The organism is Thalassotalea litorea (genome assembly GCF_005843925.1).
Taxonomy (GTDB): Bacteria; Pseudomonadota; Gammaproteobacteria; order Enterobacterales; family Alteromonadaceae; genus Thalassotalea_A; species Thalassotalea_A litorea_A.
Genome location: NZ_VCBC01000005.1, coordinates 230,685 through 344,671, shown reverse-complemented (window position 1 = coordinate 344,671; position 113,987 = coordinate 230,685). Strand labels below are relative to the sequence as shown.

General features: G+C 44.4%; 100 protein-coding genes (1 of these 100 only partly in view). 53 read left to right on the top strand and 47 right to left on the bottom strand.

Going from position 1 to position 113,987, the window contains the following annotated elements; genetic code table 11:
* Positions 1-420 precede the first annotated feature (420 nt).
* The 10 genes from nrdD to FE810_RS06895 all read right to left on the bottom strand — a co-directional run bounded on the left by nrdD (position 421) and on the right by FE810_RS06895 (position 12,512).
* The gene (gene nrdD / locus FE810_RS06940; protein ID WP_138319292.1) at positions 421-2,217 is read right to left on the bottom strand and encodes an anaerobic ribonucleoside-triphosphate reductase; all 1,797 of its coding nucleotides are present in this window, start codon (positions 2,215-2,217) and stop codon (positions 421-423) included.
* 24 nt (positions 2,218-2,241) lie between these two features.
* Positions 2,242-2,688, bottom strand: a complete 447-nt coding sequence (nrdG, locus tag FE810_RS06935) for an anaerobic ribonucleoside-triphosphate reductase activating protein (protein WP_138319291.1) — start codon at positions 2,686-2,688, stop codon at positions 2,242-2,244.
* 142 nt (positions 2,689-2,830) lie between these two features.
* Positions 2,831-3,172, bottom strand: a complete 342-nt coding sequence (locus tag FE810_RS06930) for a PM0253 family protein (protein ID WP_138319290.1) — start codon at positions 3,170-3,172, stop codon at positions 2,831-2,833.
* 45 nt (positions 3,173-3,217) lie between these two features.
* Positions 3,218-3,862 (bottom strand): carbonate dehydratase, encoded by a 645-nt coding sequence (gene can, locus FE810_RS06925; RefSeq protein WP_138319289.1) that lies wholly within the window; start codon positions 3,860-3,862, stop codon positions 3,218-3,220.
* Between the two features lie 27 nt (positions 3,863-3,889).
* Positions 3,890-4,558, bottom strand: a complete 669-nt coding sequence (locus FE810_RS06920) for a DsbA family oxidoreductase (RefSeq protein WP_171022282.1) — start codon at positions 4,556-4,558, stop codon at positions 3,890-3,892.
* Between the two features lie 44 nt (positions 4,559-4,602).
* A complete protein-coding gene (locus FE810_RS06915; protein ID WP_246036949.1) occupies positions 4,603-5,553 on the bottom strand; it encodes a peptidylprolyl isomerase in 951 nt (316 codons plus the stop codon).
* Positions 5,554-5,653: 100 nt separating this feature from the next.
* A complete protein-coding gene (narI, locus tag FE810_RS06910) occupies positions 5,654-6,337 on the bottom strand; it encodes a respiratory nitrate reductase subunit gamma (protein ID WP_138319287.1) in 684 nt (227 codons plus the stop codon).
* Position 6,338: 1 nt separating this feature from the next.
* Positions 6,339-7,172 carry a nitrate reductase molybdenum cofactor assembly chaperone gene (gene narJ / locus FE810_RS06905; RefSeq protein WP_246036948.1) on the bottom strand — a complete coding sequence of 278 codons (834 nt, stop codon included), beginning with the start codon at positions 7,170-7,172 and terminating at the stop codon, positions 6,339-6,341.
* Between the two features lie 10 nt (positions 7,173-7,182).
* Positions 7,183-8,724 carry a nitrate reductase subunit beta gene (gene narH / locus FE810_RS06900; protein ID WP_138319286.1) on the bottom strand — a complete coding sequence of 514 codons (1,542 nt, stop codon included), beginning with the start codon at positions 8,722-8,724 and terminating at the stop codon, positions 7,183-7,185.
* Positions 8,725-8,729: 5 nt separating this feature from the next.
* Entirely contained in the window at positions 8,730-12,512 is a 3,783-nt protein-coding gene (locus tag FE810_RS06895) for a nitrate reductase subunit alpha (protein ID WP_138319285.1), read from the bottom strand.
* A 277-nt stretch (positions 12,513-12,789) separates the two neighbouring features.
* Here FE810_RS06895 and FE810_RS06890 point away from each other — a divergent pair, with 277 nt between their 5' ends.
* Positions 12,790-14,691 carry a histidine kinase gene (locus FE810_RS06890; protein WP_138319284.1) on the top strand — a complete coding sequence of 634 codons (1,902 nt, stop codon included), beginning with the start codon at positions 12,790-12,792 and terminating at the stop codon, positions 14,689-14,691.
* A 16-nt stretch (positions 14,692-14,707) separates the two neighbouring features.
* Here the strand turns inward: FE810_RS06890 and FE810_RS06885 are convergent, their stop codons facing one another.
* The 9 genes from FE810_RS06885 to FE810_RS06845 all read right to left on the bottom strand — a co-directional run bounded on the left by FE810_RS06885 (position 14,708) and on the right by FE810_RS06845 (position 20,701).
* On the bottom strand, positions 14,708-15,460 hold the full coding sequence (locus tag FE810_RS06885; RefSeq protein WP_138319283.1) for a HesA/MoeB/ThiF family protein: 753 nt from the start codon (positions 15,458-15,460) through the stop codon (positions 14,708-14,710).
* A gap of 72 nt (positions 15,461-15,532) precedes the next feature.
* Positions 15,533-16,759: a molybdenum ABC transporter ATP-binding protein gene (locus FE810_RS06880; RefSeq protein WP_138319282.1), complete on the bottom strand. Its 1,227-nt coding sequence runs from the start codon at positions 16,757-16,759 to the stop codon at positions 15,533-15,535.
* The gene (gene modB, locus FE810_RS06875; protein ID WP_138319281.1) at positions 16,756-17,469 is read right to left on the bottom strand and encodes a molybdate ABC transporter permease subunit; all 714 of its coding nucleotides are present in this window, start codon (positions 17,467-17,469) and stop codon (positions 16,756-16,758) included. Before modB ends, FE810_RS06880 begins: the two co-directional genes overlap by 4 nt.
* A gap of 2 nt (positions 17,470-17,471) precedes the next feature.
* The gene (gene modA / locus FE810_RS06870) at positions 17,472-18,329 is read right to left on the bottom strand and encodes a molybdate ABC transporter substrate-binding protein (RefSeq protein ID WP_138319280.1); all 858 of its coding nucleotides are present in this window, start codon (positions 18,327-18,329) and stop codon (positions 17,472-17,474) included.
* 8 nt (positions 18,330-18,337) lie between these two features.
* The gene (gene moaE / locus FE810_RS06865; protein ID WP_138319279.1) at positions 18,338-18,790 is read right to left on the bottom strand and encodes a molybdopterin synthase catalytic subunit MoaE; all 453 of its coding nucleotides are present in this window, start codon (positions 18,788-18,790) and stop codon (positions 18,338-18,340) included.
* A gap of 1 nt (position 18,791) precedes the next feature.
* Positions 18,792-19,046, bottom strand: coding sequence for a molybdopterin converting factor subunit 1 (gene moaD, locus FE810_RS06860; RefSeq protein ID WP_246036945.1), 255 nt, complete (start codon positions 19,044-19,046; stop codon positions 18,792-18,794).
* Complete coding sequence (gene moaC / locus FE810_RS06855; RefSeq protein WP_138319278.1) at positions 19,043-19,552, bottom strand: cyclic pyranopterin monophosphate synthase MoaC; 510 nt, start codon at positions 19,550-19,552, stop codon at positions 19,043-19,045. Before moaC ends, moaD begins: the two co-directional genes overlap by 4 nt.
* Positions 19,552-20,094, bottom strand: a complete 543-nt coding sequence (moaB, locus tag FE810_RS06850) for a molybdenum cofactor biosynthesis protein B (protein WP_138319277.1) — start codon at positions 20,092-20,094, stop codon at positions 19,552-19,554. Before moaB ends, moaC begins: the two co-directional genes overlap by 1 nt.
* Before the next feature lie 7 nt (positions 20,095-20,101).
* Positions 20,102-20,701 carry a molybdenum cofactor guanylyltransferase gene (locus FE810_RS06845; RefSeq protein WP_138319276.1) on the bottom strand — a complete coding sequence of 200 codons (600 nt, stop codon included), beginning with the start codon at positions 20,699-20,701 and terminating at the stop codon, positions 20,102-20,104.
* Positions 20,702-21,208: 507 nt separating this feature from the next.
* On the opposite strand from FE810_RS06845, the gene FE810_RS06840 reads away from it, so the two are divergent.
* The 4 genes from FE810_RS06840 (at position 21,209) to FE810_RS06825 (ending at position 25,953) form a co-directional block, all read left to right on the top strand.
* Positions 21,209-22,762 (top strand): AbgT family transporter, encoded by a 1,554-nt coding sequence (locus tag FE810_RS06840; protein WP_138319275.1) that lies wholly within the window; start codon positions 21,209-21,211, stop codon positions 22,760-22,762.
* Between the two features lie 193 nt (positions 22,763-22,955).
* Positions 22,956-23,228, top strand: a complete 273-nt coding sequence (locus tag FE810_RS06835) for a DUF4242 domain-containing protein (protein ID WP_138319274.1) — start codon at positions 22,956-22,958, stop codon at positions 23,226-23,228.
* A 639-nt stretch (positions 23,229-23,867) separates the two neighbouring features.
* Complete coding sequence (locus tag FE810_RS06830) at positions 23,868-25,166, top strand: NfeD family protein (protein WP_246036943.1); 1,299 nt, start codon at positions 23,868-23,870, stop codon at positions 25,164-25,166.
* A 4-nt stretch (positions 25,167-25,170) separates the two neighbouring features.
* Positions 25,171-25,953, top strand: coding sequence for a slipin family protein (locus FE810_RS06825; RefSeq protein WP_138319272.1), 783 nt, complete (start codon positions 25,171-25,173; stop codon positions 25,951-25,953).
* A 76-nt stretch (positions 25,954-26,029) separates the two neighbouring features.
* Here the strand turns inward: FE810_RS06825 and FE810_RS06820 are convergent, their stop codons facing one another.
* The 3 genes from FE810_RS06820 to FE810_RS06810 all read right to left on the bottom strand — a co-directional run bounded on the left by FE810_RS06820 (position 26,030) and on the right by FE810_RS06810 (position 29,719).
* A complete protein-coding gene (locus FE810_RS06820; RefSeq protein WP_138319271.1) occupies positions 26,030-27,466 on the bottom strand; it encodes an aldehyde dehydrogenase family protein in 1,437 nt (478 codons plus the stop codon).
* Positions 27,467-27,602: 136 nt separating this feature from the next.
* Positions 27,603-28,619, bottom strand: a complete 1,017-nt coding sequence (ltaE, locus tag FE810_RS06815) for a low-specificity L-threonine aldolase (protein WP_138319270.1) — start codon at positions 28,617-28,619, stop codon at positions 27,603-27,605.
* On the bottom strand, positions 28,607-29,719 hold the full coding sequence (locus FE810_RS06810; protein ID WP_138319269.1) for a trimethyllysine dioxygenase: 1,113 nt from the start codon (positions 29,717-29,719) through the stop codon (positions 28,607-28,609). Before FE810_RS06810 ends, ltaE begins: the two co-directional genes overlap by 13 nt.
* 414 nt (positions 29,720-30,133) lie before the next feature.
* Between FE810_RS06810 and FE810_RS06805 the strand changes: the two genes are divergently transcribed.
* The 15 genes from FE810_RS06805 (at position 30,134) to FE810_RS06735 (ending at position 53,381) form a co-directional block, all read left to right on the top strand.
* Complete coding sequence (locus FE810_RS06805; protein WP_138319268.1) at positions 30,134-31,501, top strand: DUF1800 domain-containing protein; 1,368 nt, start codon at positions 30,134-30,136, stop codon at positions 31,499-31,501.
* Between the two features lie 2 nt (positions 31,502-31,503).
* Entirely contained in the window at positions 31,504-32,727 is a 1,224-nt protein-coding gene (locus FE810_RS06800) for a DUF1501 domain-containing protein (protein WP_246036941.1), read from the top strand.
* A 149-nt stretch (positions 32,728-32,876) separates the two neighbouring features.
* Positions 32,877-35,207, top strand: a complete 2,331-nt coding sequence (locus tag FE810_RS06795) for an agarase (protein WP_138319267.1) — start codon at positions 32,877-32,879, stop codon at positions 35,205-35,207.
* A gap of 190 nt (positions 35,208-35,397) precedes the next feature.
* Positions 35,398-36,117 carry a GntR family transcriptional regulator gene (locus FE810_RS06790; RefSeq protein WP_138319266.1) on the top strand — a complete coding sequence of 240 codons (720 nt, stop codon included), beginning with the start codon at positions 35,398-35,400 and terminating at the stop codon, positions 36,115-36,117.
* Entirely contained in the window at positions 36,114-37,268 is a 1,155-nt protein-coding gene (locus FE810_RS06785) for a mandelate racemase/muconate lactonizing enzyme family protein (RefSeq protein WP_138319265.1), read from the top strand. Before FE810_RS06790 ends, FE810_RS06785 begins: the two co-directional genes overlap by 4 nt.
* A gap of 19 nt (positions 37,269-37,287) precedes the next feature.
* Positions 37,288-38,565 (top strand): MFS transporter, encoded by a 1,278-nt coding sequence (locus tag FE810_RS06780; RefSeq protein WP_246036939.1) that lies wholly within the window; start codon positions 37,288-37,290, stop codon positions 38,563-38,565.
* Positions 38,566-38,772: 207 nt separating this feature from the next.
* Entirely contained in the window at positions 38,773-41,097 is a 2,325-nt protein-coding gene (locus FE810_RS06775; RefSeq protein WP_138319263.1) for an agarase, read from the top strand.
* On the top strand, positions 41,087-42,142 hold the full coding sequence (locus tag FE810_RS06770) for an SMP-30/gluconolactonase/LRE family protein (protein ID WP_171022281.1): 1,056 nt from the start codon (positions 41,087-41,089) through the stop codon (positions 42,140-42,142). Before FE810_RS06775 ends, FE810_RS06770 begins: the two co-directional genes overlap by 11 nt.
* A gap of 185 nt (positions 42,143-42,327) precedes the next feature.
* On the top strand, positions 42,328-45,102 hold the full coding sequence (locus FE810_RS06765; RefSeq protein ID WP_138319261.1) for a TonB-dependent receptor: 2,775 nt from the start codon (positions 42,328-42,330) through the stop codon (positions 45,100-45,102).
* A 155-nt stretch (positions 45,103-45,257) separates the two neighbouring features.
* Complete coding sequence (locus tag FE810_RS06760; protein WP_138319260.1) at positions 45,258-46,823, top strand: tryptophan halogenase family protein; 1,566 nt, start codon at positions 45,258-45,260, stop codon at positions 46,821-46,823.
* Positions 46,824-46,840: 17 nt separating this feature from the next.
* Positions 46,841-47,551, top strand: a complete 711-nt coding sequence (locus tag FE810_RS06755) for a SapC family protein (protein ID WP_138319259.1) — start codon at positions 46,841-46,843, stop codon at positions 47,549-47,551.
* A 158-nt stretch (positions 47,552-47,709) separates the two neighbouring features.
* Positions 47,710-49,047 (top strand): M20/M25/M40 family metallo-hydrolase, encoded by a 1,338-nt coding sequence (locus FE810_RS06750; RefSeq protein ID WP_138319258.1) that lies wholly within the window; start codon positions 47,710-47,712, stop codon positions 49,045-49,047.
* 89 nt (positions 49,048-49,136) lie between these two features.
* A complete protein-coding gene (locus FE810_RS06745; protein ID WP_138319257.1) occupies positions 49,137-51,215 on the top strand; it encodes an amidohydrolase family protein in 2,079 nt (692 codons plus the stop codon).
* A 540-nt stretch (positions 51,216-51,755) separates the two neighbouring features.
* Entirely contained in the window at positions 51,756-52,937 is a 1,182-nt protein-coding gene (locus FE810_RS06740) for a DEAD/DEAH box helicase (RefSeq protein WP_138319256.1), read from the top strand.
* 84 nt (positions 52,938-53,021) lie between these two features.
* Positions 53,022-53,381: a DUF2956 domain-containing protein gene (locus FE810_RS06735; protein WP_138319255.1), complete on the top strand. Its 360-nt coding sequence runs from the start codon at positions 53,022-53,024 to the stop codon at positions 53,379-53,381.
* Between the two features lie 7 nt (positions 53,382-53,388).
* On the opposite strand, the gene FE810_RS17290 is transcribed toward FE810_RS06735, so the two are convergent.
* A complete protein-coding gene (locus FE810_RS17290; protein ID WP_370738921.1) occupies positions 53,389-53,574 on the bottom strand; it encodes a HutD family protein in 186 nt (61 codons plus the stop codon).
* A 355-nt stretch (positions 53,575-53,929) separates the two neighbouring features.
* Here FE810_RS17290 and FE810_RS06725 point away from each other — a divergent pair, with 355 nt between their 5' ends.
* The 6 genes from FE810_RS06725 to FE810_RS06700 all read left to right on the top strand — a co-directional run bounded on the left by FE810_RS06725 (position 53,930) and on the right by FE810_RS06700 (position 60,597).
* The gene (locus tag FE810_RS06725) at positions 53,930-55,087 is read left to right on the top strand and encodes a S8 family serine peptidase (protein ID WP_138319254.1); all 1,158 of its coding nucleotides are present in this window, start codon (positions 53,930-53,932) and stop codon (positions 55,085-55,087) included.
* Positions 55,088-55,438: 351 nt separating this feature from the next.
* The gene (locus FE810_RS06720; protein ID WP_138319253.1) at positions 55,439-56,119 is read left to right on the top strand and encodes an outer membrane lipoprotein-sorting protein; all 681 of its coding nucleotides are present in this window, start codon (positions 55,439-55,441) and stop codon (positions 56,117-56,119) included.
* Entirely contained in the window at positions 56,119-57,336 is a 1,218-nt protein-coding gene (locus FE810_RS06715) for an ABC transporter permease (protein WP_138319252.1), read from the top strand. The genes FE810_RS06720 and FE810_RS06715 overlap by 1 nt, the downstream gene beginning before the upstream one ends.
* Before the next feature lie 3 nt (positions 57,337-57,339).
* Positions 57,340-58,578 carry an ABC transporter permease gene (locus FE810_RS06710; protein WP_138319251.1) on the top strand — a complete coding sequence of 413 codons (1,239 nt, stop codon included), beginning with the start codon at positions 57,340-57,342 and terminating at the stop codon, positions 58,576-58,578.
* An 8-nt stretch (positions 58,579-58,586) separates the two neighbouring features.
* Positions 58,587-59,273, top strand: a complete 687-nt coding sequence (locus tag FE810_RS06705; protein WP_138319250.1) for an ABC transporter ATP-binding protein — start codon at positions 58,587-58,589, stop codon at positions 59,271-59,273.
* The gene (locus FE810_RS06700; protein ID WP_138319249.1) at positions 59,263-60,597 is read left to right on the top strand and encodes a hypothetical protein; all 1,335 of its coding nucleotides are present in this window, start codon (positions 59,263-59,265) and stop codon (positions 60,595-60,597) included. The genes FE810_RS06705 and FE810_RS06700 overlap by 11 nt, the downstream gene beginning before the upstream one ends.
* Here FE810_RS06700 and FE810_RS06695 read toward each other — a convergent pair.
* The 3 genes from FE810_RS06695 to cspE all read right to left on the bottom strand — a co-directional run bounded on the left by FE810_RS06695 (position 60,594) and on the right by cspE (position 61,663).
* Positions 60,594-60,809: a hypothetical protein gene (locus tag FE810_RS06695; RefSeq protein WP_138319248.1), complete on the bottom strand. Its 216-nt coding sequence runs from the start codon at positions 60,807-60,809 to the stop codon at positions 60,594-60,596. The two genes, FE810_RS06700 and FE810_RS06695, sit on opposite strands and share 4 nt — an antisense overlap.
* Before the next feature lie 179 nt (positions 60,810-60,988).
* A complete protein-coding gene (locus tag FE810_RS17065; RefSeq protein WP_171022280.1) occupies positions 60,989-61,156 on the bottom strand; it encodes a hypothetical protein in 168 nt (55 codons plus the stop codon).
* 303 nt (positions 61,157-61,459) lie between these two features.
* The gene (cspE, locus tag FE810_RS06690; protein ID WP_138319247.1) at positions 61,460-61,663 is read right to left on the bottom strand and encodes a transcription antiterminator/RNA stability regulator CspE; all 204 of its coding nucleotides are present in this window, start codon (positions 61,661-61,663) and stop codon (positions 61,460-61,462) included.
* 500 nt (positions 61,664-62,163) lie between these two features.
* On the opposite strand from cspE, the gene FE810_RS06685 reads away from it, so the two are divergent.
* From FE810_RS06685 to FE810_RS06625, 13 genes are all read left to right on the top strand, one after another.
* Positions 62,164-63,537 carry an MFS transporter gene (locus FE810_RS06685; RefSeq protein ID WP_138319246.1) on the top strand — a complete coding sequence of 458 codons (1,374 nt, stop codon included), beginning with the start codon at positions 62,164-62,166 and terminating at the stop codon, positions 63,535-63,537.
* Positions 63,524-66,682 (top strand): gluconokinase, GntK/IdnK-type, encoded by a 3,159-nt coding sequence (locus FE810_RS06680; RefSeq protein WP_138319245.1) that lies wholly within the window; start codon positions 63,524-63,526, stop codon positions 66,680-66,682. Before FE810_RS06685 ends, FE810_RS06680 begins: the two co-directional genes overlap by 14 nt.
* Entirely contained in the window at positions 66,679-67,533 is an 855-nt protein-coding gene (locus tag FE810_RS06675) for a sugar-binding protein (protein WP_138319244.1), read from the top strand. Before FE810_RS06680 ends, FE810_RS06675 begins: the two co-directional genes overlap by 4 nt.
* Before the next feature lie 492 nt (positions 67,534-68,025).
* Complete coding sequence (gene rimP / locus FE810_RS06670) at positions 68,026-68,481, top strand: ribosome maturation factor RimP (protein ID WP_138319243.1); 456 nt, start codon at positions 68,026-68,028, stop codon at positions 68,479-68,481.
* 30 nt (positions 68,482-68,511) lie between these two features.
* Positions 68,512-70,008, top strand: coding sequence for a transcription termination factor NusA (gene nusA / locus FE810_RS06665; protein ID WP_138319242.1), 1,497 nt, complete (start codon positions 68,512-68,514; stop codon positions 70,006-70,008).
* 24 nt (positions 70,009-70,032) lie between these two features.
* Positions 70,033-72,684, top strand: a complete 2,652-nt coding sequence (gene infB / locus FE810_RS06660; RefSeq protein ID WP_138319241.1) for a translation initiation factor IF-2 — start codon at positions 70,033-70,035, stop codon at positions 72,682-72,684.
* Positions 72,685-72,800: 116 nt separating this feature from the next.
* Entirely contained in the window at positions 72,801-73,217 is a 417-nt protein-coding gene (gene rbfA / locus FE810_RS06655; protein WP_138319240.1) for a 30S ribosome-binding factor RbfA, read from the top strand.
* Positions 73,218-73,222: 5 nt separating this feature from the next.
* Positions 73,223-74,170, top strand: coding sequence for a tRNA pseudouridine(55) synthase TruB (truB, locus tag FE810_RS06650; protein ID WP_138319239.1), 948 nt, complete (start codon positions 73,223-73,225; stop codon positions 74,168-74,170).
* Positions 74,171-74,278: 108 nt separating this feature from the next.
* Positions 74,279-74,548, top strand: a complete 270-nt coding sequence (gene rpsO, locus FE810_RS06645) for a 30S ribosomal protein S15 (RefSeq protein WP_138319238.1) — start codon at positions 74,279-74,281, stop codon at positions 74,546-74,548.
* A 485-nt stretch (positions 74,549-75,033) separates the two neighbouring features.
* The gene (locus tag FE810_RS06640) at positions 75,034-75,951 is read left to right on the top strand and encodes a dienelactone hydrolase family protein (RefSeq protein WP_138319237.1); all 918 of its coding nucleotides are present in this window, start codon (positions 75,034-75,036) and stop codon (positions 75,949-75,951) included.
* Between the two features lie 283 nt (positions 75,952-76,234).
* Positions 76,235-78,355: a polyribonucleotide nucleotidyltransferase gene (gene pnp / locus FE810_RS06635; protein ID WP_138319236.1), complete on the top strand. Its 2,121-nt coding sequence runs from the start codon at positions 76,235-76,237 to the stop codon at positions 78,353-78,355.
* Positions 78,356-78,463: 108 nt separating this feature from the next.
* Entirely contained in the window at positions 78,464-79,387 is a 924-nt protein-coding gene (nlpI, locus tag FE810_RS06630; RefSeq protein WP_246036936.1) for a lipoprotein NlpI, read from the top strand.
* A 186-nt stretch (positions 79,388-79,573) separates the two neighbouring features.
* On the top strand, positions 79,574-80,986 hold the full coding sequence (locus tag FE810_RS06625) for a hypothetical protein (protein WP_138319235.1): 1,413 nt from the start codon (positions 79,574-79,576) through the stop codon (positions 80,984-80,986).
* Here the strand turns inward: FE810_RS06625 and FE810_RS06620 are convergent.
* Positions 80,983-81,252 carry a hypothetical protein gene (locus FE810_RS06620; protein ID WP_138319234.1) on the bottom strand — a complete coding sequence of 90 codons (270 nt, stop codon included), beginning with the start codon at positions 81,250-81,252 and terminating at the stop codon, positions 80,983-80,985. The two genes, FE810_RS06625 and FE810_RS06620, sit on opposite strands and share 4 nt — an antisense overlap.
* A 157-nt stretch (positions 81,253-81,409) precedes the next feature.
* Between FE810_RS06620 and FE810_RS06615 the strand changes: the two genes are divergently transcribed.
* From FE810_RS06615 to FE810_RS06595, 5 genes are all read left to right on the top strand, one after another.
* Positions 81,410-83,125, top strand: coding sequence for a SufS family cysteine desulfurase (locus FE810_RS06615; RefSeq protein ID WP_138319233.1), 1,716 nt, complete (start codon positions 81,410-81,412; stop codon positions 83,123-83,125).
* Between the two features lie 36 nt (positions 83,126-83,161).
* Entirely contained in the window at positions 83,162-83,860 is a 699-nt protein-coding gene (locus tag FE810_RS06610; protein WP_138319232.1) for an aspartate/glutamate racemase family protein, read from the top strand.
* Positions 83,861-83,898: 38 nt separating this feature from the next.
* Entirely contained in the window at positions 83,899-84,276 is a 378-nt protein-coding gene (locus FE810_RS06605; RefSeq protein ID WP_138319231.1) for a VOC family protein, read from the top strand.
* Positions 84,277-84,477: 201 nt separating this feature from the next.
* Positions 84,478-84,684: a hypothetical protein gene (locus FE810_RS06600; RefSeq protein WP_138319230.1), complete on the top strand. Its 207-nt coding sequence runs from the start codon at positions 84,478-84,480 to the stop codon at positions 84,682-84,684.
* 31 nt (positions 84,685-84,715) lie between these two features.
* Positions 84,716-85,120, top strand: a complete 405-nt coding sequence (locus tag FE810_RS06595; protein WP_138319229.1) for a hypothetical protein — start codon at positions 84,716-84,718, stop codon at positions 85,118-85,120.
* A 119-nt stretch (positions 85,121-85,239) separates the two neighbouring features.
* Here FE810_RS06595 and FE810_RS06590 read toward each other — a convergent pair whose 3' ends face one another.
* The 4 genes from FE810_RS06590 to FE810_RS06575 form a co-directional block, all read right to left on the bottom strand.
* Complete coding sequence (locus tag FE810_RS06590; RefSeq protein WP_138319228.1) at positions 85,240-86,292, bottom strand: 2-oxoacid:ferredoxin oxidoreductase subunit beta; 1,053 nt, start codon at positions 86,290-86,292, stop codon at positions 85,240-85,242.
* Positions 86,289-88,133: a 2-oxoacid:acceptor oxidoreductase subunit alpha gene (locus FE810_RS06585; RefSeq protein ID WP_138319227.1), complete on the bottom strand. Its 1,845-nt coding sequence runs from the start codon at positions 88,131-88,133 to the stop codon at positions 86,289-86,291. Before FE810_RS06585 ends, FE810_RS06590 begins: the two co-directional genes overlap by 4 nt.
* Entirely contained in the window at positions 88,130-89,917 is a 1,788-nt protein-coding gene (locus FE810_RS06580; protein WP_138319226.1) for an FAD-dependent oxidoreductase, read from the bottom strand. The genes FE810_RS06585 and FE810_RS06580 overlap by 4 nt, the downstream gene beginning before the upstream one ends.
* 68 nt (positions 89,918-89,985) lie before the next feature.
* Positions 89,986-90,480 (bottom strand): DUF2937 family protein, encoded by a 495-nt coding sequence (locus FE810_RS06575; RefSeq protein WP_138319225.1) that lies wholly within the window; start codon positions 90,478-90,480, stop codon positions 89,986-89,988.
* A 146-nt stretch (positions 90,481-90,626) separates the two neighbouring features.
* On the opposite strand from FE810_RS06575, the gene FE810_RS06570 reads away from it, so the two are divergent.
* The 8 genes from FE810_RS06570 to FE810_RS06535 all read left to right on the top strand — a co-directional run bounded on the left by FE810_RS06570 (position 90,627) and on the right by FE810_RS06535 (position 96,445).
* Positions 90,627-91,187 carry a DUF1415 domain-containing protein gene (locus tag FE810_RS06570; protein WP_138319224.1) on the top strand — a complete coding sequence of 187 codons (561 nt, stop codon included), beginning with the start codon at positions 90,627-90,629 and terminating at the stop codon, positions 91,185-91,187.
* An 8-nt stretch (positions 91,188-91,195) separates the two neighbouring features.
* The gene (locus FE810_RS06565) at positions 91,196-91,831 is read left to right on the top strand and encodes a LysE family translocator (RefSeq protein ID WP_138319223.1); all 636 of its coding nucleotides are present in this window, start codon (positions 91,196-91,198) and stop codon (positions 91,829-91,831) included.
* Positions 91,832-92,004: 173 nt separating this feature from the next.
* Positions 92,005-92,796: a hypothetical protein gene (locus FE810_RS06560; protein ID WP_138319222.1), complete on the top strand. Its 792-nt coding sequence runs from the start codon at positions 92,005-92,007 to the stop codon at positions 92,794-92,796.
* Between the two features lie 11 nt (positions 92,797-92,807).
* Positions 92,808-93,629, top strand: a complete 822-nt coding sequence (locus FE810_RS06555) for a glucosaminidase domain-containing protein (protein WP_171022278.1) — start codon at positions 92,808-92,810, stop codon at positions 93,627-93,629.
* A 130-nt stretch (positions 93,630-93,759) separates the two neighbouring features.
* Positions 93,760-94,413, top strand: a complete 654-nt coding sequence (locus FE810_RS06550) for a DUF2987 domain-containing protein (protein WP_138319220.1) — start codon at positions 93,760-93,762, stop codon at positions 94,411-94,413.
* 22 nt (positions 94,414-94,435) lie between these two features.
* Positions 94,436-95,035 (top strand): RNA polymerase sigma factor SigZ, encoded by a 600-nt coding sequence (gene sigZ / locus FE810_RS06545; RefSeq protein WP_138319219.1) that lies wholly within the window; start codon positions 94,436-94,438, stop codon positions 95,033-95,035.
* 130 nt (positions 95,036-95,165) lie between these two features.
* Positions 95,166-95,543 (top strand): hypothetical protein, encoded by a 378-nt coding sequence (locus tag FE810_RS06540; RefSeq protein WP_138319218.1) that lies wholly within the window; start codon positions 95,166-95,168, stop codon positions 95,541-95,543.
* A gap of 350 nt (positions 95,544-95,893) precedes the next feature.
* Positions 95,894-96,445: a GNAT family N-acetyltransferase gene (locus tag FE810_RS06535; RefSeq protein WP_138319217.1), complete on the top strand. Its 552-nt coding sequence runs from the start codon at positions 95,894-95,896 to the stop codon at positions 96,443-96,445.
* A gap of 660 nt (positions 96,446-97,105) precedes the next feature.
* Here FE810_RS06535 and FE810_RS06530 read toward each other — a convergent pair.
* From FE810_RS06530 to ccoN, 14 genes are all read right to left on the bottom strand, one after another.
* Entirely contained in the window at positions 97,106-99,265 is a 2,160-nt protein-coding gene (locus FE810_RS06530) for a S46 family peptidase (RefSeq protein WP_138319216.1), read from the bottom strand.
* A 196-nt stretch (positions 99,266-99,461) separates the two neighbouring features.
* Positions 99,462-100,235 carry an outer membrane protein OmpK gene (locus FE810_RS06525; protein WP_138319215.1) on the bottom strand — a complete coding sequence of 258 codons (774 nt, stop codon included), beginning with the start codon at positions 100,233-100,235 and terminating at the stop codon, positions 99,462-99,464.
* Between the two features lie 101 nt (positions 100,236-100,336).
* On the bottom strand, positions 100,337-101,626 hold the full coding sequence (locus tag FE810_RS06520; RefSeq protein ID WP_138319214.1) for an NCS2 family permease: 1,290 nt from the start codon (positions 101,624-101,626) through the stop codon (positions 100,337-100,339).
* 96 nt (positions 101,627-101,722) lie between these two features.
* Positions 101,723-102,637 (bottom strand): tRNA 2-thiocytidine(32) synthetase TtcA, encoded by a 915-nt coding sequence (gene ttcA / locus FE810_RS06515; RefSeq protein WP_138319213.1) that lies wholly within the window; start codon positions 102,635-102,637, stop codon positions 101,723-101,725.
* Positions 102,638-102,731: 94 nt separating this feature from the next.
* A complete protein-coding gene (uspE, locus tag FE810_RS06510; RefSeq protein ID WP_138319212.1) occupies positions 102,732-103,655 on the bottom strand; it encodes a universal stress protein UspE in 924 nt (307 codons plus the stop codon).
* A 133-nt stretch (positions 103,656-103,788) separates the two neighbouring features.
* Positions 103,789-104,490, bottom strand: coding sequence for a fumarate/nitrate reduction transcriptional regulator Fnr (gene fnr / locus FE810_RS06505; protein ID WP_138319211.1), 702 nt, complete (start codon positions 104,488-104,490; stop codon positions 103,789-103,791).
* 42 nt (positions 104,491-104,532) lie between these two features.
* Positions 104,533-105,198 carry a sulfite exporter TauE/SafE family protein gene (locus FE810_RS06500; protein WP_138319210.1) on the bottom strand — a complete coding sequence of 222 codons (666 nt, stop codon included), beginning with the start codon at positions 105,196-105,198 and terminating at the stop codon, positions 104,533-104,535.
* Positions 105,199-105,212: 14 nt separating this feature from the next.
* Entirely contained in the window at positions 105,213-105,524 is a 312-nt protein-coding gene (gene ccoS, locus FE810_RS06495) for a cbb3-type cytochrome oxidase assembly protein CcoS (RefSeq protein WP_138319209.1), read from the bottom strand.
* Entirely contained in the window at positions 105,521-107,935 is a 2,415-nt protein-coding gene (locus FE810_RS06490; protein WP_246036935.1) for a heavy metal translocating P-type ATPase, read from the bottom strand. Before FE810_RS06490 ends, ccoS begins: the two co-directional genes overlap by 4 nt.
* 8 nt (positions 107,936-107,943) lie before the next feature.
* On the bottom strand, positions 107,944-108,426 hold the full coding sequence (locus FE810_RS06485; RefSeq protein ID WP_138319208.1) for a FixH family protein: 483 nt from the start codon (positions 108,424-108,426) through the stop codon (positions 107,944-107,946).
* Between the two features lie 215 nt (positions 108,427-108,641).
* Positions 108,642-109,625: a cytochrome-c oxidase, cbb3-type subunit III gene (gene ccoP / locus FE810_RS06480; RefSeq protein WP_138319207.1), complete on the bottom strand. Its 984-nt coding sequence runs from the start codon at positions 109,623-109,625 to the stop codon at positions 108,642-108,644.
* Positions 109,618-109,797, bottom strand: a complete 180-nt coding sequence (locus tag FE810_RS06475; RefSeq protein WP_138319206.1) for a cbb3-type cytochrome oxidase subunit 3 — start codon at positions 109,795-109,797, stop codon at positions 109,618-109,620. The genes ccoP and FE810_RS06475 overlap by 8 nt, the downstream gene beginning before the upstream one ends.
* Before the next feature lie 2 nt (positions 109,798-109,799).
* Positions 109,800-110,468 (bottom strand): cytochrome-c oxidase, cbb3-type subunit II, encoded by a 669-nt coding sequence (gene ccoO / locus FE810_RS06470; RefSeq protein WP_138319205.1) that lies wholly within the window; start codon positions 110,466-110,468, stop codon positions 109,800-109,802.
* Positions 110,469-110,479: 11 nt separating this feature from the next.
* On the bottom strand, positions 110,480-111,907 hold the full coding sequence (gene ccoN, locus FE810_RS06465) for a cytochrome-c oxidase, cbb3-type subunit I (protein ID WP_138319204.1): 1,428 nt from the start codon (positions 111,905-111,907) through the stop codon (positions 110,480-110,482).
* A 349-nt stretch (positions 111,908-112,256) separates the two neighbouring features.
* On the opposite strand from ccoN, the gene FE810_RS06460 reads away from it, so the two are divergent.
* Positions 112,257-112,640: a hypothetical protein gene (locus FE810_RS06460; RefSeq protein ID WP_138319203.1), complete on the top strand. Its 384-nt coding sequence runs from the start codon at positions 112,257-112,259 to the stop codon at positions 112,638-112,640.
* A gap of 14 nt (positions 112,641-112,654) precedes the next feature.
* Here FE810_RS06460 and FE810_RS06455 read toward each other — a convergent pair whose 3' ends face one another.
* Together FE810_RS06455 and FE810_RS06450 are read right to left on the bottom strand one after the other, a co-directional pair.
* Positions 112,655-113,284 carry a LysE family translocator gene (locus tag FE810_RS06455; protein ID WP_138319202.1) on the bottom strand — a complete coding sequence of 210 codons (630 nt, stop codon included), beginning with the start codon at positions 113,282-113,284 and terminating at the stop codon, positions 112,655-112,657.
* A gap of 60 nt (positions 113,285-113,344) precedes the next feature.
* Positions 113,345-113,987: the 3' portion of an energy transducer TonB gene (locus FE810_RS06450; protein WP_138319201.1), read on the bottom strand. 455 nt of this gene lie beyond the right edge of the window; 643 of the gene's 1,098 nt are visible here — the last part of the coding sequence; the start codon falls outside the window, past its right edge; its stop codon occupies positions 113,345-113,347.

Here is a 113,987-nt window from a genome sequence, read left to right as displayed (position 1 = left end):
GCGGAAGCAGTTTTACAATTTATTTTGATAGTATCCTTGAAATGAAACGGGAGTCCATATAGGGAATGACGCGAGGTTAGGTTGTTTTTCACTCGAAACAGCGTGTACTCGGAGCTGATGGCATCAGCGAACTCGAAGCGACGTTTTTCGTCGCGTTCCCGGAGTATCGCTTGCGATACGTACTAAGGGAGTTTCAACTCCCGTTGTTGGCACAAAGCCGCCGTTCAACCGATGCCGATAGATTCCCAGTCGTGGCAGGGAATGACGCAAGTTTTTGCGGCTTTTACCAACGTTTCATAAAATGAAACGTTATCCACCTATTGCGTTTTGCGCATTATCCCTCCATTACGATTTATCGTAATTTCCACCCAAAGAAATTTGTTTCTTTTTCGACCTGAGGGAATTTCAATTCCCGATACCTCATACCTTGTGCGTTTGTTTCGGAATTGCATGATAGTGGCGACGCTGATGCTCCTGTCGTCGGCCTTTGCTAAATGCGGAAACACGTTTTAGGTAACCGATGACCCGAGTACCGTGATCAATATCCGTTGACTGACAAGCAGGGCAGGCTTGTAATGTTTTTTTATCAATATGCTCACAGCTGTTACATAGGGTGATTTTTACATTGATGCAAAAATAATTGCAGCCAGTTGCCGCGGCGATATTGAGCAAATTCAGCGCATTTTTTTCGCTAACGCTCTGCTCTAAATTTAGATGCAATGCGGAGCCGCCATCAAGGTAGCGGGTATATTCCTTGCCGTGCAGTATAAATTTATCGAGATGAATGATTTCATCATCTTCAACGGCATAAAAATACGAGTTATAGCAATCTCGCAACACCGCAAGGCCAATTTGTTTATCCCAGATCGCATTTTTTACCCCGAGATTTTCGGCAGGAACAAACTCGGTATTGAACATGTATCCGAAATGCTGTTTTGCGGCGCGGTTTGCATCATAAATCGGTTTTAACAGGCTATCGACAAAGTTCTGATATTTGCGATTGTTGCCAGGGATAATACCCATATATTCTGCGGCTTCGACCATGCCGTTAATACCGATGGTGAGAAATTGTTTTTCCAAACTGATAAAGCCGGCGTCATAGACCGGTAGCATGCCCGCCTGTAGGTACGATTCCATTAATTTGCGATAGGCCACCTGGTATTTATGGATTTTGTCAATTTCATCGGCAATATTACGCTTTTCCTGCACCAGGCGGTTAACGTTCAAGGTGATAACATTGATTGACCCTGTGGCAATGCCACCCGCGCCTAAGGTATAAGAAAACGTATTGTCACTGATCTCGTTTCTCAACCGACAACAAGATGCCAGAGAATCTGCATTTTCTGATTGATAGACAAAAAATGAATTACCGGCACTGATCTGAGCGGCACACATCTGGGCAAAATCCTTGTCTTTGACTTGCTTGTTTTCGGTTAACATCGCCGCCGTGACGACTGGGAAGGTAAGAATGCTTTTTTCTCTTTCCTGATTAAACCAGGTTAAAAAGAATTCCTGTAATTGCTTAATGCTGGACCATTGTGGCTTGCTAAAACAAGGGAATACAAACTCCCCAAATAAGGCATCAAAGTAATGCTCATCATACAAAGAAATGTTCCAGAATACGCTTTGATAGCCACGCGCTGCGGCAGGTTGGTTAAGGGCATAAACAACGTGCTGAAGATGATTGGCGATTTCTCCGGCATGGGTTTGTAAGTAGTCATCGCCGAACTCTTTACGCGCAAAATAATCGAAATAAGTTAAAAACTCGACCGTTGCAATGGCACCGGCAAATTGTGCACTGACGGCAAACACCAAATTAACGAAACTGCCGCAAAAGGATGCCAGGTGTTGCGGCGCTTTAGACTCGCCACCGAGTTTGGTCAGACCGTCGAGTAAGAAAGGATAAAGAGAGATGGACGCACAATAGGGTTTTAAACTGGTTTCATCATGGACGTAGATTTCATGGGCTTCTATTTGTCGATGGTACTCCTGTGCCAAATCAGATCCGAATAATTCCTCTATTTTATCAGCAACCTGAGCCCGATTAAGTTGAATAAAGAAATCTTTCATGATTTCCGACTCGAGGGTCGCAATGTTTTTTTGAGTTACGTTGGCATTGGCGTCCATGGTGGAGCCATCTGCGGCATTGGTCGCGGTTAAATATTGATTGATAAAGCCAAGTTTGTCCTGAATTTGTTGTTGATTAAGCCGTTGCATAATAATCATTCCTGTTTATTGTTGTTATCTGAATAAGTGGTTCAAGCATTGCTTTGTTTTGACATCAATAAATCTTTGATTGGTGCCAGGATTATCTAAACCGCCAACGTCAGCGCGCCAGGGGCCTGTCTTTAAAAAATCGAGGTGCTTAATGAGTTTGTCCGAGACCTGCTCTAATCCGGTATACAGGCAAGTTTTTAACTGGTATTGGTGAGCAATTTTTAGCTTTTCGATAAGTGCGTTTAGATGCCATTCACCCCCGAAAAATACCACACAGGTGATTAACGATTGATATTGGCTTAGATAGTGTGAAAATTGCGAATTGCTCAGTTGATTGCCGTAGCTGGCGGACCAAGTGTGTTTACTGTGACACCCGCTGCAGCGCAATGGGCACCCAGTGATCACGAATGCCAGGGATACTTGATCCGGCACTTCTTGAAATACGACTTGTGGTGGTAAATATCTCAGCATGGCACAATATGTTGTGGTTTTTGTTGTTTAGATGTCAATATATAGTGCTTCTTGTGTTTAGCGAATACCTCTTAATGGGTATTTTTTCGACAGTTTGGACAAGGTTGCAAGATCCCAACAACCGTAGATTTTATTAAAAAAATCACATACATCCGCCACAACTGCTGCAGCGCCAGTCATTGAGGTTTACCGCCTCATAAAACCATTGGAAATATTCCACTTCTACTGGGATATTGTGCTGCATAAAAACGTCCATCAACCAGTCAACATTACTGTCAATCCAATCCGCAAAGGGTTCACCTTCAATATAGGCATCATCATCGGGGTAGAAATAGCTAAAATTGCCGTAAGTGCCCATGTCTTTTTCCGCATATTTTGCCGGAATTGTACATGGCAGGCCTTGATAGCTGATCTGCCAGTGACCGAGGCACATGGTGTGGCCATCGGCAGACCATTTTGCGATAAATGGATTGGTGCCTGTCATTAACGTATCCTGGCCGCGATGCGATAATGTTTGATTGTCATGGGATTATGCCGAGGCGGTTTGACTAAATTGATAGGCAATGTCGAGATGAGCACAGGAGTTGACTGACACGTCGAGATCTTTGATTTGACCGTCACAGATGGAGTAAATCCAGCCGTGAATAGCAACCTCCTGCCCGCGATTCCAGGCATGTTGCAACACTTTCATTTTTGCTAGGTTGTTTACCTGTTCAATGACGTTCAATTCGCACAATCGATTAATCTTTTGGTCGCGAAAACGCAATGCATCGATTTCAGAGTTGTGTTTAACATAAACATCTTTTACCTGACGCAGCCAACTATCGACTAAACCATGTTCCTGATTGCTCATTGCTGCCTGTACGCCGCCACAACCATAATGACCACAAACAATGATATGTTTGACTTTTAATACATCCACCGCATATTGCAGCACTGAAAGGCAGTTATAGTCGGTTGCCTGCACTGCATTGGCGATGTTTCGATGGACGAATAATTCGCCAGGTTCAAGACCGACAATATCGTTGGCCGGCACCCGCGAATCCGAACAACCGATCCACAAATAGTCTGGATGCTGTTGTGCCGCCAAACGGTGGAAAAATTCAGGATCATCGAGGCATTTTTTCTCTGCCCATTGACGATTATTGCTAAGTAGTTGTTGAGTATTACACATGCGCGTATTCTTCTTTCGTTGTTGTGGTTAGCACCAGGCACGGGAAGGTTGCGGCTGCCTGAGAAGCTCGATGATATTAGCCTGCATTACTCGATAACTGACATTCCCTTCCAGGCGCAGGCGATTATGGTTAAAAACCAGAGTAGGGCTGACTTTCACATTTAATTGATGTGCCGCTTTTAGTGAATCATCTAACGCCTGATAGGCTCTGCCTGAATCGATTTCACGCTCAAAATCACTGATCGACCAGTCGAGGTTTTTGATCGTATCAACCAGTACCGACCGTTTTGAGATATCTTCGCCTTGCTCAAAAAAACGCTGGCGAAAGTGTTGCGCCAAAATATTTGCCCCACCTTGTATCAATTTTCGTTGCTCAGACAGTTGCTTGGCAATACCAAGATATAAGTGTGCTGGCATAGATGATGTGGGTTGACGACTGCTCCAGATCTGTGGATGGATTTTGATATGTGGGTACTGACTGGCCAGGTGTTGAACGTGGGAAGCATAGACTTGCCAACCACCTTTCTCGATGATTTTGTCCTCGGCATGACCGAAAACCGAAAAATAATGGTGGCGGATCGCTAAATCGGTGGAAAATTCTTGCTGCAGCTTATTGATCCGCACCTCGGAAATATAGGCCCAGATGCACAGGATATCGCTGAAGCAATCTATTTGTATGCTTTTACTAGTGTTCATAAATATCCTTTGCATTGATTGTCGTTAAATCTGGGCTATTCCCATTATTGGATAAGTGGGGAAGACTCCAAATCAAAGGTGAATCCGGTGATTTTTGCATCACTGATCAAGGTGTGAATATACTGAGCTGTGGCCTTGCGTTGCACTCGCTCATTGAGATATTCCTCTACCTTATCTTTGATGAACTCAAACGGTAATACCTGACCATCGACGCGCCGGTCGATAATGGCAATATGCACGCCATAACGAGATTCGATGGGGTAATCAATCAAACCACTATCCGCGGCCAATAACGCTTTCTCAAACTCGGCGACAGTTTGTCCTTTACTGATTTGGCCAAGACTGCCTTGTTGCTGTTTTGAAGGACAATCGGAATGTTTGTTGACCAGTTCCTTAAAGCAGGAAAGGTCCTGTTGCAATTCGGTAATTAAAGACTTTGCTACCTCGGTCAATTGCATTCGTCCCGTTACATCTTCAGGCGGAGCACCAAGAAGGATATGACGCACTTCTAACAGGGGAGAGGTAGAAAAATGTTGTTGATTCGACTCATAGAAGCGCTGGCATTCTTCAGCTGAGGCTTGCGGTACCTGAACTTCTTGTTCAAGCATAGCCTGGAGTCCAGCAGCTTCTTCAATGGAATTAATCGCTTCATCGCCGGTAAGTAAGCCAAGGGCGATAGCTTGTTGTTTTAGTAACTCGCCAATGATCAAAGATTGCGCCGATTGAATCATCGCGCTGCGCTGATTGTCCGCCGGGTGGTGTTGCATTTCAGCTAACACACTGGCTTCATCAATCAAGACACCATTGACTTTTATTTCTGGAACATCCGGTGCTCGCAAGGCAGAAGGTTTTGTCTGCTCGTAGCCAAACTGCTCATGGTATTTGCCAAAATTTGCGGCTGGATTTTCAATGTCTTGTTGCTGCACATTGTTTGTATCAGCATCTGTGTTGCTGGTAGTGGTTGCACCAGCATCGATAATTTCAATAGTTTGCATCGTGTTGTTCCGCGATTAACAGGGTAAAAGGGTTGATGGACGCTTTGCCAGGCAATAAACCTTTGGGCAAAGCGTCACAGTCATTAACGCACCCAGGCGATTAGCTTTTGCTGCGTACGACCTGGAATGGGCGGCGAATGTATTTCACCGGCACGCTCCAGATATGTACCAGGCGGCTGAATGGGAACAGAACAAACAATGTCATCCCCAGAACAATGTGCAACTTGTAAATCAAGCCCACACCACCCATCGCAGCTGCGGCTTCGGTGCTGTCAAAGGTCACGATGTTTTGCGCCCAGCTCATCATTTTCAACATCTCTGAACCGTCCAGGTGAGAGAATGAAAACAGAATACTGATCAGGCCAAGTACTAATTGAATGTAAATCAGCACTAAAATTAAGATGTCCATGCGGCTACTGGTCGCGCGAACCCGTGGGTTGGTTAAACGACGATGTAGTAAAATGGTGATCCCGTATAGACAAATCAACCCAAAGAAACCACCAGCGCCCATGGCGACTAATTGTTTAAACTCTGCCGTAACACCCAACACATCCCAGACATAATGTGGCGTAAGCAAGCCGACAAAGTGTCCGGCAAGTACCGCCATAATACCGATATGAAATGCCATGTTGCCTTTTTTAATGCCTTTACTTTCAAGCATTTGGCTAGAGCCAGTTTTCCAGGTGTATTGTTCGCGATCGTAGCGAATGATACTACCAACCAAGAAAATGGTAAGGGCAATATAGGGATATAGTCCAAAAAATAACGTATCTAAATAGTTCATCTTAATTAACTCCCGCGGTTGATTTAGCCGTTTCTTTTTCTAACGTCTCTTCAACCACTGCTTCGATAAATTGAATGGGGACATCTTGATCGCGACGCTGGCTCTGGGAAGGGCGGTTTGTCGCATCGCTGCAACCAGAATCACTGGCGTCAGGACCAAACTTAACCATTTCTTCCTCCCAGACTTTATCGATGGCTTCTTTGGTGTCGTCGCGTTTTTCGCCTTTGACTTGAGCCGCTAGCTCGTCAAACTGGATATCTGCTTGGGATAAATGTACCAATGCGGTAAACAGTGCTTCATAGTCGCTGTCACGCTGTCCCAGGCGAACCTTTAACAACGCAAAAATATGAGAAACGTCCTGTAGCCATAAGCGCGCATTGTCATAGTTTTGACTGATATTGCCTTGTTCATCGGTTTGCGTACTAACCTGGGTTGCCACAAACTCAAGAAACAGTGGGATATAATCAGGCAGTTCTCGAACATCAATGCTTAGTCCTGCTTGTTTATATTGCTCAATCAAGTCAATCATCGCCTGACCACGGTCACGGCTTTCGCCGTGAATGTGTTCAAACAATAATAATGACAAGGAACGACCACGTTCAAACAGGGCATCGTAATCCGATTGCCAATCAAGCAAATCCATGTTGCAGCGACCGTCGACAAAAGCGGTCAGACCGCTTTTGTCTTCAGCGCTGAGCAGGGAGTTGTCAGCGATTAATTGCACCAGTTCTGCTTGCGCTTGATGCAGCTCTTCTGTCGGGTAATCAATGAACGCAGAGATCAGGTTTAATATTTGCATTTCATTGGTTGTGGCAGGTGCCATTACTTGTGTCATGTCAGTCCCCCTATTTACCAGCGTCGACAATGTTTACCGGGATCACTTCACGTTTCGTCTGTTCTTTACCTCCGAACAGATTGACGTCATTCGAACCGGTTGCACAGCCGTTACCAAAACTAAAACCACATCCTGATTTCGCTTCATAGGCGTCCTCGGCAAAGGACGTACTGCTGGTCGGAACAACAAAACGGTCTTCGTAATTGGCGATCGCCATGGTTTGATACATGTCTTCAACCTGGTATTTATTCATACCGACTTGCTCAAGTACTTCCAAATCTTCCACTTGGTCAACTTGCTCAGAGCGTTTGAATGCGCGCATTGCCAGCATGCGTTCAAGGGCATTAATAACCGGTTTTTCATCACCCGCGGTAAGTAAGTTGGCTAAGTATTTCATCGGAATACGAAGTGACTTCAAGTCTGGAATAACCCCATTTTTGCCAACATGGCCAGATTCAATCGCGGTTTGCACCGGACTTAACGGTGGTACGTACCAAACCATCGGCAGGGTGCGATACTCCGGGTGAAGTGGCAGGGCGACTTTCCAGTCCATTGCCATTTTATAAACCGGAGAAGCAACTGCTGCATCAAGCCAGGCTTGTGAGATCCCTTCTTTACGAGCCGCTTCTTGCACCGCTTCATCGTTTGGATCCAAAAAGATATCACACTGTGCTTGATATAAATCTTGTTCATTAGGAACACTTGCCGCTTCTTCAATGCGGTCAGCATCGTAAAGCATGACACCAAGATAACGAATTCGACCCACACAAGTTTCAGAACAAACGGTTGGTTGACCGGCTTCAATGCGCGGATAACAGAAGATACACTTCTCAGATTTACCGGTTTTCCAGTTGTAATAGATTTTCTTGTAAGGACAACCAGAAACACACATGCGCCAGCCTCGACACTTGTCCTGATCAATCAACACGATGCCGTCTTCTTCACGCTTGTAGATGGCACCACTTGGGCAACTGGCTGCACACGCTGGATTTAGACAGTGTTCACATAAACGCGGTAGGTACATCATGAAGGTTTTTTCAAACTGTCCATACATATCTGCCTGCATGTTATCGAAGTTCTTGTCCGCCTTACGCTGTTTAAACTCAGTGCCAAGAATTTCTTCCCAGTTCGGGCCCCAGTTGATTTTTTCCATACGCTGACCGGTGATCAGCGAGCGTGGACGTGCCACGGGCTGATGTTTTGATTCGCCGGCTTTGTGTAAGTGCTGGTAGTCAAAATCGAACGGTTCATAATAATCGTCGATTTCCGGGAGATCCGGGTTGGCAAAGATGTTCGCCAGAATACGACGCTTACCGCCTTGTTTTGGCTCCAATTTACCTTGCTTGTTGCGAACCCAGCCGCCATTCCACTTATCCTGGTTTTCCCATTCTTTTGGGTAACCAACGCCAGGCTTACTCTCTACATTGTTAAACCAGGCGTATTCTACGCCTTCGCGTGAGGTCCATACGTTTTTACAGGTTACTGAACATGTATGACAACCAATACATTTGTCCAGGTTCAGAACCATGCCTATTTGAGCTCTAACTTTCATTGCTCTTACCCCTTAAACTCGTTCAGTTGTGCGTCAGATTGGTCTGCGCCACCATGTTTTTCTTCTTCGTCCAGCCAGTCGACTTTCGCCATTTTACGAACGATAACAAACTCATCGCGGTTACAACCAACGGTACCGTAGTAATTAAAGCCATAAGACTGCTGCGCGTAACCACCAATCATATGCGTTGGTTTCATCACGGCTCGAGTAACTGAGTTGTGAATACCACCGCGGGTTTCGGTTGTTTCGGCGCCAGGTACGTTAACGATACGTTCCTGTGCGTGATACATCATGCTCATACCTTCGGGTACGCGCTGTGACACAACTGCACGGGCGGCAATCGCACCATTGACGTTGAATACCTCAATCCAATCGTTATCGACGATGCCAGCATTTTCGGCATCAACTTCAGAAATCCAGACGATTGGACCACCACGTGACAGAGTCAGCATTAACAAGTTGTCAGAGTAGGTAGAATGGATACCCCATTTTTGATGTGGTGTAATCCAGTTCAACGCAATTTCCTTGTTGCCATTTGGCTTTTTGTTCATCAAGGGTTGAACGGTTTTTAAGTTAATTGGCGGCTTGTAACAGCACATGGTTTCGCCAAAGTCACGCATCCATTCATGATCCTGATAGAACTGCTGACGACCGGTAACGGTGCGCCATGGGATCTGCTCGTGGACATTGGTATAACCGGCGTTGTAAGAAACATGCTCATCTTCCAGACCTGACCAGGTTGGTGAAGAGATGATCTTTCTCGGTTGTGCCTGAATGTCACGGAAGCGAATTTTTTCGTCTTGCTTCGGTTTTGCCAAATGGGTGTGGTCGAGACCCGTTGCTTTCCCTAGGGCTTCCCACGCTTTAACGGCGACTGCACCATTGGTTTCCGGTGCCAGTGATAGAATCACTTCACAGGCATCAATGGCCGATTCAATTTTCGGACGACCTTCATTGGCACCCTCATGATGAACCTTGTTTAATTTGCCAAGGAAATCGACTTCTTCTTCAGTATTCCAGGAAATACCTTTACCGCCATTACCCTGAGTATCCAAGGTTGGACCTAAAGACGTGAAGCGTGCGTAAGTATTTGGGTAATCACGTTCAACTTCGACCAAATTCGGCGCAGTTTGACCCGGGATTAAATCACACTCGCCTTTCCACCACGCTTTGACGCCAAATGGTTGGGCAATTTCAGCCGGGGTATCATGCAGGATAGGGACGGTGACCAAATCTTTTTGTTTGCCTAAATGACCTTCACAGGTTTTTGAAAACTGTTTGGCAATGCCTTTGAAGATATCCCAGTCAGAGCGAGCTTCCCATACCGGGTCAACGGCTTTTGACAGAGGATGAATAAACGGATGCATATCCGAGGTATTCATATCATCTTTTTCATACCAGGTTGCAGTAGGCAGCACGATGTCTGAATACAAGCAAGTGGTGGACATACGAAAATCGAGCGTTACAAACAAATCGACTTTACCTTCAGCGCCATCTTTTTCGTAGGTGACATCTTCAGGCATTTTATCGCCAGATTCGCCCAAATCTTTGCCCATTAAGCCGTGTTTCGTGCCCAACAAATGTTTGAGCATGTATTCATGACCTTTACCCGATGAACCGAGTAAGTTGGAACGCCAGATAAACATGTTGCGCGGGAAGTTTTGCGGATTGTCCGGCTCTTCACAGGCAAACTTAAGTTCGCCAGATTTAAGGTTTTTAACCGCATAATCTTTGGCTGACATACCTTCAGCTTCTGCCTGACGACATAAATCTAACGGGTTCATACCCAGTTGCGGTGCAGACGGTAACCAACCCATGCGCTCGGCGCGGGAGTTAAAGTCAATAATCGACCCTGACCACTTCTCTTTATTCGCCAGTGGAGAAACCACTTCAGCCATGTCCAATTTTTCGTAACGCCATTGACTTGAATGGTTATAGAAAAATGACGTACCGTTCATATGACGAGGTGGCTTTTGCCAATCCAGACCAAACGCAAGTGGCTGCCACCCGGTTTGTGGACGCAGTTTTTCCTGTCCCACGTAGTGAGCCCAACCGCCGCCGGATTGACCAATACAACCACACATCATTAACATGTTTATCAAACCACGATAGTTCATATCCATGTGATACCAGTGATTCAGTGCCGCGCCCACAATGATCATTGAACGACCTTTGGTTTTGTGCGCATTATCGGCAAATTCAGTGGCAACTTTGATGACATCTTCCGGACGACAACCGGTGATTTTTTCCTGCCATTTTGGCGTATACGGTAAATCCTGGTCATAGGACGTCGCGCAGTTATCACACTCGTAACCATTATCAACGCCGTAGTTTGCCAGCGTTAAATCAAATACTGTGGTGACGAGCGCCTGGCTACCATCGGCAAGGGTAATTCTTTTCGCAGGTACCTTGCGGTTGATCACATCGCTGTGCTCGGTATGATCAAAGTAGTTATGTTCATGGGCATTCGCTTCGGTGGCAAAATATGGGAACGCCACATCAACGATTTCATCATGTTGCTCTTTTAGTGATACTTGTAATTTCACTTCAGAGCCTGACTTACCATCGGTTTGGGTAATGTTCCACTTGCCTTTTTCACCCCAGCGATAACCGACTGCACCCGTTGGTGAAACCAACTCGCCATCATTTTCATTAATGGCAATGGTTTTCCATTCTGGGTTATTGTCTTGACCTAAATTATCGGCCAAATCCGATGCGCGTAAGAAGCGACCCTGGATCAAGCGATCACCGTCCTGGTCGAGGATGACCAAATTCGGGAAATCGGTGGTGGTACGCACGTACTCGTTAAAGTACTCACTCTTACCGGTTTTATGGTATTCATTCAAAATGACATGGCCAAACGCCATCGCCAGAGCCGCATCAGTACCTTGCTTAGGTGCTAGCCACTGATCGGTCAGTTTTGATAACTCAGAGTAATCAGAAGTAATCGATACGACCTTGGTGCCTTTGTAGCGTACTTCGGTTAAGAAGTGGGCATCAGGTGTCCTTGTTTGTGGAACATTTGAGCCCCAGGCAAGGATATAGTTTGAATTGTACCAATCCGCAGACTCAGGAACGTCCGTTTGCTCACCCCAGATTTGCGGCGACGCGGGTGGTAAATCACAATACCAGTCATAGAAGCTTAAACAGTTAGCGCCAATCAATGATAAGTAGCGAGCACCGGCAGCGTAAGAAACCATAGACATTGCCGGAATCGGCGAGAAACCTGCGATCCGATCCGGACCATAGGTTTTTGTGGTATAGACGTTAGCAGCGGCGATAATCTCATTGACTTCATTCCATTGCGCCCGAACAAATCCGCCCAAACCACGTTGTTGTTTATAGGAATTTGCTTTTTCTTTGTCTTCGACAATTGATGCCCAGGCTTCGACGGGATCGCTGAATTGATTTTTGGCTTCACGCCATAGCTTGATTAGTCTTTTACGAACCTTTGGATATTTAAGACGGTTGGCGCTGTAGATATACCAGGAATAGGATGCACCACGCGGACAACCACGAGGTTCATGGTTAGGCAAGTCTGGACGCGTACGCGGATAATCCGTTTGTTGCGTTTCCCATGTGACTAAACCGTCTTTAACATAAATTTTCCAGCTACAAGAGCCTGTACAGTTCACCCCGTGGGTTGAGCGTACTACTTTGTCGTGTTGCCAGCGACGGCGATATCCGTCTTCCCAGCTGCGATCTTCTTCAGTAGTGACACCGTGGTCCCCCGAGAAGCTTTCTGTTTTAGGTTTAAAGAATTTTAACCTGTCCAAAAAACGACTCATGTTATTCTCCATGCGATTTGAAATTACTGGTTATATTAGAAAGGTTTCACAGAGAAATATTGATCCAGATCAAGTTTTGAAAAAAGCTAACACAGGGGTTATTTGCTTTGTACCACCTAAGTGGTATAAGGATCTTGTGGCCTTTGTCGTTATAATGGGGGCTGTGACGATGGCACCGGTTCAAGTTTGCTTTTTTCAAGGTTAAACAGCTCTTTAGTGGTAACCCTTTTGTGCATTGTGCCATCGCGAATTTCATTCAGTTTAAAGGTTAAGCAAAATGCTTGATAAGTTATTTAATTCTATTGTTTTTCGTATTGGCAGCATGATGTTTGCGATTAGTTTCGTGGCCATCGTCAGTATGTTCAGTTCGGTATTCATCAGTGAAATGGCGGATAAGGATGCACTGGCCATCAACCATGCCGGCTCATTGCGAATGCAAAGTTATAAAATTTATTCTCAGCTTAGCCTTTTATCGCAACTTGACGCGGAAGCGCAGGCGAAACAACAGCTGCAACTCAATCAATCGATTGACGAATTTAACAACAAAGTCTCTAACCCGTTAATTAACTCAAATACGCGAGTGCTACCGCTTGTTGCCACGGAAGAAGCGTTGAGCCACGTTCGACAACGCTGGTTTGATGAAATTAGTCCGGAATTGTTATTGTTGGTCGATAATCCAGAGCGAATAACGACCCAGGAACTTATGGTATTGGGCGCTACGGTGGAATTGTTTGTGACTCGACTGGACAATCTGGTAGCTCTTTACCAACATCGCGCAGAAAGCCGTATTTTGCTGATCCGGATGATATTAGGCATATCACTCTTTGTAACCGTTCTGTTAGCCGCAATTACCATGGTGCAAATTAGCCGCAGGGTAGAAAAACCGTTATCCGAACTAACGCGCACAGCTAAACAGTTGATGGCGGGGGATTACAGTGCACGTACCAATATTGATCAGCAGGATGAGCTTGGCTTTTTAGCGGAAACGATGAATAAAATGTCTGAAGCCATCTCTATGTCGCACCAGCATATGGAAAATAGGGTTCAGACGAAAACGACCAAATTACAGCGCAGCAATGGAGCCTTAGAATTGCTCTATCAAACTTCGCAGTTGATGAACAACGATGAGGGTAACCTTGATTTAGTGCCGATCGCCGAAAAATTATCCATTATCAGTGAAATTGAAGACATAGATTTGTGTTTGACAACCGCAACGGGTGCGGCGCCCTATGAACATATCATGACTTCCAAAAAGGCGATTGCTGAAATCTGTGAAAAAGGTGATTGTGGTGGCTGCTTAAGTAATCAAAAAGAGTTGTTAACCACATCCATCGATAAGATGGTAATGCGTTATCCGATCAAAAAAGACGAGGTGAGCTATGGCGTTCTGGTCTGTAATCTGCCTGCCAATGTGCCGCTCGAAGCGTGGCAAAATCAGCTATTTACGTCAATATCGGCCCTGGTGGCCAATGGTTTACATACCAGACAGCAACAAGAGCAGACGCGTAGAATTGCCCTATTGAATGAGCGTACGGTGATCGCCCGGGAATTACATGATTCACTGGCACAGGCATTATCCTATTTGAAGATGCAGGTGGCAATGCTACAAAAATTGCGAGCCAAACAAGATTCGGAAAAGAAAATTGATAGTGTGGTAGATGAACTGAAACTGGGTTTGAATTCAGCGTATCGACAATTACGTGAACTGTTAACGACTTTCCGTTTGAAAATCGACGAAGCAGGTTTGCAATTGGCCTTTATTCAAATGACCGAACAACTCAATAAACGCGCCGATCAGCGCATGCAATTTTCTCTGGATTATCAAATACAGAATATTCCTCTTACTCCTAATGAGGAAATTCATTTGATGCAAATTGCCCGTGAAGCAAGTCAGAATGCGTTAAATCATTCCCATGCGGCCCAGGTTAAAATTCAGGTACTCGAAGATGAAAACCGACACATATGTTTGCATATAGACGATGACGGTGTCGGAATTCCCGACAATGCGGAAAAGCTCAATCATTACGGTATGGCGATTATTCAGGAACGTACCCAGAGCTTATCCGGGCGGTTACAGATTGATACCGCGACCGATAAAGGAACTAAAGTTGTGGTGAGCTTTGCACCAAAATACCTTGAAAGCAACCCACAGGAATTGATTTTTTCTCAGGCTCAATAGCGCCACAAAGCAGGCGTTATTGGGTGTTTGCGCAGGCCGGGCAGTTGGGTTGTTTTTGTACCGTAAATGACTGCCAGGACTGATATGCACCATCGAATAGTTCAAGGCGATTGTTAAAGGTCTTCATGCCAACCAGATATTTGATTGCGGTAAGAGATTGCATGCCGCCGACGATCGCAAGTACCGGACCGATAATGCCGATTGTCTGACAGTTTTGTACCGGCGCTTGCTGAGTTTCCGGGAACAGGCACTGATAACAGGCACTGTCTTGCTGTTTGGGATCAATAAAGAAATGCTGACCATCCAGGCCCGTGGCGGCACCGATAACCAGTGGCGTCTGATGTTTTAAACACCAGGCATTGAGGGTGTAACGACTAGCAACGTTGTCGGTACAATCGATGACAATATCGGCTTGGCTAATGTAATAATCGGCGAGCTCGTCATCGAGCATTTCATCGACCACTTCAATATTACACTCAGGGTTTGATTGCTCCAGGCGATTGGCGGCCGTTTCGGCCTTATTGTCGGCCAATACGCTGTCATCAAACAAGATCTGTCGAGGCAGGTTTGATACGTCAATACTATCGCCATCACACAAAATTATTTTGCCAATACCAGCACTGACCAGATACTGACTCACTGGGTTCCCCAGGCCGCCAATTCCTACCACCAAAACACAGGCATTTTGCAAAGCGATTTGTCCGGACTCACCAAAACCAGACACCAGAGTCTGGCGGCTATAGCGAAGTTGTTCTTGTGTTGTTAGCAAAATAATACCTTTGTCTAATTCAAGTTTTGTTCTATCTAATGTAATTCAATCTGTTGCAATGCAATTTGATTGTTATTTTAACAGGGTTTGTATGGCGCTGGCTTTAAACTGGATAAACACTATCTGACCAATGGCAAGGTCAAGCGTATTGACTGAAAACGCCGAGATACTGGCATAAAACGGATGCCCATTGACACTAACTGTTACCAGTGCCTGATGCTCATTTATGTCAATCGCGATGATGTTGCCGCGCAACTGATTAACAATGGAACTGTTGCTGGGCTCTTGCGTACACAAACTTATGTCGCTGGCCATAATGAAGCAGCGCAGTGCTTGATGCTGTAATGCATATTCGCCGATATTGGACGTTAACATATAAAGTTTGGTGTTTACGTCCTGTTCGCCGCCCTTGTCGATGTCGAGAACACTGTCTTTTCCTATCACGTTGTCTTTTACAGTCACGTTGTCTTTTACAGTCACATTGTCTTTTGTAATCACATTGCCTTGTTCGACGCTGTCTGCAACAGTGTTGTGAAAGAGCAGTGGTGTTAATCCACCGGCTTTGGCTTCTTGCGGTGCAATGGTTAACGACAAGCTGGTTTGCTGTTCGATCATCGCGCTATTGTTGAGTTGGTGGATAACATTATGAATCGCACCGGTGAGTTTGATTTGACCATTTTCCATAACACTCATGTGGGTGGCGATTTGTTGCAACTCATCAATGGAGTGAGTGACGTATAACATCGGGATCTTATAATGCATATGGGCGCGCTTGATCAAAGCTAACAGCTGGCGCTTATTTTGTCGGTCCAGGGCGCTGAGTGGTTCATCCAGCAAAAGTAATTCGGGTTCAAATAAAATTGCTCGTGCCAACGCCACTTTTTGTTGCTCTCCGCCAGACAATAAGGTCACTTTCGATGCCAACAGAGGTTGCAGCCCGGTCAGCTCAATGATTTCGTCAATGGGGATATTGTTAGTCACGCGACGCTTTATCGCAAAGTCCAGGTTTTCCTGGACCGTCAGATGCGGAAACAGACAGCTGCGTTGAAATACATGAGCAATATGACGCTTTTCAGGTGCCACAAAGCATTTGTCTGCAGTGCTGAGCAGGGTGCGGTTTTGCCAGATAATTTGCCCGGTGCCGGATTTTTCCAATCCCGAAATGCAGCGTAGCAGCGTTGACTTTCCTGAACCAGAATGTCCGAAAATTCCATGAATTCCCGTTAAATCAAACTGTTGGTCAATATTCAGCGCAAATGAACGCCGTTGACAGCGAACCCCAAGATTAAGAACTGTCATGGCATTTGCCTGCTTTGGTTCGATAACCCCTGTTGCTTTTGTTCAGAAAAATTAAACAGGTACACCAATGCCAATACCGCAATCGAACCGATTAATAACGAAAATGCCAACAGGTGCGCCCGGGCATAATCAAACGCTTCGACGTGATCGAATAACGCTATCGATAGGACTCGGGTTTCTCCGGGAATATTACCGCCGATCATCAATACCACACCAAATTCGCCCACCGTATGGGCAAAGCCTAAGGTCGCGGCGGTGATAAAACTGGCTTTGCAAAGCGGCAAGATAATATGCCAAAACCGGTCGAGTGGACCGGCGCCTAGTGTCGCACCACTGTCTAATAGCGAATGGTCAAGCTGCTCAAACGCCTTTTGCAATGGCTGTACAACAAAGGGCAGGGAGTAAATGACCGAACCAATGACAATGGCGGAAAAACTGAACGCAAGTTGCTGGCCAGTGACGCTTTGCCACCATTGACCGGGCAAATGTTGTGGAGAAAATGCAATTAGAAGGTAAAAACCCAATACCGTAGGCGGTAACACTAACGGTAGCGCGATTAATGCTTCTATCAACACTCGCCAGCGTGACTGTAGCTTTGCCAGCCACCACGCTAGTGGTGTGCCAATAACCAATAAAATCAATGTACTAACTAGCGCCACTTTTAACGTCGTGACCAAAGCCAGGATGTCCTGTGACCAATAACTTTCCATGTTTAGTGTTTACTATTTAATGGGCGATTAACTGGATAATATCCCATTTTTGAGATTTTTTCCTGAATCGCATCGCTGAGGAGAAATTGTTGAAATGTTTTTGCCGCTTTTGCTTGCTTGCTGGATTTGAGAACTAGCATATATTGTTCAATCGGATCGTATAGATGTTGCGGTACAAGGTTAGCGGTGCTGTCTTGCTGATGCTCAATTAAAAAGCTATTGGCAACCAAACCGGCACTGGCGGCTTGAGCACGGATAAACTGATAACTTTGGGCAACATTGTTACCTTGCACCAGTTTTGGTGTCAGCACCGACCACAAGCCTATGTTGGTTAATAACTGTTTGGCGGCTTTGCCATACGGTGCATGGGTTGGATTGGCGATGGCAAACTTACCATATTGTTGGTAAGTGTTTGGTAAATTGTCCCAGGTATAGGCATTATCGGTCGCGAAAAACGCCAACTGACCAATCGCATAGGGTTGCAGAGAGTGTTCGATGATGAAACCATTTTTTTGTAACAATTGCGGGTGTAGGGCATTGGCGGCAAGAAAAACATCAAATGGCGCACCATGGCGGATCTGTTGATAAAGCCCCCCAGTTGCACCTATTGTGATGCTCACCGGGATATTGGTTTGCTGGGTAAACTGCTCGGCAATTTGCTTTAACGCATGGCCGAAATTTGCCGCCACAGCGACTTTCAACGGCTTGCTTTCATCCGGGTTTTCTAAATCTGGATCAATATTTGAATCACTCGCCACACTAAAAAAGCTGGTGGTCAATGCGAGGCTGAGGAACAGCAATCGCATCGATTTTTGCAGCCAGATAAATGAGCAATACTTAGCTATAAACAGTTGCCGCATAGGTGCCGTTACCAGGATTGCGCTTTCTGGTTATCTTGCTGTTTAGCATCTAACCATTTATCACCATCATTGGTGCTTTCTTTTTTCCAAAACGGTGCCTCGATTTTAAGGTAATCCATAATGAATTCATTGGCGGCGTAGGCGTCACCACGATGTGGGCTGGTAACGCCAACAAAGACGATTTGTTCCCCAATTGATAACTGACCAATTCGGTGGATCACCCGAACCCGGTTAATTTGCCAACGCTGTCGCGCCTGAGCAATGATAGCCGCAAGGGATTTTTCGGTCATTCCCGGGTAATGTTCAAGGGTTAAACTATGAACCTGTTGACCTTCATTTTTATCGCGCACCCGACCGGTAAAAATTACCGTAGCACCATCGCTGACATTATCTTCTTCCAATGCCTGTAGTTGTTCTGCAACGGAAAAATCTTGTGTCTGAATGGAAATAAAGTCCGTCAAGTTAACCTCCGGTTACCGGTGGAAAAAACGCAACCTCATCACCAGATTTTACCGCAAAGGATTCGTCCGTCATGGTATGGTTGACCGCTGATAATATACTTTGTTGTGCAAACACCGATTGCCAGTGGGGGTGTTGCTCACACAATTGTTGTTTGATATCGGCAACACACTGAATATTGTCAGTGTGCGCGATTGTCAAACCTTCACAATCGAGCTTGTCGCGCAGAGCGGCAAAGAAAACCACCTTGATCATCATGACTCTCCTTGATTCGTTGATTGCCAATGACCGGACTTACCACCTTGCTTTTCTAGTACCCGAATACCGTGAATTAGCATCCCAGGATCGACCGCTTTACACATATCAAATAAGGTTAAGCAGGCGACGGATGCTGCGGTTAATGCTTCCATTTCCACGCCAGTCTGGCCGCTAAGTCGACACAGGGTTTCCACTCTGACCTGATTGTTGGCTTTATCCAGAGTAAAGTCTACCTGCACCTTGGTTAACATTAATGGGTGACATAGCGGTATTAAATCCGAGCATTTTTTCGCCGCCTGGATCCCAGCGATACGGGCCACAGCAAAGACATCGCCTTTTTTGTGTTCACCACTATCGATTAATGCCAGCGTTTGCGCAGACATGCGAATGTAGCCTTCTGCGGTGGCGGTTCTGATGGTTGTTTGCTTATTACTGACATCCACCATATTGGCTTCACCTTGTTGATTAAGGTGGGTCAGCTGTTGCGAATTTTTTTCGTTACTCATTAGTTTCTCGAATCACACACTAAATCAATATTTTTCAAGTGATTTACAAAGTTACAGGGGCGGTGGCTTGCATCTAATTGTTCTTTGATAAGCTTATCCCATGCGGTCTTACAGGCGTTAGTAGAGCCGGGTACACAGAAGATAACCGTGCCATTGGCAATGCCCGCAAATGCTCGAGATTGTACCGTTGAGGTACCAATTTCATCATAGCTAATTTGACGAAATGTCTCGCCAAATCCTTCTACTGCCTTATCAAATAATGGCTCTAAGGCTTCCGGGGTGTTGTCTCTGGCGGTAAAACCGGTTCCACCGGTGGCGACAACCGCCTGAACGTCGTTACTGGCGATCCACTTTGAGACAATCGCTCTTAATTGATAAACATCGTCTTTGACAATAACTTTCTCACAGACGTTATGGCCTGCAGCCTTTGCTCTTTCGACCAAGGTTTGCCCGGACGTGTCATTACTTTCGTCTCGGGTATCAGATACCGTCAAAACTGCGATGTTTAGTGGCATAAATGGCGTGTTTTTTGAGTGACTCATAACCTGATTAAATTCCTGATTGCAGTATTTGCTGGGCATCTTGCCATTGTTCTGGTGTATTGGTATTGCTCAGCTTGATTGGTTCGTCAGCAGTGATCCGTGTATGGGGAACCTGCTTTAGTAAATGTTTGATCGCCGGACCTTTTCCGTTAAATTGCGCGAACTCATGTTGCAAAAAATCCCTGACGTTTTTATCTATGGGTAAATATAATGGCAACGAATGCCCTTCAAAACAACAGGCAGAGTGATTACGCTCACCAACCTGACGCAATTGTTGCAGCATGGGTGCTGTCATTAACGGTAAATCGACCGGCAACATTAGCACAGCGTCGCAACTTGTGTGTTGTAATACACTATACAAACCGCCAAGCGGTCCTGCTTTTTTATAAATGTCACGGATGCCAGTTGCGCCAGTAACGTCATTCGTATTTTGACTATCACGGCTGATCAGGACTTGTTCCATTCCTGCGTTTTGAAACAACTGTTCACTGTATTGCAACATGTTTTGGGTGCCGTTGCCAAGAGGGTGAGGCATTAATGCTTTATCTTGACCCATCCGTTTGGATTGACCACCCGCTAATATAATGCCTAAGCATGGGGGATTCACGATTTCTACCTCTTTTGACCCATTGGCGAATGCGCATAATGCTGTGCAAACAAGGATTTGTAAATATTCCTAAAGTGGTATTTGCGGGTTTTAGTCGCATCACACCAGATGTGTTATTGGCTATGAATAACAATGACTAAGGTAATGACACTAAAATGCACGTTAAGACTAAACCAACAAACCAGCACGACGAATAACCACAAAAAATCGAGCTCAAGTCATAGCAGTGCACCGGATCCTCAAGAGAAAGTTATTACAATTTAATCCGATGAATTCCCTCGAATTTCTTTCAAAACCAATGTTCTGTTGGGGCTTTCATTGTCAAACGACAATTGTTTTATTCTCAAATAGCGTATAGCAAATAGTGTATAGCAAAGACTATTACCAAATACAGTGTATTAACTACCCCTATGCGCAGATATTTACGCTCTTAAATTGAGCAAAGTGGCAAACTTGGTTAGTATGAAAACATTCCTTAATCAAAACAATAACAAATAGGATGCATTCATGAGTGAAGTACAAGCGTCAATCGAACAACCGTCTCTGGTACAGCGATTTCTCGATAGAGTCGAAATTGTCGGCAATAAATTACCCGATCCCGCCGCACTGTTTATCTCACTGTTGTTTATCGTCTGGTTTTTATCCTGGCTATTCGCAGGCGTGGATTTTAATGCCGTAGACCCTAGAAGCGGGCAGGCTTTGGTGATTAATAATCAATTGACCGGCGAAGCCCTTACCCAGTTTTTCTCGGTCATGGTGACTAACTTCTCACATTTTCACCCGGTAGGTGTTGTACTGGTCGCCATGTTAGGCATTGGTGTTGCCGAGTATAGCGGCTTTATCAATGCGGGGCTGCGCGCGATTATGGCAAAAACCGCGACCTGGCTATTAACCCCGATGGTAATACTCGTCGGTATTGTCAGCCATTCCGCGGTGGATGCAGGTTACGTATTGGTGATCCCGTTAGGCGGGGTGATTTTTTATGCCGCAGGGCGTCACCCTCTTGCCGGTATTGCCGCCGCATTTGCCGGTGTTTCCGGTGGTTTCTCCGCCAATTTTGTACCATCGGCGCTCGATCCGATGTTGCAAGGAATTTCCCAGGCTGGTGCACAGCTATTGGATCCCAACATTGTACTAAACCCACTGAACAATTATTACTTCACCACCGCATCGGCGCTGATCGTGACCGGTTTAGGTTGGTTTATCACCGATAAAATCGTTGAACCTAAGCTTGCCAGTAATAAATTGGATGGTGATTTATCGGACTTGCCGAAAATGGAACCGCTGGAAGACCATGAGCGTAAGGCTCTGCGCTGGGCGATGTTCTCTGTCGTTATTGGCCTTGGGATCTTATTTGCGAGTGCCTATCCCATCGATTCATCCTGGCGCGCCGAAGATGGCTCACTAACGGCATTTTCCGCGCCGCTAATGAAATCTATTGTGCCACTAATATTCCTGTTATTCCTGGTACCTGGTTTGGTTTATGGTTTAGTGATTGGCAAAATTAAAACGTCGAAGGATTTTATTGAAGGCATGTCCAAGGCGATGTCGGGTATGGGATATTATCTGGTGATCATGTTCTTTATCGCCCAGTTTATTTATGCCTTTGGTCAATCTAACCTTGGAATTCTTCTGGCGGTTAAAGGCGCGGCGTTCTTAAAAGAAATGGCATTACCTGCCGGCATTACCATCACCGGCATTATCTTTCTTACCGGTTTTATTAACTTATTCGTGGGCTCGGCATCGGCGAAATGGGCGCTTTTGGCGCCAATATTTATTCCGATGTTGATGCAGTTAGGTATTTCACCAGATTTGGCACAAGCGGCTTATCGTATCGGTGATTCCAGTACCAATATCATCACGCCATTAATGCCTTACTTCCCGTTAGTGGTGGTGTTTTGTCAGCGTTATGTGACCAATGCCGGCATCGGTACCTTAACGGCAATGATGTTGCCGTTCTCGATGAGCTTTTTGATTGTCTGGACGTTGTTTTTGATGGCCTATTGGGGATTGGGCTTGCCGCTTGGTTTACAGGCATCCTACGAGTATTTGCCTAACTAATTTAAAAGCCTGAAGGCAACGAAATCCGTTTGATAAAACGCCGCTAATTTAGCGGCGTTTTTTTATTCTTAGTCTTGACGATTATTACTGTCGATGACTAAATTTATTTTTATCTCATTGTGTTATTTGTGTTTTAGATGATTTTTGAGATGTCATTACAACGTTAGGTTAACCCAAATTATCGGAGATAACGATGCCAAAATATGTGATAGAACGAGACATTCCTGGTGCCGGAAATTTGTCTGCAAGCGATTTGCAGGGGATTTCGCAAAAGTCCTGCAGTGTATTACAAAACATGGGCCCGCATATACAGTGGGTACAAAGTTATGTGACAGGCGATAAAGTTTATTGTGTGTACATTGCCGATAACGAAAACTTAATAAAACAACATGCGGAGCAGGGAGGATTTCCGGCCAATTCAATCTCTGAAGTTAAAACCATTATTGATCCGACGACTTCAGAATAGTGCCAGGGTACTGTGTTTTTTAGGTGTATTCGCACAATCCCTAAAGATTTTGCCTTGCATAAGGAGATTTCAGGTTTGTGGCAATCTAACTTAAGTGATAGATCCAGATAACACAATACTTTCCCCAGAGAACCATTGGGGAGTGTTTTTCGAGCTTTCGACACTCGGGCACCAGGTCGACTGATGCTGGATGTCTCAGGTTGCATTAAGATTTTATCATTCTTAGATACGTTAGAGCGTGCCCGGAAAATGCGATTTAAACACTCAGCAAGCAATGTGATCGATTTGACTACCTTCAGGAGAAGAAACTAGCGCTCAAGAGCTGGGAAATCTCGCTATTGAGCGTTGCTATGTAGCCAGAAAATCATCGTAGTTCGACTGAGGCTAATTATCGAAGTCTTGTTCTGGTTGGGAAAGTTTTAACGCCAACGCAAACGGAAAATATTTATAGCCTTGAGTGGATGTGAAAAAGACGTAAGCGAGTCCGTTGGCCAAGGCTACGCAGCGCGTTATTCGTCAAGCTTACTATACTTTAGAGTGAAGTTTGCAGAGTTTGAGAAAATGTTTTTAAGGCGGTTATTCCTTTGTTTTCTGTTTAGCCCGCTATTAATTTGGGCCGGGCAGCTTTCTGAGCAGAGCATGTCTGAGCAGAGCATGTCTGAGCAGAGCAGGTCTGAGCCCAGCACGATTCCCATACTAACCATCAATGGTGCTATTGGCCCTTCCGTCAGGGATTACTTGTTGGAACACATTTCCCGTTCCAATCAAAACCAACAGGTGCCACTGATCATCATCACTCTGGATACTCCTGGCGGGTTAGTATCCAGCCTTCGTGATATTAATAAAAGCATTCTTGAATCGACAAAACCCATTGTTTGCCTGGTCTACCCGAAAGGCGCAAGAGCCGCCAGTGCTGGTACCTATATTTTATATGCTTGCCACCATGCGGCAATGGCGCCTGCAACCACGTTAGGGGCCGCCACCCCGGTAAATATTGGCCCTAACCCGAATAGCAACGATGGTTCCGAGGACAAAGACTCAAGTGCGTCGGCGATGGAGAAAAAGATCCTCAATGATTCAATCGCTTATATTCGTTCATTGGCACAATTGCGAGGCCGAAATGCCGATTGGGCTGAACTGGCGGTGGCCGAAGCTGCAACGTTAACGGCAACCGAAGCCCTGAAGGAGAATGTGATCAATGCCCTGGCAGATTCACCGGAAGCACTGATAGAACAAATAAAAAATAACCCGGCGCAATTGAGCGGACTAGATCCCCAGATTAATTTGCAAGATGTCGCACTTAATGTAATTGAACCGGACTGGCGGCATCAGTTTATTGGCACCATTACCGACCCTAATATCGCCTACATTTTGTTGTTGATCGGAATTTATGGATTGATATTGGAATTTTATAGTCCAGGTATCGGCGTTGCGGGCGTAACTGGAGTCATCGCGTTACTGATCGCGACCTATGCTCTGCAAATGCTACCGCTGAGTTTTTCGGGCATGGGGTTACTTATCGTTGGTATCGGGTTGCTGGTAGCCGAGGCGATGGTGCCAAGCTTTGGTGTACTTGGTATCGGTGGCCTCATTGCGTTTGTAATCGGATCGATTTTTTTGATAGATACGGATCAGGTGCAATTTCAGGTGTCTATCCCAATTATTGCGGCGTTTGCCTTAGTCTCGGTACTGTTTTTGGTGTTTTGTCTGGGTTTTCTATGGCGAAATCGTCACAGCCAGGTGGTTAGCGGCAAGGAGGAAATCGTCGGTGCTGAGGTAGTGGTGGTTGACGATTTTACCGGCAAAGGGCAGGTAATTTTCAATGGTGAACAATGGTCAGCGAACAGCATTCAACCGTTACAAAAAGATCAGATAGTAAAGGTGACGGCAATCAAAGGTCTGGTGTTGACGGTTAACCCAATTCAGGTGAAGGAATGAAACGATGGATTTAATCTATACAAGTGAGCAGATATTCACCGCGGTGGTGACGGCTTTAGTGATTGCCCTGTTGTACAAGGCGTTCAAGATATTGCGAGAGTATGAGCGTGGTGTCATTTTTCTTCTGGGACGGTTCTATAGGGTAAAAGGGCCGGGATTGATCATTATTATTCCATTTATACAGCAAATGGTACGGGTTGATTTGCGTACTGTGGTAATGGATGTGCCGAGTCAGGACGTGATCAGTCGTGATAACGTCTCTGTCCGAGTCAATGCGGTAATCTACTTTCGGGTGATCGATCCGCAAAAAGCGATTATCAATGTGGAAGATTATCTGCAGGCAACTTCTCAGTTGGCGCAGACGACCCTGCGCTCCGTGTTGGGTCAACATGAGTTGGATGAAATGCTGGCAAATCGAGAAATGTTAAATTCGGATATTCAGGAAATCCTCGATACCCGCTCCGATGGTTGGGGGATTAAAGTGTCTAATGTTGAAATCAAACATGTTGATCTGAACGAAAGCATGATCCGGGCAATCGCCAAACAGGCTGAGGCGGAAAGAACACGACGAGCTAAAGTGATCCATGCCTCTGGTGAAATGGAAGCTTCTGGAAAACTGGTGGAAGCTGCAGAGAAATTAGCAGTCGAGCCTAATGCTATATTACTACGTTATTTGCAGACCCTGACCGAAATTGCCAGCGAAAAAAACTCGACGATATTGTTTCCGCTACCGTCCGATCTGCTGAGTGGCCTATTTTCCGACAAGCGCCAGGACAAAGACAAATAGCCACGCCCACCAAGGGAACAACACCAAAATACGGCTTTATTGTTGGCTTACGCCCTTAGTGAAGAGATGCTTGGATTTAAGGCATAATGATGGCTTGTAATTCGAGAAATTCTTTGAGGCCTTCCAGTCCCCATTCACGACCATTACCCGATTGTTTAAAGCCGCCAAAGGGAGCCTTGGTGGTGAAATATGCTCCTTGAATGAAACACTGCCCGGCTCGTATTTGACGAGCGAGCGCTAAGGCCGATTGTGGATCTTTTGCGTAAACGGATGAAGATAAACCATAAATGGTATCATTGGCGATTTTGATGGCTTCTTCTTCGTCTGTGTAGGGGATGATGCAAAGCACCGGGCCAAAAATTTCTTCCCGGGCGATCGTCATGTCATTGCTGACATCGGTAAAAATCGTTGGCATCACATAGGCGCCTTGCTGTAACTCTTCTGGCAATTCAAGCCCTCCGGTTAGTAGTCGCGCGCCTTCATCAATGCCAGTCTGGATATACTCTAATACACGTTGTTGCTGGCGCTTTGAACTTAACGGTCCCATGGTCGTTTTTGGGTCTGCTGGGTCGCCAACGATGTTTTCTTCACAGACTCGTTTGGCGATGTCTAATATCTGTTGATATTGGCTTTTCGGCACCAGCATTCGAGTTAATGCGCTGCAGGTCTGGCCGCTATTAAACATCACATCTTCCACACCATATCGCACTGCAGCTTCCAGGTTTGCATCTTCGGTTATGATATAGGGCGATTTTCCACCCAATTCCTGGCATACCCGTTTAACCGACGGCGCTGCGGCCTGTGCAACTTTTACCCCTGCGGCAGTGGAGCCTGTAAATGACACCATATCCACATCCGGGTGAGCACAAAGGTGGCTACCAATGTCAGCGCCATAGCCGGTAATGACATTGAATACACCAGCAGGTAAGCCAATCTTTTCGATGATTTCCGCGATGATCAAATCTTGAATCGGGGTTTGTTCGGAAGGTTTTACGACCACAGTGCAGCCTGCGGCCAGGGCAGGCCCGAGTTTTCCGACGAGTTGTGATAATGGATAATTCCATGGATTAATCAATACACAGACGCCAACGGCAAGGTGATTTTGGATCACATTTCCAACCGTTTCCGCCGCTTCTGCTACATGAGCTAAATCCGCAAATTCTCGAAACGCGTCTATCGCGCTTTGTACTTGCGCGTCTTTGCTGATTTCATAAGGGCAACCCATGGTTAGCGATATCGCTCGGGTTAAATCCGAAAAACGATTTTGCATTTCATCGGCAATTGCCAGAATCCATTGTTTGCGTTGTTCAGCGGTTGTCACAGACCAATGCGCAAAGGCCGATTTTGCCGCGCTTATTGCACGGTCTACATCTTGCTGATTGGCGTTGGCTGTTGTTGCAACAATCTGGCCGTTTGCAGGATTGATAACGTCAATGTGGGGCTGTGCACTGGCGCTTGAGAGCCATTGACCATTGATAAACAGTTGCGGGTAGGAATAGACGGGCGTTTGCATAGCTTTTATACCTTGAACAAATACTGTCTTTAACGATTGGGGCGAAAGACAGTGCGTGAAAAGTGTGAATTTTTTACCTGTGCTGGTACCCGTACGGATGCCAGTACGGGCATCAGCACGGGTAGCATCTTCGCGGTTATTGTGCGGCTTGCTCGAATAATTTAACGATGGTGTCGATGTCCTCATCGTCAATATCTAAGTGAGTGACCAGACGCATCTGCTCGCCCGAAGGAAGAATGACATTATGAGCCGGCGCTAATTTGTCGAGGCTGGCTTTCATCTCGGCACTGACCTGAACATACACCATATTGGTAAATGCCTTATCGAACTTTAAGGTGACCCCATCGATATTGCCTAGCGCTTTACCCAATTGTGAGGCGCGTTGATGATCATCATTTAACCGTTCAACATGATGTTGTAATGCATAAAGGCCTGCAGCGGCCAATATACCAGCCTGGCGCATGCCGCCGCCGAGCATTTTGCGCCAGTGTCGGGCTTCATTAATCAAGGCTTCGGAGCCCACTAACAAGGAACCTACCGGCGCACCTAAGCCTTTAGACAAACATATCGAAACGCTGTCAAAATCTTCGCTTAATTTCGCCGCTGTGGAGTTGTCAGATACGACCGCGTTAAACAAGCGGGCACCGTCTAAATGCATTGCCAGGCCATATTTATCAGCGATGGCTTTGACCTTGCTGGTATAACCTTGTGGTAAACAACGACCATTGTGGGTGTTCTCCAGGCAAATCAGTCGGGTTCTGGCATAATGAATATCAGCAGGTTTAATGGCACTTTCCAGCGCTTGCAGATCGAAGGTTGCATCGGTATTCAAATTCAATGGTTGAGGTTGGATACTACCTAATACCGCTGCTCCGCCGCCTTCGTATAGATACGTATGGGCGGCGCTGCCTACAATGTACTCGTCACCACGGCCACAATGGGCCAACAAGCCGATCAGATTGCTTTGAGTACCGGATGGACAAAAAATCGCGGCCTCTTTATTGAGCAATTGCGCGGCAAATTGCTCCAGCTGATTCACTGTTGGGTCCTCACCATAGACATCATCGCCTGTTACCGCGCTTGCCATTAATTCACGGATAACCTGAGTCGGTTGGGTGACGGTATCACTGCGTAGATCAATTATTCCTGCCATGGTGTCTGACCTCGTAATGTAAGTTTTTTACTGATGTAATCTTCACGGTTAGTATAACCACCGGCGAGATGGCGAAATCCGCTGAACGCGGTTCTTGCATGCAAAGTACGCCAGTTATCAAACCACACCGCTTTACCGGGCTGTAGCTGAAATTGAATTTGCAGCGCCGGATCATTGACTAATTGTTGGTATTTACCATAGGCATGATAAAACGCTTTTTCATCTTCAGCTGTTAATTTAAACGGACTGCGATCAAAATTGTTAAAACAGATCTGCTCAAAATGGCCGTTCTTATCTTCACGTACCACCGGATGTTCGCCCCTTAATTGAATACCGGGCTCGATATAATGGGCCGGTACTTTAATGCGAGTGAGCGTTTGGTAGGCTTGAGGTTCTTGCTCTTTAATGAGTTGTGCGACCTTAAAACCATCAACAAATTGATTGAACGCGCCTTCACCTTCAAAGGCAAGACAATGCAATAATTGCAACCCTGGTGGGTCAATTGTGTAAGTGCCATCGGTATGCAAACCAATACCAACACTGGTATAAGCACTGTCGCTGTGGGCCTGATTATTGGAAAAATCCCACAGGCCGCCAAATACCGATTCGCGAATATAACCAATTTTTTCAAGCAGGGCTTTGGTGGCGCTCATATCTGTTGGTACATTGGAAAATGTGACAATACCAAAATTTTCCATGGCATCGATTACCGGTAAAAACGCGGCGTCACTTTGCGATATCTGATTAAAATCAAAATCCGGGACACGGTCTTGAAGCTCGTTGCCCCAAAGTTTATAACCAGGCTCTGGCACACATGGATATGCCATGGCATGCAGAAAATCCGCGGTAAATTCGGTTAATGTCGCATCGTTTTGCCAGTGAATTTGTAATACCGCACCATCGTTTAATAATTGTTGCTGCGCTAGCTTTGGGACAGGCATGTTAAAGGTGTCCAGATCTCGCTGCAATGTGCTGGGGTTCAGACTTTTGGCATCGGTACTGTGATCCCGAAGCCAAAACAAGCTGAATTCTGCGGTTTTTTTATCGGAAAACTCAATGGAAATGCCATCTTCTTGGCACTGGCAAGCGTGAATACGCATTATCGTAAAACCTCTGTATGGATGCTTGGTATTGGTTCATTATGGTGCCGAATACCCTATGACTGCGAGCTATTCTCTTAACTCACATCGTAATTCCGTCACCCTAACAAATTTAAATTTGAATACCAACGGATTATTGTTATTTATCGGACCCAATTCTGACTTAGATGATGCAAAAGTAAATCGGTTTACACTCATTTCAATAGCTTTTCATACCTGCCTTTCTAACGAACCTGGCAGCAAAGGTAAACTTTCACAAAAATGAGATTTTTGGTTGCGGGCATATTGCTTTAAATCTGGGTATGAACACATAGCCTAGTTAGGAGGACGTAAATTTTGCGTAAAGGCATTGGCAATCTTAAATAAAATCGGTTTATATAATAGTTAAAACAATAAGGAATATAGGGCAGAACGATGTCTGAGCAAAATATGAAAACGCATTCGCTTAACCGGGCGTTAATTGCAACTAATCGTTTTGGATATGGTGCCAGACAAGGTGAAATGCAAAAAGCTCAGCGGGATCCTAAAGGCTGGGTGATTGGCCAATTGAAAACCGTGGAGTTTGACCCTTCGTTACCAGGCTCTGATGAGGTGCTTCATGCCTTTTATCAATATCAACAGCAACAACGCAAGAAAAAATCCAACCAAAATATCGACTTTGGCGACGATGAAATCCCGAAAAATTTTTCCCGGAAAACCTTACAGAACGCTTCCGCCGATGGTTTAATACGTTCTATACAGTCGAGTGATAGTGTCAGTTGGCGTCTGCTTGATTTCTTCTCCAATCACTTTAGTGTGACAGCCAATAACCGCTTAATGGCTGGCCTTGCCACAACCCTGGAACGTGAGGCCATCGCGCCTAATTTAATCGGCCGTTTTGAGGATATGTTGCTGGCAATCACAAAACATCCAGCGATGCTGATGTATTTGAATAACGAGCGTTCTTTTGGACCTAATTCTCTTGCCGCAAAGAAACGAGGCAAGGGGTTAAATGAAAATCTGGCGCGCGAGATCCTTGAACTACATACGCTAGGTGTTGATGGCCCCTATTCGCAGCAAGACGTGATTGAGCTCGCTAAGGGGATCTCTGGCTGGAGTGTCAAGCATCCGAAACGGGAAGAGGGCAATGGTTTTGTGTTTCGCAACTATGGCCATGAACCGGGGAAACGCACGTTATTGGGGCGTTCCTACCGACAAAATGGCATGAGTCAGGGAGAGCAAATGTTACGAGATCTGGCGACTCACCCCGCGACGGCGAAACATATCTGCCGAAAATTGGCGTTTCACTTTGTTTCTGAGAATCCGCCAAAATCTCTACTTGATAAAATGCAACAGACCTGGCGTGAAACCGATGGCAATATCAAATCGGTTATGACGACATTATTTCGAGCCGATGAATCCTGGATTGCTGAACCGCAAAAATTTAAAACGCCACGGGAATTTGTTATCTCTTCCTATCGGGCGTTTGGGATTCGGGAAGTGAAACAAAATAGTTTCCGGTATTCGTTGAATAACCTAGGTCAACAACCATTCAATGCAAATTCCCCCGCTGGTTACAGTGATAAAAATGAAGATTGGCTGGGTCCAAGTGCGTTAATGGCGCGAATTGACTGGTCTGCGATGGTTGGTGGTTATCAAAAGTGGCAAAAAATCGAGAAGATTCTGAGCACGTCATTAGGTTCGCAAGTTAGCCAACATACCTATAACAGTGTGATGCGAGCGGAAAGTCGGGAACAATCCATCGCGTTGTTTTTAATGAGCCCTGAGTTTCAGTGGAGATAACCATGATGCCTAATAACAAGCGTTCGAACGTGAACACCGGTCAGGAAAAAACGCTATCGCGCCGCAAATTCATGCAAATGGCGGGAGGTGGCATGGCGCTGTTAACAATTCCTGGAGCTAATATATTCGCACGCGAGGCGACTAGGGTTACGGGTGACGCTAAACAGGCAGGTCGTCCGAAAATTGTTTGGGTTATGCTTCGTGGTGGGCTGGATTCTATGCATACTATAGTGCCTGAATTCGATCCCCAATATAGAAAATTGCGTCCCAATCTTTCTGCCAGTTTTCATTCGCCGCTACTGCCGTTGGCACGTGGTTTTAGCCTGCATCCGTCGCTTAGCACTATGCACAAGTGGTATCAGCAAAAATCATTATTACCTGTGGTTGCGGTATCGTCAGGGTATCAGGAGCGCTCCCACTTTGACGCTCAGGATTTCCTGGAGAGCGGTCTTGGTAACATTGATCATGATAGTGGTTGGTTGGCGCGCGCCATTGCCGTGAACAATCAATCTGCCTTGGCAGTTTCAAGAACTGTTCCCATCAGTCTGCGCAGTGCAGCAAATGTTGATACCTGGTTCCCGTCAAATTTGAAAGATGGAGATCAGTCTTTGTATTCGGCACTACAGGATTTGTACCAGTACCACCCTAGAATGAATGAAAGCTTACAAAGCGGATTAAAGGTAAAAGGACTTGTGGATGACGATATAGTGACGCGTCGTCAGGGGAATTTTATGCAGCTGTGCAAATCTGCGGGGCAGATAATGGTTGCAGATAAAGGGCCAGATTGCGTGATGTTGGAGCTAGGCGGCTGGGACACCCACAATAGTCAGGGTAACCGTCTCGACAGGCAATTAAAGCAGTTGGATGATGGGTTGGCGACATTGCAGTCTACCTTGGGACAACAATGGCAACAAACCGTGGTGATGATTGCGACAGAATTTGGCCGTACCGCTAAAGAAAATGGCACCGCAGGAACCGACCATGGCACCGCGAGTGGGATGTTTATTGCCGGTGGCGCCGTTAAAGGTGGCAGGGTATTAGGCTCCTGGCCGGGATTAAAAACCGAGCAGTTACTGGCTGGACGGGATTTGATGCCAACATCGAATATGTTTGGTTGGATTGGTAACGTGCTGGCAGAGCACTGGCAATTGTCGGAACAGCAAATTGCACAAATATTTCCTCATATGAAACCCTATCGGGAGTCTTTGATTCAAAAGCCCGCATGACAAGGGCATGTTAAGTCAAATCTTTTAAAGCCGGTTTAATCAAATTCGGTTTGCAGGCGAGTTAAAAACAAGCAATACAAAGGAATTGGTTGATCGTTAATTGTTAACAATGTAAGTTGGTTTTATGAACAGATTATGGATTAAATGTCATGAACCAAAACAAAACCAAACGTTTATCGATAAAGTCGGTGGTAATTGCAGGCTTAATTACATGCCTGAGTAGCTGTAGCGATAGTGACAGCAATAGCATGCCGCCTTTGGTAGATAAGAACGCGGATGTGTTTTTACAAGAACAAGTGTTGCTCGATTTACTCGGACCCGATGACGCCGGAAACGTTCCCGATATCAGCGCTGAAACCGCTAAAATCAGCCAACAGCAAAACCAACTCGAGATAGAATTTAAAGCGTCAGAGCATATATCTGCTGTCACGTTAACCCCCCAATCTCCCTGGCAATTGTCGGTGTTACCAGCGCACAATCTTGCCTTTGATGTCACCAATACAGGTACCGAGTCCATTCACTTTTACCTTGAAATCGCTAATCCAGACGAAGATGTCCAAAAACGTTCAATTAGCATTCCAGTGGGCTTTTCGGGAACCGTGTATTTTCCATTGTCTGGCAAAGAGGCACTTACGGATACGGGCATGTGGGGTGATGCTCCACCCTGGAATACCGAAGACCAACTGATGATTTGGCGCTCCTGGCGCGCGAGTCAGGTTGATATGTCTTCGTTGGCGCAACTTCGGTTCTTTACTATTGGTTTGTTGAATGACCAATCTTTAACGTTATCGAATATCCGCATTCGAGAAAATCCAGAAAGTGATCCTGACTGGATGAAACACGTTGTTGATGAATATGGTCAAAATACCAAGGTGCAAACCTCACTTCACGTAACCGACGATGCGGAACTGGTTGCTCAGGCCAAACAACAAATCGAGGATTTCAGAAACAATGCCTATGCCGAACAACGATCAAAGTTTGGTGGGTTCAGTCAGGGTCCAAAACTTGAAGGTACCGGATATTTTCGGGTGGCAAAGCACGACGGTAAGTGGTGGATGGTAGATCCGGAAGGTTATCTGTTCTTTTCCCATGGGCCGGCTAATGTGCGGATGGCCAATTTGTCGACATTAACCGGAGTGGATTATAAAGATGACAGTATTCGCTATCGTAGCCCGGATGAAGTGACCCCGGAGGATTCGATCGGTATCGTCAATATTTCCGAACAAACGCAACAGACCAGCTTTGTTACGTTGCCGCTTAGACACCAGATGTTCCGTTGGCTGCCGAGTTATGAACAGCCGCTGGCCAAGCACTACAGTTATCGTCGTAGCACCCATAAAGGTCCTATTGCTCATGGCGAAACGTTTAATTTTTATCGCGCCAATTTAGAACGAAAATATGGCGATGACTTTATGCAAAGCTGGTATGAAACCACGATGAAACGCATGAAACACTGGGGGTTTACCTCGTTTGGTAATTGGGTAGATCCACAATTTTATCGTGCACAACAGGTACCTTACTTTGCTAATGGTTGGATAATCGGCGATTTTCAGACGCTCTCAGGAAAAGTGAATCATTGGGGCAAGATGCCAGACCCATTCGACCCCGTGTTTGCACAACGCGCAAAAATCACCATTGAGCGGATCTCTGAACAGGTGAAAAATTCGCCCTGGTGCGCAGGTATTTTTATTGATAATGAAAAAAGCTGGGGAGAACGACAGGGCAGTGTCGAAGCCAGATATGGCGTGATCCTGGATGCCTTATCCAAGGACGCTCTCTCCAGCCCGGCGAAAGCGGCATTTATGGTACAGTTGCAGCAGCAATATTCCACCATTGTTCAGTTAAATCAGGCGTGGAATACCCAGTTTACTAGTTGGCAGCAACTCGCCTCAGGTGCAACTTTTGACGACTTTACACAAGCGCACGTAGATGATTTATCCGCATTATTAACCCGGTTAGGCGAACAATATTTTATTGTGGTGCACAACACACTGGAACAGGTTATGCCGAATCACCTTTATATGGGGGCTCGCATGGCAAACTGGGGCATGCCTGATGAAATTATTAAAGCATCGGTGACATACTCAGATGTACTTAGCTTTAATATTTATGAGGATGGGGTTCAGGAACATCATTGGAAATTTTTAGAGTCCGTTGATCTGCCGGTTGTTATCGGTGAATTCCATATCGGTACGGCCACCGATTCGGGTTTGTATAACCCGGGCATTGTCCATGCCAGCGACCAACAAGATCGCGCCCGCAAATACAAAGCGTATATGCAGAGCGTTATTGAAAAGCCGTATATGGTGGGGGCGCATTGGTTTCAATACGTTGATGAACCCATTACCGGTCGCGCTTTTGATGGTGAAAATGCCAATATTGGCCTGGTTAACGTTACGGATACCCCTTATCCAGAGTTGATTGAAGCCGTACAACAGGTTACTGGTTCTATGTATCAGCAGCGTTTAGGTACCCAGTAATCGGCAGAGGTTGATTTTTAAAATCAACCTCTTCTTCTTGGAGTAACACTAACCCACTGTTTATATGAGAATTTAATGATTTAATTAAGTGCAGTTATTTAATTATTGTTAACAATTAATGATTAAATGTATTGATCAATATTAAATTATGTGTAATCTGAATGTTAACTATGTGTAATTTTTTGACCTTATGGAAACAGTAAAACTCGTCACTATCAGCCAACAGGCTGGCTTAGTGGCCGATGATCAAAGCATCTACAGTCAGATATTAAATGATATTGCTCAGGGACAACTTGTCAGTGGGGATAGGTTGGTAACGACGCAACTCGCCAAAAAATATGGGTCTAGCATCAATCCTGTGCGCGAAGCATTAAAACAACTTGAAGGCGAGGGGTTTGTGGCATTTCAGAAAAACAGCGGAGCGCGTGTTGCAAGGTTTGCTTTTAGTACCATGCGCGATGTGTTTGAGATGTTGCAATTGCTGGAACCGTATTTGTTAAAAGAGTTTACTCAAAACCATACACCTGAGGATATCGCAGAGCTTGAGAACATTATTCAGAAGATGACGGCAACACAAGCTCAGGACTTTACTCGGTTTCGAGAGCTGGACACGGCATTTCACTGGCAACTGTACAGGGGCCATTATAACCAGGAAGCGGTCAAACTCTGGCGGCGAAAACGGCTGATATTACAAGCAATGCACGCCAACTTGCCGATAAGTCATAAACGCTATAGTGATGCCGTTGCAGAACATCAAACATTACTAAGCTTCATTAGCAAAGGGGCGGTCGAAGAAGCCAATGAAGCCTTACTTGCTCACATCAAGAGCGGTGGCGATTATTGGATTGCTCAGGTGACAGAAACTGCATCGAGTAGCGGTTACCGGCCATTACAAGGGCTTACAGGATGAATATCACCGATATCAAATGCTATGCATTCTGGCTAGGCCATCGCAATGTTTGCCTGGTGAAAATCGAAACGGATGAAGGCATTTTTGGCTGGGGAGAATCCGGATTATCGGGTAGAGAAAAAGCCGTTGCCGGGGCAATTGAGCATTTTCGGGAGTTTTTGGTAGGGCGTAGTGCGATGAACATTGGTGCCCTCTGGCAGGAAATGTATCGGAGCCAGTATTTTGAAGGAGGCAGAGTGTTAGCCGCGGCAATTTCGGCTATTGATATCGCTCTCCACGATGTCCTGGGTAAACACCTAAATGTACCCGTCTATCAGCTTCTCGGTGGTAAACAGCGAGAATATGTTGAGCTATTTGTTACCGCGACATCGGCTTACGAACAAGCGCTTGTCGAGCAAGTTCTGAGCTTAAAACAAGCGGGTTGGCAAGTAATCAGAACCACCACGGGCGTGCATGGCAGCCCAGAACAGGCAACTCAGTTTTGCCCAAGAACGTCGTTGGCACAGGTATCCTCTTTACTTACCGATATTCGTGAACAGCTCGGCCCAGAAACAGTCTTGGGAATTGACTACCATCACCGCTTAACCGTGGCAGAAACCTGTTCATTTATTCAACGTATGCCGCCGGGTACTCTGGATTTTATTGAAGAGCCGATTCGCGCTCAATCGCTAACAAGTTATCAATCTTTGCGACAAATGGTAGATGTGCCGTTTGCCATCGGCGAAGAATTTACGTCAAAGTGGGATTTTGCCCCATTTGTTGAGCAAGGAGCGGTCGACTTTGCGCGCATTGATATATGCAATGCCGGTGGATTTACCGAAGCGATGAAGATCGCTGCATTATGTGAAACTAAGTATCTGGATATGATGCCGCATAATCCATTGAGCCCACTAAGCACCGCTGCTTCGATGCATTATTGCGCGGCCATCAGTAATTTTTCCTGGCTTGAATGGCCCCCTTATGATGGTGATTTGAGCGATTATGACCAGGTATTTAATCGAAGATTACAACCGGTGAATCATCGTTTGAGTGTCGATGCTGCGCCTGGGCTTGGGATCGAGATAAATGAAGATGTTGTCAAAAAGCTGGCTTTTGATTTTTGGGAGCCGCCTCGCTTAGTCAAACCCGATGGTAGTTATCAGAACTGGTAAAACCATGGAGCGACGAATAATGAAAAATACCGGCAAGTTCAAAATATTGGCACTGATATTTATCAGCGTAGTCATTAATTATATGGACCGAACCAATATCTCTGTCGCTGCTTCGGCGATGTCACAAGAGCTGGAACTTACCAGCGTTGAAATGGGACTGATTTTTTCAGCATTTGCTTGGACGTATTCCATTATGCAAATCCCAGGAGGTATGGTGGTAGATATCATTAAAATTAGGTTTCTTTATCCTTTTATCCTTATCGCCTGGTCCGTAGCTACCTTAATACAGGGCTTAGTAAGTTCATTGACCGCCTTGATCGGTTGTCGCATGGCGATAGGTCTGTTCGAAGCCCCTTCTTATCCCGCCAATAATAAAATTGTCACCCAATGGTTTGCTGCTCAGGAACGCGCCGGCGCTATCGCTGTATACACCTCCGGGCAATTTATCGGTCTGGCATTTTTAATGCCGGTGCTGGCTTTGATTCAGAATGCCTTTGGCTGGCGCGGTTTGTTTATTGCTTCCGGCTTAATCGGCATTGTTTGGGCATTGGTATGGTACCGATTCTATCGCGAACCTGAATCGGATCACATCGATGATGTTGACCAGCCCTTGGTTATTGAACCTGAAACAAAGGTAAACAATGCGGCGAACTGGCAAAAGCTTAAATTTGCTTTTAGTCAAAAAAAGCTTTGGGGGATTTATCTCGGCCAATTTTGTCTCGGTGGCACGATGATCTTCTTTCTCACCTGGTTTCCAACCTATCTGGCGGAATATCGAGGCTTGGGGGATTTACAGACCGGTTTTGTTGCCTCGGTACCCTTTTTAGCGGCTTTTTGTGGGGTATTGCTCTCTGGGTTTGTGTCTGATTACCTGGTGAAAAAAGGCTATTCCAATGAATTTGCTCGAAAAATGCCAATCATGCTTGGGCTGCTCTTATCCAGTGCCATTATTGGCGCCAATTATGTGCAAAGCACACTTTGGGTTACGGTATTTTTATCTCTGAGTTTTTTTGGTAACGGTCTGGCGTCAATTAACTGGGTGTTTGTTTCCTTAATTGCGCCCAAATCCATGGTCGGTCTGGTTGGGGGATGTTTTAACTTTATTGGTGGCCTTGCGGCGGTCATTGTGCCTTTAACGATAGGTTATCTGGCTCAGGACGGCGATTTTCAAAGCGCTCTGGTGATGATCGCGGCGCTAGCATTGGTCGGCTTACTCTCCTATGTGTTTTTGGTTGGCAAAGTCGAACCCATTGACGAGCCCATTTTTGATGTTACGGCCAACGGGGTGCAGGGGTGAGGGGCTATTTTAACGAAAGCTACGGCCTGATTGAGGTAATAACATGGGCATAAAGTCTGAAGCTAGCAATTTCAGGTCGGCGCATACGTATTGCATTGCCTTTGTCACCGACAACGCTGAGCGCGAATTTTGTAAACCGACATGGAAAATTACAACATTAATTAACAAGTCCTTATGAAGCTAAGGCAAGCAAGGAAAAGAACCGCCATGAGCAACCATTCTACATTGCAGATGTTATTCACGACAGGCGTATTAACGACAAGTTTATGGCTTGTGGGCTGTCATCAACCTTCTTCGCCCGACATATTGTCCGAAACCAAAGAGAATCATAGCAATCTATTATTGAGTTTTGATGATGAAGCCCCGCTGCATCAGGTAAACGTACATAATGCCAATAAATCTTTGCTTGCATCAGAGCACGGACAGGCGGTGAAAATTGACTTTGCCAGCGCTTCTAACCATGAGTCGGTTGTTGAATTCGTGCCTGATGAACTATGGGATTGGAGCAATCAGGGCAATTTTGGCATTGCTATGGATATTGAAAATCCAGAGTTGTCGTCGGTACATTTGTATGTGTCGGTTAAAGATAGTCACGGGGTAGCGCATAACCGCAGCGTAGCGATACCGGCACAATCATCACAACGTTATCTCATCGAATTATCGGGGCCGGATTTGGAGATTGAAACCGGCATTCGCTCAAATCCGTTTAGTTGGCAAGATAACTATCAGCCGATTATCTGGCGGTATGGCAATAAACATATCGATCTAAGCAAGGTGGCGAGTCTTGGGTTTAAAGTCACTGGGGTAGCGGAAAACAAAACACTTATCTTTGATGATATTACCTTGGTTCAACCAAACGCCATGGATGAAAACTACCTAATCGGGTTAGTGGATAAATTTGGTCAGAATGCTAAGCAGGAATTTACCAATGAAGTGCATAGTGATGAACAATTGGTAGCGATTGCTGAACAGGAACAAAGTTCGCTTGTATCAAATGACATTGCGGATCGCAGTAAGTTTAATGGTTGGAAACTGGGACCGAAATTACAGGCAAGCGGTTATTATCGAGTGGAAAAATATCAAGGCAAATGGTCATTGGTAGATCCTGAAGGCTATTTGTTTTTCTCTAATGGCATTGCCAATGTGCGAATGGCAAATACGTCTACGATAACCGGCTACGACTTTGACGCAACGTATATCAAGCAGCGTCAGTCGGGGGATCTCACCCCAGAAGATTCTATTGGTTTGAACCGTGCCCCAAAAGATGCCTGGCCTAGCCGTTATGAAACGTCAAAAATGCGTAGCCAGATGTTTACCTGGTTACCCGAATATGAATCGCCAATGGGACAACATTTTGGCTATCGCCGCGAAGTTCATACCGGTGCCATCGACAAAGGCGAAACCTATAGTTTTTATCAGGCAAATTTAACCCGCAAATATCAAACCAATGATATTCAACTCGCCGAGCAGAAATGGCGAGACACGACCATTAAACGCATGCAATCCTGGGGTTTTACCTCATTTGGCAACTGGATTGATCCCAGTTTTTACTCGATGCAGCAATATCCATATTTTGCTAATGGCTGGATTATTGGTGATTTTAAAACGGTCAGCAGCGGCAATGACTATTGGGCACCTTTGCCGGATCCCTTCGATCCGGTTTTTAAAGAACGAGCCATGATTACCGTGCAGCAGGTAGCCGATGAAGTAAATGACAGCCCTTGGTGTGTCGGCGTTTTTATTGATAATGAAAAAAGCTGGGGACAAATGGGCAAATATGAAAGCCAATTTGCGGTTCCAATAAACGCACTCAGGCTGGATCGGAAAAGTAGCCCGACCAAAGCTCATTTCAGTGCATTAATGCAACAAAAATATTCGACCATAGAGGCTTTCAACCAGGCTTGGGAAATCGACTTGGAATCCTGGGATAGCTTTGCTTCGGGTTTTGAATTAAGGGAATTCAATGAGAGCGTCGTTGCCGACTTATCTACCATGCTTTATGAATTTGGCTTGCAGTATTTTACCGTCGTTAATCAAGCCATGGAAACCTTTATGCCGAATCATCTGTATATGGGCGTTCGGTTTGCAGATTGGGGCATGACACCGGAATTAAGAAAAGCGGCGTCGGAAGTTGCGGATGTGGTTAGCTACAACTATTACAAGGAAGTCATAAATGATGAGTTTTGGCGCTTTCTCGATGAGATAGACAAACCCGCTATCATCGGTGAATTTCATAATGGCGCCCTGGATTCTGGGTTACTGAACCCTGGCTTAATCCATGCAGCCAGCCAGCAGGATCGAGGCAAGAAATACGCGGAATATGTTAACAGTGCGATTGATAATCCGTATTTTGTTGGCACTCATTGGTTTCAATATATAGACTCGCCGTTAACCGGAAGGGCGTTAGATGGCGAAAACTACAACGTCGGCTTTGTTTCCGTTACCGATATTCCTTATGCGCCACTGGTAGATGCGGCGCGTCAGGTAAATCGAAATTTGTACCAGCGCAGGTATGGTCACAATGAGCCATAAATGCCTTGATTTTGTAACCTGGAAAGCGCTCGTTTTCGCCAGTTTATGGGTTACGTCGATGATGAGCTTTTGCGCTCAGGTGAATGCGGTTGAGCGCACAGGTATCTACTCCATTTACGATCAAGCGGCTCTGCAGTTATTAGATATCAGTCAGAATTACGCTGTAGTTGCCGATGGTTTTGAGTGGGCAGAGGGACCGTTATGGTTTGCAGACGAAGAATTTTTGCTGTTTAGCGATATCCCTGCCAATAAAATCTACCGTTATGATGAAAAGCGCGGCTTAACGGAATTTTTAACGGATTCTGGGTTTAGCAATGGTCTGTGCCGTAATGGCAAAGGTCAATTGCTGATGATGCAATCGAGAACAAGGCAGGTAGCATTATTAAACCAATCACCACAGGCACATTCTATTGACACAAAACCAGACTTAAATGTGTTAATGCGTGACTATCAGGGAAAACGATTAAACAGTCCCAATGATTGTGCAGTGCATGCCAACGGCACGTTGTTTTTTACCGATCCTCCTTATGGGTTGGCGGGACAGCTCAACGACCCTCTTAAAGAGCTAAGTTTTCAAGGTATTTTCCGTGTTACTGACAACGTAACCGGCGATCAGAATGAAATCACCCTGGTCGATGACTCTCTGACATTTCCCAATGGCATAGCCTTATCACCTGATCACAAGTGGCTCTATGTGGCGGTTTCTGATCAACACCAGCCAGCCTGGTATCGATACCGTTTAAGTGAACAGGGGGATATTTTGGCGAAAGAGTTGTTCTATACACCAGAGCAATCCACGAATGAAGTGGGTGCTCCGGATGGACTTAAAGTGCACAGTAATGGCTGGGTGTTTGCAACTGGCCCTGGAGGCATTTGGATATTTAACCAAAACCAGCAACTATTGGCCCGCATTCACTTGCCGGGCTTTACTGCAAATCTGGCATTTGCGGACAATGAAACGCTTCTCTATCTGACCTCGGACAATGAATTAAGAAAATTGCGTTTGCAGACTAATACTACTCAATCTTTAATTTTTTCCCCATGAATTAACCGATAAAGGAGGGCATCCAGGTGCTAACCGGCACTTTTTTACAATAATAAAATTGTTAACAATTAAATATATAAGGAAAGGTGAATGTCATAAATCCGGTTGGTTGTACAGCCAGACAGACTGTCGACTGAGGTTTATAAAGCCATTTTATAACAACAAAATAACCGATAGGTAAAACTATGAACCAAAGTACATTTAAAAAAAGCACGCTCTATGCTGCCATGCTGGTTGCAATGAGTGGTGGAGCATATGCCCAGCAAGAAAGTTCTGGGGAAGATGCTCAGAATATTGAGGTCATCGAAGTTCAGGGAATTCGCAGTGCCTTGACAAAGTCGGCTGCGATAAAGCGTGACTCTGATGGTATTGTCGATGCCATAACCGCCGAAGATATAGGGAAATTACCCGACACAAACCTGGCGGAATCATTGCAACGTATTTCCGGTGTATCCATTGACCGGGCTAATAACGAAGGTAACAAGGTTACCGTACGTGGTTTTGGACCGGATTTTAATCTGGTTACTTTAAATGGTCGACAAATGCCAAACTCGTCGGCATTACAGTCCGCTGGCATATCACGAAGCTTTAACTTCCGTGAAATTGCTGCGGAAAGTGTTTCTGGCGTGAATGTTTATAAAACGGGACGGGCAAACGTATCGTCCGGTGGCATTGGCGCAACGATTGATATTCAATCGGCTCGTCCATTTGATTATGACGAATTCACCGCATTTGCCTCAGCGAAAGCCATTTACGATACCAGTGTTGAAAGCGGTGATGATATTACACCTGAAATCTCAGGCATGATCAGCAGTACGTTTCTCGATGGTACCTTAGGCTTGCTTCTTTCTGCATCGCATTCTGAACGTGACAGTCACACCGATGTCGTTGGTACCGACGGTTGGGTACGAAATCGAAGTGCGGATAATGTTGATAAAAGCGCGATAGATACCAGCAAAAATCCAGAGCAGGCAATTTGGACACCCTGGACTGCACGTGTAGAGCATTTCGATACGGAACGTGAACGCCAAAATGCACAAGCTGTGCTGCAATTTCAACCTTTCGATGGGTTAGTAGCGACGGTTGATTATACCATGTCGCGCCTGAAAGAAGTGAGTCAGACAAATCGTATGGCGTTCTGGTTTGATAGCCCGATGGGTTCAGCGGATGTAAACGGCACCTTGATTGACCCTCGTGATCCGGATGATGAATTGAATTTCTGGGCATGGGAATATTATGAAGAGAAAGAAAATGATTCAATTGGTGTAAATATTGAGTGGCAAGCGACAGATTCTTTGTCTTTTGGTCTTGATTTGCACGATTCTACGTCTCATTCTAACCCGGATGGTCAAACCGCAGAGACTCTGGCGAACCTAAAAAATCCTCCGGGTTCGGTCGCGCTGATTGGTGCGGATTTTGATGGTGAAATTCCAGCGATTATTGTTGACGACTCTTCACTCCCTGGCGGTGGATACGCAAAACAAAATATTGTTTCTGATTTATACCAAAAACGTGGGTATGAGATGGAAAATAATATCAAGCAATATCATCTGTCCGGTAGTTGGGAAAACCTTGGTACCGATAGTGCGCTTGCTCGTATCAATTTTGGTGTGGTTCGCACCGAATATGAAGTGGATACCTACTTAAGTGAAGTGTTCTCGTTTGTTGACGTGCCTTTGGACAATCTTGATCTGGACTTTATTGAACTGGGTGATACCGCAGATCAATTCCCAGGTACCGAAAACCTATTCCCGTTGATCCCGCAATATAACGTTCATCAGTTTATTGATATTGTTGCAGCCGAAGGAAAGTTTGTTGAACCGTCCATCAGAACTAATGGTATTTCCGAAGATACAACAGCACTTTATGTATCGGTCGATGTAGATACAGAGTTCAACGAAATGCCAGTTAAGATGAATGCCGGTGTGCGATATGAATCAACCGATGTAACGGCATACTCCATCCAAAATGGCATATTGGCGATGAATTACCGTCATGTTCAGGAATTACGTCCGGTATTTGATGACGTGCCTTCAGAACAAGCATTGTCCGGTGATTATACCCGTATTTTGCCAAACCTTGATGTTAGCATGACGGTTACCGATGAATTGGTGACTCGTTTTTCCTATAGCCGTACATTAGCTCGTGCCGGGATTAGCGCAATGTTTCCTGCGACGGTTGTCAATGCACGCCCTGGTGGTCCATTTAATGCCTCGCAAGGTAACCCAAACCTGTTGCCAATCACATCCGATAACTTCGATGTATCTGTTGAATACTATCTGGATGACGGGAGCTATGCCTCAGTAGGGTATTTCAAGAAATATGTTGAAAACTTTATTGGTGCTGGCACAGAAAACCGTGCTATCAATGATGTTAATGGTGAACCTTTACGTGATCCTAGTGTTGATCCGCGGCCCGGTTGCCCAGATGCGTCAGAGATACCGAATTCTGCTTGTTTAAGCCAGGCATCCGATCCGGTCATCAGCTGGGAAGTCGCGACACCGGACAATATTCAAAACCGGGTTGTCGATGGGTGGGAATTCAACGTGCAATATATGTTCGCAGATTCCGGGTTCGGGGCTGTTGCTAACTATACCTTAGTAGACAGTGACGAGGCATTTGATCCGTATAACTTTGAACAGACTATCGCGTTAACCGGTTTAAGTGATTCTGGTAACCTGATTGGTTTTTACGAAGGGGACAATTTCCAAATCCGTTTCGCTTATAACTGGCGAGATGAGTTTCTGTTGAGCCTGGGCAACGAGCCTACATTCACAGAAGCATACGGACAATTGGATATGAGCGCGAGCTACGACATCACAGAGGCATTGACCATTACTTTTGATGGCTTGAATCTGACCGATGAAACGGCGCGCCGACATGGCCGTTTTGAAGAGCAGTTGCTATCGGCAGAGCAATATGGTCCGCGTTACAACCTGGGGATCAGTTACAAGTTCTAACTGCCGTTCCCGGTGTTATTGATCGTTGATTTAAACGATTGTAATTGGCTGTTCATCAAGGCTTAGGCTTTGTTGGGCAGCCACTATTGCAGGAGTTAACCACTCCACATAATGTAAAAATAAGACAAAAATAATAATTCATAAAAGGCTATGTTATGTCACAACCAATCAGGGAAATAATCATTGTAGGCGGCGGTACCGCTGGTTGGATCACTGCCGGTACCATTGCGGCAAAGCTAAACAGGGCCCATCATAATCCACCCCGGATCACTCTGGTAGAATCGCCAAACGTCCCGATTATCGGAGTCGGAGAAGGAACATGGCCAACGATGCGTCGCTCGTTGCAGGCGATGGGGGTGAATGAAACCGAATTTATCCGCCAGTGTAATGTATCTTTTAAGCAAGGTGCAAAGTTTTGTGGCTGGGTGACAGGGGCAGTCGATGACGGCTATTATCACCCTTTGGTATTACCCAAAGATTTTGAACAAACCAATCTGGCTGAGCACTGGTTATCGTTGCAGGCTATGCATAACAAAGTCCCTGATTTTGCGAATAGTGTCTGCAGCCAAGGGGCATTATGTGAGCATGGGCTTGCACCAAAATTAATAAGTACCCCCGAATACGATAGTGTGGCCAATTATGCCTATCATCTCGATGCCGGAAAGTTTTCCAAATTTTTACAGCATCATTGTGTTGAACAATTAAATGTCCAACATATTTATGCGGATGTTGAGGTTGTGGATAGCCATTTAAATGGCGATATCAAATCGTTAACCACAAAGAAAGGCCAGACGATTGAAGGCGATTTTTTTATTGACTGTACTGGCTTTAAAAGCCTGTTGATAGGTGAGCACTTTAAGATACCGTTTAAATCCTGCCAGGACATTTTATTTAATGACAAGGCGATAGCGGTGCAAGTGCCTTATCCGGATAAAAATAGTCCAATTGCTTCTCATACCATATCCACTGCGCAAACATCCGGCTGGATCTGGGATATTGGGCTTGCCAATCGTCGCGGTGTTGGTCACGTTTACGCCAGTGATTACATTAGTGACGTCCAGGCTCATCAACAATTGCTCGACTATCTGAATCTTACTGAAGCACAAGCCGCAGACCTGACTTTCAGACCCATTACTTTCAAACCGGGCCACAGACAAAAATTTTGGCATAAAAACTGTGTCGCCGTGGGGTTATCCGCGGGCTTCTTAGAGCCTCTGGAAGCATCCGCGCTATTATTGGTCGAGATTTCTGCATCGTTTATCGCACAGCAATTACCCGCAGTCAAAGAGCCCATGGATGTGATTGCCAATCGATTTAATCGGTTGTTCTTATATCGTTGGCAAAGCATTATCGATTTTCTAAAACTCCATTATCTGTTAAGCAAACGGCGCGATAGCCAATATTGGATCGATAATCAAAACCCGAAATTTATTCCGGATTCTTTGCAGCAGATGTTATCCCTGTGGCGGTACCAGTCTCCCTGGCATGAAGATTTTCCTTATGCTCAGGAAGTATTTCCCGCAGCCAGTTATCAATACGTCCTCTATGGCATGGGCTTTCATACCCAAGCCAATCCATCAGGTTTATCCCTGCATAGCCAGCAACAGGCGCTGCAATGGATGCAAAAAAACGCGATGGAAACCAAACAATTAGTTGCTCAAATGCCGAGCAATAGAACCTTGTTGAACGCCATTGCTCAACAACAGCTGGCAAAAATATAACCTGAGGTATTTAGACAATGTATACGGTATTAAATAACAAAGAGCATAATCAGTTACGTGTATTCACGGATCATGGTGCCCACTTCGGTGAGGCGGTCAATCGGGTTCCTGTTTTGGCCGATGAGTTGAAATCACTGGTATTAGACTTTCCCGTCTGTTTGTTTAAGGACCCAAAAAATGGCAAGTTTTCCATGCATGCTTTACTGGGGATCGACTCTCAGGAAAATCTATTTTTGCAGGGTGATTCATGGACTTCCCAATATATTCCTGCCCACTTTCGTCGTCAGCCATTTATGGCCGGCATTAAAGGGGAGGGGGAATCACCAACCCCTGAAAATTTGGTACTGACCATTGATATGGAAAGCCCGAGAGTATCGAGCAACGATGGCGTAGCCTTGTTCGAAGTGGATGGCTCTCCAAGCAGTTATTTGCGTCAAACCAGTCAGATGGTGTTTTCTCTGGTACCGGCGATGAATAGAAATGAAGCATTTATACAAGCCTTGCTTGCCAATGACCTGCTCGACGCTGTGCAATTAACCCTGACATTAAAAAGCGGCGAAAACCACCAGCTGGACGGCATGTATACCGTCAATGAAGAGAAGCTCAGTCAATTAAATGCGGAGCAAGTACAATGGTTTCATCGCCAGGGGTACTTACAGGCGTGTCACTATTTGATTGCTGCGGTGGGTAATATTCAAAAGCTCGTGAATTTGAAAAATAATCGATAAGGCTGACAACATTTTGTCGCTCTTGATACTGGGCTCAAGACATGGCAGAAATGTTAAAAAATCCAAGATGTTTTGACTCTGGACAACGTCTGATTAGGCGGGTAAGGTGAGTTTACCTTTATTGCCTTTACCCTCTAATGTTTTACTGTGAGCGAATAATGACTCAAAATATCAACCGGTTACTTTCAGGTTTACTTTTTGCATTCTGCCTTTTTTCCGCCGCCTTATCCTTTTCGACTTTGGCTGCTGAAAACCTGAACCCAGATGAACGGGCCATTGTCAGCGCGGTACAGACACAGCTATCCAGGCACGTAACATTGCTTGAGGATTCGGTAAACATTAACAGTGGCACGATGAATTTTTCCGGGGTGCGCAAGGTTGGCGAGTTGTTTAAAAAGCAATTTACCGAGCTCGGCTTTGAGGTCGAATGGCTAAGCGGTGATGGCTTTGAACGGGCAGGACATTTGCAGGCGAGCAAAATCAGTGGTGAGCCGAATGCGCCTAAGATTTTGATGATTGGCCATTTAGACACGGTATTTGCCGTAAACGATGAGTTTCAGCAATATAAACAACTGGCCGATAATAAAGTATCGGGCCCCGGCATTGTCGATATGAAAGGCGGCGATGTGATTATTATTGCGGCCTTAAAAGCACTAAAGGACACTGGCTTGTTAGACAATGTCAGTATTCGTGTGGTGATGACGGGTGATGAAGAACGCAGTGGTCGGCCTCTGTCGCTGTCGAAAAAAGCCATTATTGATGGTGGTAAGTGGGCCGATATCGCCCTGGGGTTTGAAAATGGCGATAGCGATATCAATACCGCGATGGTGGCTCGGCGTAGTTCTATCGGCTGGGAATTAACGGTTACCGGAAAACCAGCACATTCTTCACAAATTTTCAGAGAAGACATCGGTTATGGCGCGATATTTGAAGCTTCCCGTATCCTGACGCAATTTCAGGAACAATTGTCCGAACGGGAAAACCTGACATTTAACCCTGGTATGTTTGTCGGTGGCACGACAATTTCCCATGATCCGCAAACATCCAGCGGCACCGCATTTGGCAAATCCAATGTTATTGCTAAAGACGCCAAAGTTATTGGCGGTATTCGGGCATTATCGCTGGCGCAATTGCAACAGGCACAAAAAGATATGCAAGCCATTGTGGCCAAAAGTCTACCGCATACTCAAGCGACATTAACGTTTAAAGACGGTTACCCGCCAATGTCACCTCATCAGGGCAACCAACAATTGCTGGCGCTGTATTCGCAAGTCAGTACCGATTTAGGTTACAACAAGGTGGTTGCCGCCAACCCACGAAAAGCCGGCGCCGCGGATATTTCATTTGCCGCCAATCATGTGGATATGGCATTAGATGGTTTGGGTCTCATGGGATGTTGTGGCCATACCAAAGACGAAGTTGCGGATATGAGCAGCTTCTCGAAAAACATCGAAAAGGCTGCTGTACTTATTTATCGCTTAAGTAACGCGAACTAAGTTTAAGTATCAGCTCTTTTGTTTTTGCCGCCAATGGTGCTGATGGCCATTAAAAGGCCTTGAGGTATAAAGACAGAAAAGGATTTAACATGACAAAGCGATTAGTGCAGACATGTCATTTGGCCCAGGTCGCTCGGGGTGGAATATTTTGCTTGCTATCTTTGCTATTTATCACGTCTGTTATTACCTCGCAGATACGCTCAGCAAACGCAAGTGAGTCGGCTAATGCAGGCTGGGCTACTTTGAATGTGGGGGAGTCGTATCATTACACTGTGATGTATCGCGATGAGCAAGTGGGTCATCGAGAGATCAAACGTCAATCTACCAATACCTGGATATTTAAAGCCAATGGCCGTCCTTCCGGTTTTAATCGATTATCCGAGGTTACCCTTGGTGATGATGGAATGCCGGTTGCATTGCAGATCAACGGACAGAAAAATCCCGTGGAAGCCTGGCAAGAGCATTTTACTTTCAAGAATTCCGTGGCACGTTGGAAAACATCGGTAGATGCGGGTGAGCAGAAATTGTCCGAGCCGGCAATGTATATACCGATACACCCAGCTTATGATCTAGGTTTGTTAGCTTTGCGACTTATTGAGAGCGATAACGGCTATTTGGATTTATTGCCTCAGGGCAAGGCACATATTGAAGCTTTGTCTGAGAAAATAGTGAAACGTGGAAAAGATAGCCGCACTCTTCGTCTTTACGCAATTCATGGTTTACATGTTCGTCCCATGTATGTCTGGCTTGACCAACACGGCATGACGTTTGCCGACGAATGGGCGATACTCCAAGGTTGGGAATCGGATTATCCACAATTTCGTGCTGCGATAGATAGTGCGCTTAATCAGCATATGCAGAAGCTCGCTCTGCAAGCAATGCCAGCACCAACGGCAGGTGTACTGGTGATACGTAATGTCAGTCTTTTTGATCCTATCAACGGAGTTATTAATGACAAGCTGTCCGTGCTGGTTCGAGAAAACCGAATTGTTTCTGTTGGCCCGCGAAGCACTATAGATATACCGGCTAATGCACAAGTGATTGATGCGGATGGTTTGACTATGCTGCCGGGCCTTTGGGATATGCATGCGCATCAAGACAGCCAGCGCTTTCGTAATGCTTATGTACCATTTCACCTGGCCGCAGGTGTTACATCAACCCGCGATTTAGGCAGCGATCCAAAATTATTGGTGGCAGTTAAAAAGCAAATAGAGAATCGCAAACTTATCGGTCCCAGGATATTGATGGCCGGAATGGTTGACGCTAAAGAAGGCAGGCTAACCGGCCTTCGCGTCGGCGATGAGACCGCAGCGGAGGCTGCTGTCGATAATTTGGCAAATCAAGGGTTCGTACAGGTAAAAATATATGCAGAATTACCACCGAATTTAGTCAGTGTTGTTATCGCCAGAGCAAAGGAGAAGGGTTTACGCATTAGCGGGCATATTCCAGAATACATGTCAGGCACCGATGTGATCCACGCCGGATATGATGAAATTCAACATATGTCGGAGCTTATGGATGGCATTTTACTGAGTTCGGAGGACGAAGTTGAAGTGAGTGATGAAATATGGGGGAAAATGCTCAGTCAACTAACGCCTCAATCGAAAATTGTTAACGACTATATCGCATTGATGAAAGCAGAAAACGTCGCTGTAGATCCGACCATTGCTTTATTTGATTCGACGGGACACACGCCGCCATCTTGGATTATTGATGAATTGCATCGCTTCCCCAAAGGCAACGCTCAGCGCCGCTGGTTGGGTGTTTCTAAGGGTAATTGGGCGGGCGCAAGTTGGCCTCAAATTCGCCAGCATGCCTTTGCAATCCTTCTTGCTATGCATAAAGCGGGAGTCACTATTTTACCCGGTACGGATCATTTTCCTGGGTTTGGATTACACAAAGAGCTGGAGTTATACGTAGAGGCCGGTATTCCTGAAGCTGAGGTTTTACGACTAGCAACATTAGGGGCCGCTCGCACCATGGGGCTAGATAATGAGTTTGGCTCAGTAGAGCCGGGCAAGTATGCAGACTTTATTTTAATCGATGGAGACCCACTGAACGATATCCAGGCGATCCGGCGGGTAGTGTGGGTGATTAAAGACGGTGAGGTTTATAACCCTGCTCTAATTTTAGCTGCCCAGGGTGTCGCTCCCTGTTGCACAGATTAAACACTTACTTAAGGCCTGATTCTCTTTCCTTGCCGAATTTTGTTCAACTAGAGCCTGTTAATTAAAGAAATTATTTAAATTAGACAACAGCCACAGCTCTTGATTTTGGATAGACGTTGGCAGTAAGCGTAAAATTGCTCTGCCTGAGCCTGAGCCTGAACCTGAACCCTAGCCCCTTTTCCCATGCTCCTAAGGACATTACTTGCTATAATCCCACCTTTAATCGTCCTGCTAATACCAATCACATTAAATTATTGCTCACTCAGTGAGAATTTAAAGGCTTTTAGACAAGGCTTTGATTGCAGAGAATGGTTATTCCATTGTCAAAATCAGTGACGCAGGATAAACGCCTTTAAAACTCACCCGTAGGGAGTTTACCAGAGGCCCATTTACGGCCCTATATTTCATTAATATAGAATGACTATATCAATAAAATCTATGTTGTAACTGAACCTCTGCCCTAACTCTGAGTTGTGCACAAACTTAATGTGATTGGTATAATCTAGCATTTCGCGACTGTATCGTTATACATAGGCACATATGTCATTTTCTAAATTAGGATTATCCGCACCCATTGTTGAACGCTTAGCTGAGCTTGGCTATGAATCGCCAACGGATATTCAAAATAAAGCAATACCTGGAGCGCTCTCAGGTAGGGATATCATCGCAGCGGCGCAAACAGGAACGGGTAAGACCGCCAGTTTTGTGTTGCCGATCTTAGAGCGAATTAACAAAGATCATAAACTGCGGGGTAAACGGATCAGATCGCTTATCCTAACACCGACGCGGGAGTTGGCGGTACAAGTTGAACAAGCCGTAAAACAGTACGCTGAAAATCTGTCGCTGACGTCATTGGCGGTATATGGAGGAGTGGACTCCAGCGCCCAAAAAAATGCTTTGATTTGGGGCGTGGATATTCTTGTCGCCACCCCAGGACGATTGTTAGATCTTGCCCATCAACGTGCGTTGCATTTTGACGAACTACAGTTTTTAGTCCTCGATGAAGCTGACCGTATGTTGGATATGGGCTTTATTGAAGACATTAATAAGATTGTTGAGCGATTGCCAGAAAAACGACAAAATATGCTATTTTCGGCAACCATGTCAGATCAGGTGAAAGCGTTAGCTAAACGTACGATCCACAAGCCGATTGAATATTCAGTATCGCCAAAACAGGTGAGCCATCAAGCGATCAGTCAATGGTTAGTGACGGTGGATAAAACCAATAAATCGGCCTTGCTGAGCTTTTTAATTAAAGAGCAAGATTGGCAGCAAGCACTGATTTTTATTGAAACCAAACATGGGGCGGCAAAATTAGTTAGCCAAATGGAAAAACGCGGCATCAAAGCCGAGTGCATTCATAGCGGTCGCACTCAAGCGAACCGTGAACAAATTTTGTCAGATTTTAAAAGCGGAAAAATTCACTATTTGGTGGCAACCGGTGTAGCGGCGCGTGGCATTGATATTGGCCAGCTAGAGCGGGTGATTAACTATGATTTGCCGGCTCAGGCCGATGATTATATTCATCGCATCGGCAGAACCGGCCGCGCTGGCGCAACGGGGGAGGCAATTTCGCTGGTTTCCAAAGATAATTTCAGGGAGCTTTGTGCGATTGAATCACGCCTTGGGCATATTATTGAACGTCGGGAATTTGCAGAGTTTCCGGTGAAAAAGACGGTACCTGTCTCGGTATTGAATTTTGTGCCTAAAAACAAAAAATAGATATAAGCAAAACCAATCGCTAACTGTTGGTTTTAACGAAAAGTGTAAATAGTAAACCTCTCGGCGAGAAGCAGGACAAAGATAATGAATAAAAAAACAGCAAAGCAAACCGTTTCCGATGAAACCAGAGAGCAGGCAATGAAAGTGGCGAAAGCAACGCAAAAGCCTGGGCAAACAAAAGAGCAGACGAAACTGATTGCCCAAGGCATCGAAAAGGGCATTGCCGAGTATAAAAAACAACAAAAAAAGCGTGCTCGTTCCGCAGATCAGCAACGAAAGCAAAACCTAAAAGCGCAACAACGAGACCTGAAAAGTAAACCGCAACATTTGGGTGACGCAGCAACTAAACAGGATATGGGTAAAAGTACTGCAGCATTTTTGCCCTGGTCACTGCTAGCCGTGAGTTGGGTGTTGTTTATTGCCTATCTGTATTTTGCCGGCTAATGCTTGTCTATCCGTTGTGGATGATGATCATGGTGTCTGTTTTTAGCTGATAATGACTGAGTGTCAATCCATTGCCTTTAATGAGTATCAGGCTTCGCAGGTAACTGAAAAAATCGGAATGTTGACCATCATCAACCACATCGGCCATACCCAGGCGCCAGTTAAAGTTATCGAGTGTTGCCTCATCATTAATGGCCAGTTCAATGGTCGAACCTTTACCATTTTCCAGGGCAGGGATTTAAACGCTGATGGCTTAATGATGTTATCGGGCATAAGCATAGCTTTCGGTAATATCGGTACAACGTAATGGACGTTATGATAGAGCCGCCTGTGCCTTTTAATCGGTGTAAACCAAAGGAAATGGCGAATAGGCTGTCTTGTCTTTAGGTTTCAGGATAAACGACTCTGGGCTACTGAGTTTAGCGACCAAAGCCTTTTTTATTGTTGTAATTATTTTACTTAGTCGTCTGACCCAACTAGTTTTATAGCATGTCTGAATTTAAGACGGTTCGCTGAGTAGTTCACGAAGGTATTGTGAAAGCTCCCAAATGAAGTTTAATCTTGGGATTATTGCAACGATGATTAAAGCGATTATTGGCATGCTATTATGCTTTACGGCTGCTGTATATGCCGAAACCAATCCACCCACCTATGGCCATTCAACGACCATTAATGTTGAAAATCGATGTATCGTACAGTTTATCGATGACCTGCATCATGAGCAAGTACCTGGCCTAGCTAAAGGTGTGGCCAAACGTGTTAATGCTAACGTTCAACATATATATAAACATACCATTAAAGGAATGACGATTAATCGACCATGCCATGCGGTTCAGGCAAAATTGTCAGCGCACGATTTGATCGTAAAAATCACGCCAGATGGTGTCGTTAGTGCTGCCAAGGGAAAGCCAAAGGATAAGTCTAACAGTAAAGGACAAGAGCAGCCCTGGAATGTTGACAGAGTGGGAGGATCTCAAGATGGCACGGGAATGACTGCCTGGGTCATCGATTCGGGTATTGACCTGGACCATCCTGATCTCAATGTTGATTCAGCCCGTGGGTTTACCGTCATTTATGCTGGCAAACGCCTTAGTATGAACGACGCAAATGGACACGGAACTCATGTTGCCGGCACGATAGCAGCGATTAATAATGAACTGAATGTGATTGGGGTTGCCGCAGGCGCGACCGTTGTTCCCGTTCGAGTACTGGATCGGCAAGGCAATGGTACTTGGTCTGGTTTTCTTGCAGGTATTGATCATGTCGCGGCTAATGCTGGTGCTGGCGATTGTGTGAATATGAGTTTAAGTGGCGGCGGTTACAGTTTAGTTGATGATGCTGTAAAAGCGGCCGCCAGTAAAACCGGTGCGTATTTTGTATCTGCAGCAGGGAATCAGAATGTGAGCGCCACGACACGCTCTCCAGCCAGAGCTAATGGTCCGGGTGTTTACACGATTTCTGCCATAGATGCCGACGATAATTTAGCTTCCTGGTCAAACTATGGCAATCCTCCCATTGATTTTTCTGCCCCCGGTGTGAACATTTTATCGCTATATAAAGGCGGTGGTACAGCGACTATGTCGGGCACCTCAATGGCGGCCCCAGCAGCCTGTGCCGTTTTGATGCTAAGCAATGGCAACCCTTCTACCGATGGCGTTTCCGGCAATGATCCTGATGGTAATCCGGATCCGATTATTACGTTGTAAAACGTAGTTAATCGAGAAAGTAATAACTTGCGAATGCAGTAAGGGTTTAAAAAGCCGGGAATGCTCCCGTTTTTTTTATGTTGCGAGTATTCTTAATCATTCTGTTTTTGAAATTTATGAGACAAGTGTTCCATTTGTTACGTTACCTTTCCCGATGTTTTCTTGTTTGATCCTCGACAATGAGTCATTTTTATCATTTCAAAATTTTTAGAGTCGGCCTTACTTAATTGATGATCTTTGTTATATTAAACGATATAAATCATTAACCTATAGGTCATTATGCGCACTTTCTTTAACCGTATTTCGGGCATTGCTTTAAGTGTTGTTTTGAGCTGTTATAGCTTGTCGCTTATGGCGTCAACATCGGGTGTTGATTTGCTTAAAAAAATGGATGAGCTTTATCGGTCTGACACCTCAGTAGCAACCATGAAGATGACCATAGTCACACCCGATTGGCAACGCACATTGGAAATGGATAGTTGGACTCGTGGCATGGACGATACTTTTATTCGAGTTCTGGAGCCCAAAAAAGACCGAGGGGTAACCACGTTAAAAATTGACCAGCAAATGTGGAATTATTTTCCGAAAATTAACAAAGTGATCAAGGTGCCACCGTCGATGATGATGGGTTCATGGATGGGATCCGACTTTACCAATGATGATTTAGTCCGCGAGAGTTCTCTGGTTGACGATTACCATGTCGATAATGAAGACCTTGGTGATAATATTTTACTGACTCTGACACCGAAACAAGAGACAGTGACGGTTTGGGGTAAGATCACGATTTTAGTGAAAAGCGATTCCCTGTTGCCGATTAAGCAAACCTATTTTAATGAAAAGGGCAGTAAAGTTCGGGTGATGACCTTTTCTGATGTGCGCGAGTTTTCAGGAAAAACCATTCCCGCCACTATGACCATGGAACCTCTCAATAAAAAAGGTCACAAAACCATAATTCAATATGAACAGGCAAAATTTGATGTTGAGATCGCAAATAGCGTGTTTACCCAGCGCAATATGAAGAAACGTTTTTAATGTTATTGTTAAAGCTGGCATTTAGAAATATCTTGCGTAATCGCAGACGCAGTTTGCTGACTTTACTGAGTATGAGCGGCGGATATTTTTTGCTGGCAACAATGATTTCTATGTCAGAAGGCAGCTACAGCCATATGATCAACCTGTTTACTCAGGATCATACCGGTCATGTGCAGATACATTACTCCGATTATTTAACCCGCCCATCGTTGAATAAAACCATTAATAATGTTGATGAATTAGTTAACAACATTTCTGGTTATCCTCATGTTAAAAGTGTCACCTCCCGAGTTTATGCGCCATCACTGGCTTATGGTAAAAATAAAACCTTCCCGGCTCAGGTGATTGGCATTGATCCAAAACGAGAAGCCGCCACGACTTTACTTGAGCTGAAAGTAAAACAAGGACAATGGCTCAGCAACGGTATGTCTGAGTCTGGCTATTTTCCGGCATTGATCGGTGTATCTTTGGCAACCAATTTAAATTTGGGTTTAGGCGATGAATTGATTTTGATTTCGCAAGGGATCGACGGCTCCATAGCCAATGATATTTTTATTATTACCGGGATCGTTGGCACGGCGGATTCTTACGAGCGTAACAATGTTTATCTGAGTCTTGGTGCAATAAAACAGTTTTTGGCGATGCATGATCAGGCCCATGAAGTGGTTATCGCGCTTGATCATCAGTCGCGGGCGATGCCATTCGCTGACGCACTTAAATTGCCGCAAAACCTGAATGCCGCACCATGGCAAAAAATCGAAGAAAGTTTTTACAAAAGTATGCAAGTTGATAAAAAGGGCAACTACATAAGCCTTGGGGTGATCATGTTTTTGGTTTCAATTGGCGTTCTTAATACCGTACTGATGGGAACCATGGAACGCACCCGGGAATTTGGCGTTTTAAAAGCTATCGGTACCCGTCCGAAAATGGTATTTATGTTAATTATTATGGAGTCATTTATTCTGGCGTTGGCAAGTTGTATTGTCGGCATGTTGTTGGCGTTCGCGCCGATTTATTATTTGACCTATATTGGCCTGGTGATGCCAGAGCCTATTGATATGGGTGGCGTTGAATTTCAGATAATGCTTGGTGAATTTAGTGCATTTGTATTGCTTGTGCCGGCAATTACTGTCATTGGATCTACCTTGTTGGTGAGCTTATTTCCTGCATTAAAGGCCGCGAAAACCGTACCTGTTTCAGCGATGCAGGCGGCCTGATAGATGGCGATGTTCTCCCAGCGATTAATCACATCATTAGCGTCCCGGAGCATTTTTCGAAATACCCGTCGAACCTTATTAACCATCGCATTGATTGCTTCATGTCTGGCGGCATTAATGTTTACCGACGGCATTGTCCGTGGCTATACGAAATCGATGGTTGATATCAGTACCCAAACGTTTTTAGGCGAGGCGCAGATACACCAACAAGGTTATCGCCGTAATAGTGATGTGGATTTAACCATTAACAATACTCAGCAACTATTGCAGCAACTTAGCCAGGATGCAAAAGTCGACTCGTTTAGTCCAAGGGTTATCTCTGGTGCTATGTTGTCGTCGTCACAAAATGTATCTGGTGGCATGGTATACGGCGTGATTGCAGAGCATGAGGCGAAGGTTTCCAAGTTAAAACAGGCGCTGATTCAAGGCCAGTATCTAAGCGGCAATCCCCAGCAAGTTTTACTGGGGAGTGAATTGGCGGAAATTCTTGACGTGACACTAGGCGATCGCATCGTGATCACATTGTCGCAAGCCTACGACGGCGATTTATCTCAGGAGTTATTTCGAGTGTCTGGGATCATTCGTTTTAATGACCGGGGGATGGATTCCAGTGTCGCATTTATTAACTATGATCAGGCCAAGAGCATTATTAATGTCCGTGGTGCCCATGAAATAGCCATACAGCTGCAAGGCGATGCTATTGTTGATGACAGAAACGACCCGTTTTGGCAAAAATACAACCATAATGACCGCGAGTTGTTGAGTTGGAAAGCGCTGTTCCCGCAAATCAATGGCATGTTAGAGATGTCATCTTATTCAACGCTGATCACCTCTCTCATCATGTATATCCTAGTATCATTAGGTCTGATTAATACCATGTTTATGTCCATCTTTGAGCGTCATAATGAATTTGGCATCTTGCTTGCGATTGGCACTCGGCCAAAACGGTTGTTTGCGCAAATTCTTTGTGAAGGTTTTTTTATCGGCGTTATTGGTATGATTTGCGGGTTATTGCTCGGCTATATTGTCTGCCAGGCCGGAGCCCATTATGGGATTAATTTTGGCGATGCGGTTGAATTGTCTGGGATTACTATCAATGAACCGATTTATCTTATTATCAATTATCTTGAATTTATCAAATTGTCGCTCGCTTTATTGTTGGTGACCATGCTGGCCTGCATTTATCCGGCATTGCATGCATCTAAGTTGAGTCCGTCGTTGGCAATGCGCAAGCCTTTATAGAGATTACTATGACAAGTGTAATAAAAACCATTAACTTAAGCCGTCACTTTGGTCAGGGGGACACTCTGGTTAAGGCTTTGGATGAGGTCAATATCACCATTAAAAAAGGAGAGTTTACCGCCATTATTGGTCCTTCGGGTTCAGGAAAAACCACGCTATTGCAACTTATCGGTGGCCTGGACGAAACGAGCGCTGGCAATGTCATTCTTGATGATAAAAATATTTCCGATATGAGTGGTCAGGAATTATCGGATTTTCGTCGTGATCATATCGGCTTCGTGTTTCAGGCGTATAATCTTATTCCAGTATTATCAGCAAAGGAAAATATTGAATACATCATGTTGCTACAGGGTGTTAGTGCTGATGAGAGGCATCGACGCGTTGAACATATCATGGCGCAGGTTGGTTTAACCGGCTTGGCGTCACGACGACCAACGCAACTTTCCGGTGGTCAGCAGCAACGGGTCGCTATTGCTCGGGCAATGGTGTCTAACCCCAGCATTATTCTCGCTGATGAACCGACTGCGAACTTAGACTCTCGCACCGGCATGGCTTTAATCGATATGATGAAAAAATTAAATGAACAGGAGCAAATGACGTTTGTTTTTTCTACCCATGACCCAAAAATCATGGAAAGTGCGCGGCGAATTATCACCCTTGAAGATGGTCGGGTTGTGGACGATTTTGTTAAATAAACGCCTGATTTTTGCATTACTGATATGCACGATTATCCCGTCATCCTGGGCCAATGAACTGGTCACTTCCGGGTATTTTAAAGGTTATTTGTTGGGCCAGGATGAAATAGATATCCAGGGCAGTCTTGATGACCTTGGTGATGATATACCCGATCACATCAATGGTGGTATCCAATCGCAAAATGCAATGCGATTAATGATCAATTATTTTTCTGGCGACATTAATGTAGAAATGCATTATGAGATACAGCCGATATTTAGCAATTATGACTTCTTAACCGCGAATTCAGGTGTTATCGGTAACACCTTATCCAGTGCGACAAATGTGTATCGATATAAAGATCTGGAAACCAGCATTTTTAAATCGGATACCAGTTTTGTCACATTACAAAACCTGGATAGGTTCAACCTGCAATATACCGCCGAATGGGGGGATACCACGATTGGCCGACAAGTGGTTGCGTTTGGATCCGCCCGATTTATTAATCCAACCGATATTTTTGTACCGTTTGCCATTCAAACCCTGAATCAGGAATATCGGGTTGGCATAGATGCCATTCGCTCGCAAATCAGTTTAGGTGATTTTTCGACGCTCGATTTGGGGCTGGTGGTTGGTGAAGATGGCAAGAAAAATTACAATGCCGTCTTTGCCAGATACCAGCAATCTGTGGCGGCAAATGATATCGAGCTTATCGGTATTTCACTTGCGGATGCATATTTACTTGGCGGCGGCATTGAACGCGCCATTGGCGACTTTGGTGCCTGGCTGGAAACGGCTTACTTGCATGCGCACGGGCGAGAACGTGATGATCAGGCAATGATTGACGATACCACAATCGTTACGAATATCGATACTCCGCTGATGATGCAGTCCAGTACGCTAGCGGAATTTATGCAAAGCTACTGGCGCACATCGGCCGGTATTGACTATGCCATAACCGAGGAGTTTTATGTGGCAGTGGAATATCATTTCAACGGTGCTGGCAGCGACAACCCCGATGACTATTTGTCGTTATCAACAACAGCGCCATATCAACGTGGGGGTGTGTATTTATTTGGTAAACATTACCTAATCCCATCTTTTAATTATCAAATCAATGCGTTGAGCACGTTATCCAGCAGTGCGTTTATCAACCTAAATGATCAATCGACGTTTATTGCCATACACATGGAGCATAGCTGGAGTGATAACCTGTATTCTGACCTTGGTGTTTATCTAGCGTCCGGCCACGGTTTATTGGCGAGTAATTCTGAACTGCAAGTCGGCTCTGAATTTGGTTTTTATCCAGAAACTGTCTATGCGAGCTTACGTTATTATTTTTAAGCGATTAGCAAAGTTTGTGGCAATTGTTTAAGTAAATGTTGTTCGATAAAAACGGTCTGGATTCGCGCATATTCGTTTTTGGGGGCAGGGATACCCATAAGGGCAGCAGTAATCGCCTGGAAATACCGCTTATCTTGTTGGTTAGCAGGGCGATACATGAAGCTAATGGTTTGACTGCGCATTGGTAACTGAGTGATTCTCAATTCGCGCAAATATTCCCTCACGTAACACGGTATGGAAAGCTTTTGTTAATTGATTACGATGGAAGTGATATACAGGTAATTGTAAAGATTGGCGTTAAGAGAAAGATGAAGGTGATGTGACTTGCTTTGGGGAAGTTGTGGTATGGAACACAATTTCCGGCAAAGCGAGGTTACGAACGAAGTCGTGATTAGCTGTTTAGCAACCAGTCGAGAAATTTATGAGTGTCGACAGAGCTGTTGAGTTTTAGCGCTTTAGCGCCGTTGTGGTCAGTAAAAATAACTTTGTTGTTGTTTACCGATACATTTTCTACCGGTGGGGCTACGTGTAATTCTTGCCCGTTATATTGATACGACATAATTGTCCTCTTTTTTATTTATTTTAATATTTATTTCTCTTTAGTTTAGTTTGTTAATTGATAAATGCTTAATTGACTCAATGTTAACTGCGAAATATGACAGTTTTATTGCAGAGCGCATTTAAAACACATTTAGAACAAAATCAGAGTAAATGTTAGGGTAATTGAAAGATCGAACAGTTGGATTCTTGTATAAAGGGGGAGAGGATAATGCGACAAGAAATCAGGGAGTAGGATAAATCAAAAGGCCAGAGCGAACTCTGACCTTAATTCAAGCGACTGAAGAGTATTCAGTCCCGTTACTTAGATAACAGTAACGTTTGCAGCTTGAGGACCTTTTTGGCCTTGCTCTAGGTCAAACTTAACTTTTTGACCTTCTGCTAGAGTTTTAAAACCTTCAGAAGCGATAGCACGAAAATGTACGAATACATCTTTGCCACCGTCGTCCTGAGTGATGAAACCAAAACCTTTATCTTCATTGAACCACTTAACGGTACCAGTAGACATAAATATTCCTTAAAAAATTAAATTGTGTTGCATACGCAACGTGTATTGCCGAGAGGAACTAACTATTGGACGTGGCTATAAAAAACAAAATCTTGCATGGATATCTAGAAGATAAACAAAAATTGGATCAAAGCTTGTAACAAATAACTATAGTACCTTCAGAAGGCGAGAGCATCTTAACACATCTTTTCGGTTTAGGGAAAAAACTTTTACATTCAATACAATTTAATTGAGGATTTTGCATTTTCTCTTTATTAAATGCGGCCTCTGGACAGTCTAGTTGCAGAAAAATTTTGATTTAGTCTCCACTTATATAGAACTATCTCACGATATTGCGTTGCGTCTGGCTGTAACTGTCATGTTAATTGTGTTGCTCTGAGAATGTTATTGCGGTCAATTTTTTATCTCCTCGTACCTGCTTATCGGGGAGATATAGTTCTGGACAGATGATTAAAATTAATGTCAACTAGGTTAAAAAATGACCAGGATGGCTTAGTTTTATGGTTCAGGACGCAAACAGTAAATTATCTACCAAGGAATGCATAGGCTATGCCTGTGGTGATGTCGCCAGTAATTTTTACTGGCGAGTATTCGATGTATTCTTGTTTATCTTTTATACCGATGTATTTGGTCTTCCCGCGGTTGCCGTTGGCACGATGATGTTAGTCACTCGTATTATTGATGCCTTTTCCGATCCCTTAATGGGCGCACTCAGTGACCGTACCCAAACGCGTTATGGAAAATTCCGCCCTTATTTATTGTGGGGGATAATTCCGATGATCGCTGCCGGGGTACTCACGTTTACCGTCCCGGATACAGGAGACTCTGGCAAGTTATTGTGGGCATACGGCACGTATATTTTTATGATGTTGGCGTATACCTTTATTAATGTTCCCTATGGTGCACTTCTCGGCGTCATTACTTCAGACTCTCAACAACGAACCAAACTGACCAGCTTTCGCTTTATCGGTGCGTTTACCGGGGGCTCAGTCGTTGCCTATTTTACCCCTGAATTGGTGAATGTATTAGGTGGTGAAGACGAAAAATTAGGTTGGCAGCTTACGATGTTTGTTTACGGCCTGATCAGTGCGGGTTTGTTTGTGATCAGCTTTTTGAGCACCAAAGAGCGGGTTCAATCGTTGAACTCAGAGCCGGTGTCGGTGAAACAAGATATCCAGGATCTTTTACACAATAAACCCTGGCTTGTATTGTTCTCATTGGCATTGATTATCATGATGACGATCACGCTGCGCGGCAGTTCTGGAACATTTTATTTTAAATATTATGTTGGCCGGGAAGATCTCATCGGACAATTTACTCTGCTTTATATGATTTCTTTAGCCATTGGAGCGGCCATAACTCCATTACTTACTCGCCTTTTAGATAAGCGACAGTTGCTCTTGGTGTTGATGATGCTGGTGGTCGTCTTCTCGACTCTATTTTATTTTGTTCCACGGGAAAACTTGTTACTTATCTTCGGGTTGCAGTTTTTGATCGGGCTTTGCTTAGGGCCGAAATCACCGTTGGTTTTTTCTATGTATGCCGATACCGCGGATTTTTCCGAATGGAAATATGGAAGAAGGGCGACAGCTATGATATTTTCTGCCGCAGCGTTCTCGCAAAAATTAGGCGGCGCACTTGCCGGTGGTGTAATGGGATGGCTTTTAGGCTCTCTCGGCTATCAGGCAAATCAGCAGCAATCGGCAGGTTCGGAACTGGGCATTGTACTTCTTATGAGTCTTTTGCCCGCTGCGTTTGCTTTGCTGTCTGTATTGGTTATCTACTTTTATCCGTTAAATGCCAATACGTTACAATCTATCCAACAGGATTTGACGTTAAAACGAAAGGAACTATTGAACCATGGGTCAAGATGATCACCCTTGCTATCACATCGACAGTGATATGCATCAATTACACTTAACGTCCCCCACACGAATTCCTGGTGCTAGCGGTTATTTATACAATCCAAGTACCATGTTACAAGTTAATTGTCGCGGTTTTGCTAATGCCATTGTTATGCAACCGGAGCCAAGCAGTTATTCCTCGTCTCCGGTATTGGAGGCGACGACATTTATTCAGCCGGAAAAACAGCATTTCGCCCATCACCCAGGGCGATTTTTCTACATTAAAGATGAAACGAGCAACGAAATATTTTCATTGCCTTATGAGCCGGTTCGTCAAAAAAATGTAGAGTTTAAGTTTACCGTAGGCGTGGACTGTATTGAGTGGCAGGTGCAATACATGCAGCTTAATTGTCATTTAAAAGTGACGCTGGACAGTGAACTGGCCGTTGAAGTATGGCAACTTAATATTGAGAATCTTTCGGACAAAGAACGTAAGCTCAGCGTTTATCCGGCATTTAGTATCGGCTATCACTCGTGGATGAATCAATCGGCACATTTTGATGCGGATTTGGACGCGATAATTGCAACGTCGATCCGGCCTTATCAAAAGCTTGCGGATTACGATAAAGTCAAAGCACTTGCTAATACCTGCTTTATGTTTAGCGATCGCCAACCACAGAGTTGGAGCGCCAACCTAAGTGAATTTGAAGGTGAGGGCGGTATCCATAACCCAGACGGTGTAACAAGTGAACACTTGGGCTGTGAGCAGGCACAATACGAAACGCCAATCGCGGTTCAACAACATCAGGTAAACTTAGGGCCGAAGCAACAATATCAGTTGCCAGTCTTGTTTGGTCTTGCCAAAGACAAAGCGCAAGTAAAAGACATCAAACAGTTTTACTTTGCCGATGACTCTAGCCTGGAGAAACTGGTTAGTGTTAATTGCCGATCGGCTCGCATTAAAAATGCGCCAATTCAAATTAGTACAGGTGATAGTGAATTTGATGAGTTTGTTTCGACCTGGCTACCCAAGCAAATGGATTATCATCGACAGCTACAGAGGCTGACCACTGATCCGCAAACGCGTAATTTTCTGCAAGATTTGATTGGGGTCGGTTTCCTCGATCAAAAAACCGTGCGCGACCGTATTTTGTTGGCATTATCTCAACAAACCCGTAATGGCGCTCTGCCGGATGGTATTTTACTCAATGAAAGTGCCGAGCTTAAATACATTAATCAGGTTCCCCATCAAGATATCAATGTCTGGCTACCGATAACATTACAAGCCTATCTGGACGAACATAATGACTACGCCATTCTTGAACATAAAGTGCCATTTGCCGATGGCGAAGAGTCTGTAACGGTTGCCCAGCATTTGCAACGGGCGATGGAATATTTAATCTCGAATCTTGATCAACGTAAATTGTCCTTGATAGGTTTAGGTGATTGGTGCGATCCACTAAATATGGCGGGACCTGAAGGCAAAGGCATCTCTACCTGGCTGAGTCTGGCTACGTCTTGGGCATTGCAAATTACGGCAAAGCTAATCGAAGACTTCGATCCAGAAAAAGCGCACCAGTTCGCCGCCTTATCGGTGACAATTAACGAAGCGGTAAATCAACATTGCTGGGATGGTCAATGGTATAGCCGAGGCATTACTGATGCGGGTAAACCATTTGGCGTTAGTGAGGATGAAGAAGGAAAAATTTTCTTAAATCCACAATCCTGGGCTTGGCTTGCCGGCGCTGTGGATGATAACCAGTTTCGCGACTCTCTAGCGGCCATTGAAGGCCATCTATTAACCCCTTTTGGCACTATGATGCTGGCCCCTGCGTATACGCATATGCGTGAAGACGTTGGGCGTTTGACTCAGAAATTCCCAGGTTGTGCGGAAAATGGTTCGGTATATAACCACGCCAGTATTTTTTATATTTACGGCCTTTATCAACAAAATCAAGGTGATCTGGCATTTAGCGGCTTAAAACAGATGTTGAGTTTGAGTCATGACAATGAAAGTCGTCAGCAACTGGGTAATTTTATTCCGAATTACTATCGAGGCAAGGTTGATAATCTTGAAGCGTATGCAGGACGTTCCAGTCAGTTGATCAATACCGGCACCATCGCCTGGTATTATCGCTGTATTATTGAAGAATTGTTTGGGCTTAAAGGTCATAAAGAAGGGTTACTCGTATCCCCGAAAATACCGACCGATTGGAAATCTGTTTCGGTCATTCGTAGATTCCGTGGTGCGACGATTCGTATTGACTATACGCAGGAGCCGGCGAATAAACCGATGCAATTAATCCTGGATGGCAAAGTTGTAGAAGGCAATATTGTGAAGGGCCTGCAACAGGATACGGAATATCAATTGCAAGTGAAGCTGTATTTACCTGTCCCGGAGCCGGTGGTTAAAATGCCGCTGGATTCAGACAAAAGTGCCGCGAATATAGCCAGCGCCAATGCCACAGAAGAATCCGTGGCGACGGTCCAATCGGCCGATGGCATTGCCAGTACTGATAATACAGTTGCCAGCACAAGTGACAGTGCAATTGATAGCCATGTTGCTTTGGCAACAATGAAACCCCATCAATCAAAAGCAGCGCTTGCCTGGTCTGAAAAGCAATCTAACGCATTAAAAAAATACCCACCATTGGATCCTGAATTACCGAATCTGTTTATTTTGATGGGTGTCAGCGGATCTGGAAAATCGACCCTGGCGGAAGAGTTTTCCGGTCACTATGAATATAAGTATATTGACGCGGATAGCTTCCATACATCTGAAGCGAAGAAAATGATGGCCGAAGCACTGCCATTAACCGATGAAATTCGCAAACCCTGGATTGAATCGATTCAAAGTTATTTGCGCTCACAGGCACGGCGTAAACGTAATTGTGTGTTGGCTTATTCAGGGTTGAGAAAGTTACAACGGCAATCTTTTGAGGAGCTACCCTTTAATGTCAGGGCGGTATTTTTGAAAGTCGACAAAGATGTTCTGCAAAAACGATTGGTACAGCGAAAACAGCATTTTTTCTCAGAGAAACTGCTGATGAGCCAGTTTAAAGATTTTGAAAAAATTAAATCTTCTGAACCTATTGTGATTATTGATGGTAATCAATCCCTGCAGGAAATGGTCGAGCAAATCAGTTTTGTTATGCATAGTGAGGGTGAAGGTTGAGTCAGGTCAATAAAAATTCTAAATCATGGTTAAAAACATTTTGTCTTGGCACATCTTGCTTAGCGTTTGGCGCGTTATTGGCGACTCACAGTGGTTTTGCGCTTGCCAGTGAGCCATCAGACTCGGTTGAAGAACCAGAGCGAGCAACGCTTACGGTGCCAAGAGTAAACAGCAATATTATTATCGATGGTAATAGTAGCGATATCGCCTGGCAACAAGGTAACTGGCAATTGCTTAACCATGTGTGGGTCGGAGAAAAACCGAGTCGGGAAGATTTTTCTGGCCGTTATAAGCTGCTTTGGCAAACCGATGGCTTGTATTTGCTTGTTGAGATTGTGGATGACATTTTATTCGATCAACATCCAAACCCTTTAGATCGATACTGGGATGACGACGCGCTAGAAATTTTTATCGATGAAGATTCGTCTGGTGGTGACCATACGCATAATTTTAATGCCTTTGCTTATCATGTCAGCCTGGATAACCAATCCGCAGATATGGGACCGCGGATAAAAGAAGATGAAAATAATTTTTTGTTATTAAATCATCATGTGCAATCTGTGTGGCAACGCCAGCTCGATGAACCAAATAAAATGATCTGGGAAGCGAAAATTCTGGTGTTTGATGACAGCTATGATTATAAAAATCCCGATAAAAACCAACCTAAGACGTTAACTATCGGCAAAAAGATGGGTTTTATGTTGGCGTACTGTGATAACGATGGTTCTAAACACCGTGAGCACTTTATCGGTTCGCATCCGATTGAACCTGTTGATGGTGATATGAATCAAGGCTTCAAAAATGCCAGTGTGTTTGCGGAAATCACCTTGCTCAAAGGCGATCACGACTAAGTGAAAAAGCGAATGCTTTTTCATGAATAACGCGGGGGTCTGGCACAGGTGGAAGAAATTCGATTTTTTGTTTCTCCACCTTCGAGGTGCCTTTTTATCTCAACTTCACCCTCGAGATGCTATTTATCTCGATTCCACCCAGCAAAATACATGGTTTTTCACCTAAGATGCGGTGCGCTATAGATTTCTTATTGCGATCTTAGTCAACAGCCTTTATAATTTGCCCCAGCTTTGCCGTGAACTGATATCTGACTGTGACTCTAAGCAGATACATTAGTGGTTTACGGGACTGAATTAGTGCGCTAATTCAGTAACACAAAGGGTTCAGTACAAAGCCCCGTGTAAATTGGGGCTTTTTCGTTTTTATTGTTTGCCGGTTTTAATATTCGCGCCTGACCGTGAGGTTAAAGGGCAATATTTACTTAAAAACGATTCAGCTTTTGGTGTTTTTTACTGGGCTTTATGCCCTTTTTTTGTTTTTGGAGAATGTGATTGAGCAATTTTGAACAAAAACTTACTGAAATGTTACGTCCTGCGGTCGAAATGGCCGATATGGAGCTATTAGGTATTGAATACATTAGTGCCGGCAACCATTCAGTATTGCGTTTGTACATCGATCATGAAAATGGCGTCAATGTCGATAATTGTGCCGAAGTAAGCCGTCAGGTGAGTGCAATTTTGGATGTTGAAGATCCCATTAGTACAGAATATAACCTGGAAGTGTCATCTCCGGGAGTTGACCGTCCATTATTTGAAAAAGCCCATTACGAAGAAGTAGTTGGCGAAACTGTTGATGTAAAACTTGGTATGCCATTAAACGGTCGCCGTAAGTTCAAGGGGATCCTTGAGGCGATAGAAAGCGACAACTTAATTGTTGAAGTGGATGGTGAAAGTTATGAGTTGCCGATAGCCAATGTGGCTAAAGCGAACTTAATTGCCAAGTTTTAGTTGTAAATAGAATAAGAGAGGCTAGTTAGGATGAGTAAGGAAATATTACTGGTTGTCGATGCGGTTTCGAATGAAAAAGCTCTGCCGCGTGAAAGTATTTTTAAAGCAATGGAAACTGCTTTGGAAACTGCGACGAAGAAAAAATATGAAGGCGATATTGAAGTTCGTGTAAGCATCGACCGTGAAAGCGGTGAATTCGATACTTTCCGTCGCTGGCTAGTGGTTGAAGATAGCGATGAAGGTTTAGAAAACCCTTACGCTGAAGTTGGTTTAGCAGCCGCTCAAGTTGAAAGAGAAGATATTCAACTGGGCGAATATACTGAAGATCAAATTGAATCGATTAAATTTGACCGCATTACCACTCAAACCGCAAAACAGGTCATCGTACAAAAGGTTCGTGAAGCTGAACGTGCGAAAGTTGTTGATGAATATCAAGACCAGTTAGGTGAGATCATTACCGGTGTCGTGAAAAAAGCGAATCGTGAAAGCGTTATTTTGGATCTTGGCAACAATGCCGAGGCGGTAATCTTCCGTGACGAAATGCTACCTCGCGAAGTATTCCGTCCAGGTGATCGTATTCGTGGTTTGTTATATGAAATCAAACCTGAAGCCCGTGGCGCACAGTTATTTGTCAGTCGTGCTAAGCCGGAAATGCTGATTGAGTTATTCCGTGTTGAAGTACCGGAAATTGGCGAAGAAATGTTGGAAATCAAGGGCGCTGCTCGTGATCCTGGTTCTCGCGCTAAAATCGCGGTGAAATCTAACGACCGACGTATTGACCCTGTCGGCGCTTGTGTTGGTATGCGTGGTTCTCGAGTACAAGCCGTTTCTGGCGAATTAGCCGGTGAACGTGTTGACATCGTTTTATATGATGACAGCGCGGCTCAGTTTGTTATCAATGCGATGGCACCTGCAGAAGTGGCTTCTATTATTGTTGATGAAGATGCCAACTCAATGGATATTGCGGTTGAAGAAGGCAATCTTGCCATGGCAATCGGCAAGAGTGGTCAAAACATTCGTTTAGCGAGTCAGTTAACTGGCTGGGAATTAAACGTAATGACCGTTGAAGATATGAACGCTAAGCATCAGGCGGAAAATGACAAGGTAATTAACTTGTTTACCGAGAAATTAGACATCGATGATGACTTTGCCACTATGCTGGTAGAGGAAGGTTTCTCAACGTTGGAAGAAATTGCTTATGTTCCGGTAAGTGAATTACTGGAAGTTAATGGCTTAGATGAAGATATCGTTGAAGAGTTGCGTGAACGTGCCCAAGGCGCGTTAACCACAGCAGCTTTAGCGAGTGAAGAGAGTCTTGAAGGTGCAGAACCTGCTGAAGACTTATTAAACTTGGAAGGTATGGAACGTCATCTGGCTTTTGTTTTAGCCAGCCGCGGCGTGATCACCCTGGAAGATTTAGCGGAACAGGGTGTGGATGAGATTTCCGATATCGAAGAGCTAAGTGAAGAGAAAGCAGCAGAGTTTATTATGGCTGCACGAAATATTTGTTGGTTCAATGAAGAATAAGAACTGGCAAGGAGAAAAGATTAGATGACAGATGTAACCGTAAATCAACTTGCTACAGATATAGGCACTGATGAAGCTAAATTGCTGAAGCAGTTAGCTGATGCTGGCATTAAAAAAAGCGCCAGTGACAGTGTTACTGAGAAAGAAAAAGAAACCTTGTTAGAACACCTGAAGAAACAACACGGTGACACAACAGGTAACAAGCCATCGCGGATGACGCTTAATCGTAAGACCAAATCGACCATTACCACCGGTTCTGGTAGTAAAGCGAAACAGGTTCAGGTTGAAGTGCGCAAGAAGCGTACTTACGTGAAAGCCAGTGATTTGGAATTGAAAGCTCAGGCAGAAGCGGAAGCGAAAGCCAAAGCGGAAGCGGAAGCACAAGCTAAAGCAGAAGCCGAAGCGAAGGCGAAAGCAGACGCGGAAGCCAGAGCCAAGGCAGAAGCCGAAGCAAAAGCCAAAGCAGAAGCGAAGGCGAAAATCGATGCTGAAACTAAAGCACGTGCGCAAGCGCAAGCTCAGGAAAAAGCCAAAGAGCCTGTCGTAGAAAAGCCAGAGAACGAAGAAGAGAAACGTATTCGTTTAGCGCAAGAAGCCGAAGCGAAAGCCAAAGCCGAAGAAGAAGCGAAAAAATCCGCTGAAGCCGCAGCGAAACTTGCGGAAGAAAATGAAGCTCGCTGGAAAGAGCAAGAAGCTGAGCGTAAGCGTAAAGAACAAGAAGTTGTTCACGTAACGTCATCTGTTTATGCGCAAGAAGCGGAAGATAACGTTGATCGTGAAGACGAAGGTGGCGGTCGCCGTCGTCGTAAGAAGAAGAAAACGAAAGACCAAGGCGCGAAAGGTCGTCAAAGCCGTGGTCGTAAGGGTACGTTAAGTGCACCGACTTCTTTGCAGCATGGTTTCCAAAAACCTGCCAAAGCCGTCGAGCGTGAAATTCGTATCGGTGAAACGATTTCCGTTGCTGAACTTGCCGATAAAATGGCAATTAAAGGCGCCGAAGTTGTTAAAGTAATGTTTAAAATGGGTGCGATGGCAACCATTAACCAGGTCATTGACCAAGAAACTGCACAATTAGTGGTTGAAGAAATGGGCCACAAAGCAACTCTTGTGAAAGAGAATGCGCTTGAAGAGCAGGTTCTTGAAGATCGTGGTGCAGAAGGTGATTCAGTGAGCCGTGCTCCGGTTGTTACCATCATGGGTCACGTTGACCACGGTAAAACCTCATTACTTGATTATATCCGTGAAGCGAAGGTTGCCGCAGGCGAAGCCGGTGGTATTACCCAGCACATTGGTGCGTATCACGTAGAAACGGGTCATGGCATGATCACTTTCTTGGATACTCCAGGTCACGCCGCATTTACATCAATGCGTTCACGTGGTGCAAAAGCAACGGATATCGTCATTATCGTTGTGGCTGCAGATGATGGTGTAATGCCACAGACTGTCGAAGCGATTCAACATGCTCGCGCCGCTGAGGTGCCAATTATTATCGCTGTCAACAAGATGGATAAAGAAACGGCAGATCCGGATCGTGTTAAGAATGAATTGTCTCAACACAACGTAATCCCAGAAGACTGGGGTGGGGATGTTCAGTTCGTTCATGTATCTGCTAAATCTGGTACCGGTATCGACGAATTATTAGATTCTGTATTGTTACAATCGGAAGTTCTAGAGCTAACTGCTGTTGTCGATAAAATGGCAAACGGTGTGGTGATTGAATCGAAACTTGATAAAGGTCGTGGTCCAGTTGCTACGGTTCTGGTTCAGGAAGGTACATTAAAACAAGGTGATATCGTTCTTTGTGGTCTGGAATACGGTCGTGTTCGAGCGATGCGCGATGAACTTGGTCGTGCAATCCAGGAAGCGGGTCCATCAATCCCTGTTGAGATTTTAGGTCTTAGTGGTGTTCCACAGTCAGGTGATGAAGCTACGGTTGTGAAAGATGAACGTAAAGCGCGAGAAGTTGCCTTGTATCGTCAAGGTAAATTCCGTGACGTGAAACTTGCCCGTCAGCAAAAAGCTAAACTTGAAAACATGTTTACAGATATGGCGGAAGGCGATGTCTCTGAAGTAAATATTGTTCTTAAATCTGACGTACAAGGTTCTTTAGAAGCGATTTCCGATTCTCTTGTGAAGCTTTCTACGGATGAAGTGAAAGTTAAGATTGTTGGTTCTGGTGTTGGTGGTATCACCGAAACGGATGCCTCACTCGCCGCCGCATCTAATGCAATTGTTGTTGGTTTCAACGTACGTGCAGATGCTTCAGCCCGTAAAGTGATTGAATCTGAGAACCTTGATTTGCGTTACTATAGCGTCATTTATCAGCTAATCGATGAAGTGAAACAAGCCATGAGTGGTATGTTAGCACCTGAATTTAAACAGGAAATCATCGGTATTGCCGACGTGCGTGATGTCTTCAAATCTCCAAAAATTGGCGCCATTGCCGGTTGTATGGTTACTGAAGGTATCGTTAAACGTAGTGCCCCAATCCGCGTACTTCGCGAGAACGTGGTAATTTACGAAGGTGAACTAGAATCACTACGTCGTTTTAAAGATGACGTGCCAGAAGTTCGCAATGGTACCGAATGTGGTATCGGCGTTAAGAACTATAATGACGTAAAAGTGGGTGACCAAATCGAAGTATTTGAGACGGTTGAAGTTAAGCGTACCTTATAATTCGAACCCTGAAATACGATAAATAAAATGGGGGCCTGGCTCCCATTTTTTGTAGATGAAATTCTCCGCAATTTGGCCGAGTGCCTATGAGTTGCGAAAACCTAATGGAGATTCTCATGGCAAGAGAATATGCCCGTACTGATCGGGTTGGCCAACAGATTCAAAAAGAAGTTGCGATGATTTTGCAACGGGAAATTAAAGACCCACGTTTGTCGATGATGACCGTTTCTGCGGTTGAAGTCACACGCGATCTTGCATACGCAAAAGTCTTTGTCACATTTTTTGATGATGATCAGGAAAAAATTAATGCAGCGTTAAAAGTGCTAGAAGACGCCGCCGGTTATGTTCGTTCATTACTCGCCAAACGTCTGCGCGCTCGTATAATGCCGCACATCCGCTTCGAATATGACAAGTCATTGGTCGAAGGTGTTCGAATGAGCACGTTAGTCGATCAAGCCGTGTCGGAAGACAAGCGTCGCTCCGGTGATAATGGCGACAGCGATGACGAGCAAAGCACAGATAAGCAGGATTAGTTTTCATGGCAAGACGTAGAAAAGGTCGTCAGGTCGATGGTGTGTTGTTACTCGACAAACCTTATGAAATGTCGTCCAACCATGCATTACAAGCGGTAAAACGTATTTATTTTGCCAATAAAGCAGGGCATACCGGGGCGCTTGATCCGCTCGCGACAGGTATGTTGCCGATTTGTTTTGGCGAAGCGACTAAGTTTTCTCAGTTTCTGTTGGATACCGATAAAACATATATCGTAACGGCAAAACTCGGGATCCGTACAACAACTTCGGATGCCGCTGGTGATGTGGTGTCTGAAAAACCGGTTTCGGTAAGCGAAGAGCAATTAGCCGAAGCGTTGGATTTCTTTCGCGGTACGACCAAACAAGTACCTTCGATGTACTCGGCATTAAAGTACAAAGGTCAACCTTTGTATAAATATGCGAGGGAAGGCATCGAAGTCGAACGTGAAGCTCGCGATATTACCGTGTATCGACTGGATATGTTGCGCTTTGAGGACGATGAAGTCGATATGGAAATTCACGTATCTAAAGGTACGTATATCCGCACCATCGTGGATGACTTGGGAGAACGTTTAGGTTGTGGCGCCCATGTCAGTATGTTGCGCCGCGTGTCCGTAGGCCAGTATCCACGAGATAAAATGGTGACGCTGGAAACTTTGGAACAGTTGTTGGCAGATGCCAAAGAAAAGGATATCACCCCTTCGACCGTACTTGAGCCGTTATTGCTACCGATGGACACCGCTGTTAGCGAATTGCCTGAAGCAAGAGTCGATAGCGAAATGGCGGGTTATCTGCGCCATGGTAACCCGGTGCTGGTACCTGGGCTTAGTGAATCCGGTTTAATGAAAATTGTAATTGAAGAAGAAAATCGCTTTATCGGTGTTGGTCTGTTAAACGATGACGGCTTATTAGCGCCGAAACGTTTGGTCGTTGATCACGATACCGAGAGTTAAATCCTCAATAATTACTTGCACTGGCGGTTAATCTTGTTAGAATACCGCCTCTTTTGTCAGTCGGACTGAATTAGTGATCGGTCTGGCTAAGTTTATTTGGAGTTTATTATGTCGCTAACGGCACAACAAAAAGCTGAAATTGTTAAAGAATTTGGTCAATCTGAAGGTGATACTGGTTCACCAGAAGTACAAGTTGCTTTACTTACTACACAAATCAACCACCTTCAAGGTCACTTTAAAGAGCACATCCACGATCACCACTCTCGTCGTGGTCTACTTCGCATGGTTAGCCAGCGTCGTAAGCTTCTTGACTACCTTAAAGGTAAAAACGTAGCTCGTTACAGCGATCTTATCGCTCGTTTAGGCCTACGTCGCTAAGAATAAGTTCTTTGAACTTTACAAAAAGGCCGCATTCGCGGCCTTTTTTGTTTTTTCATAGTCAGTCTTTGGCTCTGTTCGATATGCTCTCTAAAACGGCTCAGCATTAAAATCTTAAAATCCTAACGAGCAAAAACGTTAGCCACACTTATTGCCACCGGTTCCGGTAAAGTTACCCATTACTATCTAACCCTTTGAATATCTTTTTATTTGATCCCTGCCACATTTCTCTGGCCCGATTAATTGCACTTATTAATAACCCATGCAATAGTATATTTTTACCGGTTTTATTGCGTTCTTATTACAGTCGTTATCAAGCAAACGGACATCGTCAGCAGATTATACAAGAGCAGAGCATAAAACCTGTCTCTATACCGTGTGTATAAGCAGTCGAATAAGACGGCGAATAAAAGCTTAACAACAAATTTGAAAATAAAAGCTTAAATTACAATCTAAATTACAATCTAAATAACAAAGGTAAAGTCATGGAAAATCAGAAAAACAATGGTGCCCAGGCGCAGCCGTTACATCAAATTCCTCAAGAAGCATTTGACTGGTATGATGAATATGCACATGGTTTAATTGACCGACGCACATTTTTAACGCGTCTATCTGGCTTGGCTGTCGCTGGTTTAACCCTTAGTGTTCTCACGTCATCGTTATTGCCAAACTACGCGAAAGCAGAGCAAGTATCCTTTAATGATCCAGATATTCACGCAAGTTACGCAAAGTTTCCTTCACCGCAGGGTCACGGTGAAGGGCAGGGCTATTTAGTCACACCGGCAAAACTTGATGCTAAGACGCCGGTTGTTTTGGTTATCCATGAAAATCGTGGTCTTAATCCCTATGTAAAAGATGTCGCACGTCGCCTTGGTAAAGCAGGTTTTATTGCATTAGCGCCGGATGCCCTATATCCCTTAGGTGGATATCCAGGCAATGATGATGAAGGCAGAAGCATGCAGCGCTCAATGGATCGAGCAAAAATTGAACAGGATTTTATTGCGGCTGCGAATTTTCTCAAAAACCACGAATCCGGTAATGGCAAATTAGGTGCCGTAGGCTTTTGTTTTGGCGGTTACATTGTCAATATGTTAGCCGCTACGATGGGAGAGGATTTAAATGCAGGCGTACCTTTTTACGGCACCCCTGCGGCGCGCGAACTTCGTAAAAACATAACGGCGCCGTTGCAAATCCAACTGGCTGAGTTAGATAAGCGCGTCAATGCAAGCTGGCCTGAATACGAAGAAGATCTTAAGCAAGCGGGCGCTGAATACACCATGCATATGTATCAAGGTGCGAATCATGGATTCCATAATGATTCGACGTCCCGCTACGATGAAAAGTCGGCGGAACTTGCCTGGCAAAGAACGGTAGATTTCTTCAAACAGCACTTAACGGCATAAGCTGTTATTTCACGCAAAATCGATTGCATTTAATTAAGCGGTTTCTGGTAAACGGAAGCCGCTTTTTTTAGGGTTTATCATCAGCAACTTCAATTATTTGTCGAATAACTTCGCAGTCAGGTCGTGCATACGGTATTGCCGGTAATTGCTCTGATTAGAATGACGACAAAGCTTCATTTTCTTTTGCTGGCATTCACAATTTAAGTGCGTATAATTACCCTCGAATTAATATATGAAAATACATACCTAATACCAAATGGTATTAAAAGATAAGGAAAAGAAAGTGACTCCGATTACTAAAACATTTGAATTCGGACAGCATAAAGTAACTCTAGAAACTGGAGTTATTGCTCGTCAAGCAACCGCAGCTGTCATGGCAAGCATGGATGATACGAGCGTATTAGTATCAGTTGTTGGTAAAAAAGAAGCCGTACCTGGCCAAGACTTTTTCCCACTAACTGTTAACTATCAAGAGAAAACCTACGCTGCGGGTAAAATCCCAGGCGGTTTCTTCAAGCGTGAAGGTCGTCCTTCGGAAGAAGAAACGTTAACGGCTCGATTAATTGACCGTCCAATCCGTCCTCTATTCCCTGAAGGTTTCACTAACGAAGTTCAGGTAGTTATCACGGTTGTATCTGCAAACCCTGAAATTGCCCCTGACATTATCTCATTGTTAGGTACGTCAGCAGCATTAGCGATTTCTGGTATTCCATTTAGTGGTCCAATTGGTGCGGCTCGTGTTGGTTACATCAACGACAAATACGTATTGAACCCACTTCAGGCTGAGCTTGCAGAAAGTAAACTAGACCTAGTTGTGGCGGGTACTGATTCTGCCGTACTTATGGTTGAGTCAGAAGCTGAAGTCTTATCTGAAGAAGTGATGCTTGGCGCTGTAGTATATGGCCATGAGCAATCTCAAACGGCTATCAATGCAATTAAAGAATTTGCAGCAGAAGTTAATACTCCTTCTTGGAACTGGGCAGCACCAGCGAAAAACGAAGCACTTGTTGCTAAGATTTCTGAACTTGCCAGCAGTGACATTACTGATGCATATCAGATTACTGAGAAAGCTAAGCGTTATGAAGCGATTGGCGAAATCAAAACCAAAGTACTTGCTCAGTTAAATGCGGATTTAGCCGAAGGCGAAGAACTGGACGAAGGTGATGCTAAAGATTTATTGCATGACTTAGAAAAGAAAATTGTTCGTGAGCGTATTACCTCAGGTGCTCCTCGTATCGATGGTCGTGATCCTGAAATGATCCGTGCTCTTGATGTGATGACTGGCGTATTACCACGTACTCACGGCTCTGCTGTGTTTACTCGTGGTGAAACTCAGGCCTTAGTGACTGCGACACTTGGAACGCAACGTGATGCACAACGTATCGAAACCATTCTTGGTGAAAAGACTGACACCTTCATGTTGCACTATAACTTCCCTCCATACTGTGTAGGTGAAACTGGTTTTATCGGCTCTCCTAAGCGTCGTGAAATCGGCCACGGTCGTTTGGCAAAACGCGGTATCTTGGCGGTTATGCCGACTATCGAAGAATTCCCATATTCAGTTCGTGTAGTTTCTGAGATCACAGAATCAAACGGTTCATCATCGATGGCTTCTGTATGTGGTACTTCACTTGCATTGATGGATGCTGGTGTTCCAATTAAAGATTCTGTTGCCGGTATCGCAATGGGCCTTGTTAAAGAAGGTGACAGCCACGTTGTTCTTTCTGATATCTTAGGTGATGAAGATCACTTAGGTGACATGGACTTTAAAGTTGCTGGTACATCAAATGGTATTACTGCATTGCAGATGGATATCAAAATTGAAGGTATCACTCAAGAGATCATGCAAACCGCTCTTAATCAAGCCAAGGGTGCGCGTATTCACATCCTTAGCGTGATGGATGCAGCAATCAATGCTCACCGCGACGATATCTCTGAATTTGCTCCTCGTATTCATACGATGAAGATCAACTCAGATAAAATCCGTGACGTTATCGGTAAAGGTGGCGCGACTATCCGTCAATTGACCGAAGAAACTGGCACCACTATCGAAATTGAAGACGATGGTACGGTTAAGATCGCAGCTACTGACGGCAAGCAAGCTGAAGATGCAATCGCTCGTATTACTGCGTTAACAGCGGAAATCGAAGTCGGTACTATCTACACGGGTAAAGTCGTTCGTATCGTTGATTTCGGTGCATTCGTTAACGTACTTCCAGGTAAAGATGGTCTGGTTCACATTTCACAAATCTCTGAAGAGCGCGTGAATAATGTAACGGATTACTTGAGCGAAGGTCAGGAAGTAACCGTTAAAGTTCTTGAAGTTGACCGCCAGGGTCGTGTTCGTTTGAGCATGAAAGAAGCGGTTGAGAAGTCTGCAGAAGCACCAGCTTCTGAAGAGTAATCAAAAACGATAAATCAAACAATTAATTTTGTTAGAAAAAAGGGAGCTGTTTAGCTCCCTTTTATTTATAATGTAAAGAATGTGTTAAATGGACCAGGTTGGTAAATTTTGAATCTAATTGCGCGTCGTGCAACATCAGTCGCCCTGCTAATTCTACTTGGCTTGTCTCAGGGTTGTTCAACAACCTCAAGTTCTTCCTCTGAAGGGATCTCCAATTTGGTGATCGCTGAGCCGATGGCGATCAACCCGCAAAGTGAGCTGGCATTAGCTCGACTCTCGGAGATTATTCAGCGTGTTGAAGTGACCGAAGAGCAACGAGCGAAACTATTTTATGATCGTGGCGTTATCTTTGATAGCGTTGGTTTGCGCTCATTAGCCAGTTTTGATTTTCAACGAGCATTGCGCTTACAACCGGATTTAGTTGATGCCTACAACTTTATGGGCATTCACCATACCCAGCGTCAAGAATTTAATCTTGCTTATGAAGCCTTCGATTCGGCCATCGAATTAGAGCCGCAACATCAGTATGCGTATTTAAATCGAGGCATTGCCTTATATTATGGCGGTCGAGCGGAAATGGCCGTGGCAGATATTCAAAAATTTCAGCTTCAGGAACAGTTCGACCCTTATCGTATGGCCTGGTTATACTTGGTGGAATATGAAATTGATCCACAGGTAGCTAAACAGAATCTTCAGGCCAATTATGGCAGTCTGCCCCATAACAGTTGGGCGAATAACATCTTGCGACTGTTTCTTGGCGAAATGAGCGAAGGAGAATTCATCGACGAATTGACCATAGGTGTGACTAGCAGTAAAGAGCTAACGGATCGCCTCTGTGAAGGCTATTTTTATCTCGGTAAGTTCAATCAGATAAAGGAATTGCCAGATAATTCGTCTAATTACTTCAAGCTTGCCTTGAGTACGAATGTGTATGAGTTTATTGAACACAGATACGCAAAACTTGAGTTGGAACTGCTAAAGGTAAATGTTGCTCAACCTCTAAATGAAGAGCAACAACCGGTCGTTGAATAGAAATTAATTCGTAACTGTCTGTTCAGCGATATCGTTTCAACGGTGCGATTCAGCGGCGAGATCAGAGATTTTGCATATCAAATTTATGGCCTTGACTGAATCGAAAAATGACGGTGAAAACTTGTTGTATACGCAGTTAAACGGTATTTTAGATAGCGATTTAGCTATGTTATTGAGTCGCCAACGTTGAAAGTTATACCTGTTATTGTATCGACTGCTTTGATCGCCGCTTGTTGTGCGATTATCCTTGCTCTCAATCCTGTCTGGATTAAAACGTCTCTCGACGAAGCGCTATCTCAATATCCAGAGCAAACCTTTATACGTAAACTGGGAGAGCAATTTAACCGTCCGTTGGCGTTCAAGCTCAAACTAAACGACCTTCAGCCAACCGATCCCACGTGGCTACCACTTAGCCGTCGACTGGCACAAAATGATGGTGAAACCGCATTTTCTTTATATCAATATTTTACGCGACAACATCAAAACCATCAGGCTAATGTTTGGTTTGAGCATGCTTTGCAGTTGAACTATCCCAGAGCGATAGAAGCTCAAGTTTTGCGATTCATTAGTCAAAATGATTACCCTAAGGCCAAATCCCTTATTGGCAAACTAGATACGAATTCGGAGACGTTTTTCTCATTACAATTACGGTTAGCGATTGCAGCAGAGCAGGGCGATCTTGTGCGGGATGCTTCGATGAAACTTGCTCAGGAAAATCCTAACCATCGTCTATTGGGTGACGTCAGGCAGTTTGCCATTAATGATTATTGGCAACAAACGAATGCCGTTGGGTTTGCATCCCCGTTTAAACAAAACTGTGCCAATTCCGTGCAATTTTTTGCGGGTTCATTGGCCAATCTCAGGCGGCTAAATTTCCTGTTTCAAAGTATTCAACAAGACCCATTTATCGCACAGGAATTTTGCCTGTACCCGCCAAAATATATTCCCAAATCGGTTTTGGATTGTAATAACCTGACTAGTGCTCGTTTACAATGTAGTCTTAGAGCCATATCGCCATATCGTCAAAAATCCGGTGTGGATTATATTGGGGTGTTATCGGATCATGGACGAGCCAATGTAAACCATGGGGTGTTGTATTTGGATAGGTTTGATGATGTGCATGTTTTCAAGCATGAACTTTTACATTTAATCGGCTTTATCGATGAATATCCATTGCCAAAAAATCATCAGGTGTGTCAGGTTAATGAATTTAGCGCGGTGGCCAACAATATCGTTGTTGATTCCACGCCAAGAAGTGAGTTTGATTCGGACACGCAAGCTCGTCGGCAAGTGCTAGGGAAAATTCCTTGGGGTGTCTTGATTAAGCCAACCACACCGATAACCCAGATGGTAAATGGTAAGAGGGTACTTGGCACGCCGGAAGAATTTCAAGATGAAGTAGGCTTGTTCAACGCACAGACCTGTGATCAACAGGCGCGGGCGAGTTTCAAACCCCAACACACCTGGGGTGCGATGCGTTACAACAGTTTACCGCTTTCTCACGTGTATCAACAAATATATGCCATGAATGCAGGTGAATATGCCATGAAAAAATTCATGGTATCCTCGACACTGCAACCGCCTAAGGCGGCAGACTAGTCGTTAATTACGTACTTTTCACCGACCAAATCGGAGTCAAGTCGTTCAGAAATATCTGTGATGGCTGTCACTGAATCTGTGGCTTTCACATCATTCGCACTAGACTTAATATCTATCAGGCGAACTTTCGCGATTGGCCACATAGTTTTACCACGATGATGAAGTGGTATTAGGTTATCTTTTGATAACCGTTTCCCTGTGTTAGCTTCGTTTGAATCACTGATTTGTTGGGTTTTATTTTGATTGAACCAGGAAAAAATCGTCATTGTTATGTCTCTAACTGATTTACACTATTAGTTATAGACCTGTATCGATTATTTTGCTGGCTAAACTGTAAAAAATCCTGATTTGTCTAACAAAAATTGCCAGTTGTTAGGGTATAATTTCTATCCAGGCAAAAATCGGTACTTAAATACTATCAAGATGACACAATTTTTATTGCCAGAATTTCGATCACAATTCCCCATTCTTCAGCAGGTTATTAATGGCTACCCGTTAATTTATTGCGATAATGCGGCGACCACTCAAAAGCCAATCCCCGTAATACAGGCTGTTGCCAGTCAACTTGAGCATTGCAACGCAAATGTTCATCGTGGCGCCCATCATTTAAGTGCAAACGCCACGACTTTATATGAACAATCGAGAGATAAGGTTGCTGCCTTTATCAATGCTCCTGCCCGTGAGCAGGTTATCTGGACGAAAGGAACAACGGAGTCAATCAATTTATTGGTTGCGACCATTGGAATGCAGCGTATTTCGAAGGGTGATGAAATTGTAATTTCGGTGGCGGAACATCATGCCAATATTGTTCCCTGGCAACAACTTGCCCAGCAATGTGACGCAAAGTTGGTGATCTTGCCCGTTGATGAGTCGGGAAGAATTGATGTCGAAAAGTCGCTTCCATTAGTGACGGAAAAATGTAAATTTTTGAGTATTAATCATGCTTCAAACGTTCTCGGTAAGGTGAACCCGATACAATCCTTATTTTCCAAAGCCAAATCGGTAAATGCGATAACGGTTTTGGATGCTGCACAAACGGTGGCGCATTTGAAAATTGATGTGCAAAGTCTGGATGTCGATTTTGTAGTGTTCTCCGCTCATAAAATGTTTGGTCCCGCCGGCTTAGGTATATTGTATGGGCGTAAAGCATTGCTCGATGCTATGCCTCCTTATCAATTCGGTGGCGAGATGATTAAAAAGGTGAGTTTTGAGTGCACACAATTTAATGAAATTCCTCATAAATTTGAAGCGGGCACCCCGAACCTTACCGCAGTGATTGCGATGGGGGCCTGTATTGATTTCTTATCGAGCGATCAATATCAACAGGCGTTGCAGTATGAACAAGATCTCATCGCTTATGCTTATCAGAAATTGAATCAGGTTAAAGGGTTACGATGGCTGGTAACCAAAAGCCCAGATTTACCCATTTTTAGCTTTACGTTGAGTTCCCTGCATCATCAAGACCTTGCATCGTATCTTGATAGTAAAGGCATTGCCGTGCGCAGTGGTCACCATTGTGCCATGCCATTAATGCAATATCTGCAATTGTCCGGTTGCGTGAGAGTATCCCTCGCGCCTTATAATTCTTACCAAGAAATCGACACCCTAGTGCAATGCATTAACCAGTTTGTTAACGAAGACTTCTCTGCAGCGGCTATTGCTGATGCGCAACAGTCTGAATTAGTGAAGATACCGATGTCGGATTCGACAGAAGAATCTCACGGCGCAATGAACCTTCAGTGGCAACAACTCAGACAAAAATTTTCCCGGGCACAAGGCTGGGATGCAAAACATCGTGAAATTATGTTGTTAGGGAAAGCATTACCAAGAATGGCAAAATCGGAGCGTTCAGATGATATCCTGATCTCAGGGTGTGAAAGTAATGCCTGGTTAAAAATTGACGAAGCAAACGTCGATGGTTTCAGCTTTGTTGCCGACAGCGATGCCAGAGTGATCCGTGGGCTTTTGTTTATCATTCTTATTGCGAGTGAAAACAAGACACCACAACAAATTACCAGACTCGATTTTGAGCCTTTGTTTGCAGAGTTAGGATTGATGCAGCATTTAAGTCCTTCCCGGGGCAATGGTTTGTTGGCAATCGTGAAACGAATTAAAGAACTTGCAGGCTCGCAAGCATAAAGCGTTAACATGAGTGATGGATAAGGATATTTAAAAATGAAAACGATTGGTTTGCTGGGAGGCATGAGTTGGGAGTCGACGCGAAGTTACTATGACAAAATTAATCAATTGGTTAATCAACGTTTAGGAGGCTTTCATAGCGCAAAAATCGTTATGATAAGCGTCGATTTTGCCGAAATTGAAGCGATGCAACAAAAAGGCGATTGGCAAGGTGCCGGCATATTACTTAGCGAATGTGGGCAAAAACTTGAGCAAGCTGGCGCCGATGTTTTATTGATTTGCACTAACACAATGCATTTGGTCGCCGAGCAAGTTCAGCAGGCGGTATCCATCCCACTATTACATATTGGCGATGTCACTGGCGCCTATTTAAATCAATTAGGTCATCAGAAATCCGGATTGCTTGGTACCTGCTTTACCATGGAACAGGATTTTTATAAGCAACGCATTGAGGATAAATATAAGGTTTCAATGTTAACGCCTAATGCCGATGAGCGACAAACCGTCCATAACATTATCTATCAAGAGCTTGTACAAGGACAAATAAAGGATTGCTCGAGAGCGGAATACCTGAAGATTATTGCTAAGCTCGCAGATAATGGTGCGCAATCGGTGGTACTGGGTTGCACTGAAATTGGCTTGCTCGTCAAGCAAAGCGATTCACAACTCCCTTTGCTCGATACAACTGAATTGCATTGTCAGGCAGCGGTGAACTTTGCGCTGTCGATGAGTTAAAGGCAGATAATTGGCACAACATCATGGAGAAGAGTTCGATGGCAAGCATTCAGAAAATAGGTCAAATTGCGATTGCAGTATCCGATATTAAGATGGCCATCGACTTTTACACTAAGGTATTAGAACTTACTTTATTGTTTGAAGCGCCGCCATCGATGGCGTTTGTGCAAGCCGGAGACACTCGATTAATGTTGACGGAACAACAGGGTGAGCAGCGTGACCACCACACTTCGGTAATATATTATCAGGTTGATGATATCGACAATTACGCAAGTGAAATACAGTCCCGCGGTGCCATATTTGAAAGAGCACCACAACTTGCGGCTAAAATGCCGGATCATGAACTTTGGTTGGGATTTTTACGAGATCCGGATGGCAATTTACTATCGATAATGGCGGAAAAACCGCTGCCATAGGCATAGATAAATGCTATACGAACAATGGTTTATTTTATAACCGGTTAATCAAAAGGGGATAGGTATAATGCCTAACAACAGCATCATGGAGCGGGCGTAAAAATATTGGGTTTACGTTTGAAATTCACGATGATAGCCAATTCAATCCCACCGCTAATGCGGGCGTTAAATGATTAAATTAACAAGGAGTGTAATTCGAAAATGAACGCTAAAATATTCACAAAAGTCATTAAACCTAAGCAAGGTTTCTGGCCTAGTTCTACGACAGTAACCGATTGTGGTTTGGAAGCCGAAATTAATCTTTGGTTAGCTTCTAAACCAGATGTAGAGATTAAAAATATTACTCAGTCACAAAGTGGTGGCTCTTGGATGCCAGCAACATTGGTCGTAACTGTTTGGTATCAATAGCCACATAGTAAGAAATTAAACAAGGATAGTTATGTTTAAACCTCGCAGTATTGAAGGCCAGATTGACTGGTTAGACGAAACCAATAGTAAAATCTATACAATTTCTGCTCACAATGACGCTGTCGAGAAATCAAAATATTTGCCACGCCTTAAAGACGTAAAATTAGCTAGAAATATTGATTGGGTGAATACTCCATCATTTGTGATCTTTCATGACGGGGCTAGTTGCGACTATCTGGTGCTAGTCTGGTGGGCGAATGATAATGAACTATTTACATCCGTGTCGGTGAAATCTGAGGGGGTATGGGCCGAGGATCCGAATAAGTATTCGTTTTGCTTGTACGATCTTGAAATAATGTGGGCTGAACGGAATATTTATGTCCAAACAATGGACTGCGAGTTTCCATCACTAAAACTGTACCAAATATCGCGTTAGTGTCCCTATTGCTGGCCATTAAACAGCAACATTGTCTTCCCCCGTTTTCGTGGGCGGCTCCTTATTACTTTGCATAGCGTCAAACGACAGCGACTTCTATACACTCAAGTATTTGTCGACTAGCGGAAACTGCCATTAATACTTTTAAGCACTCGCTGCCCAGGACACAAGGCATCTTCACGCAGTTGATTTAAGGGGGTGTCCGAGGTTTGGTTAACTTCATGATAGGTGTCTATCGCAGGGTTCACATAAAATAAGCCGGTGAGTATCTGTTGTTTCGCTTTATGCGCTTCAATCATATTTACCGCATGCAATTTATCATCACTGCGATAATCCTTTGCGACTTTATATAAGCGGATCAAAGAGCCGTCGTGCAGGCAAATGTCGTGATAATTTCCAGAGGGAAGATCGCAACTAATTTCATCTTTTACCGGAACAAAATCACTAACTGCGCCAGTACTAACATGCTGCTGAACATAATCATAAGAGCGTTTTGAGTTTGCCTGATTGTTAAAGGTTACACAGGGGGAAATAATATCGATAAACGCAAAACCCTGATGACAAATTGCTGCCTTTAAAATGGAAACCAGTTGTTTTCGATCTCCGGAAAAACACCGCGCCACAAAACTCGCACCTAATTGCAATGCCATGACACATAAATCGATTTCATTAAAAGGACTGATTTCGCCTGCTTTGTTTTTCGCACCTTTATCGGATGTTGCGGCAAGTTGGCCTTTGGTGAGTCCATAGACGCCATTATTGGCGACCAGGTACACCATATCTAAGCGACGGCGAATGACATGGGCAAACTGACCAAGTCCTATGGATGCCGTATCGCCATCGCCGGACATGGCCAGATAACATAAATCTTTGTTTGCTAAATTTGCACCGGTTGTGACCGATGGCATACGGCCATGCACGGAATTAAACCCATGGGAGCGGTTTAAGAAATAGTTTGGTGCTTTGGACGAGCAACCAATACCAGACATTTTGGCGATTTTATGGGGCGGAATGGATAATTCCGCACAGGCATGAATGATAGACGCTGAAATAGAATCATGGCCACAGCCGGCACATAAGGTTGATACTACGCCTTCGTAATCCCGGTAGGTCAGGCCGATATCGTTAACCTCTAAATTCGGATGACGAAACTTGGATTTGGCATAACTCATCGCTGACCCCCTTGTCGAATTGGAGCGACTGTTCTGGCATCAGAGATCATCCTAACCACTGACCTTGCGGTAAGAGGCAGCCCGTCATAATTGAGAATGGCGGTAAGTGAGTGTGGTGATAGGTTTAACTCATTGATTAACAGGCTGCGCATCTGCCCATCTCGATTTTGCTCGATAACAAAACAATTGTTGCGTTGTTCAATAAACTTAGGAACTTCTGCACCGAATGGAAATGCACGGATGCGCATGCTATCTACCGTTAAATTCTGCTCTGCGAAAATCGCAGTAACTTCGTCGATGACCTGGGCGCTGGTACCAAAGAAAATTAACGAGATATCGGCAACCTGATGCTGCTGTCGTATCTGAGCTTCCGGGACTAATGCTGCTGCAGTGCGATATTTTCGTGCTAAGCGCTGCATATTGTCGACATAATCTTCGGAACGCTCGGTGTAAACCGCATTGCGGTTTCGGGAGGTGCCTCGGGTAAAAAATGCGCCTTTATTGGGGTGTGTTCCGGCTAGTGTGCGAGGACATATGCCATCCTTGTCAATATCCTGATACCGCCCGTATTGTTCGATCGCGTCCAGTTCGGCTTCGTTCAGCACTTTGCCTAAATCATATTGGCGCTCGTCATCCCATTGAAATGGCTCACATAAATGATCATTCATGCCGAGATCTAAGTCACTCATTAATATCACCGCGGTTTGCAATCGGTCGGCAAGATCAAAGGCAATGGCGGTTAGTTCAAAGCATTCTGTCGGACATTTAGGGAATAGCAGGACGTGTTTGGTATCGCCGTGGGAAGCGTAAGCGCAGGCGATAATATCCGATTGTTGGGTGCGGGTTGGCATCCCCGTTGAAGGGCCTGCCCGTTGAATGTTCATTAATACAACGGGGATCTCAGCAAAATAAGAAAGACCAAGGAATTCCGACATCAAAGACACCCCTGGACCACTGGTTGCGGTAAAACTTCTCGCTCCATTCCAACCGGCACCAATGGCGATACCAATTGCGGCCAATTCATCTTCGGCCTGGACTATGGCGTAATTCTTTTTACCCGTTGCCGGATCAATGCGTAATCGTTGACAATAGCTGGCAAACTTTTCGATAACCGATGTAGACGGCGTAATAGGGTACCAACCTACAACGGTTACGCCCGCGTAGACAGCGCCAAGCGCACAGCCGGTGTTGCCATCAACGAGAATTTGCTCTTTGATCAAGTCGCGGCGCTCAACCCGGGTAGCTAATGGGCAATCAAAATGGGTATGGGCATATTGATAGCCTAATTCTAAAGCAAAAATATTTGGGGTAATGAGTTTTTCTTTGCCCTTGAACTGATCGCTAACCAGGATCTTTAACACTTCGAATTCGATATCTAATAATGCCGCCAGTGCGCCAACATAAATCACGTTTTTAAAGAGTTGTCTGAGTCTGGGATCGTGATACTCCTTTAAACAAATTTCCGCAATCGGGATCCCTAAAGCCGTGGTGTTTTCGGGTATTGATGTCAAGTCTTGCTGTCGACTGTTATCGTACAGCAGGGTTCCACCGGCTTTTAAATCACCAAGATCTCGGGCAAAACTTTGCGAATTCATTGCCACCAGTACATCTGCAGGACCACCGCGGCTGGAGAGAAATCCCTGTTCGTTGACTCTGACTTCATACCAGGTCGGTGAGCCTTGAATATTAGACGGAAAAATATTTTTCGCGCTTACCGGGATCCCCATTCGCATGATGGCTTTGGCGAACATATGATTGGCGCTGGCAGACCCGGTACCATTGGTATTGGCAAAACGAATTACAAAATCATTGGTGAGTTCATTCTTTTTATTGATAGTCATTTGATGGTCGCCTCAATATTACTCAAGATCAGTTTTTGCATATCCCAGGCCCCTGTAGGGCAACGTTCAGCGCACAAACCACAATGCACACAGACGTCTTCATCTTTGACCATGATATGGCCGGTATTGAGTTTGTCAGAGATAAAATAATCCTGTTCAGAATGGGCTTTTTCTACACGAAGCTTACCTTTTAGCAGCGTTTCGGGATCACCCGATTGGGGAATGTCGTCAATAAAATTAATGCAATCTAAGGGGCAAATATCTTCACAGGCGGAGCATTCGATACATTTGGATTCGCTAAACACCGTTTGAATGTCACAGTTTAAACAACGTTGGGCTTCTTTAAGTGCCAATTTCTCATCAAAGCCTAGTTCGACTTCCGTAGCCAGTTCCTGGCTCGCCTGCTGCCAATCAATATGGGGCACATTTCGGCGTTGATGATGTTCAATCTGATTATCATAACGCCATTCATGCATGCCCATTTTCTGACTAATCAAATTAAAATCGCTATCGGGACGGTTTTCAGGATCCTTGCCCTGACAATATAAATCAATGGAAATTGCTGCTTTATGGCCGTGGGCAACGGCAGTGATAATATTTTCTGGGCCGAAGGCGCTGTCGCCACCAAAAAACACTTGGGGCAGGGTGGATTGCAGCGTTGCTTTATTCAGGACTGGTTGCGACCAGTCATTAAATTTTAAACCAATATGCCGTTCAATCCACGGAAAACTGGTATCCTGACCGATTGCCACCAAAACCAGATCGCAGTCGATATCGAGAGTCTCGCCAGTTTTGGTTAAAGTTCGATTGTTGGATTTGTCATAACTGGAGATAACCTTCTCAAAAGAAACCCGCATATGACCGTCTTCGCTACGTTGATATTTGAGAGGGCTATGATCCGCAAGGATCTCGATGGCTTCTGCTATCGCATCTTCTTTTTCCCACGGAGACGCTTTCATCGCTTCAAAGCTGGAACGCACCAAAACCTTTACGTCCGTTGCTCCCAAACGCTTGGCCGTGCGACAGCAATCCATCGCGGTATTGCCTCCGCCAAGCACCACGACCCGTTTTGGGGCTTGGGTTATGTGGCCAAAACTGACACCACTGAGCCAGTCGATACCAATGTTTATGTCGTCTTTGCAATCATCAAAACCTGGCAGGTGCAAATGTCTGCCTTTTGGCGCACCGGTACCGATAAAAATGGCGTGGTAATCCTGACTCAATAGGGATTCAAGGCTTTTGATTGGATGATCAAAGTGGGTATTGACCCCCATATCGAGAATGTAATCCAGCTCTTCATCTAACACTTGGTGGGGTAATCGAAACTGTGGAATTTGGCTGCGCATCATGCCACCGGCCTTACTGTCGCGCTCAAACAGATCAATTTGATAACCTAGCGGCAGCAGATCTCTGGCAACAGTTAAAGACGCGGGGCCCGCACCAATCAGAGCAATGCGTTTACCGTTGGTCTGTTTCGGTGCTTTGGGCAGGCGCTCGCGGATATCCTCTTTATAATCTGCGGTAACACGTTTCAAGCGACAGATAGCAACGGCTTTGTCTTCGACTCGGGTACGACGACATGCCGGCTCACAAGGACGATCGCAGACCCGGCCGAGAATGCCCGGAAATACATTCGATTGCCAGTTCAACATATAGGCATCGCCAAAACGCTTTTGCGTGATCAGACGAATATATTCAGGCACAGGAGTGTGTGCGGGGCAGGCTTGTTGGCAATCAACAACGTTTAAGTAATGTTGGTAGTGATTAACGTCGGTCTTTTTCAAAGTTAACCCTGATCATTATTGTGATCCGATACATTAACTGTACACAATATAATCAGTTGTTTCCTATTTTAACTTTGCGGGGAAAATTTCCCTAAGGTTTGGCTGAACACAAATGTTGACACAATGGCGAGCATTAGACCGGTTGCAAGGGCGCTTGCCTGCATGGGCAGCGCGAGTTGAAAGTCATGCAGTGTGGCTTTGGCAATAGCTGAGTCCATGCCGGTCAGAAAATAATACACCTGATGGACATAATCTCCCTGAGTAAGGTTGGCCAAATGACTGGTAAGTAGCGCGATTCGGTCAATCAGGTTTAGCACTAATTCGGCACTGGCATTGATCCCGGGATCCGCGCTAGCACGATAGGCAGATAGCAATTGCGAGATATCACCTTGATGATATTTATCGGCAATAGACTGAAAGTTTTGCAGTTGCAGGTGAGCTTCATCAAGATGTCCGGCCAGGCGTTGCTGATAGGCATTAATAAATGCCGGTATCTGCATTCCTAGCAAACAGCTAACAGTGAACATGAGTTTGTCGGACAAACTGGCAATGAGGCGATACACTGTAATGACTCTCTTGTTATTTTATTTGTACCTCCATATTACCCGTACCTGAACAGAAATAACAACCGTGTTAATCACGCTTTTTATACAGGTTTGTCATGGCCTAGTGTTATAATCTCGCCTATATCTCTTTAAAACCTTTCCTTATGAACGAAAAACTCATCGTTGAACAATGCCAAAAATGGGTGAACGACCTGGTTGTCGGCCTTAATTTCTGTCCTTTTGCTAAAAAAGAAGTGATTAACAATACTGTACGCTACCAAGTAGGGCAGGATTTAGATGACGAGAAAGCGTTAACTCTGTTAGCGGAAGAATTACAGTATCTTCAAAATCATCCGGACGTGGAAACCACATTAGTGATTTTGGCGGATGGTTACGCCTTTTTTGATGATTATCTGGATTTGTTAGACCTGGCCCAGCAGTGGCTAAAAATGACCAAGCTTGAAGGGGTATTTCAAATCGCCAGTTTTCATCCCGATTATTGTTTTGCTGATACCAGCGCTGAGGATGTATCAAACTATACCAATCGAGCTCCCTGGCCAATTTTGCATATCCTCAGGGAAGAGTCGATGACTCGCGCGGTTAGTGCTCATCCAGATCCAGAAGCCATCCCTGAGCGCAATATTGAATTGTGTGAACAAAAAGGTCGACAATTTTTTATCGACTATTTAGCATCTATTCATCCAAGCAATAAAAACAAACCATAAAACTTGATATGTCTTTATATTGGCAAGAATTTCTCACCATTGCTGTGGTGCATTTTTTAGCGGTCGCAAGCCCAGGGCCAGATTTTGCGATTGTCCTAAAGCAAAGCCTAACCCGTGGCCGTCAGTTTGCCCTATTAACCAGCCTTGGTGTGGGTGCTGGCATTGGTTTGCATGTGACATATTCCTTGTTGGGAATCGGTTTAATTATTGCTTCTAATCCTGAATATATCCGCGGGTTAAGTATTATTGCGGCGGGTTATCTGGCGTATTTGGGGTGGGGCGGTCTGACGGCTAAATCAAGTGATGGTGAATTGGTACAGGTTGATGCGAAAGCGTCCATCGCTCACCAATCAAAATGGCGAGCATTTGCCTTAGGGTTTGTGGTCAATGGATTAAACATAAAAGCAACTTTGTTTTTCGTTGCGTTGTTTTCGGTCGTCGTTTCCGTAACAACTCCTCTTTGGGTACAGGCGTCCTATGGTTTTTATATGATGTTGGCGACGGCTGCCTGGTTTTGCCTTGTGTCCTGGTTGTTTACCATTAAAAAATATCAGCAAAGACTGCAAAACCAACGCTACCTAATTGAACGTGTGATGGGTGTGGTATTGATTCTGCTGGCCCTGCGGATTATCTGGCAGCTGTAATCACTAACATTTGCAATGACCGAACACGATGTTTTGCCTTCCATCACGATGACTTACACGGAAAAACCCTCGATATTACATTTAATTACAAACTTGTCGGGTGGCCTTGAGGTGAGTTTTGCTAAAGTTTGCTGTATAATCGCCAAAAATTTATTCGTAAACAATAAAGCTGAATGAACGAAAAGCGCTATATCCAAATTGGCGGCACCCCGGAAAAAGCCGTTTCTGGCGACTATAAGATTGATGTCGCGGGAATTATCAAAGAAGCTTGGAAGCTCACCCAGGCCAATAGACAAGCCATAATGCTTGCTGTAATGATCATTATGGCGGCAACTATGGTGTTGATGATGGCTTTCGCTGAGACAATGGGCGGCATTGATGCCGTAATGGCCGATCAAAAAATATTCTCAGGTCTGAATATGATTGTCACCACCTTATTGTCTCCCCTTATTGTTGGGCTAGAGATGATGGGGATTTCCTTTGCCATCGGCATGCAAGCAAAGCCTGCAATGATATTCTCCTTCTTACGCAAAAGTGCTTTTATTGCATTAGCCAGCTTAATTGTAATGTGTCTAACGAACTTGGGTTTAATGCTTTTGTTGGTACCTGGCATTTATCTCGCGGTTGCGTTGTCATTCACCGGCCCGTTAGTGGCTGAGAAGAACCTGAGTCCAAATCAAGCAATTATCCTGTCGTTAAAGGCGACTCGTTTTCAATGGCTTAAAATTTTCCAGGTCTATCTTTTTGTGATGGCGATATTTCTGCCTTTGGCATTTATCGTAGTCATTGCGGCTCAAAATTTTGGCGTTATTCCTGCCGCTGTGATTGCGGTATTAGGTCTGAGTTGGATTGCTCCATTCTTTTATTATGTGAAAGGCATTTTGTATCGCCAAATATTTGGTGTTCGTATGCAGGTGCTAGACGATAATGCCGAGGGGACAGGCGAAAGTTTCTTTTCAGCCTGATGAATACTCCTATGAAAAAGCTAAGTTTACTTATAATTGCCAGCGTTGCAGTGTATATGATGGCTCAGCCAGTGTATTTCTGGTCACAACAATCTGCATTAACTGAAACCGGTGCTGACAGTCAAAAGCCAAGCAATGTGCCTGCACAATCGCAAGTAGTTCGTTATCACGATGTGGATATTCCAGATTTTGCCAGCATTGCTGATGTCACGGTACGTAAGCAACAGTTTTTCGATTTCCTACGACCTGCAATTATCGCTGAAAACCAGCGCTTGCTTGCACTTCGCGAAAAAGTGCTCGATAGCCAGAATCAATACCTGCGCAATCAGTCGCTATCTTTGCCGCAAAAAGAGTTTATCGCGGAAATGGTTGAAGCCTATAATCTTCAGACCCGCGGCGATCTGAACGAATTATTTGAGCAATTATTATTGCGCGTTGATCAAATCCCAATGGAACTGGTTATGGTGCAAGCGGCGAACGAATCTGCCTGGGGCAGTTCGAGGTTTGCCCAGCAAGGCTTGAATTTTTTCGGCCTTTGGTGTTTTAAACGCAATTGTGGAATGATCCCAAAAGGCCGGGATCATGGTGCCCGTCATGAAGTGGCGACATTCGACAGTGTTCAGCAAATGTTAAGGTTCTATTTTCACAATCTTAACAGTCATTATGCTTATGATATGTTCCGCTCTATTCGTGGCCAGTTACGCGAAAATGATTTGCCGTTGCAAGCGGATGTGTTGGCAACCGGGTTATTGCCATACTCACAGCGGGGCATCGATTATATCGTTGAGATCCATACCATGTTGCGTCAAAATCAACGGTATTTTAAAGCTTAGAATCTATTTCTGGGCAATCTGGATTTCTCCGTTTAGATTGCTCACTGAGGCACTAAGGTAAAAACTGCAACCGCTATAGTGGCGATAATCCAATGAACACAACATTTAAAATTAACAGGCCTATCTTGTCATGATAAAAAAACTTACCACCTCGCTATTGTTGGCCCTTGCAAGTATTCATGCGCAGGCAGTGGATCTCGAATATAAGGGTTTTTATCAGCGCCTTGAGGTGATAGAAGAAAACGAGTTGGATCAGATAACCATGGGGTTTTATCTGGTTGATTCATATAATCGTGAGCGCTGTGCCATCGAAGACGCATTCTTTTTTGGTCCAGGAATTTCGGAGATGCCTGCTGATACCGGCGATGACGGAAAACTAATCATTCCCTTTGATAAAAAGCTTTATGACAGATTTGCGATTTTACGGGTCAACTTAGAAGATCCTAGACAAAATTGTACGCTGCAAATGCAAATTCAGGTCAAAGATGTCAGCAAAACCGCATTTAGTTTTGCTGAGTTGTCTGCGTATCGTGAACAAATGCAAACCCTAATGGATGAGTTTGGCGGCTTTCTCTGGTTTATGATGCCGGATGTGCAGGGATTAAACTTTAAATTGGTCAACGACAACAGCCTGTCGTATATCGATGAGACGTTGCAAGAGGCACTTAATTGCGAACAACTGCAGTGCACTCTGGCAATCGATGAAGGGCAAACATCGTCAGAAATGGCATTGCAGTTTAGCCAGCCGCCGATTGTCATATCGCCATGGGTTGCAAAAGACTAGATTAATCTTCTTAGGTAATGAAATGCCAGCTAAGACAGAAATCCGTAATGATATTGTCACCATCTGGAATCAGTTTAGCGAGCAATTAAAGCGATTTTTGCATCGCAAAATCTCAGATCCTAATCAGGTTGACGATTTACTCCAGGACATTCTTCTAAAAAGTTATCAGCAAATATCCACTCTTAACGATATATCAAAAATTAAACCCTGGCTGTTTCAAATTGCTAACCACACTATTATTGATTATTACCGTAAACAGGGCAGAGAGAACAAGGTAGTTATCACAGGGATAGACGAAAACCTGCTCGATTCTTTCGCTAATGCTGACTCAAAAACGTTGGAGAGCCCGCTCACAGGCCTTGAAGACTGCCTTGAACCCTTCATCGAAGCCTTACCGCAAGAATCGAGAGATATCCTCACCGCCATCGATTTGCATGGTCAAAGCCAAAAAGATTATGCCGAGCAACATGGCATTGCATATTCCACCTTAAAATCCCGTACCCAGAAAAGCCGTGAATTACTCCGCGGCCTGTTTAACCGCTGTTGCCAGTTTGAGTTAGATGCACAAGGCAATATGATGGAATGGCACGAAAAGCCCAAAGGTTGTGATAAGCCTTGTTGATTAACCCGGTAACGTCGTTAAATTCGATTGCAATTTGACGTTAACTCATTGAAAAGGTTAATGTCTATAAACAAAGTAATACGGCACTTGGAACAGTTCATATAACGAACTTAAACTAAAGGAATAATGAATGAGAAACATTGTATTAGGATTTAGCCTCTTAACTTTATTAATCATTCTGGCGACTACTATAGGACATATCGCAGGGGTCGTAGGGCTAGTAACAGAACAAGCAAGCATTAATGATTTTTATTTTTTTACACCTATTTCTATCGCATTGATAGCATTAAACATTGCAATAGTGCAGGGGTTAAAGAGAAAATTTGGCTGGGCATATTTATTGGCTGGTTTAGAGTTAATAGCCATTTTTGTTGGTGAAGTGGCCACAGTTTTTATACAAGATTCTCGTCCTTTAATTACCCATTTATTCGTTCTGATATTATCAGGTAGTGCAATCATATTACTTTACGTAGATCTTAAAGTTCAAAAAGCTCACCGGTTAAATTAAATATTATGAATAGTAGGAGTTTGGCACGTTTCGTCGGTCGTAGTAACCTTGCAATTTAAATGAATAGCCAGAGGCTGAATGAGCGCTCTACAGTCATTCATCGTTCGCAAAAACGGATATTGCTAACAAGTCACTGTAACCCACAAGTTTGTCGAAACATCAACTAACCCAATGAATTTAAAGAAAATACTTTATATCGCTTGGCTAAATAATATCTGCAAGGTACTGAAATATTAGCGAAGTGGAAATTTTAACCAATTGATATTTAAACTTTTTCTGGTATTTTATTGTGCCTTAATAGGCGTAAATTACTATTCCGTCTACATAGTAAACGCTTATGAGTATTCCTTATGAACATCACTTTCTATCCTGTAAATAGCAATAACGCTAATTATATTGAGGTAATAGACCTTTATAAGGAAGCATTCCCTGAAGCGAGGAAAGTACCTAAATGGTTGCTCAAATATAAGCTAAGAAATGGAAAAATTGGGCTTAGTGCTTTGTATTCTGAAAATGTTTGGATTGGCCTTATTCATATAACCGAATATGAAGATATTGTTTTTATTCAGTCTCTTGCAATTGCAGAGTTTAACCGCTCAAAAGGGTTTGGTAGTCAAGTGCTTGATTCCTTAAAAAGCTTACACTCAGGTAAAAGGATTGTTTTAAATATTGAGGTTATAGAGGATGAAGCAAGTAATTATAAACAACGAGTAAAACGTAAAGCTTTTTATGAAAATAATGGGTTTTTATCTTCCGGCTTCACAGTTAAGGAGCCAGGCGAAAATCTTGAGATGCTAATATTTGGCGGTGCGATTACTAAAATTGAAATAGAATCTATGTATAAAAAACTTTTCGGGAGCATTCTAGGCTTATTTCTAAAACCAGAGGTTACTCAAATCTGATAGGCTTTAGTTCAACATACTCCTAACAAGAGACTATGGCGTTAACACTCCAAATTCATTGTATATTAGCAATTGCTAACGGGAAGCTAGTGACACATAGCCGCGGTTCAGTCTTATAGTGATAGATTCCTTGTAGTGTCAGGGAATGACTCAGGTTTTTTGTTTTTAACTCGAAGCGACGTTTTGTGTCGCGTACCCGAAACAATCTTCGATTGTGTACTCGAAGTGACGATTTCCGTCACGTGCCCGGAGTATCGTTTACGATACGTACTAAGGGAGTTTCAACTCCCGTTGTTGGCACATAGCCGCGGTTCAACCGGGTGACGATAGATTCCCTGTAGTGTCAGGGAATGACTCAGGTTTTTTGTTTTTAACTCGAAGTGACGATTTCCGTCACGTGCCCGGAGTATCGTTTACGATACGTACTAAGGGAGTTTCAACTCCCGTTGTTGGCACATAGCCGCGGTTCAACCGGGTGACGATAGATTCCGTGTCGTGGCAGGGAATGACGCAGGTTTTAAGGCTTTTTCTTAGACCTGAAACCTGCGACCTTCAACCTTGAGGGAATATTAATTCCCGTTATTGGCTATGAGTTCATCCGATAGACGCAACAAACTCATTAAGAGTTAAGTCCTGTTCCTGGCGAGTGCTGCGCCTGGATTATTCAACGATATCCATTTCATCAATCAGGTTGGTCGCACCATCGATATGCTCCATCACCCATAACATGTAGCGAACATCGACATGGATTGAACGGTTCAAAGAAGGATCGTAATCCCAGTCGCCAATGATACTTTCGTAAACACCGTCAAACACTAAACCGACAAATTCGGCTTTGTCATTAAGCGTTGGCGAGCCTGAGTTACCGCCGGTGATATCTAACGTACCTAAATAGTTAACCGGTACAGAACCTAGCTCTGGGCGTGCATAATCGCCGTATTCTTTATTCGCGATTAACGAAAGCTGTTTGTCTGAAGCGTTAAATGGCACTTCGCCAGTGTTTTTCGCCGCTATACCTTCAAGGCGGGTAAACGGTGTTGCCCATAAACCATCCTGAGGTGAATAGCCTTTTACGTTGCCGTAGGTAATACGCAAAGTAGAGTTCGCATCGGCATATACCGGAAGGTTCTTATCTTTGTAATAGGCGATTAGTGCTTCCATGAACTTCGGACGATAGGCTTGAATTTCGCCGTTTAACGCTTCGCTGCTTTGTTCTAACCCCTTGCGATCATTGTAAGTCGCCACCGCCAATTGAATGAACGGGTCTTTGCTGTCAGCAAAATCTTGGGCGGACTTTTCCATCCACATTAGACGTTGCTCTTGTTCAGCTAACGTGCTTTTCGCGTACATTGTATCGAGTTGTTTAGCGATTTTCGCTTCATCGGCACCGTTATCGATACCGAAGAATTTATCCAGGCTCGCTAAACGCTCGCTTGCCGGAAGTTTTGCGTAATCGCTTAATAATGTCGTCATGATCGCTTTATCAATCACTTCATCATAACGACGATTGATGGTTTTCATGCCTTGAACAAAACGATTCTTATCTCGGTTCTGGTAACCGCTTTTGCGAGCCGCATCGTCAAGGTCTTGCTCAATCGACCAGCGATATAAACGATTGGCACTGTTATATAGTGCGCCGTAACGCATGTAACCTAAGATAAGGTCACGAGACTGATGCGTCTGGCTTTGGGTAATGAGTTTGTTTAAGCCGGGAAGAGCATTGCCATATTGAGCTTTACGCTTGCTATCGGCATTAATCCACTGGGTTAAATCCGCTTCCAATGTTTGCTTGCGCTCTAAGGTATCGCCCTTTTGATAACTGCGGATCATACTGCCGTAGTTTTTAGCATAGTTGGCAAGGCTGGCGAGTGTGCTCTCATATTTAATGCGAGCATCGCCACCCGGTTCTGAGTTCGATTTAATCAGATTGATAAGGTCTTCACGCATCGTTTTCGCGTGAGGGTAAGTCCAGGTAAACTGGTTCTCCACTTCGTTGGCAACACGGTAGCGGTTTGTACGTCCAGGGTAACCAAGTACCATGATGTAATCGCCATCTTCTACCGAAGCTTTGTTCACTTTTAAGTAATGCTTTGGCTCGTAGGGTACGTTGTCTTCATGGTAGTCCGCCGGCTGGCCATCTTTACCAACATACGCTCGATAGAATCCATAATCACCGGTATGACGAGGCCACATCCAGTTATCGATATCGCCGCCGTATTTACCCACACTCATCGCTGGGGCATGGACAAGACGAACATCGCGAATGGTCAGCTGTTTGAATAAGAAATATTGCAAGCCGCCATGGAAATTCACGACCCGACAACGATATTTATCGTCGGCTTCACATTCGCTAACCAAGTCTTTACGATTTTGGTCGATAACCTTATAGCGCTCAGCGCCTTCCATACTTTCATTCAGGCCCGCATTAACCCGCTCAGTTACCTCATTGATTTCTTCGGTAACATAAATTCGGCTGCCTGGCGTTGCCTGAAGTTCATCATCGAAGCTTTTGGCCAAAAAGCCATCGCGCAACAGATTGTTTTCTTCCGTAGAGTTGTACTGAATTGAGCCATAGATACAGTGGTGGTTTGTTGCTACAAGACCCTTTTCAGAAACAAATGAGGCAGTGCATCCACCAAGACTGACGATAGCTCCCATTGGAAAGCCAGTGAGGTTGGTAAGATCATTAGGATCTAATTTCAGGCCAGCCTGTTTTAACTGCTGGCTAATTTCAGGTAGCTGATTAGGTTGCCACATTCCTTCATCAGCCTGACTGGCAATGCTTAATAAGGCCAGGCAAGAGGTTAAGAGTTTTTTCATAGTTACTTCCTTAAAATGAAACCTGATAATGCTACAGCAAATGCGATAGGGCGGCATTAGCCATTGATTTATTGCTGCTGAAGATTTGTAACAAACTGTTTGCGCTGACTATAAAACGAGCGAAATGCAGGGGAGAATTTTTTATAAACACAAAAAAGCCAGCGTAGTGCTGGCTTTTTGAAAACTTAAGCTGGAATTAAAGGTGAACCTTTACCATCCAGTTTAATGTTGATTCGTTATCGATACCTGGGATACCGAATTTATTGTGCCAGTATGAGTACTCGATACCTGCTTCAAATTTCTTAGGTACACCGAAGTATTTACCAACATCCATACGCAGTTGTGGGTTAAAATGAAAATCCGCCGCATGGTCGTCAGCCGCCGCAGACCAATCGATATAACCGTCAAGCATGAAATCCGCAGAGCCTATCGAGAAAGGGTAACCCCACACAATCGTTAGCTGCTGGTCATTATCTGTCAATTCATTGTTCGCTTGATAGATATTGGCATTAAAGTAAGCAAAACCCGGAACCGCGAAATCGGCACCAACACCCACCAGATAGTTGTCGAAGCTTTGTGAAAACACACCAGAAACATCTAATGTCGAGTGCTCCCAGGTCGTTGCAATAAATACGTCTTTTACAAAACCGTATTCCAGTTTTGAGTCGCTTAGGTAGCTTAAACTTAAACGAGGCGACAGCTCCGAATAGGTTTCTTTGCTGGCCAGATTATTGATATCGGCTTTGGCATCTAAACGATCAACAAAGAAAAACACATCACCCCAATTATGGCCAGATGCGTGTTCAATTGTGATGACATTGACGTCATCATTTTCGGTGACTTGGTATTGGTTTTGATTTTTTAATAATGAAATGGAGTTGTCACTCCAGAACATTTCAGCATTTACTGAAGTGGTGACAAAAGATGCACTGGCAACCAGGCCAGCAAATACGTGCTTAAGATTTAACATGTGTGCATTCCCAAAATACTACAAAGTTCAGTGACTCCAATGTGGCAGTGAATACTGCATGAACTGAAGCCACCTTAGTGATTTTTAACTAAAGATTGGTGTTAAGCGAAAGCAAATTTCGCGATAAACAGAGCTGACAATAACCATACCGCGGGGCTGATTTCATTCAATCGACCACTAAAAATACGAACTCCGGCATAACTGATAAAACCAAAGGCGATACCGTCGGCAATCGAAAAGGTTAATGGCATGGTAACCACAATAACCGTGACAGGTACCGCGTCCATGAGATCATCCCATTTAACATTGACCAAGCCTGCAACCATTAACACACCGACAAAAAATAGTGGACCTGCGGTTGCGTATGCTGGAACCATTGATGCGAGTGGTGAGAAGAAAAGCGCCAATAGGAATAAAATGGCAACCGTTACTGCTGTAAGGCCTGTGCGACCACCGGCACTGACACCCGCGGTACTTTCAACATAACTTGTGGTTGTTGATGTCCCCAACAAAGAACCTGCGATGGTTGCGCCAGAATCGGCAAATAGTGCCTTTTTAAGGTTTGGCAGGTTACCATCTTTATCTAGAAGCTTACCGCGTTGTGCTACGGCGATTAATGTGCCTGAGGTATCGAATAAATCGACAAATAAGAAGGCAAAGATAACGCTTAACATGCCTACTTCAAAGGCACCAGCAATATCCAGTTCCATAAACGTTGGTGCTAAAGATGGCGGCATGGTCACAATACCGGCATATTCGACAGCTCCAAATATCAGACCAAGGACAGTGATCACCAAAATAGAGATCATTACCGCGCCGTTAATGTTTAAAGAAATCAAACCGACGATTAAGAACAATCCTAAGATTGCCATTAATGGTTCAAAGTCTGTCACGCTGCCTAAGGTAACAAGGGTTGCGTCACTGGCAACAATAATGCCGGCACTTTTCAAAGCGATTAATGCGAGGAATAAACCGATGCCCGCAGCGATACCAAAGCGCAGGGCATGTGGAATGGAATTAATGATCCATTCTCGTACTTTAAATGCACTTAAAGCGGTAAAGATAACACCGGAGATAAATACACCACCTAATGCCACATTCCAGCTATAGCCGAGTTCCATCACGACGGTGAACGTAAAAAAAGCGTTTAATCCCATACCTGGCGCTAGTGCGATAGGGTAGTTGGCATACAGCCCCATAATTAAACAGCCGATGGCGGCAGCAAGACAAGTGGCCACGAATACTGCGCCTTGGTCCATGCCGGTCATCGCCAACATGCTCGGGTTAACGAAGATAATATATGCCATGGTCAAGAAGGTGGTGAACCCGGCAATCACTTCTTGCTTTACACTGGTATTGTGTTGTGAAAGCTTAAAAAGTTTCTCAAACATCGATTGGTCCTTACAAAAAAATTGCGGCATTTTACCCAAAGATGTAGCTAAATTACATCTTTTTACGGAATATTTGCTAAAAACGGCGATTTTCCGTTATTTTATTTCAACGATGTTAATCGACTGTTGAATATTCGCGTTGTGATCTGTTGCTAAATTTTCCGGTGCGATCGGTTCGGGATCAAATGCCAGGTCACCACCGTTAATTACACCCGATTCGAGATCGACATTTTTAAAATCAAACAGTTGTTGGTCGGCCATATGCGAAGGCACAATATTTTGCATTGCGGTAAAGATAGATTCGGCCCGGCCCGGGAAACGTTCATCCCAGTCACGCAACATGGCTTTGATGTTTTGTCGCTGCAGATTTGGCTGACTTCCGCATAAATTACAAGGAATAATTGGGAATTGTTTAAGCTTAGCGTATTGTTTTATTTCTTTCTCTTTTGCATAAGCAAGAGGACGTATCACGACGTGTTCGCCGTTATCGCTAACCAGTTTTGCGGGCATGGTTTTAGTTTTGCCGTTGAAAAACATATTAAGCAATAGGGTTTCGATCATATCATCGCGGTGGTGACCTAATGCGATTTTTGTGGCTCCTAGTGCTATTGCGGCCTTGTACAATATGGCGCGACGTAAACGTGAACAGAGGCTACAGGTGGTTTTTCCTTCAGGAATTTTGTCTTTGACAATCGCGTAGGTGTCTTCTTCGACGATTTGATAGTCAACACCGAGTTGTTGCAGGTATTCCGGTAAAATATGTTCAGGAAAACCCGGTTGCTTCTGATCGAGGTTAACGGCAACAATATCAAACTTGATTGGCGCCGAAGCTTTTAATTTAAGAAGAATATCGAGCATGGTGTAACTGTCTGCACCACCTGACAAGCATACCATCACCTTGTCGCCGTCTTCGATCATCTTGTAATCACTGATCGCCTTGCCAACGTGGTGACGAAATCGCTTTTCCAGCTGTTTTAACTGCTGTTTTTCAAATGCTACTTGTGTGGACATGTAACCAACCCATGCAAAAAAGGGCGTATTATAGCCAAGCCAGGTGCCGGGGCAAACGGTTTCAACGCTTTGCGTCCATTTTTATGGTTATTTGTTACGATTCTTCAATGGGTGAAATGTAACCATCTGGCTTTAATGCGAGTAAATCACAATTTAGTCTGTCAATGACATGCTCGGCGGTATTACCAATAAATACGGCGGATAAACCGGTTCTGCCAATTGTGCCGAGTATAACAAGCTCTGCATCAATATCATTCGCGACTTTTTCAATCACATCCTCCGGCAGACCTTCTTCAACATGTAGGTATTGAGATTCTATTTGGTATTTTTTCGCATGTTCTTCCATCATTTTCTGATGATGCTCACGCATTGTTTTGTTGTATTCACCGGCATCGAATTCAGGGATCTCAATGGCGATATTTACTGGGGTACCAGGATAAGAATTTACCAAATGCACATCGGCAGTGATCAATTTACTCAAGGTAAGAGCCGCGTCGGTGATTGTGTTGTTTAATGCACGATGACTTTCTTCTTCGCTACTGGCATTGACCGCCGCAAGGATATGACCATTTTCAGGCCATTCATGATCTTTAACCAAAAGTAATGGAACTGGACATTTACGAATTAAATGCCAATCTGTTGGCGTAAAAATAACGGACTGTAAAGTAGGGTGCTCGTGGGTACTTTTTACGACAACATCAAACTTGTTTTTAATGACTTCTTCGATAATCACTTCAAATGGACGGTTGTGCCAGACGGCTTTCGTTTCCATGGGATGATCATACTCTTTAACTAAGTCGTCGAGCCAGGATTGACGGTCTTTAACGACCGATTTTCGCATTGCTTCGCGTTCATCACCAGAAAGCATGGTCGTCATTTCATAGGAAAAATCAAAAATCACCAGTAATGCGGTAATTTTGTCACCCGTCTGTTTGGCAATCGTGCATGCTCTTTGCAATGCTTTTTGATCGTCACTATCGGGATCAACGACCACCAGAATATTTCGATACCTTTCCATAGCTCCACCCTTTGTCAGCAATTGAGATTACGTGAATACAGATTGACTGGTTCAATTTGCGTCAGTTCGACTGGTATTAAGCTTAATCCGATATTGACAGGGATACAAATAAAAAGTGAGTTATAGCGGGGGCTTAATCAGTAAGTTGGAGAAGTGCACTATGATCGATAATTGTGACGAATTTTTTATCCAGTGTAATCCACTGGTTTTGCTGAAAGCGACTTAATAACCTGGAAACGGTTTCGACGGTTAACCCAAGGTAGTTACCCAGGTCAGTGCGAGTCATAGGTAATTGGAATTCTTTTGATGATAGTTGTCTTTCTGCTAGTCGGTCACCAAATTTGACTAAAAATCGGGCCAGTTTTTGCGCCGCACTTTCTTGGTTAATGCTTAACAAATGGCGCTGGTTATAGTTAAGCTCAGCGCTCATCAACGACATAATCTGCATTTTTAACCGTGGGATCTGGTTTGATAGCTGGTCGAGAACATCATAAGGGATCTCGCATACCATCGCGGTTTCTAACGCTTGAGTTGTACCTGGGTGCGTTTTATCTGCTAGGGCATCAAAGCCGATGACATCGCCTGGTAAATGAAACCCAGTGACTTGATGTTCCCCTTGGGCGTTTTCGATATAGGATTTAAATGTGCCAGAACGGATTGCATACAAACCACTCAGAGTATCGCCAATTTTAAACAACGTCTGATTTTTTTGGATTGGTTTTTTGCGTTTTATGATTTCATCCAGCAAATTTAATTCACTGTTTGACAAGCTGAATGGCAGACACAGTTCGCTGATTCGGCAATTGGCACAAGAAATATTTGGGGATGTAGACATAAATACAGTGATGGATACGTTAAAACTTTAACGACAAGAGTACTAAAACAGGTTTTTGAGTGCAATATTTAATGAGTAAATTCCGTAGATTAGTAAAAATCCACCGCTGGCTTTTTTGACCCAGTGTTTCCGTAATTGGTCGGTCAACCAACTAAAGCTCACACTTAAGGTAAACAATGCGGGTAATGTTCCTAAACCAAAGGCGAGCATGATGGCGCCGCCTTGTAACGCATCGCCACTAGCCATGCTCCAGGTGAGTGTTGAATAGACCAATCCACAAGGTAACCAACCCCAGATGGCGCCTAACGCCAATGCCTGAGCACTTGACATGACTGGCAAGAATCGTTTCGAAAATGGCTGTATATGCCGCCAAAGGTGTTTACCCATCGCCTCGACCCGATGCAACAGGAACAACCATTGTCCAACATATAAGCCGAGTAAAATTAAAAATACTGCAGCTATCAGCTGTAATACTGCGATCGGTAGGCCAATCGACTTGGCTGCCAATGAACCGGTAAAGCCAGCAATAACACCAGCAATAGTGTAGGAAAATATGCGGCCAAGATTATAAGAAATAATCAGCGTTGCGGGCGGTTTATCTCGACCAATCGACTGAGTTAGCATCGACGTAATGCCGCCGCACATTGCAATACAATGACCAGCACCGGCAAGACCGACAATAAACGCAGAGATGACATCCATTTCCATTGGCAGGCCTTTGACTAGTTATCCGCAGAAGTAGCGTTATCGCTAGCCTTGCTCTTATTTTCGACACCGGAACCAACGTCGACATCGGGATTGGTATTAGTATCGACAGTATCGGTAACAGCATCAGTCATAGCACTAGCATTCACGGCGGCTTTCGATTCTTCCGTTGACTGGGCACGGTTTACCGGCTCGTCGTCGAACAAAATGCTCATTCCTTGTTTTTCTAAATCATCGAATTGCTCAGATTTCACTGCCCAGAAAAACAGATAAATGGCGACCGCTGTAAATAGTATCGCGATAGGAATTAATATGTAAATCACACTCATTTTTTCAAGAGCCTTAAGGAGTTTGTAACCACAATCAGAGAGCTGGCGGACATTCCTAATACAGCAAAATATGGTGTTATATAACCACATACCGCTAAAGGAAGCACGATCGCATTATAGGCCATCGCCCAGATAAAGTTTTGTTTGATAATACCTTGCGTACGCTTCGATGTATCTTTTAAGGATAGCAAGCTGGACAAACGGTTATCCAGTAAAATAACATCGGCTCCGGTTTTGGCGATTTCGGTGCCACTGCCCATCGCGATAGACACATGAGCTCCGGCAAATACTGGCGCGTCATTGACGCCATCACCAACCATAGCAACATTTTTTTGTTGTTCGGTTAACGCTCGTAGGGTTTCCAGCTTTTGTGCTGCGCTCAGGTTACCTTGCACGGCATTAAATTTTCCACCCTGGCTAGCCATGTGTTTGGCAAAACGCTCAACACCGGCTAAGTTATCTCCACTGAGTAATTGGGTGTCAGCGGACTGGTTAAGTTGTGCAAGTACCGATGGAGCATCTTCACGAATGTCGTCATCGAGAAAAAACTCCGCAATTAGCTGATCATCAAAGGCCAGAATGCAATTACTTTGTATTGACGAAGCATCCGCTTCTGCACGGTCGGTGTGACCGATACATTGCTTGACCCAACTGGCTTTGCCAATCAATACATTCTTTCCTTGATACAAACCTTTAACACCACAACTAGTATAGGTTTGGGCATTGGTGATGTTGATGTCGTGGCGTCTGTATGGTGCAAAGGCATCCGCAATAGGGTGCTGAGAATTGATTTCTAAAGCACTCGCCAATGCCAATACCTGTTCTTTATTAAGCTCACAAGGATATAGTTTGACATCATTTAATGAAAACTTGCCATGGGTCAGGGTACCGGTTTTATCAAACGCATAGGTATCAACCTGATTCATCGTTTCGATAACGTGGGCGCTTTTAACCATAATACCATGACGGTTTAAGCGAATAGTACCGCAGGTCAATGCGGTTGGTGTCGCCAGTGACAACGCACAGGGACAGGTTGCCACTAATACTGAAATAGTGACCCAAAATGCATGGCTGGCGTCTTCCTGCGCCCAATAAAACCAAGTGAAAACCGCGGTAATTAGAATGATCGCCACAAAATACTGGGCTATTTTATCCGAAAGTTTTGCAATCGCTGGTTTGTGGTTTTGGGCTTTCTCGCTAATGCGAATAATATTGGTAAGAAAATTGTCGGCGTTAGTCGCGTTAATTTTAATTTGTAAATTACCATCGGTATTGACGGTTCCTGCGAACACTTGATCGCCCATTGTTTTGCTTACCGGCGCCGACTCACCAGTTAACATGGCTTCATTAATGCTGGTTTCCCCTTGCATAATGACACCATCTCCGGGAATGGTTTCTCCCGGTTTTACTAGACACATATCGCCAATATTCAGATGTTTGGCACTGACGATCGTTTCTTTGTCACCCTCTATTAACGTTGCCGACAAAGGCATTAGTTTTAACAGGTTGGCTGACACTTCCGCAGCACGCGCCCGAGCTCTGAACTCCATAAACTTTCCAATCAATAGCAAAAAGGTAAACATAGCAACAGATTCGAAATAGACTTCCCCTTGCTGGTAGAAGGTCGCCCAGCAACTGGCCATAAATGCCAGACTTATCGCAATGGCAACCGGAACATCCATCGTTAACCGGCGGCCCTTGAGCGCGTTTATGGCACCGAGATAGAACGGAAAGGCACCGTAGGTGACGATCGGCAAGGTGAGAACCAGACTTGTGGCACGCAAATACATTAAATTGTGTTCACTTAAATCACTAAACGCACCAAAATACAAACCAAAGGCGATCATCATAACCTGCATGGTCAGAATGCCGCTGATGCCAAGCCGTCGAATAAAGGCTTTGCTTTGTTGGTTGTTTTTTATTTCCGTGGCGTTAGCTTTAAATGGTAAGGCTGAATAGCCGATCCGGGCAATCGCGGTAATGATGTCGCTGAGCTTAACTTGCTCTTTATCCCAGGCGATCGTTGCACGTTGCGTTGTCGCATTGACTTGAGCTTTGATAATTCCGGTTTGTGGGGACAGTTGCTTTTCTATCAACCAGGCACAAGCCGCACAGCTCATACCCTCGATAGACAAAATGGTTTCCTGGTGGCCATCGGTTTCAAAAGTAAACTCGGATTGCAGCTGTTGATCATCAACAAATTGACTGACCTGCAACTGTTGTGGGATATCGGCGTTTGCCTTATTGCCTTTTTCGGTTCTGAAACGGTAATAATCGTCGAGGTTGTTGTCAACAATTGCCTCTGCAACCGCCTGACAACCGATGCAGCACATGGGCTCAGATTTACCATGTATGGTGACGTTAAGACTCAACCCCGGTGGTATTACTTCACCGCAATGAAAACAATCCATGTTGATCATCAATATTGTAATTCAAAAGGCCTGAAGTCAGATTGAGGTAACGCCACTGTGGTTTGCAGCTTCCAGCGCTTATCAAAAGGTAAAACCTGAATACGCCATTTACCATCAATGGATTGCTCAAACGTTTGTCGATACCAACCATTCCCATCGGCGGTCAGTACCAGATTAAAATCTCGTGCCGCGAGAGTAGGGTGATAGAAACTGACGTTAAGCAACGCAAAGCTGGATTCATTTCCGGTCGGTTTTAAAATGATCTCAGTATCCGATACTTTCATATCGAAAGTTACGCCGAGTTTTTCTGCTTCCTTTATTTTAGAAATTTCCAGATTAATGCTTTTACCTTTTTTGTAATAGTCATCAACGACAACGGTATCAGCATTCGTATTGGCGATGATAAATGTGGTAATACCGGCAATGACGGCACTAAGCGGGAGGAAGAAAACGAAATAAGCCCAGGGCTCTTTGTACCAGCGGGTTGTCATAAAAAAACCTATTGTTGAGTGAAAAAGGTCAGTGGATTACGGAATGTGCAATTTTAACGCTTTTCGCTGTGAAGTTAAATAAGCATAGATATCGGGTTGATAACTGAATGAGGTTAAAGAAACCTATGCTGATTTAACCTGTTAAGGCGGGACCTGGTTTCAGACAAAAATAAACCCTGTACAATAATTTTGTACAGGGTTTATCGGGGTCTGGATTATTCGCTTTCTGTATTTTCAGCAGACAAGCTATAAACGTAGGCACTGACTACGCGGATTTTATCTTCGCCAAGAAAATCTTTCCAGGCAGGCATCACACCAGCGCGACCATTACGGATACTTGCTTCAACGGCTCGAGGTGAACCACCATATAGCCAGATATCGTCGTTTAGTCGAGGAGCGCCTAAAGCAATACCCATTGCCTGGCTACCTTCACCATCAGCACCGTGACATGCTACGCACATGGCAAACTTCTCTTTACCTGCATCGGCTAATTCTGAATCCACTTCCATACCACTCATGCTACGAACATAGGCGGCAACTTCTTTCACCCCTTGCTCGCCACCAAGCATGGTATTCCAGGCAATCATACCTTGGGCCTTACGACCATGAAGTAAGGTTTCCTCGATGGCTTCAGGCGAACCGCCATATAACCAATCACCGTCCGTCAGGTCAGGGAAGCCAGTGGTGCCTTTTCCGTCAGAGCCGTGACACTGAGCACAGTTTTGTAAAAACAAACGCTGACCAATACGCAGGGCTTCTTCGTTTTTCACCAATTCGCTATAGTCTTGCTTGGCAAGGCCTTCAAAAATTGGTCCAAAACGTTCTTGAGCAGAATCAATTTCGCGGTCATATTGCACCAATAATCCCGCTTCTTTTGCGGCTTGGCTTTGTGCTTTAGAATCCGCCAGGCTGGTAATCCCTTGGTTCGAGCTTTTCCATCCAAACAAGCCTTTAAAATTTCCAAGACCTGGATACAGGGCTAAGTATATAAAGCCCCATATAATCGTTACCAGAAAGAAAGTACTCCACCATTTTGGAAGAGGATTGTTTAATTCCTCGATGCCATCGAATTCGTGGCCCATGGATTCACCTTCTTCCACCCCAGTGAAATTTGTTAACGTCCATCGGAGCAGAAGATAGCATCCGATTAACGTGCCTAGGGTAAGAACTGTGATCCATATACTCCAGAAGCTAGACATTCTTATTAGTCTCCTGTTTTTCTTTGTTCACGTTATCATCTTCGTCGAAGATAGAATTGGCAGCTTCATCGAATGAAGTCTTACGTTTTCTGCTAAAAGCCCATACTACTATAATAATAAATAGTACAAAGATAATAACAGTAAATATGCCTCTTAAAGTGCCGTAATCCATAATTACTTCAACGCGTGACCTAGTGATTGTAAGTAAGCGATAAGGGCGTCCATTTCCGTCAGACCATCCTTACCAGTAATGCTTTTTGTGGTGGAAAATTCCGCACCAGCATTGGCGATATCTTCATCGGAATAAAGAGGGATTGGATTTCCTTCTTCATCCTTATGACTACGATTTTTTGTCAACTTATTAAACAGCTGCATCTTCCGAGCGGAAAGCTCATTGGAGATTTCTGTTTCAGCCAGCCATTTATAAGAAGGCATATTCGACTCTGGAACCACGGAACGAGGATCCATTAAGTGCGCATAATGCCAGTCATCGGAGTAACGTTGACCTACGCGGGCCAAATCTGGACCGGTACGTTTAGAACCCCACAAAAATGGGTGTTCCCAAACGGATTCACCAGCAACACTATAGTGACCGTAACGCTCGGTTTCGGCACGAAGTGGGCGAATCATTTGCGAATGGCAGTTATTACAACCTTCACGAATATAAATATCACGACCTTCCATTTCCAGAGCAGTATACGGACGCAAGCTATCTACAGGCTGCGTCGTTTCCTTTTGGAAAAACAATGGCGTGATTTCAACCAGACCACCAATACTGATGGCCAGAATGGTTACAATAAAAAACCAACCGACGTGTTGTTCTACTTTTTCATGTCTATTCATCGTTTCCGTCCTTAAGCCGTAACAGCTTCGCGCTGCGAGCCTTCTTCTTTTGAACCTATGGTTTTAAACATGTTGTAGGCCATTAGTAAGAAACCAACGACGACGAAACAACCGCCAATAAAACGCATAGTGTAGAATGGATATGAAGCTTGTAAGCTTTCAACGAAGCTGTAGGTTAAGGTACCGTCGGTATTCACCGCACGCCACATCAAACCCTGCATCACACCGGAAATCCACATTGCTACGATGTAAAGAACAATACCTGTTGTGTGCAACCAGAAATGTACATTGATCAGTTTGATCGAGTGCATTTTAGGCTTGTTAAATACAGTTGGAATCAAATAGTACATTGAACCAATCGAGATCATCGCTACCCAACCTAGGGCACCAGAGTGAACGTGACCAACAGTCCAGTCCGTATAATGAGACAGAGCATTTACGGATTTGATAGCCATCATTGGACCTTCGAAGGTCGACATGCCATAGAAAGAAAGAGATACAATCAAGAAGCGCAAGATTGGATCTGAACGCAGTTTGTCCCAGGCACCTGACAGGGTCATGATACCGTTAATCATACCACCCCAAGAGGGTAAGAACAGAACAATGGACATTACCATACCAACAGACTGAGTCCAGTCAGGTAATGCGGTGTAGTGTAAGTGGTGAGGACCTGCCCAGATGTATAATGACACTAACGCCCAGAAATGAACGATAGATAAACGATATGAGTAAACAGGGCGCTCAGCTTGTTTCGGTACGAAATAATACATCATACCAAGGAAACCAGCGGTTAATAAGAAACCTACGGCATTATGGCCGTACCACCACTGCATCATGGCATCAATTGCGCCAGGATAAATGGAATAGGATTTAGTCAGGGTTAGAGGCATCGCCATAGAATTACCTATATGCAATACCGCAACCGTTAATATGAAACCACCGAAAAACCAGTTCGCAACATAGATATGTGACGTATTTCGTTTCACCAAAGTACCGAAGAAGACGATGGCATAGGACACCCAGACCAGCGCGATAAGAATATCGATTGGCCATTCCAGCTCAGCATATTCTTTTGAAGACGTCAGGCCCATCGGCAGAGTGACTGCAGCAGCAACGATGATTGCCTGCCAGCCCCAAAACGTAAATGGTACGAGAGCACCACCAAATAAGGTGGTTTTACAGGTGCGCTGAACGACATAGTAGGATGTAGCAAACAGGGCGCTGGTACCAAAGGCAAAAATTACCGCATTGGTGTGCAGAGGACGGAGACGAGAGTATGTAAGCCAGGGCGTATCAAAGTTAAGAGCTGGCCAGATTAACTGGGCAGCGATTAACACACCGACAAATGTGCCAACAATACCCCAAATTACAGTCATTACAGTAAATTGACGTACAACTTTGTAGTTGTAATCCATTTCTGTCGTAGTGCTTTGACTCATATTAAAGGTTCCACATTTATAATTATAAAGTTGATGTGAGTATTTTCTGTTTAAAATTGCTCCGATCGGCGCAAACCGATCGATAAAAATTTGCTTCTATAGTTATAGTTCAAAACTACAACAATATATAGACAGTCCATTTTTCGGAGGAATGATAATCTCTGAACACTCAGATGTCACCAGTTGAGTTGTAAAAAACTGACCTAGATCAAAATTTTTATCAAATTACTGGGTTTTTCTATATAAAAGTCGGATAATTTGCCTCAAATAGCAAAGTAAAAGTGAATAAATGCGGGTTTTTTACACAGTCATTATTATCGCAATCGCGAGCATAATAATATCGTTCAACATGCACGAGACAGAAAGCGTTGATCTTGGTGCAAGTGGTGTTCCTTTGTGTGATTTTCGAATGGAACCATGCCGTTATAACGCAGAGTGGGGCTCCGCTATACTTAGTTCATCGGTTCAGACCATCACCCCTGAAGACGTGTTCAATCTTAATTTACAGTTTAGTGATGCTAAAAACACCGAGATTAAAAGTGCATTTTTGCAGGGTCGAGATATGTACATGGGTAAGATCCCACTTTTCTTCAATTCCAAGCAATCGTATTTTACCACCGAAGTGTTAATTGGTGCTTGCACAGAATCGCAAATGGTTTGGCGGATGACGGTAATTGTCAATGTTAATCAAGAAGTTAAAACCTTACATTTTGACTTTGTCAGCTATCAGTAGCGCCAAGCCGTCAATTAGAGTAAATCGGATACAAGCCAGATAGCGACTGCAAACATTAATAATGCAGAAATACGGTTTACTCGTTTTACGTTGCGTCCATTTGCTAACAACATTCCCAGAGTCTTGCCGCCGGTCGCATAAATCATCATGCATATAAACTCAGAACATAGGATGATTGCCACTAACGTTAATAGTTGCAGATAAAATGACTGCTCCGGGCTGATAAATGGCGGTAGCAGGGAAATCATAAATGCCCAGCCTTTAGGGTTCGCTATGGCCGTTATAAACCCCTGACTAAACAAGGTGAAGCGAGAAGTGTCTGTCTTGCGCTCTAGAGCCAGAGAAATCGCCATACTGCCTTTTGAACGCCACATTTGGATAGCGATGTATGTTAAATAGGCACCACCGATCAGTTTCAATCCGGTAAATAATAACGGAAATTTCAACATGATGGCTGCGACACCCAGAACTGCGGCAATGGCAACAATGGCCACACCAAGAAGTTCGCCCAGCATCATGTACATGGTACGACGGACACCTACGCTCATGCCTAATGTAAGCGCGAGCGTCATACACATACCCGGTGTAATACTGACCAGGAAAAAGGTCGGAATAAAAAGAAAAAGAAGAGACGAATCCATTATGGGTGACTTGAATGTTTTTTGTGACGCTATTGTAATGAAATAGCGCCGAAAGGCATAGTGTTAAACTATTTTACGGGTTGCAAATTCTATTAAGGTGAATTGTGCAGATTTTTCAGATTGGAAATAGAGAACACAATTTCTCCATTTTTTCGGGATTTGCCATTCACTATTTCCATCAATGTCAATTAGGCGTCGAGTGTTATCGCAGCGAATATCGAGACTTTCCAGTTTGCCTTCAAGATTCGTTATCGCGAAATGGTTTCTGGCAAGGTGGTGTTGCCAGATCCCCAGTTTATTCGTCTTTCCATCAATAACTAAATCAATGTCCGATTCTATATACTGATTTAATTGTTCCCTTGAAGACAAAAGGCGCGTTTGTTCAATGGTTTTACTATTTTCTGCCTCGATATGATTTAACAAGGACAGCGCTTCTGCAAGTTTATGATCTTCTGCCAGCAATTTTACTTTTTCCATCGCAAGTTCAGCCCATAGGTCTGGAAAAGTAACAATTATTGACACCAGCTCTATGTTTTTTAAGGTAGATAAATAAAGGTCGCTATCATCGATATGAGATGCATAATTTAGTGTGTAAACATCAGCAAAGTCTTTTTCACCGTACTTGCGAAAATTCAAGTCGTTAATTTGTTCGTATATCTCGTCCATACCATCTCGGTCATGAGCCTCAATGAACTCTAATCCTTGC

Excerpts from the sequence above, each read along its gene's own strand:
- nrdD (WP_138319292.1), bottom strand. The coding sequence starts at position 2,217 with ATGCAACGGCTTAATCAACAACAAATTCAGGACAAACTTGGCTTTATC.
- nrdG (WP_138319291.1), bottom strand. The coding sequence starts at position 2,688 with ATGCTGAGATATTTACCACCACAAGTCGTATTTCAAGAAGTGCCGGAT.
- FE810_RS06930 (WP_138319290.1), bottom strand. The coding sequence starts at position 3,172 with ATGACAGGCACCAATCCATTTATCGCAAAATGGTCTGCCGATGGCCAC.
- can (WP_138319289.1), bottom strand. The coding sequence starts at position 3,862 with ATGTGTAATACTCAACAACTACTTAGCAATAATCGTCAATGGGCAGAG.
- FE810_RS06920 (WP_171022282.1), bottom strand. The coding sequence starts at position 4,558 with ATGAACACTAGTAAAAGCATACAAATAGATTGCTTCAGCGATATCCTG.
- FE810_RS06915 (WP_246036949.1), bottom strand. The coding sequence starts at position 5,553 with ATGCAAACTATTGAAATTATCGATGCTGGTGCAACCACTACCAGCAAC.
- narI (WP_138319287.1), bottom strand. The coding sequence starts at position 6,337 with ATGAACTATTTAGATACGTTATTTTTTGGACTATATCCCTATATTGCC.
- narJ (WP_246036948.1), bottom strand. The coding sequence starts at position 7,172 with ATGACACAAGTAATGGCACCTGCCACAACCAATGAAATGCAAATATTA.
- narH (WP_138319286.1), bottom strand. The coding sequence starts at position 8,724 with ATGAAAGTTAGAGCTCAAATAGGCATGGTTCTGAACCTGGACAAATGT.
- FE810_RS06895 (WP_138319285.1), bottom strand. The coding sequence starts at position 12,512 with ATGAGTCGTTTTTTGGACAGGTTAAAATTCTTTAAACCTAAAACAGAA.
- FE810_RS06890 (WP_138319284.1), top strand. The coding sequence starts at position 12,790 with ATGCTTGATAAGTTATTTAATTCTATTGTTTTTCGTATTGGCAGCATG.
- FE810_RS06880 (WP_138319282.1), bottom strand. The coding sequence starts at position 16,759 with ATGACAGTTCTTAATCTTGGGGTTCGCTGTCAACGGCGTTCATTTGCG.
- modB (WP_138319281.1), bottom strand. The coding sequence starts at position 17,469 with ATGGAAAGTTATTGGTCACAGGACATCCTGGCTTTGGTCACGACGTTA.
- modA (WP_138319280.1), bottom strand. The coding sequence starts at position 18,329 with ATGCGGCAACTGTTTATAGCTAAGTATTGCTCATTTATCTGGCTGCAA.
- moaD (WP_246036945.1), bottom strand. The coding sequence starts at position 19,046 with ATGATGATCAAGGTGGTTTTCTTTGCCGCTCTGCGCGACAAGCTCGAT.
- moaC (WP_138319278.1), bottom strand. The coding sequence starts at position 19,552 with ATGAGTAACGAAAAAAATTCGCAACAGCTGACCCACCTTAATCAACAA.
- moaB (WP_138319277.1), bottom strand. The coding sequence starts at position 20,094 with ATGAGTCACTCAAAAAACACGCCATTTATGCCACTAAACATCGCAGTT.
- FE810_RS06840 (WP_138319275.1), top strand. The coding sequence starts at position 21,209 with ATGAGTGAAGTACAAGCGTCAATCGAACAACCGTCTCTGGTACAGCGA.
- FE810_RS06835 (WP_138319274.1), top strand. The coding sequence starts at position 22,956 with ATGCCAAAATATGTGATAGAACGAGACATTCCTGGTGCCGGAAATTTG.
- FE810_RS06830 (WP_246036943.1), top strand. The coding sequence starts at position 23,868 with ATGTCTGAGCAGAGCATGTCTGAGCAGAGCAGGTCTGAGCCCAGCACG.
- FE810_RS06825 (WP_138319272.1), top strand. The coding sequence starts at position 25,171 with ATGGATTTAATCTATACAAGTGAGCAGATATTCACCGCGGTGGTGACG.
- FE810_RS06820 (WP_138319271.1), bottom strand. The coding sequence starts at position 27,466 with ATGCAAACGCCCGTCTATTCCTACCCGCAACTGTTTATCAATGGTCAA.
- ltaE (WP_138319270.1), bottom strand. The coding sequence starts at position 28,619 with ATGGCAGGAATAATTGATCTACGCAGTGATACCGTCACCCAACCGACT.
- FE810_RS06810 (WP_138319269.1), bottom strand. The coding sequence starts at position 29,719 with ATGCGTATTCACGCTTGCCAGTGCCAAGAAGATGGCATTTCCATTGAG.
- FE810_RS06805 (WP_138319268.1), top strand. The coding sequence starts at position 30,134 with ATGTCTGAGCAAAATATGAAAACGCATTCGCTTAACCGGGCGTTAATT.
- FE810_RS06800 (WP_246036941.1), top strand. The coding sequence starts at position 31,504 with ATGATGCCTAATAACAAGCGTTCGAACGTGAACACCGGTCAGGAAAAA.
- FE810_RS06795 (WP_138319267.1), top strand. The coding sequence starts at position 32,877 with ATGAACCAAAACAAAACCAAACGTTTATCGATAAAGTCGGTGGTAATT.
- FE810_RS06790 (WP_138319266.1), top strand. The coding sequence starts at position 35,398 with ATGGAAACAGTAAAACTCGTCACTATCAGCCAACAGGCTGGCTTAGTG.
- FE810_RS06785 (WP_138319265.1), top strand. The coding sequence starts at position 36,114 with ATGAATATCACCGATATCAAATGCTATGCATTCTGGCTAGGCCATCGC.
- FE810_RS06780 (WP_246036939.1), top strand. The coding sequence starts at position 37,288 with ATGAAAAATACCGGCAAGTTCAAAATATTGGCACTGATATTTATCAGC.
- FE810_RS06775 (WP_138319263.1), top strand. The coding sequence starts at position 38,773 with ATGAGCAACCATTCTACATTGCAGATGTTATTCACGACAGGCGTATTA.
- FE810_RS06770 (WP_171022281.1), top strand. The coding sequence starts at position 41,087 with ATGAGCCATAAATGCCTTGATTTTGTAACCTGGAAAGCGCTCGTTTTC.
- FE810_RS06765 (WP_138319261.1), top strand. The coding sequence starts at position 42,328 with ATGAACCAAAGTACATTTAAAAAAAGCACGCTCTATGCTGCCATGCTG.
- FE810_RS06760 (WP_138319260.1), top strand. The coding sequence starts at position 45,258 with ATGTCACAACCAATCAGGGAAATAATCATTGTAGGCGGCGGTACCGCT.
- FE810_RS06755 (WP_138319259.1), top strand. The coding sequence starts at position 46,841 with ATGTATACGGTATTAAATAACAAAGAGCATAATCAGTTACGTGTATTC.
- FE810_RS06750 (WP_138319258.1), top strand. The coding sequence starts at position 47,710 with ATGACTCAAAATATCAACCGGTTACTTTCAGGTTTACTTTTTGCATTC.
- FE810_RS06745 (WP_138319257.1), top strand. The coding sequence starts at position 49,137 with ATGACAAAGCGATTAGTGCAGACATGTCATTTGGCCCAGGTCGCTCGG.
- FE810_RS06740 (WP_138319256.1), top strand. The coding sequence starts at position 51,756 with ATGTCATTTTCTAAATTAGGATTATCCGCACCCATTGTTGAACGCTTA.
- FE810_RS06735 (WP_138319255.1), top strand. The coding sequence starts at position 53,022 with ATGAATAAAAAAACAGCAAAGCAAACCGTTTCCGATGAAACCAGAGAG.
- FE810_RS06725 (WP_138319254.1), top strand. The coding sequence starts at position 53,930 with ATGAAGTTTAATCTTGGGATTATTGCAACGATGATTAAAGCGATTATT.
- FE810_RS06720 (WP_138319253.1), top strand. The coding sequence starts at position 55,439 with ATGGCGTCAACATCGGGTGTTGATTTGCTTAAAAAAATGGATGAGCTT.
- FE810_RS06715 (WP_138319252.1), top strand. The coding sequence starts at position 56,119 with ATGTTATTGTTAAAGCTGGCATTTAGAAATATCTTGCGTAATCGCAGA.
- FE810_RS06710 (WP_138319251.1), top strand. The coding sequence starts at position 57,340 with ATGGCGATGTTCTCCCAGCGATTAATCACATCATTAGCGTCCCGGAGC.
- FE810_RS06705 (WP_138319250.1), top strand. The coding sequence starts at position 58,587 with ATGACAAGTGTAATAAAAACCATTAACTTAAGCCGTCACTTTGGTCAG.
- FE810_RS17065 (WP_171022280.1), bottom strand. The coding sequence starts at position 61,156 with ATGTCGTATCAATATAACGGGCAAGAATTACACGTAGCCCCACCGGTA.
- cspE (WP_138319247.1), bottom strand. The coding sequence starts at position 61,663 with ATGTCTACTGGTACCGTTAAGTGGTTCAATGAAGATAAAGGTTTTGGT.
- FE810_RS06685 (WP_138319246.1), top strand. The coding sequence starts at position 62,164 with ATGGTTCAGGACGCAAACAGTAAATTATCTACCAAGGAATGCATAGGC.
- FE810_RS06680 (WP_138319245.1), top strand. The coding sequence starts at position 63,524 with ATGGGTCAAGATGATCACCCTTGCTATCACATCGACAGTGATATGCAT.
- nusA (WP_138319242.1), top strand. The coding sequence starts at position 68,512 with ATGAGTAAGGAAATATTACTGGTTGTCGATGCGGTTTCGAATGAAAAA.
- infB (WP_138319241.1), top strand. The coding sequence starts at position 70,033 with ATGACAGATGTAACCGTAAATCAACTTGCTACAGATATAGGCACTGAT.
- rbfA (WP_138319240.1), top strand. The coding sequence starts at position 72,801 with ATGGCAAGAGAATATGCCCGTACTGATCGGGTTGGCCAACAGATTCAA.
- truB (WP_138319239.1), top strand. The coding sequence starts at position 73,223 with ATGGCAAGACGTAGAAAAGGTCGTCAGGTCGATGGTGTGTTGTTACTC.
- rpsO (WP_138319238.1), top strand. The coding sequence starts at position 74,279 with ATGTCGCTAACGGCACAACAAAAAGCTGAAATTGTTAAAGAATTTGGT.
- FE810_RS06640 (WP_138319237.1), top strand. The coding sequence starts at position 75,034 with ATGGAAAATCAGAAAAACAATGGTGCCCAGGCGCAGCCGTTACATCAA.
- FE810_RS06620 (WP_138319234.1), bottom strand. The coding sequence starts at position 81,252 with ATGACGATTTTTTCCTGGTTCAATCAAAATAAAACCCAACAAATCAGT.
- FE810_RS06615 (WP_138319233.1), top strand. The coding sequence starts at position 81,410 with ATGACACAATTTTTATTGCCAGAATTTCGATCACAATTCCCCATTCTT.
- FE810_RS06610 (WP_138319232.1), top strand. The coding sequence starts at position 83,162 with ATGAAAACGATTGGTTTGCTGGGAGGCATGAGTTGGGAGTCGACGCGA.
- FE810_RS06605 (WP_138319231.1), top strand. The coding sequence starts at position 83,899 with ATGGCAAGCATTCAGAAAATAGGTCAAATTGCGATTGCAGTATCCGAT.
- FE810_RS06600 (WP_138319230.1), top strand. The coding sequence starts at position 84,478 with ATGAACGCTAAAATATTCACAAAAGTCATTAAACCTAAGCAAGGTTTC.
- FE810_RS06595 (WP_138319229.1), top strand. The coding sequence starts at position 84,716 with ATGTTTAAACCTCGCAGTATTGAAGGCCAGATTGACTGGTTAGACGAA.
- FE810_RS06590 (WP_138319228.1), bottom strand. The coding sequence starts at position 86,292 with ATGAGTTATGCCAAATCCAAGTTTCGTCATCCGAATTTAGAGGTTAAC.
- FE810_RS06585 (WP_138319227.1), bottom strand. The coding sequence starts at position 88,133 with ATGACTATCAATAAAAAGAATGAACTCACCAATGATTTTGTAATTCGT.
- FE810_RS06570 (WP_138319224.1), top strand. The coding sequence starts at position 90,627 with ATGAACGAAAAACTCATCGTTGAACAATGCCAAAAATGGGTGAACGAC.
- FE810_RS06565 (WP_138319223.1), top strand. The coding sequence starts at position 91,196 with ATGTCTTTATATTGGCAAGAATTTCTCACCATTGCTGTGGTGCATTTT.
- FE810_RS06560 (WP_138319222.1), top strand. The coding sequence starts at position 92,005 with ATGAACGAAAAGCGCTATATCCAAATTGGCGGCACCCCGGAAAAAGCC.
- FE810_RS06555 (WP_171022278.1), top strand. The coding sequence starts at position 92,808 with ATGAAAAAGCTAAGTTTACTTATAATTGCCAGCGTTGCAGTGTATATG.
- FE810_RS06550 (WP_138319220.1), top strand. The coding sequence starts at position 93,760 with ATGATAAAAAAACTTACCACCTCGCTATTGTTGGCCCTTGCAAGTATT.
- sigZ (WP_138319219.1), top strand. The coding sequence starts at position 94,436 with ATGCCAGCTAAGACAGAAATCCGTAATGATATTGTCACCATCTGGAAT.
- FE810_RS06540 (WP_138319218.1), top strand. The coding sequence starts at position 95,166 with ATGAGAAACATTGTATTAGGATTTAGCCTCTTAACTTTATTAATCATT.
- FE810_RS06535 (WP_138319217.1), top strand. The coding sequence starts at position 95,894 with ATGAACATCACTTTCTATCCTGTAAATAGCAATAACGCTAATTATATT.
- FE810_RS06530 (WP_138319216.1), bottom strand. The coding sequence starts at position 99,265 with ATGAAAAAACTCTTAACCTCTTGCCTGGCCTTATTAAGCATTGCCAGT.
- FE810_RS06525 (WP_138319215.1), bottom strand. The coding sequence starts at position 100,235 with ATGTTAAATCTTAAGCACGTATTTGCTGGCCTGGTTGCCAGTGCATCT.
- FE810_RS06520 (WP_138319214.1), bottom strand. The coding sequence starts at position 101,626 with ATGTTTGAGAAACTTTTTAAGCTTTCACAACACAATACCAGTGTAAAG.
- ttcA (WP_138319213.1), bottom strand. The coding sequence starts at position 102,637 with ATGTCCACACAAGTAGCATTTGAAAAACAGCAGTTAAAACAGCTGGAA.
- uspE (WP_138319212.1), bottom strand. The coding sequence starts at position 103,655 with ATGGAAAGGTATCGAAATATTCTGGTGGTCGTTGATCCCGATAGTGAC.
- fnr (WP_138319211.1), bottom strand. The coding sequence starts at position 104,490 with ATGTCTACATCCCCAAATATTTCTTGTGCCAATTGCCGAATCAGCGAA.
- FE810_RS06500 (WP_138319210.1), bottom strand. The coding sequence starts at position 105,198 with ATGGAAATGGATGTCATCTCTGCGTTTATTGTCGGTCTTGCCGGTGCT.
- ccoS (WP_138319209.1), bottom strand. The coding sequence starts at position 105,524 with ATGAGTGTGATTTACATATTAATTCCTATCGCGATACTATTTACAGCG.
- FE810_RS06490 (WP_246036935.1), bottom strand. The coding sequence starts at position 107,935 with ATGGATTGTTTTCATTGCGGTGAAGTAATACCACCGGGGTTGAGTCTT.
- FE810_RS06485 (WP_138319208.1), bottom strand. The coding sequence starts at position 108,426 with ATGACAACCCGCTGGTACAAAGAGCCCTGGGCTTATTTCGTTTTCTTC.
- ccoP (WP_138319207.1), bottom strand. The coding sequence starts at position 109,625 with ATGTCTAGCTTCTGGAGTATATGGATCACAGTTCTTACCCTAGGCACG.
- FE810_RS06475 (WP_138319206.1), bottom strand. The coding sequence starts at position 109,797 with ATGGATTACGGCACTTTAAGAGGCATATTTACTGTTATTATCTTTGTA.
- ccoO (WP_138319205.1), bottom strand. The coding sequence starts at position 110,468 with ATGAATAGACATGAAAAAGTAGAACAACACGTCGGTTGGTTTTTTATT.
- ccoN (WP_138319204.1), bottom strand. The coding sequence starts at position 111,907 with ATGAGTCAAAGCACTACGACAGAAATGGATTACAACTACAAAGTTGTA.
- FE810_RS06460 (WP_138319203.1), top strand. The coding sequence starts at position 112,257 with ATGCACGAGACAGAAAGCGTTGATCTTGGTGCAAGTGGTGTTCCTTTG.